This is a genomic window from Hyphomonas pacifica (assembly GCF_000682675.1).
Classification (GTDB): domain Bacteria; phylum Pseudomonadota; class Alphaproteobacteria; order Caulobacterales; family Hyphomonadaceae; genus Hyphomonas; species Hyphomonas pacifica.
Genome location: NZ_AWFA01000007.1, coordinates 1 through 85057, shown reverse-complemented (window position 1 = coordinate 85057; position 85057 = coordinate 1). Strand labels below are relative to the sequence as shown.

The 85057-nt window shown below is 54.9% G+C and carries 90 protein-coding genes and 1 pseudogene; 57 read left to right on the top strand and 34 right to left on the bottom strand.

What is annotated here, in order from left to right:
* Positions 1-629 (top strand): sigma-70 family RNA polymerase sigma factor (locus tag HY2_RS03705; RefSeq protein ID WP_051594683.1); only part of this gene is annotated, 629 nt, incomplete at its 5' end.
* A 6-nt stretch (positions 630-635) separates the two neighbouring features.
* On the opposite strand, the gene HY2_RS03700 is transcribed toward HY2_RS03705, so the two are convergent.
* The gene (locus HY2_RS03700) at positions 636-1283 is read right to left on the bottom strand and encodes a hypothetical protein (protein ID WP_034824812.1); all 648 of its coding nucleotides are present in this window, start codon (positions 1281-1283) and stop codon (positions 636-638) included.
* Between the two features lie 61 nt (positions 1284-1344).
* Positions 1345-1575 carry a hypothetical protein gene (locus HY2_RS17445; protein ID WP_146617157.1) on the bottom strand — a complete coding sequence of 77 codons (231 nt, stop codon included), beginning with the start codon at positions 1573-1575 and terminating at the stop codon, positions 1345-1347.
* On the opposite strand from HY2_RS17445, the gene HY2_RS17440 reads away from it, so the two are divergent.
* A complete protein-coding gene (locus HY2_RS17440) occupies positions 1574-1762 on the top strand; it encodes a hypothetical protein (RefSeq protein WP_146617156.1) in 189 nt (62 codons plus the stop codon). The genes HY2_RS17445 and HY2_RS17440 overlap by 2 nt on opposite strands.
* Here the strand turns inward: HY2_RS17440 and HY2_RS03690 are convergent.
* Entirely contained in the window at positions 1748-2047 is a 300-nt protein-coding gene (locus HY2_RS03690; protein WP_034824810.1) for an ElaB/YgaM/YqjD family protein, read from the bottom strand. The genes HY2_RS17440 and HY2_RS03690 overlap by 15 nt on opposite strands.
* A gap of 82 nt (positions 2048-2129) precedes the next feature.
* On the opposite strand from HY2_RS03690, the gene HY2_RS03685 reads away from it, so the two are divergent.
* Together HY2_RS03685 and HY2_RS17280 are read left to right on the top strand one after the other, a co-directional pair.
* Positions 2130-2972 (top strand): Crp/Fnr family transcriptional regulator, encoded by an 843-nt coding sequence (locus HY2_RS03685; protein ID WP_233346701.1) that lies wholly within the window; start codon positions 2130-2132, stop codon positions 2970-2972.
* A 26-nt stretch (positions 2973-2998) separates the two neighbouring features.
* Positions 2999-3145: a hypothetical protein gene (locus HY2_RS17280; RefSeq protein WP_155836541.1), complete on the top strand. Its 147-nt coding sequence runs from the start codon at positions 2999-3001 to the stop codon at positions 3143-3145.
* Between the two features lie 97 nt (positions 3146-3242).
* Here HY2_RS17280 and HY2_RS03680 read toward each other — a convergent pair whose 3' ends face one another.
* Complete coding sequence (locus HY2_RS03680) at positions 3243-4037, bottom strand: response regulator (RefSeq protein ID WP_034824809.1); 795 nt, start codon at positions 4035-4037, stop codon at positions 3243-3245.
* 165 nt (positions 4038-4202) lie between these two features.
* Here HY2_RS03680 and HY2_RS03675 point away from each other — a divergent pair, with 165 nt between their 5' ends.
* The 3 genes from HY2_RS03675 to HY2_RS03665 are packed head-to-tail and all read left to right on the top strand — an operon-like array spanning position 4203 to position 6675.
* Entirely contained in the window at positions 4203-4391 is a 189-nt protein-coding gene (locus HY2_RS03675) for a NepR family anti-sigma factor (protein WP_034824808.1), read from the top strand.
* A 9-nt stretch (positions 4392-4400) separates the two neighbouring features.
* The gene (locus HY2_RS03670; protein WP_034824807.1) at positions 4401-4997 is read left to right on the top strand and encodes a sigma-70 family RNA polymerase sigma factor; all 597 of its coding nucleotides are present in this window, start codon (positions 4401-4403) and stop codon (positions 4995-4997) included.
* On the top strand, positions 4987-6675 hold the full coding sequence (locus HY2_RS03665) for a sensor histidine kinase (RefSeq protein WP_146617155.1): 1689 nt from the start codon (positions 4987-4989) through the stop codon (positions 6673-6675). Before HY2_RS03670 ends, HY2_RS03665 begins: the two co-directional genes overlap by 11 nt.
* Before the next feature lie 68 nt (positions 6676-6743).
* On the opposite strand, the gene HY2_RS03660 is transcribed toward HY2_RS03665, so the two are convergent.
* Positions 6744-7004: a hypothetical protein gene (locus tag HY2_RS03660; RefSeq protein ID WP_034824805.1), complete on the bottom strand. Its 261-nt coding sequence runs from the start codon at positions 7002-7004 to the stop codon at positions 6744-6746.
* A gap of 347 nt (positions 7005-7351) precedes the next feature.
* Between HY2_RS03660 and HY2_RS17835 the strand changes: the two genes are divergently transcribed.
* Positions 7352-7564 carry an HVA1 family protein gene (locus tag HY2_RS17835; RefSeq protein WP_158533990.1) on the top strand — a complete coding sequence of 71 codons (213 nt, stop codon included), beginning with the start codon at positions 7352-7354 and terminating at the stop codon, positions 7562-7564.
* Between the two features lie 50 nt (positions 7565-7614).
* On the opposite strand, the gene HY2_RS17100 is transcribed toward HY2_RS17835, so the two are convergent.
* A complete protein-coding gene (locus HY2_RS17100; protein ID WP_081814898.1) occupies positions 7615-7767 on the bottom strand; it encodes an entericidin A/B family lipoprotein in 153 nt (50 codons plus the stop codon).
* Positions 7768-7919: 152 nt separating this feature from the next.
* Between HY2_RS17100 and HY2_RS03655 the strand changes: the two genes are divergently transcribed.
* From HY2_RS03655 to HY2_RS03645, 3 genes are all read left to right on the top strand, one after another.
* Positions 7920-8093 (top strand): DUF1328 domain-containing protein, encoded by a 174-nt coding sequence (locus HY2_RS03655; protein ID WP_034799411.1) that lies wholly within the window; start codon positions 7920-7922, stop codon positions 8091-8093.
* Between the two features lie 113 nt (positions 8094-8206).
* Complete coding sequence (locus HY2_RS17000) at positions 8207-8371, top strand: DUF1328 domain-containing protein (protein ID WP_034824841.1); 165 nt, start codon at positions 8207-8209, stop codon at positions 8369-8371.
* 9 nt (positions 8372-8380) lie between these two features.
* A complete protein-coding gene (locus HY2_RS03645; RefSeq protein WP_158533989.1) occupies positions 8381-9532 on the top strand; it encodes an AI-2E family transporter in 1152 nt (383 codons plus the stop codon).
* A gap of 12 nt (positions 9533-9544) precedes the next feature.
* Here the strand turns inward: HY2_RS03645 and HY2_RS03640 are convergent, their stop codons facing one another.
* Entirely contained in the window at positions 9545-11998 is a 2454-nt protein-coding gene (locus HY2_RS03640; RefSeq protein ID WP_081814897.1) for a glycoside hydrolase family 3 protein, read from the bottom strand.
* On the bottom strand, positions 11995-13923 hold the full coding sequence (locus HY2_RS03635; protein ID WP_034824804.1) for a sodium:solute symporter family protein: 1929 nt from the start codon (positions 13921-13923) through the stop codon (positions 11995-11997). Before HY2_RS03635 ends, HY2_RS03640 begins: the two co-directional genes overlap by 4 nt.
* Positions 13924-14154: 231 nt before the next feature.
* Here HY2_RS03635 and HY2_RS03630 point away from each other — a divergent pair, with 231 nt between their 5' ends.
* Both HY2_RS03630 and hemN read left to right on the top strand, forming a co-directional pair.
* Positions 14155-15165, top strand: a complete 1011-nt coding sequence (locus HY2_RS03630) for a LacI family DNA-binding transcriptional regulator (RefSeq protein ID WP_034824803.1) — start codon at positions 14155-14157, stop codon at positions 15163-15165.
* Positions 15166-15244: 79 nt separating this feature from the next.
* The gene (gene hemN / locus HY2_RS03625; protein ID WP_051594679.1) at positions 15245-16594 is read left to right on the top strand and encodes an oxygen-independent coproporphyrinogen III oxidase; all 1350 of its coding nucleotides are present in this window, start codon (positions 15245-15247) and stop codon (positions 16592-16594) included.
* 110 nt (positions 16595-16704) lie between these two features.
* Here the strand turns inward: hemN and HY2_RS16995 are convergent, their stop codons facing one another.
* The 4 genes from HY2_RS16995 to HY2_RS03605 all read right to left on the bottom strand — a co-directional run bounded on the left by HY2_RS16995 (position 16705) and on the right by HY2_RS03605 (position 19253).
* A complete protein-coding gene (locus HY2_RS16995) occupies positions 16705-17094 on the bottom strand; it encodes a response regulator (protein WP_034824802.1) in 390 nt (129 codons plus the stop codon).
* Between the two features lie 77 nt (positions 17095-17171).
* Complete coding sequence (locus HY2_RS03615) at positions 17172-17801, bottom strand: response regulator transcription factor (protein ID WP_034824800.1); 630 nt, start codon at positions 17799-17801, stop codon at positions 17172-17174.
* Complete coding sequence (locus HY2_RS03610; RefSeq protein ID WP_034824798.1) at positions 17798-18970, bottom strand: PAS domain-containing sensor histidine kinase; 1173 nt, start codon at positions 18968-18970, stop codon at positions 17798-17800. The genes HY2_RS03615 and HY2_RS03610 overlap by 4 nt, the downstream gene beginning before the upstream one ends.
* 19 nt (positions 18971-18989) lie before the next feature.
* Entirely contained in the window at positions 18990-19253 is a 264-nt protein-coding gene (locus tag HY2_RS03605; protein WP_034824797.1) for a hypothetical protein, read from the bottom strand.
* Between the two features lie 152 nt (positions 19254-19405).
* Between HY2_RS03605 and ccoN the strand changes: the two genes are divergently transcribed.
* The 8 genes from ccoN to ccoS are packed head-to-tail and all read left to right on the top strand — an operon-like array spanning position 19406 to position 27271.
* Positions 19406-21085, top strand: a complete 1680-nt coding sequence (gene ccoN, locus HY2_RS03600; protein WP_051594677.1) for a cytochrome-c oxidase, cbb3-type subunit I — start codon at positions 19406-19408, stop codon at positions 21083-21085.
* Positions 21086-21098: 13 nt separating this feature from the next.
* Complete coding sequence (gene ccoO / locus HY2_RS03595) at positions 21099-21869, top strand: cytochrome-c oxidase, cbb3-type subunit II (protein WP_034824795.1); 771 nt, start codon at positions 21099-21101, stop codon at positions 21867-21869.
* An 11-nt stretch (positions 21870-21880) separates the two neighbouring features.
* The gene (locus tag HY2_RS03590) at positions 21881-22042 is read left to right on the top strand and encodes a cbb3-type cytochrome c oxidase subunit 3 (protein ID WP_034824793.1); all 162 of its coding nucleotides are present in this window, start codon (positions 21881-21883) and stop codon (positions 22040-22042) included.
* On the top strand, positions 22035-22919 hold the full coding sequence (gene ccoP, locus HY2_RS03585) for a cytochrome-c oxidase, cbb3-type subunit III (protein ID WP_034824791.1): 885 nt from the start codon (positions 22035-22037) through the stop codon (positions 22917-22919). The genes HY2_RS03590 and ccoP overlap by 8 nt, the downstream gene beginning before the upstream one ends.
* Before the next feature lie 8 nt (positions 22920-22927).
* Positions 22928-24397: a cytochrome c oxidase accessory protein CcoG gene (ccoG, locus tag HY2_RS03580; protein WP_051594676.1), complete on the top strand. Its 1470-nt coding sequence runs from the start codon at positions 22928-22930 to the stop codon at positions 24395-24397.
* Positions 24397-24909: a FixH family protein gene (locus tag HY2_RS16600; protein ID WP_081814895.1), complete on the top strand. Its 513-nt coding sequence runs from the start codon at positions 24397-24399 to the stop codon at positions 24907-24909. The genes ccoG and HY2_RS16600 overlap by 1 nt, the downstream gene beginning before the upstream one ends.
* Before the next feature lie 2 nt (positions 24910-24911).
* Positions 24912-27122, top strand: a complete 2211-nt coding sequence (locus tag HY2_RS03570) for a heavy metal translocating P-type ATPase (protein ID WP_233346116.1) — start codon at positions 24912-24914, stop codon at positions 27120-27122.
* Positions 27122-27271, top strand: a complete 150-nt coding sequence (ccoS, locus tag HY2_RS16990; RefSeq protein ID WP_064773864.1) for a cbb3-type cytochrome oxidase assembly protein CcoS — start codon at positions 27122-27124, stop codon at positions 27269-27271. Before HY2_RS03570 ends, ccoS begins: the two co-directional genes overlap by 1 nt.
* Positions 27272-27293: 22 nt before the next feature.
* On the opposite strand, the gene HY2_RS16595 is transcribed toward ccoS, so the two are convergent.
* The 3 genes from HY2_RS16595 to HY2_RS03555 are packed head-to-tail and all read right to left on the bottom strand — an operon-like array spanning position 27294 to position 28756.
* Positions 27294-27857 carry a MotE family protein gene (locus HY2_RS16595; protein ID WP_146617154.1) on the bottom strand — a complete coding sequence of 188 codons (564 nt, stop codon included), beginning with the start codon at positions 27855-27857 and terminating at the stop codon, positions 27294-27296.
* A 31-nt stretch (positions 27858-27888) separates the two neighbouring features.
* Entirely contained in the window at positions 27889-28407 is a 519-nt protein-coding gene (locus HY2_RS03560) for a hypothetical protein (RefSeq protein WP_034824787.1), read from the bottom strand.
* Position 28408: 1 nt separating this feature from the next.
* Positions 28409-28756 carry a flagellar basal body-associated FliL family protein gene (locus tag HY2_RS03555; protein ID WP_158533988.1) on the bottom strand — a complete coding sequence of 116 codons (348 nt, stop codon included), beginning with the start codon at positions 28754-28756 and terminating at the stop codon, positions 28409-28411.
* Between the two features lie 284 nt (positions 28757-29040).
* On the opposite strand from HY2_RS03555, the gene fliF reads away from it, so the two are divergent.
* Genes fliF through HY2_RS03530 form a run of 5 tightly spaced genes read left to right on the top strand, consistent with a single transcriptional unit; the run spans position 29041 to position 33333 of the window.
* Positions 29041-30570: a flagellar basal-body MS-ring/collar protein FliF gene (gene fliF / locus HY2_RS03550; protein ID WP_034824784.1), complete on the top strand. Its 1530-nt coding sequence runs from the start codon at positions 29041-29043 to the stop codon at positions 30568-30570.
* Entirely contained in the window at positions 30563-31132 is a 570-nt protein-coding gene (locus HY2_RS03545; RefSeq protein WP_034824782.1) for a hypothetical protein, read from the top strand. The genes fliF and HY2_RS03545 overlap by 8 nt, the downstream gene beginning before the upstream one ends.
* Before the next feature lie 2 nt (positions 31133-31134).
* The gene (locus HY2_RS03540) at positions 31135-31458 is read left to right on the top strand and encodes a FliM/FliN family flagellar motor switch protein (RefSeq protein WP_034824780.1); all 324 of its coding nucleotides are present in this window, start codon (positions 31135-31137) and stop codon (positions 31456-31458) included.
* Positions 31442-32227, top strand: coding sequence for a flagellar type III secretion system pore protein FliP (gene fliP / locus HY2_RS03535; protein WP_051594673.1), 786 nt, complete (start codon positions 31442-31444; stop codon positions 32225-32227). The genes HY2_RS03540 and fliP overlap by 17 nt, the downstream gene beginning before the upstream one ends.
* Complete coding sequence (locus tag HY2_RS03530) at positions 32224-33333, top strand: FliG C-terminal domain-containing protein (RefSeq protein WP_034824778.1); 1110 nt, start codon at positions 32224-32226, stop codon at positions 33331-33333. The genes fliP and HY2_RS03530 overlap by 4 nt, the downstream gene beginning before the upstream one ends.
* A 48-nt stretch (positions 33334-33381) precedes the next feature.
* Here HY2_RS03530 and HY2_RS03525 read toward each other — a convergent pair whose 3' ends face one another.
* Genes HY2_RS03525 through HY2_RS03505 form a run of 5 tightly spaced genes read right to left on the bottom strand, consistent with a single transcriptional unit; the run spans position 33382 to position 39165 of the window.
* On the bottom strand, positions 33382-34491 hold the full coding sequence (locus tag HY2_RS03525; RefSeq protein ID WP_034824776.1) for a flagellar basal body P-ring protein FlgI: 1110 nt from the start codon (positions 34489-34491) through the stop codon (positions 33382-33384).
* Positions 34492-34495: 4 nt separating this feature from the next.
* Positions 34496-35476: a flagellin gene (locus tag HY2_RS03520; RefSeq protein WP_034824774.1), complete on the bottom strand. Its 981-nt coding sequence runs from the start codon at positions 35474-35476 to the stop codon at positions 34496-34498.
* A gap of 1 nt (position 35477) precedes the next feature.
* Positions 35478-36926, bottom strand: coding sequence for a flagellar hook-associated protein FlgK (gene flgK / locus HY2_RS03515; RefSeq protein ID WP_034824772.1), 1449 nt, complete (start codon positions 36924-36926; stop codon positions 35478-35480).
* 28 nt (positions 36927-36954) lie between these two features.
* The gene (locus HY2_RS03510; RefSeq protein WP_034824770.1) at positions 36955-38259 is read right to left on the bottom strand and encodes a flagellar hook protein FlgE; all 1305 of its coding nucleotides are present in this window, start codon (positions 38257-38259) and stop codon (positions 36955-36957) included.
* A gap of 45 nt (positions 38260-38304) precedes the next feature.
* Positions 38305-39165, bottom strand: coding sequence for a flagellar motor protein MotB (locus tag HY2_RS03505; RefSeq protein ID WP_051594672.1), 861 nt, complete (start codon positions 39163-39165; stop codon positions 38305-38307).
* A gap of 502 nt (positions 39166-39667) precedes the next feature.
* Between HY2_RS03505 and HY2_RS03500 the strand changes: the two genes are divergently transcribed.
* From HY2_RS03500 to HY2_RS03465, 8 genes are all read left to right on the top strand, one after another.
* Entirely contained in the window at positions 39668-40252 is a 585-nt protein-coding gene (locus HY2_RS03500; protein ID WP_162173277.1) for a FliM/FliN family flagellar motor switch protein, read from the top strand.
* 44 nt (positions 40253-40296) lie between these two features.
* Entirely contained in the window at positions 40297-41163 is an 867-nt protein-coding gene (motA, locus tag HY2_RS03495) for a flagellar motor stator protein MotA (RefSeq protein ID WP_034824766.1), read from the top strand.
* 35 nt (positions 41164-41198) lie between these two features.
* Entirely contained in the window at positions 41199-42866 is a 1668-nt protein-coding gene (locus tag HY2_RS03490) for a hypothetical protein (protein ID WP_162173276.1), read from the top strand.
* Positions 42851-43579 (top strand): flagellar hook-basal body complex protein, encoded by a 729-nt coding sequence (locus HY2_RS03485; RefSeq protein WP_233346112.1) that lies wholly within the window; start codon positions 42851-42853, stop codon positions 43577-43579. The genes HY2_RS03490 and HY2_RS03485 overlap by 16 nt, the downstream gene beginning before the upstream one ends.
* 28 nt (positions 43580-43607) lie before the next feature.
* Positions 43608-44393 carry a flagellar basal-body rod protein FlgG gene (gene flgG, locus HY2_RS03480; protein ID WP_034824758.1) on the top strand — a complete coding sequence of 262 codons (786 nt, stop codon included), beginning with the start codon at positions 43608-43610 and terminating at the stop codon, positions 44391-44393.
* 37 nt (positions 44394-44430) lie between these two features.
* On the top strand, positions 44431-44805 hold the full coding sequence (flgA, locus tag HY2_RS03475) for a flagellar basal body P-ring formation chaperone FlgA (protein ID WP_034824757.1): 375 nt from the start codon (positions 44431-44433) through the stop codon (positions 44803-44805).
* 71 nt (positions 44806-44876) lie between these two features.
* A complete protein-coding gene (locus tag HY2_RS03470; RefSeq protein ID WP_241762386.1) occupies positions 44877-45506 on the top strand; it encodes a flagellar basal body L-ring protein FlgH in 630 nt (209 codons plus the stop codon).
* 9 nt (positions 45507-45515) lie between these two features.
* Positions 45516-46028, top strand: coding sequence for a flagellar basal body-associated FliL family protein (locus HY2_RS03465; RefSeq protein ID WP_158533986.1), 513 nt, complete (start codon positions 45516-45518; stop codon positions 46026-46028).
* 96 nt (positions 46029-46124) lie between these two features.
* On the opposite strand, the pseudogene HY2_RS17095 reads toward HY2_RS03465, so the two are convergent.
* The 3 genes and pseudogenes from HY2_RS17095 to fliK all read right to left on the bottom strand — a co-directional run.
* Positions 46125-46250 (bottom strand): annotated as a pseudogene (locus tag HY2_RS17095) (IS3 family transposase); the annotation flags it as partial.
* A gap of 259 nt (positions 46251-46509) precedes the next feature.
* The gene (locus HY2_RS03460; RefSeq protein ID WP_034824754.1) at positions 46510-47178 is read right to left on the bottom strand and encodes a flagellar hook assembly protein FlgD; all 669 of its coding nucleotides are present in this window, start codon (positions 47176-47178) and stop codon (positions 46510-46512) included.
* Between the two features lie 12 nt (positions 47179-47190).
* Positions 47191-48513 (bottom strand): flagellar hook-length control protein FliK, encoded by a 1323-nt coding sequence (gene fliK / locus HY2_RS03455; RefSeq protein ID WP_158533985.1) that lies wholly within the window; start codon positions 48511-48513, stop codon positions 47191-47193.
* A gap of 178 nt (positions 48514-48691) precedes the next feature.
* Between fliK and HY2_RS03450 the strand changes: the two genes are divergently transcribed.
* From HY2_RS03450 to HY2_RS03425, 6 genes are all read left to right on the top strand, one after another.
* On the top strand, positions 48692-49012 hold the full coding sequence (locus HY2_RS03450; protein ID WP_034824752.1) for a hypothetical protein: 321 nt from the start codon (positions 48692-48694) through the stop codon (positions 49010-49012).
* Positions 49005-49388, top strand: coding sequence for a hypothetical protein (locus HY2_RS03445; protein ID WP_034824750.1), 384 nt, complete (start codon positions 49005-49007; stop codon positions 49386-49388). Before HY2_RS03450 ends, HY2_RS03445 begins: the two co-directional genes overlap by 8 nt.
* A gap of 140 nt (positions 49389-49528) precedes the next feature.
* A complete protein-coding gene (locus HY2_RS03440; protein ID WP_034824748.1) occupies positions 49529-51106 on the top strand; it encodes a flagellin in 1578 nt (525 codons plus the stop codon).
* Positions 51107-51172: 66 nt separating this feature from the next.
* A complete protein-coding gene (locus tag HY2_RS03435; RefSeq protein WP_034824746.1) occupies positions 51173-51562 on the top strand; it encodes a flagellar biosynthesis regulator FlaF in 390 nt (129 codons plus the stop codon).
* Positions 51562-51996, top strand: coding sequence for a flagellar biosynthesis repressor FlbT (locus tag HY2_RS03430; RefSeq protein ID WP_034824744.1), 435 nt, complete (start codon positions 51562-51564; stop codon positions 51994-51996). The genes HY2_RS03435 and HY2_RS03430 overlap by 1 nt, the downstream gene beginning before the upstream one ends.
* A gap of 1 nt (position 51997) precedes the next feature.
* The gene (locus tag HY2_RS03425) at positions 51998-52834 is read left to right on the top strand and encodes a DUF1217 domain-containing protein (protein WP_034824742.1); all 837 of its coding nucleotides are present in this window, start codon (positions 51998-52000) and stop codon (positions 52832-52834) included.
* A 2-nt stretch (positions 52835-52836) separates the two neighbouring features.
* Here the strand turns inward: HY2_RS03425 and HY2_RS03420 are convergent, their stop codons facing one another.
* Entirely contained in the window at positions 52837-54168 is a 1332-nt protein-coding gene (locus HY2_RS03420) for a FliI/YscN family ATPase (RefSeq protein ID WP_233346698.1), read from the bottom strand.
* A gap of 82 nt (positions 54169-54250) precedes the next feature.
* On the opposite strand from HY2_RS03420, the gene HY2_RS03415 reads away from it, so the two are divergent.
* From HY2_RS03415 to HY2_RS03380, 8 genes are read left to right on the top strand one after another with little or no spacing between them, the layout of a single operon-like run.
* Positions 54251-54613: a flagellar biosynthesis protein FlgB gene (locus tag HY2_RS03415; RefSeq protein ID WP_233346696.1), complete on the top strand. Its 363-nt coding sequence runs from the start codon at positions 54251-54253 to the stop codon at positions 54611-54613.
* Positions 54614-54624: 11 nt separating this feature from the next.
* Positions 54625-55005 (top strand): flagellar basal body rod C-terminal domain-containing protein, encoded by a 381-nt coding sequence (locus tag HY2_RS03410; protein ID WP_051594669.1) that lies wholly within the window; start codon positions 54625-54627, stop codon positions 55003-55005.
* Between the two features lie 11 nt (positions 55006-55016).
* The gene (gene fliE, locus HY2_RS03405; protein WP_034824740.1) at positions 55017-55313 is read left to right on the top strand and encodes a flagellar hook-basal body complex protein FliE; all 297 of its coding nucleotides are present in this window, start codon (positions 55017-55019) and stop codon (positions 55311-55313) included.
* Positions 55314-55325: 12 nt separating this feature from the next.
* The gene (locus HY2_RS03400; protein WP_034824738.1) at positions 55326-55589 is read left to right on the top strand and encodes a flagellar biosynthetic protein FliQ; all 264 of its coding nucleotides are present in this window, start codon (positions 55326-55328) and stop codon (positions 55587-55589) included.
* A gap of 7 nt (positions 55590-55596) precedes the next feature.
* Positions 55597-57675 carry a flagellar biosynthesis protein FlhA gene (locus tag HY2_RS03395; protein ID WP_034824736.1) on the top strand — a complete coding sequence of 693 codons (2079 nt, stop codon included), beginning with the start codon at positions 55597-55599 and terminating at the stop codon, positions 57673-57675.
* Positions 57672-58427: a flagellar biosynthetic protein FliR gene (locus tag HY2_RS03390; protein WP_241762385.1), complete on the top strand. Its 756-nt coding sequence runs from the start codon at positions 57672-57674 to the stop codon at positions 58425-58427. Before HY2_RS03395 ends, HY2_RS03390 begins: the two co-directional genes overlap by 4 nt.
* 7 nt (positions 58428-58434) lie before the next feature.
* A complete protein-coding gene (locus HY2_RS03385) occupies positions 58435-59517 on the top strand; it encodes an EscU/YscU/HrcU family type III secretion system export apparatus switch protein (RefSeq protein WP_034824734.1) in 1083 nt (360 codons plus the stop codon).
* Complete coding sequence (locus HY2_RS03380; RefSeq protein WP_146617153.1) at positions 59517-59858, top strand: hypothetical protein; 342 nt, start codon at positions 59517-59519, stop codon at positions 59856-59858. Before HY2_RS03385 ends, HY2_RS03380 begins: the two co-directional genes overlap by 1 nt.
* A gap of 23 nt (positions 59859-59881) precedes the next feature.
* On the opposite strand, the gene HY2_RS03375 is transcribed toward HY2_RS03380, so the two are convergent.
* Positions 59882-60955, bottom strand: coding sequence for a GGDEF domain-containing protein (locus HY2_RS03375; protein ID WP_034824732.1), 1074 nt, complete (start codon positions 60953-60955; stop codon positions 59882-59884).
* Positions 60956-61843: 888 nt separating this feature from the next.
* On the opposite strand from HY2_RS03375, the gene HY2_RS03365 reads away from it, so the two are divergent.
* Positions 61844-64210: a TonB-dependent receptor gene (locus tag HY2_RS03365; protein WP_158533984.1), complete on the top strand. Its 2367-nt coding sequence runs from the start codon at positions 61844-61846 to the stop codon at positions 64208-64210.
* A gap of 10 nt (positions 64211-64220) precedes the next feature.
* Here HY2_RS03365 and HY2_RS03360 read toward each other — a convergent pair whose 3' ends face one another.
* Positions 64221-65321, bottom strand: coding sequence for a FecR family protein (locus tag HY2_RS03360; RefSeq protein WP_146617152.1), 1101 nt, complete (start codon positions 65319-65321; stop codon positions 64221-64223).
* Entirely contained in the window at positions 65302-65829 is a 528-nt protein-coding gene (locus tag HY2_RS03355) for an RNA polymerase sigma factor (protein ID WP_034824729.1), read from the bottom strand. The genes HY2_RS03360 and HY2_RS03355 overlap by 20 nt, the downstream gene beginning before the upstream one ends.
* Positions 65830-66064: 235 nt before the next feature.
* Here HY2_RS03355 and HY2_RS03350 point away from each other — a divergent pair, with 235 nt between their 5' ends.
* Both HY2_RS03350 and HY2_RS03345 read left to right on the top strand, forming a co-directional pair.
* Entirely contained in the window at positions 66065-68227 is a 2163-nt protein-coding gene (locus HY2_RS03350; protein ID WP_051594667.1) for a TonB-dependent receptor, read from the top strand.
* A 152-nt stretch (positions 68228-68379) separates the two neighbouring features.
* Positions 68380-69837 (top strand): alkaline phosphatase D family protein, encoded by a 1458-nt coding sequence (locus HY2_RS03345; protein ID WP_158533983.1) that lies wholly within the window; start codon positions 68380-68382, stop codon positions 69835-69837.
* A 319-nt stretch (positions 69838-70156) separates the two neighbouring features.
* On the opposite strand, the gene HY2_RS03340 is transcribed toward HY2_RS03345, so the two are convergent.
* Together HY2_RS03340 and HY2_RS03335 are read right to left on the bottom strand one after the other, a co-directional pair.
* Entirely contained in the window at positions 70157-71494 is a 1338-nt protein-coding gene (locus tag HY2_RS03340; RefSeq protein WP_034824727.1) for an MBL fold metallo-hydrolase, read from the bottom strand.
* Positions 71495-71828: 334 nt separating this feature from the next.
* Positions 71829-72857 (bottom strand): nucleotidyltransferase family protein, encoded by a 1029-nt coding sequence (locus tag HY2_RS03335; protein WP_034824726.1) that lies wholly within the window; start codon positions 72855-72857, stop codon positions 71829-71831.
* A gap of 242 nt (positions 72858-73099) precedes the next feature.
* Between HY2_RS03335 and HY2_RS03330 the strand changes: the two genes are divergently transcribed.
* The 5 genes from HY2_RS03330 (at position 73100) to HY2_RS03310 (ending at position 77758) form a co-directional block, all read left to right on the top strand.
* Positions 73100-73363, top strand: a complete 264-nt coding sequence (locus tag HY2_RS03330) for a helix-turn-helix transcriptional regulator (protein ID WP_206740987.1) — start codon at positions 73100-73102, stop codon at positions 73361-73363.
* Entirely contained in the window at positions 73360-73671 is a 312-nt protein-coding gene (locus HY2_RS03325) for a hypothetical protein (protein ID WP_034824724.1), read from the top strand. The genes HY2_RS03330 and HY2_RS03325 overlap by 4 nt, the downstream gene beginning before the upstream one ends.
* A gap of 11 nt (positions 73672-73682) precedes the next feature.
* Entirely contained in the window at positions 73683-75488 is a 1806-nt protein-coding gene (locus HY2_RS03320) for a helicase HerA-like domain-containing protein (RefSeq protein WP_051594666.1), read from the top strand.
* On the top strand, positions 75488-76579 hold the full coding sequence (mobF, locus tag HY2_RS03315; protein WP_034824722.1) for a MobF family relaxase: 1092 nt from the start codon (positions 75488-75490) through the stop codon (positions 76577-76579). The genes HY2_RS03320 and mobF overlap by 1 nt, the downstream gene beginning before the upstream one ends.
* Positions 76580-76906: 327 nt before the next feature.
* Positions 76907-77758 carry an ORF6N domain-containing protein gene (locus tag HY2_RS03310; RefSeq protein ID WP_051594665.1) on the top strand — a complete coding sequence of 284 codons (852 nt, stop codon included), beginning with the start codon at positions 76907-76909 and terminating at the stop codon, positions 77756-77758.
* 94 nt (positions 77759-77852) lie between these two features.
* Here HY2_RS03310 and HY2_RS17430 read toward each other — a convergent pair whose 3' ends face one another.
* A complete protein-coding gene (locus HY2_RS17430; RefSeq protein ID WP_146617150.1) occupies positions 77853-78197 on the bottom strand; it encodes a hypothetical protein in 345 nt (114 codons plus the stop codon).
* A 233-nt stretch (positions 78198-78430) separates the two neighbouring features.
* On the opposite strand from HY2_RS17430, the gene HY2_RS17425 reads away from it, so the two are divergent.
* Positions 78431-78679: a helix-turn-helix domain-containing protein gene (locus HY2_RS17425; protein ID WP_034824813.1), complete on the top strand. Its 249-nt coding sequence runs from the start codon at positions 78431-78433 to the stop codon at positions 78677-78679.
* A gap of 438 nt (positions 78680-79117) precedes the next feature.
* On the opposite strand, the gene HY2_RS03295 is transcribed toward HY2_RS17425, so the two are convergent.
* The 4 genes from HY2_RS03295 to HY2_RS03280 all read right to left on the bottom strand — a co-directional run.
* A complete protein-coding gene (locus HY2_RS03295) occupies positions 79118-79546 on the bottom strand; it encodes a hypothetical protein (protein ID WP_034824718.1) in 429 nt (142 codons plus the stop codon).
* Positions 79543-82131, bottom strand: a complete 2589-nt coding sequence (locus HY2_RS03290; protein ID WP_034824716.1) for an AAA family ATPase — start codon at positions 82129-82131, stop codon at positions 79543-79545. The genes HY2_RS03295 and HY2_RS03290 overlap by 4 nt, the downstream gene beginning before the upstream one ends.
* 3 nt (positions 82132-82134) lie before the next feature.
* The gene (locus HY2_RS03285) at positions 82135-83259 is read right to left on the bottom strand and encodes a metallophosphoesterase family protein (protein ID WP_034824714.1); all 1125 of its coding nucleotides are present in this window, start codon (positions 83257-83259) and stop codon (positions 82135-82137) included.
* Positions 83260-83350: 91 nt separating this feature from the next.
* Positions 83351-85057: ATP-dependent nuclease (locus HY2_RS03280; protein WP_034824712.1), on the bottom strand; the 1707-nt coding region annotated here is incomplete at its 5' end.

The following is an 85057-nucleotide window of genomic DNA, read 5'->3' as shown; positions in this document are numbered from 1 at the left end:
AATGCGGGACCATTTGGGGCTCAGGTCACAATGAACACAGTGTAGGCGACTGCTGGTCTTTCATTGATGAATTGGAAGCGATGCTTCCGCAAATGCGGGCCTTCGCGCGAAGCCTATGTCATGACGTAACGCTCGCCGACGATATTGTGCAGTCTGCCTGCCTGAAAGCTTGGGCTGCTGCAGACACGTTTGACCGCACTGCAAGTATGCGTCCTTGGATCCTGCGCATCGTACGCAACGAGTATCTGCAGCATTGTCGGCGCTCTTGGCGAACCGTTGATGTCGAGTCTGGCTATCTTGAAGATACCCTGGTTGACCATTGCGCTGCCGAGACGGTGAGTGATGCATCGCGCGCTATTCAGGAAATCTACGCACTGCCAGTAAAACAGCGCGACGCGATCATTCTGGTCTTGGGTGCCGGGCTTACCTATGAGGAAGCCGGGGATGTCATGGGCTGCTCTGCAGGCACCATTAAAAGCCGGGTCAGCCGGGCACGTGCAATCCTGATGGATGGCCTGAGTGGAGTGACGCAATTATCATCCCGTCGCGATGCGGTGGATTTCCGAAACATGCCGCAGATGCATTGGCTGGTGCAGCATGCCGAAATACTGATGGCCCGGGCAGCCTAAGGCCTCTCAGGCCATCAGGAAAATGACACTAATAGAGTAGATCAAGGTCAAGGCTGCCATTTTGATGCCAGCGGAGATAAGGAATGGCCGCAAGTCATTCCAAGTCGTGTCCCGGGCAATGGCTGCAACAGCAGTCGCTATTTCCAAGTGTACGCCTTCATGGCTCTGGCCCGCCAGCATCAGGACAACCTTTGTGGAACGCGAAGCAGGCGTAGCGCGTGCTTCGGTCAGAACTTCTTCAAAGACGCGGGCAGCTACAACTTCACTCAATGCCCGGCGGGGTCGCCAGCCATACTTGGAAAGCTCTGCTGCACCAAGGCGGATAAATGGCCAGCTGATCCAGAGGTCCCTCATCAAGAAAAGGGCCAGAACGACGCCCGTAATCAGAGCGAATATATCCACTTCGATCAGCTGTGTGTGATAAAGTGTCCACAAGACACCTAAAATGACGAGTTTACAGCCCGTCGCAATGGCGAAACGACGGAAGCTTTTACGGAGAAAGTCGTGTGCATGGCGCTTTACACGGCGCCTTGTTTCAATAGCTGCATCCTGAATTGCTTTATGCTTTTGCGCGGTGACGCCGCGCTCTAGATATTTGCGCCCAAGTGCCAATCCAGCGCCCAGCGCAGATGCAATAAGCAGGATAGATCTCATAGTTTATATATAGGAAACCCTGGCGGCTTTGTCGCCTGCTTAGGCGCCGCCAGGGAAGGAATTATAGCAGGCCCAGAAGGAGCCTTTGTGCGTGCCGCGTGGCGGTTTTGGGATCGCGTACCAATGTATAACCGAGAATAAGCGCACCCGCGGTGACAGATACGGGATATTTCTCAACAAGTTTTTTCAACGTGTCGAATGGCAAATCTGCCAAGGCATCCGCTGTGCTATCTTCAAGATCATCAATTTCTTCCGAAGAAGGCCGATAGGGCTTCAGGAAGAGATACATCATGATGACAGAAATCAGCATAAGGATGGATGACACAAGGAAACAGGCTGCGGTCATACCAATGACCTTTGATAAAGCGAGCACCCCTGCTGTCATCAAGGCGAGAATGCCGCAAAATCCGCACAGGATTCCTATGGCTGCCGCCAATAGCCTGCCCTTTGTGGCATCCATATTACTATTTGCCCCTTAGCATTGCGAGGATGAGGCCTGCCCCAAAAGCGATGCCAACGGCTGCCAGAGGATTGTCGCGAATTTGGCTTTCGACTTCAGAACGGGTTTCCTTGAATTGGGTGCCGGCCTTGTCTGCCAGGTCCTTGCCCTTTTCCAGCCCGTCCTGGGCTTTGACTTTTGCCAGTCCACGGACATCCTCAATAATGCTCTTTAGGTCACCGCGCAGCATGGCGATGTCGTCTTTCAGCGCGGCATAGTCGCTTTCGGTCTCGGCTTTCAAAGTTGCTTCAGTCTTACCGTTCATGGGGAGGGCTCCTGATTAAAATACGCTGCCACAATAACGCAGAACCCTTAAGGAAGTTCCGCACTCATCTGGAACGGAATTGATGTCTGGGCGTTTGCCAGATATGCAGGTATTTAGAAACAGACTATCCCAGTATGTGAACTTGGATGATATTATCTGGAGTGAGTTTGAAAAGCTCCAGAACCATAAAAAGTCTTATGAGGCGGGCGATGACCTGATCCGCGTGGGACAAAATCCAAAACATGTCTTCCTTCTTACTGAAGGGTGGGCCATTCGGCACCGTACGCTGGAAGATGGCCGCCGTCAGATCGTAAATTTCATGCTTCCGGGAGATGTTTTTGACTTGCAGGTATTGGCCAACCTTGAGGCCGACCATGGCGTAACCGCGGTTAATCGGACCGTGACAATGCGCATAGAGGTCGATGATTTTGTCAATATGCTGAAGAAAAGCGGCCCGCTGGCCTCAGCATTCTGGTGGTCTGCTGTCCAGGAAGAGTCCATTTTGCGAGAGCAAATCGTGCGCGTCGGGAGACGCTCTGCCCGTGAGAGAATTGGGCACCTCCTTCTGGAATTGCAGCGCCGGTTGCAGGCTGCCATTGGATCACAAGAGGATGTGATGCCCTTGCCTTTGACGCGAACGGACCTGGCGGATGCCTTGGGGCTGACCCCTGTTCATGTTTCGAGGACCATGTCGGCTTTGCGCCGGGCGGGTCTTATCGAAGAAGGGCGCGGCCGAGTGAAAATTCTTGATGCGGAAAAGCTGGCTCGTCAGTCGCACTTCGATATGGACTATCTGCATATGCGCCGTCTTGACCTGCTGAATGGAGGCGGTGGAGCAGTAAATGGTCATGTGCGTCAAGATGGGAGCAGCCATAAGGACTTTTCTGCATCAACAATACGCCCGCCACGTCCGAGGAATTCCTGAAACATGACTCTTTAAGGAGACAGATAATGAACAAAACAGTACACGAACAGGAAATTGCGCCCAAAGAAGCTCGTCAAGGTAGACGTACAGGTTTGGTAAAAGTACTTGGCATCAGTATCGGTGTTGCCGTGATTGGCATCGTCATCGTCGCTCTTTTGCAAAACATGGGGTGATACTGTGAAGTTAAGAGAGCTGTAGAAAAGCCGCGCAAGTTCGTCAAAACTTGCGCGGCTTTTCTGTTTTCACCTTAAGCGCGTTCACAAAACGTGACTAGGCGTCAACACGGGCACCTGTAGCTGGATGGAAAAATAGGGCCTGGCCGATAGCGGCCTTGACGGTGTTTTCCTGAAAGGGCTTTGGGATCAGATAGGTTGGTTCCGGGCGCTCGCCGGTCAAGAGGCGCTCAGGGAAGGCGGTAATGAAGATGATCGGCACATCATGATCGGCCAGGATATCGTGCGCCGCGTCGATGCCGGAAGATCCATCTGCGAGCTGGATGTCACACAGCACTAGACCTGGCGGGTTTGCGCCAAACAGGCGGAGAGCTTCTCGGTGCGTTGTGGCGATGCCGGTGACGGTATGACCAAGATCTTCCACTAGGCTTTCCAGATCCGCGGCAATAATCGGCTCATCCTCGATAATCAGAACCTTCGTGGCCAGTTCGCCCTCGATTTCACGCTGTGCTTCTTGCTCCAGCAGGCGATGCTCTTCCTCGGATATGCCCAGAATTTTTGCAGCTTCGGCAGCTGTAAAACCTTCAAGCGCGGTCAGCAGAAAGGCCTGGCGCTGAATAGGGGCCAAGGCTTGCAGTCTCTTGTCGGCAGGGTCTGCCTGAGTGGAGCGCTCGCCTTCAAGCTGGGCGCCGGTCGTTCCCCATATCACATGGAAGAAGCGATATAGGGAAAGTCGAGAATCTTCTGTATCTTCAACGGCTTCCGGGTTCTCGGCAAGAGCTTGAAGGGAGGCCCTGATATATGCGTCCCCACTCTCCTGACTGCCTGTAAGGGCACGCGCATACCTGCGAAGGAATGGCAGATGAGGGGCAAAGGATTTAACCAGACTCATTGGGAACCTCTCTTTTGGGTACGCATTACTAAATCGTGAATTCGGGAAAAGTTCCATGCGGTGAGAAATTTTCTCAAGCTGCACGGAACCTTTCCTGCCTGCATAAGTTTCTATATCAGACACTAGAATAGGTATCATGCAGTGAATCAGGTAAGATCAGGCGATATGGACAAGAGCGGGAAATCCAAATCCGTTTCGGCTGACCTCGGCACAAAGCGGCGCACGCAGCGTATTGGTGAGCAGCTGCGCCGTGTTTATGACGAGGTCGCTCAGGAAGACATTCCGGATGAGTTTCTTCGACTTCTCGAAGAGGCAGATCAGGCCCGGACTTCCAAACCTTCAGATAAATCCTGAGGGGTCGCCATGACAGATAAAACTGAGAAGCTCAGCGATAATGAATTCAAGCGCGAGCTTGCTGGCCTTATTCCGCATCTGCGTGCCTTTGCTCGCAGTTTGTGTGGAGATGCCACGTTGGCCGATGACCTGGCGCAGGACGCAATGTTGAAGGCGTGGAATGCGCGGGAAAGTTTTCAGGCAGGCACCAATATGAAGGCTTGGGCCTTCACGATTCTTCGGAATGTTTTCTATTCTGAAAAACGTCGCTCCTGGCGCCGGACACCGCTTGACCCGGAAGTTGCCGAGGCAACTCTGATTGCAAACAACAATCCTGCGGACGGTCTTGATTTGCTGGCGATGCGTAACGCATTGGCCATACTACCAATTGATCAGAGAGAGGCCTTGATTCTCGTGGGTGCGGGTGGAATGGCCTATGAAGAAGCCGCCGAAATCTGTGGTGTGGCCGTAGGAACGATCAAAAGCAGGGTCTCTCGTGCCCGGAAGGCTGTCGCGGAAATTCTAGATTCCAACTCAGCTGGCTATAGCGATGATAGCGAAATGACAGCGGGAGAGGCTTTCGAGGACATCATGCAGCAGGCGGACAATATTGCCGGTGTCGGATAAGAAGGAGAACCGTCTCGACGGTCCGGATACCCCTAATGCTGCACCTTTGCGGAACAAGCTTGTTCTGACGCTTGCGGCTGCGCTTACGCCAGTTCTCCTTCTGTCGGCTTTCAAGGCCTATATTGATGCGCGTGATGTTCGCGAGGATCAGCGCAAGACGCTGGTACTCGCTGCGGATGCTGCCATTGATGGGGCCGGGCAATCTCTCAAAGAAGCTGAGCTTCTCTTGTCGCTTTATGAGTCGCGCATAGCGGCAGGTCAGTGCAGCGGAACCTATAATGACCTCATCGAATATTTGCCCGCCCTCTCCAATGTGGCTTCTTATGGGCCCAATAGCGAACTCATATGCGCCGCTGTTGGCAAGCCGACGCCCACTCGCGAGACCAGAATCCTGCATGATCGTCTGAGAGCTGGCGGAGATGTTACCCTGCGGAGTGATGCCTTTTTTGGGAATGCATCCAATGCATGGCTGTTCACGATCAGCCGCCGTGTTGTAGGCCCGGCGGGGGAATTCAAGGGTGTGAACACTTTCGGCATCAGAGCCGACAAGCTGGCGGAGTTGATGCGCGCGGAGTTCCTGCCGGATGGTGTGCAGGTCTCTTTGGCAGATCAGGACGGCCGCGTATTTGGTGAGCCTCTGGTCGGGCCAATCCCTGCAGAGTGGATCGAGGCTGTAAAGTCAACGGGTGACGCCCAGCTTTTCCGTATGGACCGGAAAGAAGGCTATAATTTGGATGTTGTGGTGAAACCTGTTGGCTCAACAAACATTTATGCTGTTATCTCGCGGCCTTCCTACGGAATCTGGAATGATATTGTTGTAAGGCCGGCCACCTCTTTTGGTCTGCCCTTACTTGCATTTGCTGTGACTTTGCTGGCGGCCTGGATGGCGATTGACGGGTTGGTCTTGAGATGGATTTCGCGCCTGACACGGACTGTCCGTATTTACGGAGCTGGTCGCTATCAATTCAGGGCTGGGAATTCCTTCACTGATGCTCCGGCAGAAATTTCCAGCCTTGCGCGCGCCATGGAAGTGATGGCTCAGGATATAGATCACCGTGACCAGGAACTGAAGGAAGCCATTGCGACACGCGATGCGGCCGTCAAAGAAATCCATCATCGCGTCAAAAACAATCTTCAAATCGTGACAAGTTTTCTGAACCTGCAAGGCCGGCAGCTAAGAGACCCTCAGGCGAAGGAAGCGATTGCAGCAACGCGGCACAGAATTGATGCACTCGCAATTGTTCACCAGACGCTCTATCAAAATGAAAGACTTGAGAGCGTCGATATGCGGCCCTTCCTGACTGGTCTTTTGAATCATTTGGCGGATGCCCTCGGCATGACCGAAGCGGGCATTCGGCTTGTACAGTCCTATTCAGACATTCAGCGGGATGCAGATGATGCTATCCCAATGGCCTTGTTCATCGTGGAAGCTGTCACCAATGCGATGAAATATGCATTTGGTGATGATGGGGGAGAAGTGTCTGTCACACTGGCCGCAGAGCAGGACAAAGTCGTTCTGGAGATCGTCGATAGTGGCCTTGGTTATGATGCCGAAGCACAGACTTCAGGGCTTGGCTCTAAGTTGATGATGGCTTTTGCACGCCAGCTTTCGGCAGAGTTCTCTACAGAGAGCAAGCCGGGAGAAGGGTGCAAGCATCGGCTCGTGATGGGCGTATAATAATCTCAAGAGGAAAACCCCGACCTGTCGCCAGGCCAGAGGCTAATGCACTAAAACTATCTATCCCCTCAGTCAGGAGTGTCGGTTGTCTCCGTCATGGATTCCCCGGCTTCATTCATTGCGGCGCTCGCATCCTCTACAGCGTCCTGGATCTCTTCGCTGGCTTCTTCAGCGCTTTCTTCAATCGCCTGGCCCGCGTCTTCAAGATTTTCTGAAACCGTATCCGGCTCTTCGGTCATCACTTCGACATCTGCTGGCTCTTCAGCCTGGTTGCAGGCTGTGATGAGCCCGATGCTAAGCACTGATGCTACAAGAATATGTGGTTTCATGATCCCCTCCTTCATGGGCTTAGCATACGCAACGCAGCGGTCATCAAATGGTTCCTTTTCGCCAGGTGAAATCGGCGGGAACCCACACTGAGAATGTGCGTTCTGACTTTATGCTGACAAAACCCATACATAAACGTGTCAAATCTTCCCGGCGCCAAGCGTCTCAGTCCCTGTCCTATGTGATTAGGCGCCTGAGTGGGCCCCATCGTATTCCGGCTATAATTTCTGTGCTGATTATAGGGGTTGGGCAAATATGGACCTGTCTGCTGAAGCACAGAGATTTGCTTAGGTGCAGAGCCCAACCGCGAGTCAAACTTATAGGTTACATACATTCATAAGGCGATATAGTGAGTATTCCCAAGGGGGCCCGTGTAGAGTGGTATGCGGCGGGGGCCTGGCGCAGGGGAAAGGTGATTGCTGTATATACGCACGATATAAAAGAAGTACGCGGAGGGAAACATACCTTGCGAATAGCAACCGATGCGTGCCCTGCTTATCTCATCGAGATGGGCGACGGGATTACATTGATCAAATCCCATTCTGAATTGACTCGATACTAAAAAGCGCGCCTGTAAAGGCGCGCTTTCCGATGATTATAAAGACTTGCGTTCTAGTCTTTAATATCTTCTTCAACCTCGTTGGAGGTGTCCTGTATCACTTCACCGCCAGCTTCAACGTCTTTGCCAACGCCTTCGACAGTGTTGCAGGCGGTGAGGAAGATGGCGAGAGCGCCAAGACTTGCGACTTTGAGTGTATTCTTCATGGCATCATCCTTCTTGCTGTTTGCCGTTTAGAAACGTTTCAAAGCCGGTTGGGTTCCACACAAAAATTGAAGGAACCTAACCACTTTTTGGAGAGTTACTATACGTGTCGGTTGAGACGACCGATCAACATGAATTTGAAGGAGATCTTGTCATGCTCGGTTGGGCAATTGCATTCTTTATTTTAGCCTTGGTGGCTGCAGTTCTGGGATTTGGTGGTATCGCTGGTGCGTCTGCCGGTATTGCCAAAATTCTTTTCTTTGTTTTTCTGGTTCTGCTGGTTCTCTCTTTCGTCGCGCGTGCTGTTCGCGGGCGAAATGTTATGTAACCAGTCTGTCAGTTCTGAAAAAAGGGCACCGTGATAACGGTGCCCTTTTTATTAACCGGGTGCGGGAACGAAGTTGGCTTCCAGACATTGCTTTTGAAATAATGGAGGAAACCATGCTTAGAATTGCTATTATATTTCTCGTAATTGCGTTGATTGCGGCCGTGCTTGGCTTCGGCGGTATTGCTGGCGCATCTGCGGGTATCGCAAAGATCCTTGCTCTGATTTTCGTTGTCCTGTTTCTGATATCCCTCCTCGTTGGTCGGGGCCGAAAGGCCTAGAACCGGGTGGTGGACAAAGCGGCTGCATCAAATGGTTCGGGCGTGGACAAGAAAGACGTTGTCCGTAATTGGGCAGTAACTGGGATATTCTGGATTTTGGCAATAGGCACCCTGAGCGTGGCTCAGGGTGTCTTTGTTCCTATTATCACTGCTTTCATTTTGGCGCTCACGCTCAGTCCTCTACGCCGTGCACTGGGTGGGCTGGGTGTGCCCCCTGGCCTAGCAGCGGCCATTCTTATGATTGGCCTACTGATAATTTTATCAGTGCTATTCTACTTCCTGTCTGATGGCGTTCAAAAATACCTTAGCGATGCTCCCACATTCGCAAAACAGGTGCGCAGAGAGTTAAGCGGGCTATTCGGCACGATCGAACCTGTTCTGAAGGCAGGAAGTCAGATCGAGGCGATAACAAAACAGGGCGATGCGCAATCTGTTACGATCAGCGAACCCGGCTTTGTCAAAGTAATGACGCATGCAACGCCCGCTGTCGTTAGTCAGATCATTGTTGCTCTGACGCTGAGCTTCTTTCTGCTCGCGTCGGGCGACATGTTCTATGAAAAGCTCGTGCAGGTAATGCCGACGTTGAAAGACAAAAGGCGGGCACTTGACGCGGCACGGACTATAGAAAGTCAGCTATCGGTTTATTTCTTTACGATCAGTACGATCAACGCCATTCTTGGACTGGTGATTGGGTTGACTATGTGGGCCTTGGGTATGCCGAACCCATTATTGTTCGGCCTTGCGGCCTTTCTGCTCAATTACATTCCCTATATTGGCTCAATTGGTGGCATTGCGGTTACCCTGGTTACAGGACTTGTCGTGTTTGATGGGGCCATTGAGGGTATTTTGCCCGCTTTCCTTTATTGGGCGATCAACACACTGGAGGGACAGTTTCTGACGCCTATCCTTGTGGGGCGCAGGCTGAAACTGAATGCGGTGGTGATCTTTATCTCTTTTGCCTTGTGGGCATGGGTCTGGTCGTTCATGGGAATGCTGCTTTCCACACCTCTGCTCATCGCGGCGAAAGTGGTTTCAGACAATGTGCAGGGTCTGGAAAGTTTTGGGAAATTTCTTGCTGACCGGGATGATTTATCAGGATCTGACTCCCGCCTATTGAAATTCGTCTTCCGTCAGAAACCCAAACCCCTCGCAGAGGATTAGCAGGTCCACTAATCATAGGGTTGAGATACCTATATACGACACGACAATTTGTCCGCCTTCTGAGTTACAGAGTTCAATCCCTTTCAACGTTGTCAGATCGGCACCAGCTACTCCAAATTTCTTAAGTGGGATTGTAACCGTCAATGTCAGCTCCGTTTCCTCTTGTCGGTGCATGTCCAGCAAGTTCCCAATGCGAACTTTGCCGCTATGTGTAATCACGGACATCTGAGTGGTGGAAATCAGGTTCGGTGCGTTCGCTAGCACGACTTTCAGATAGAAATCTGCATTGGCCTCCCGGCTCATATCTATGGGCGAATGAAGGAAAGCCAAAGTTGCAGTATTCGTGCAGTTCCAGCAGGCGCGAATGGCGTTTTCCTGCTGTCCAAGATCAGCAGGGTGGATATGCAGCTCTGCAGCGGGAGAGGCGATGCTGCGGCCTTTCCAATGACTTTGACCAGCTGAATCGGTAAGAACTATCTGCCAGCTTCCCTGTGGTGCGCCATGGTCGAATATCGTGCCATGGTCAGGCTCGGTGGCCAGACTGTTCTCGTGAAGCCGACCTAAGGTGCACGTGTCCCCCAAGGAGAGGCCAAAACCATACGGGAAGAGGGGGAGGTAATCCGCGTCTCCATGATTCAATAGATACTGATCTGCATGCTCAGGCCAGGAGAATGGGAGCTTGGCGGTAAAGTCGAAATCGTGTGAAGCATTGCTGTCCTGAAAAATCAAATCGGCAATAGCGCCTGACTGTGACCCCGGAAGAAAGGCTGCGATAAAAGCGTCAGAGCTGTTCAGTTCGGGGTTGATCCATAGGGGGCGGCCGGACAGAAAAACTGTTATGACAGGGATGCCTGACTGCTTGAGCTTTTGAATAGTCTGCAGGTCCGTTCTGTCGCCAGGCTTGAAGTCGAGAGTCGTTAGATCTCCACGAAACTCCGCATAAGGTTTTTCTCCGAATACATAAATCGCGACATCTGGTGATTCTCTATAGGCGCCATCTGGCGCATACTCGACGTTTCCACCATATGCCTCTGCTAACCGTTTGATGCCCTGCAGCAGGGTTTCGGCTTGCGGGTAGTCAGACTTGCGGATGCCTTCGCCCTGCCAGGACAGCGTCCAACCCCCACAAAGCATGCTGAGATCATCGGCCGCTTTGCCTGCGACGAGGATATTCTGGCCGGGTGAAAGTGGAAGTGTGCTCTCGGCATTCTTTAAAAGGACAGCTGATTTGCGTGCAGCTTCAGCGGCTAGCGCGCGATGCTTCTGGCACCCTATGAGAGCATAATCGCCAGCGTGCTTGCGCTCGCTGGGTTTAGGTTGATTGAATAGACGGGCTCTGAACTTGAGGCGCAGCACGCGCCTGACGGCATCATCCAGCCTATCCTCGTTGACCACACCTTTCTGGAGCTGTTGCAGAAGTGAGGCATGAAGCCCCTTCCAACTGTCGGAAGCCATGTACATGTCAAGCCCGGCATTCAGGGCGTCAGGACAGTTTGTTGTGGACGTGCCTGGAATTTGTCCATGCCCGTTCCAGTCCCCCACAACCAGCCCGTCAAACCCCCAATGCTCTTTGAGCAGACGGGTCAGGAACTCCTCATGCCCATGCATCTTTTGGCCCTTCCAACTTGAAAAGGATGCCATGATGCTGAGGATGCCTTCGCGTATGGCTGTGTAATAACCAGCAGCATGCACGTCGCGTAATTCTTCTTCTGTTGCGATCGTCTCGCCCTGGTCTTTTCCGTCTTGTGTGCCTCCGTCGCCGATAAAGTGCTTGGCTGTGGCGATGACATGATCTGCATTCAGGAATTCGGATGTATTAGCCCCCCCCTGCAGGCCGCGCACCATGGCGGCCCCTAATTCCGCAACCAGATTCGGGCATTCCGAATAGGATTCATAGCTTCGCCCCCATCGGTCATCACGGGTGACCGCGAGCGTGGGGGCAAAGGTCCAATCCATTCCGGTCACGCGTACTTCCATGGCGGTGGCTGAGCCGATACGTTCCACAAGGTCTGCATCTCGTGTGGCGCCGAGGTTGATGTTGTGCGGGAAGATAGTGGCACCAGCTAGATTGTTATGGCCATGTACGGCATCCGTGCCCCACATGATCGGGATCTGTGGGCCGTCCGTGTGCATAGAGGCTTCCCAAAAAGCATCTGCCAAGGCGAGCCATTCAGATGGCGAGGCTCTCATCTTTCCGTCGGGGGACGAGTTTCCACCATTCAGAACTGAGCCGATGTGATGCGCGCGCACCTCTTCGGGAGTGATGGAGGCAATGTCTGCCTGAAGTATCTGGCCAATTTTTTGCGCAGGTGTCATGCGTAAGAGGATTTCCTCTATGCGCGCTTCTGTCTCTGGGTTGTGCCTCAGGGGGCTGAGCGCTTTGGGCCAAATGTCCAGGTTCAGATCGGTTTCCGATTGCTGCGGCGAAGGAAGTCTGCCTACTGAATGATCTGTACGCATAGTCATGAGGTTGTTTCCGGAGGTGTGTACCCCTCAGGATAGTCGCGCATATTGTCGTACCAGTAGATCTTCAGGAAGACCGATGTTGCGACGGCGATGACCAGAGCAATCAGGAATTTCGGCCAGTCCCGGATTACAAGGAATATAGGTACACAGATCAGTGAAGTTTGCCAGATAATACCGACTGCGACGTTGACCATGTCGCGTGCAAAATCCTTGTTTTCTTCCACGGGTGTGTCTTTGGCGGCGAGGGAATTCCTGACAGGCTTCCAGAAGCCCCAGGGCCGCGTACGGGTGTAGAATGTTTCCAGTGTCTCCATCTCTGTCGGTTTGGTCAGCAGAGACCCGGCGATCACGGCTAGCAGGCAGGCAAGGAAGAAGAAGGGAAAGGCTTGTAGCGGATTGATGTCTATCTGCGGCATACCAATGAGCAGGGCAAAGGCGATACCGGTCAGCATGCCCCAGAAATAGCCATAGCCATTCATCCGCCACCAATACCATTTGACGACATTTGCGGCGGTATAGCCGCCATACAGGCCGGCCGTAATCCAGTTCACGAAATTGTCGATACTCGTCAGGAAAATGCCAAAAAGTGTGCCAACGACAACAAAGATGGCAGACACCAGATAGCTTATGCGCAGATAGGTTTTCTCCGACGCATCCGGACGGATGTATTTGCGGTAGATGTCATTTACAACATAGGCGGGCGCAGCATTCAGGGGCGCAGCGAAGCTGGACATGAAGGCTGCCAGTAATCCGGCCAGGGTCAGACCCAGAAGGCCTACAGGCACAAATTCGCGCAAGGCAAATGGCAGGATCGCTTCATAGTCTGCGTCCATCCCCATGCTTCGCAATTCCGGACTGAAATAGACCAGCGCCAGAACCGTAAGGCCAGCAATCAGTAAATAGCGCGGAACGTTCAGAACCAGACTGACGAGTGCGCTCATCTTTGCGGCTTCAATGGGAGTGCGTGCCGAAAGAATCCGCTGCATGTCGTAATTGGGGGCGGGGCCGGCCAGAGACGTGAAGATCCCTTTCAGAAGCACCAGCATGAAGAAGATGGTGAAGAGAGAATAGCCTTCATGCGCGATCTTCTCATTGGCGGAGGGCAGGAGGTCGGACCAGTCGAGCCCGAGTTCCCAGCCAAAGAACGGATTGGTCCATCCATCCGGGATCGCGGCTTGTAGCGCCTCAGGCGACACATGCATGATGGCGATTACGGCAATGCCGATACTGGCAATGGTCATTACCAGAAATTGCAGAACCTCGGTAAACACCACGGAATACATCCCGCCTTTGATGACATAGAGTGCCGTCAGGAAGACGATGAAGGCGCCGTAGGCTTTCTCGTTCAAAGCGGCCATGGCTGCTTCGCGTTGAAGCAGAAGATCGCCGTTCAGGCCGGAGGCTTGCAATTGCTCCGGCAGGAAAACCTGAAGGTTCAGCAGTTCCGCCAGGTTAAAGGGGACGAATTGGGCGACCAGCTTGCCGATGCCCAAAAAGCCATAGGCCATGTAAGCAAGCACCATGATCAGGGCGAACAGCACAATGATCAAATGGCTGAGACGGGCGGCAGGGCCATCTCCGAAGCGGAAGGTAATCCATTCTGCACCGGTCATCGCGCCGGATCGGCGCATCCAGATCGACATGAAAACCATCAGGAAAATCTGGTTGAAGACGGGCCACAGCCACGGAATCCAGACGCTTTTCAAGCCATAAATGAACAGGATCGAGACAAGCCACATAGTCCCGGCGACATCAAACATGCCTGAGGCGTTCGACAGTCCAAGCGCATACCAGGGCAGGCGGTTTCCCCCTAGGAAATAGCTGCGGAGACCTTTGGTCGCCCGGCTGGAAATCCAGAAGCCGATGAGCAGTGTGAGGCCGATATAAATAGCAATGATCGTCAGATCTATCGGATGAAGTGTCATGCGTTGCAGCCCTGTCTATAGACTGCGACAGCCTGTGATCCGGCCTGGACCATATTTTCCTCCCTGCTGAACTTATGCTGTTCAGTACGAAATATTTTACCCCATTAATGAACCGCAGCATGTTATGAAAACGGTTTCATTGCAAGTGCTGAATGTGATTCTGAGTATATTATGCTGTGTGAGACGGTATTCTGTATGTTAGGAGCTGACAGGTTGGGCGAGGAGGGCCGAATGGCACAGATCCGGGACGTATCTAAGCTTGCTGGAGTATCTCCCGCGACGGTTTCCCGTGCCTTTTCAGACCCGAGCAAGCTGTCTGCCGAGACCCTTAAGAGGGTGCTGGCCGCTGCTGAAGAGCTGAATTACAAACCAAGTTCCCTGGCCCAGCTTTTCCGCGTGAAGCGGACGAACACGGTCCTCGTCATGGTGCCGGATATCGCCAACGTTTTGTTTGCGCGCGTGGTTTCGGGGATCGAACGTATTGCTGCGGACAATGGCTACAATCTTCTAGTTGTCGATACGAAAGACAACAAGGATGTTGAGGCTGCAGGCATCGAGATGGTGGAAACCTATCGGGCAGATGGCGTAATCCAGCTGGGGGAGCGTGCGCTGCGCTGGCTGCATCGCGATGCAGAGAAATGCACCATTCCATTTGTGCATGCGATCGGGACGGGGCTCGACGAATCCTATCCGACGGTCACGATCAACAATTATGAGGCGGCCAGATCCATGGCCAGCTATTTGTTGTCCCTCGGGCACCGCAAGATTGGCATCCTGGCCGGCATAAAGGGGAGACTCGTAACCCAGCATCGGCTTGATGGCTTTCGTGCCGCGATGGAGGCCTTCGGGGTCACGCTGGAAGACAGTCTGATCGAATATGGCGCCTATTCATTGGCAGGCGGTGCGCAATCGGCACAAAGACTGCTCTCGCGTCGGGGTGATGCCACAGCTTTCCTGGCTATGAGTGATGAGATTGCCATCGGCGCAATTCGGACAGCTCAGGATTTGGGGCTGCGTTTGCCAGACGATTTGTCCATTACTGGTTTCGATAATATTGAGTTTGGCAAGTATTGCGAGCCGCCCCTCACAACTGTGATGCAGCCGGCTGAGCGCATTGGCGAAGTGGCTATGACCTTGATGTGCGGTGTGTTGAGAAATGAATTGAAGGGGGAGATCCATCCGCTTTTGCCCACTGAACTGGTCATTCGTAACAGTGTCTGTCGGGTGGAGGAGCCGAGCTAGGCCCATCGTGATCATGTCGCAGCAGATTACGTGTTTTCCCTGACGTACAGAGCGCTCCCATTCGGCTATTGCGGTCGGCATGAGACAAGATTGGATATCCCTCGCGACGGCGCGGCTCCCGCGGTACACCTCCTATCCCACGGCGGCTGATTTCAGCGATATGCCGGATGGCCAAGCCGTCCGCTCTGCAATGGACCGGATAACACCGGAGACATCTCTGGGTGTTTATGTCCATGTCCCTTTCTGTGAGAAGCTTTGCTGGTATTGCGGATGTGCGACGACTGTCCCGAATGGGTATCGTCGCGTGTCCGGTTTCGTTGATGTCCTGATGAAGGAAATCGACGTGTGGCGGACACATTTGCCGGCCCATGCCGATATGCGCCATTTGCACTTTGGTGGCGGATCTCCGAACAGTCTGAACTGTGGTGACTTCCGCGAAATTACCAATCACATCAAACTCGCCTTTGGCGTGGGTGAGGATATCGAGATCGATATCGAACTTGATCCGCGCACGACCACGGACGCCTTTATCGAGACCTTGGCCAGTTGTGGTGTGACGCGCGCAAGCTTGGGTGTACAGACGCTGAGTGGTCCGGTGCAGAAAGCGATAAACCGGATTCAGCCGCGCCACATGGTGACGGCGAAGCTGGCGCATCTTCGCCAGAATGGCATACGGCGCATCAATATGGATCTGATGTATGGCCTGCCGCTGCAGACACGCGATGACGTCAGGGAGGCTGCGCAATATGCCGCCGATGTAGGGGCTGACCGGATTTCCCTGTTTGGCTATGCGCACGTGCCATGGTTCGCAAAACATCAGCGCGCTATCCATGATGCAGACTTGCCAGGCTTGGAAGAGCGTTTTGAGCAGGCCCGTGTCGGCCATGAAGTGCTTACGGCGGCGGGGTATGTTGCGATTGGTCTGGACCATTATGCCCGGCCGGAAGATTCGCTGACACAATCCCTTCGTGACGGTACCATCCGTCGAACCTTCCAAGGGTATACGGACAATCCCTGCAAGACGTTGATTGGTCTGGGTCCTTCTGCCATTTCCGAATTGCCGGGAGGGTTCTTCCAGACAAGCAAGGCTCAACCGATCTGGCGGGCACAGGTTGAAGGGGGCGTTCTTCCGATCTCTCGGGGTGTTTTGCAAAGTGCTGACGACAAGGTTCGCGCGCGTGCGATCGAAACGATAATGTCTACAATGCGCGTGGATATAAATGACGTAGCCAGGGAGATGCATGCCCCTATGCGTGCGCTAGAACCTGCCCTTGATGCCGCCCGCAAACTCGAGCCTCTGGGTCTGTGCACGGTTAGTGGTACGGTTGTGGAGGTTCCTGAAGAGGCGCGCATGATGCTGCGCACGGTTGCCAGCTGTTTTGACTGGCGTTTGGCCTCCAGCGAGGGGCGGCACGCGGTCGCTGTCTAGGGAGACACCCTAATCATTAACGAGTTTAATGACTGCAGGGAGAGGCAGTTTTCCTATACAAAACAGATTTTTTAGTGCGCCAGCACTTGCGCCGGAACAAACTCGCAGGCTCAGGCTGCATTGAGTGTTGTCTGTAACTTGTCTTGGAGCAGTCGGTTGATGGTCGGCTTTTCGAGTACATCACAAAAGCCAAGCGATTTTGCGCGCTCTGCCAGAGAGTTCGAATAAAAGCCCGTGATCAGGATTGCGGGCGTGGTTAGGCCTTGCTGGCGCAGGCGCTTAAGCAGGGCCAGCCCATCCATGTGTGGCATCTTGTAATCAATGATTACGGCATCGGATGCTGGAATATGCCGAGAGCTTAACAGCTCTATTCCGCTACTATAGACTTCAACTGAATATCCCCATGAGCGTAACAGCATGGTCATCGAGCGGCGGACCTCATCGTCATCTTCGACGAGAATGACATGAGGGTCACGCGCAGGGGTGATCTGACTGGACATGGTAGCACTGACTGTGACTGTTGGACATGCAGAACACGATATTCCAACGGCCAAATCCTGTCCTTACGTATCCATCCTTAGATGGTTGGACTTTCTTCTCCCAGCCCGGCAGCAAAGGCAATACGAAGGGCGGCGGACAGGCTGTCCGCCTCGAGTTTTTCCATCAGATTGGCACGGTGGATTTCCACTGTACGATGGGAAATATCCAAGTCTTCCGCAATCATCTTGTTCGTCAGACCGGCCACCAAACGTTCCAGAACCTCTTTCTCACGAGGGGTCAGCTGGGCGATCAGGGCTGCCGCCTCCTGCTGGCGGCGGTCATGAGAGTCGCGGCTGCGCACGGCGGCAAAGCCGTTTTCAATGGCGCTCAGCAAAGCGCTTTTTTCATAGGGTTTTTCCAGGAAATCAATGGCACCGGATTTCATAGCCTCCACGGCCACGGAAATATCGCCGTGTCCGGTCAGAACCACAACCGGCATGGCGATACCCTTGGTCGACATGGCTTTTTGTACAGCCAGCCCGTCCATGACAGGCATCCGGACGTCCAGTAACACGCAGCCTGAGTCTTCCGGCGTGACTTCATCCAGGAAAGTAACGCCATCCCTGTAAGTTCTGACAGTGTAGCCCGCATGGCGAAGCATGAAGCTGGCGGAATGGCGGATGGCTTCGTCGTCATCAACCAGATGCACCGTGTTTGAATGTGTCATATGTCCGCAACCTCGTCTGCCCTGTGCAGTGTAAAGGAAAAACAAGCGCCTTTGCCCTGCGGCGAGTCAACGCTGATATCACCTCCATGCGCTTCGACAATCGTCTTGCAGATAGAGAGCCCCAATCCCATGCCAGAGCTTTTCGAACTATTGAATGCGTCAAAGGGGGTGTGGCCATTGTCAAAGGACAGGCCTGGACCATTGTCGCATACTGTCACGCGAATGAGTTCGGGCTCCTGATCATCGATTTGGGCCTTGACGGTTATCACTGGCGTTTCCGTATCGGCCAGCGCTTCCAGGGCATTGCGGACCAGATTCACGATCACCTGCCGCAGTTGTAGCTTGTCTGCGCGCACGAGTGGCAACTCTGCGGGCACATCCTGCACGATGCGCGCAATAGGGCCTTCGATGCCAATCTTGGAGAGGGAAACCGCCTCGGCCACAATCGCCGACAGTGACATGGGGCGCATTTCAATTTCGCCCCGGGAAACATAATCTCTGAGACGTCGTACAATCTGTCCAGCCCGAATGGACTGTTTAGCCGCGGCATCAAGGGCCTCGTAGGCCATGGCAAGAGAGGCCTCATCCGGGGTGCTCAGCATGTCGCGGGCTGCTTCCAAATAGTTGGCAACGGCGGTCAATGGCTGGTTCAGTTCATGCGCCATCGCGGACGCCATGCTGCCTACGGCACTCAGACGCGAGAAATTAGCTACTTCGGCCTGAAGCTGGGATAATTTGTGCTGCTGGGCCTGCTGATCCGTGACATCCCGAATGTAGCCGGTGAAGATCTTGCGGCCAGCAATGTCGGCTTCGCCAATCTTCAGTTCGACAGGGATGGTTGAGCCATCTGCCAGCTTGGCTTCGACGATGCGTCCGATCCCGATGATGTGTGCCACGCCGGTGTCGAGATAATTGCGGATGTATCGGTCGTGATGGTCTTCATCGCGATGCGTCATCAAGGCGCTGACATTTTTCCCGGCAATATCTGCGGCCTTGTAGCCAAACATTTTTTCAGCAGCAGAGCTGAACGCCATGATTATACCGCGCTCATCAATGACGATCATGGCATCCGGGACGCTTGCCAGCATTGAAGACAAAAGGGACTGCAGCGATCGCTCGCCTGTCAGGCCAATAGGCGGATTTGATTCGGGATTGGATGACTCAGACATGAGCCATCCCTTGTAAGCGTCATTTGGCACGTATCAAGCGTGCACGGTAGCGCGGAAGAGCCAGGACAGACAGAATTGTCAGCCACACAGCCCCGGTCAGCGCTGCGTAGCACCCCCAGCAATGAGCACGCTCCCAAAAGCTCACATTCAGGGCGATTGTCTGGGAATTGCCTAGACATGTCGGGATGCTGAGTGTTGAGATAACCGTCATGTGTGACACGGCCTTAATAAGACCTGCCACCAGCAAGGTGAGCGCGGTAAGCAGTTGCGCAAGAAATGGCATTTTTCGCCTCCGTGAAATCTGGTGCGACTTTAGAGCGCGTAAACCCGCGTCGCCCATACGGGAAAACACCTATTCAGTGTCGGGGGCACCCGGCATACGCACAGTTTATTCTACACACGCGCTCATCCCGGGCGCAAATGGGGAGCAATCTCATGGCGAATGTGATCGCAAGAGGGCGGAGTGATACATCTACCGTATTGATGGTGGGTGCATTGCTGGGCGTCTTCATGATCTTGGCACTGCTGATGGCAGCAGGTGCCAAGGATACAGGTATGGCCGTTCAGGCCTGGACTTTTATTGGACTGGCGGGGGCCTTTCTCGTCGGCATGTCTATGTGGGCAGGCCAGTTGCTCGGACGCAATCCGTTCGACCAGTCAGAATATGAAAATGCCATTGTGAAGTGGGGCGTTGCCGCCTCCATGTTCTGGGGCATTGCGGGGCTTTTGGTCGGCGTTGTGATCGCTCTCCAGCTGACATTCCCTCATTTCATGTATTTCCCTGAGTGGGGATTTACCAATTTCGGACGTCTGAGACCGCTGCACACATCTGCAGTGATCTTCGCATTCGGGGGTAACGTTCTTCTGGCGACGAGTTTCTATGTCGTTCAGCGTACCTGCCGTGCGCGTCTGGCCGGTGGTATGTGGCCTTGGTTTGTTTTCTGGGGATACCAGATCTTCATCGTTTTGGCGGCGACCGGATATCTGCTCGGGATCACCCAATCCAAGGAGTATGCTGAGCCGGAATGGTATGTCGACTGGTGGCTGACCCTCGTCTGGGTTGCCTATCTGTTGGTTTTCCTTGGCACGATCTGGAAGCGGAAAGAGCCCCACATCTATGTGGCCAACTGGTTCTACTTATCCTTCATCGTAACCATTGCGATGTTGCACATCGTCAACAACCTGTCCGTTCCGGTCAGCTTCACGGGCTCAAAATCCGTGCAGGTCTTCTCCGGCGTACAGGACGCCATGACACAGTGGTGGTATGGTCATAACGCTGTGGGCTTCTTCCTGACCACAGGCTTCCTGGCCATCATGTACTACTTCATTCCGAAGCGCGTGAACCGGCCGGTCTATTCTTACCGCCTGTCTATCGTACACTTCTGGTCTCTGATTTTTATCTACATCTGGGCGGGTCCGCACCACCTGCACTATACGGCTCTGCCACAATGGGCGCAGACACTGGGCATGACCTTCTCTGTCATGTTGTGGATGCCCAGCTGGGGCGGCATGATCAACGGCGTCATGACCCTATCTGGTGCCTGGGACAAGCTGCGGACCGATCCGGTTGTCCGGATGATGGTAGTCAGCCTGGCTTTCTACGGCATGTCCACTTTCGAAGGGCCTCTGATGTCTGTGCGGGCTGTGAATTCTCTGTCTCACTATACTGAATGGGGTATTGGCCACGTGCACTCCGGTGCTCTGGGCTGGGTTGGATACATTTCCTTCGGTGCTCTCTATTGCCTTGTCCCGTGGCTGTGGAAGAAGAAGGCTTTGTTCTCCAAATCCCTTGTCGAATGGCACTTCTGGGTCTCAACCATCGGTATCCTGTTCTACATGATCTCCATGTGGTTCGCCGGGATCACCGAAGGTCTGATGTGGCGCGCCTACAATGAATTCGGCTTCCTCGAATACAGCTTCGTGGAAACCGTTGATGCCAAACACATCAGCTACATGATCCGTGCTCTGGGCGGCTTGCTGTACTTCAGCGGTGCCTGCCTGATGGCCTACAACCTCGTGCGCACTGTGCTCGGTCATGGCGAAGCGGAAAGCTTCGACACGATCGATCCGAAATATGCGCGTCCTCACCAGCCTGTCCTGCAGCCGGCCGAATAGAAGGAGCTGACCCATGGGACTTATGAATAAGCACGTCGTTTTGGAGCGTCATTCCCTGCTCCTTACAATCTGCATACTCATCGTCGTGTCCATCGGCGGGATCATTCAGATGGTACCCCTGATGTACATGGACAACACGATCGAGCGTGTGGACGGAATGCGGCCCTATACGCCGCTGGAGCTGGCTGGTCGTGATATCTACGTCCGTGAAGGATGTTATGTCTGTCATAGCCAGATGGTCCGTCCACTGCGTGATGAGGTGGAGCGGTATGGTCACTACTCTCTGGCTGCAGAGAGCATGTACGACCATCCTTTCCAGTGGGGTTCCAAGCGGACAGGTCCTGACCTGGCCCGCGTGGGTGGCAAGTATTCTGCCGAATGGCAGGTTGACCACCTGAAGGACCCTCGCTCTGTTGTGCCGGAGTCTGTCATGCCGCCTTATGCCTTCCTGGCAGACAAAACGCTGAAGTTTGATGGCATCAAAGATCGCCTGAAGACAGAGCGCCTGGTTGGTGTGCCGTACACAGATGAGATGATCGAAAATGCCAAGGTGCACCTTGTTGCCCAGGCGGATCCGGACAATCTCGGATATGACGATGTCGATGGCCTGGTTGAAGCCTATACGGCAGCATCCGGTCGCGAAGGCACTGTTGAGGCCCGCGATTATGATGGCGATCCAACCCGGATCACCGAAATGGATGCCCTCGTAGCCTACCTGCAGATGACTGGCACACTGGTGGATTTCTCCACCTATGAGGCCGGTGATCTGAAGAACCGTCGCTAAGGAGACTTGCCATGTATGAGATGCTTTCGAGTTTCGCTCAAACAGGCGGCATGATCTACTTCGTGTTGTTGTTTGCAGGTGTTCTAGCCTACGCCCTGTGGCCGCGTAATCAGGAGAAATTTGACGCTGCGGCCCGGATGCCTCTTTCCGATAAGGAACCTAACGATGACTGATCAAAATAAAGACATCGACACCCATAGCGGCACCGAAACCACGGGCCACTCATGGGACGGAATCAAGGAGCTGAATACGCCCTTGCCTCGCTGGTGGCTGATCGTCTGGTATGCCACGATTGTCTGGGCGATCATTTACATGATCCTGATGCCCGCCATTCCGGCACTACCGGGTATGGGCACCAACACACCGGGTCTGCGTAACCAGTCCGACCGTGACAATGTTGCGGTTGCTGTTCAGGAGCTGCGTGACAAGCGAGCTGCAAGTTCAGCAATCTTACTGGATGCTAGCTTGGAGCAGATCGAGACTGATCGTGAACTTCAGCAGTTTGCCCTTGCCATGGGTGACAGTCTGTTCGGTGACAATTGTGCTACCTGCCACGGCTCTGGTGGGCGCGGTGCCAAAGGCTACCCAACTCTCGCAGATGATGTCTGGCTTTGGGACGGGACGCTGGATGGCATTCAGTACACGATCACGCATGGTATTCGTGATCCCGAGAATCTTGACACAAGATTTTCCATGATGCCGCGCTTTGGCCGTGATGGTCTTCTTGAAGCGGGCCAGATTGATGATCTGGTAGAGTATGTTGTGGATCTGTCTGGCCGTGAGGCCGACGGTGCTGCAGTAGAGCGTGCTACCCCAATCTTTGCCCAGCAATGTGCAAGCTGCCATGGTGAAAACGGCAAGGGTATGCGTAATGTCGGGGCACCAAATCTCACCGATGCCGACTGGCTGTTCGGCGGCAATCGCGACGATATTTACAACACGATTTACAATGCCCGTAATTCTCACATGCCAGCCTGGGAGGGCCGTCTTGACGATGCCTCCATCAAGGCCCTGGCAGTCTATGTCCACTCTCTGGGTGGCGGAGAATAGAGGATCAAATGGTTGAACTTTTAGGTCCCCATAACAAGACCTCGAAAGAGGGGGCGTCGGCACCGGCGCCCCCTCAACACGAGGATCTTTATGCCAAGCGGCGTCAGATTTATCCAAAACTCGCGCACGGCAAGTTCCGGACGATCAAGTGGATCGTCATGGCACTAACCTTGGGGGCCTATTACATTGTACCGTGGATCCGCTGGGATAGGGGAGAGGGTATTCCCAATCAGGCGGTTCTTGCGGATTTTGCTGGAGAGAAATTCTATTTCTTTTGGATACAGATCTGGCCGCAAGAGGCTTATTATATTGCAGGTTTGCTGATCCTTGCTGCCTTGTTTTTATTCCTTGTAACGTCTCTATTCGGACGAGTGTGGTGTGGATACACCTGTCCGCAAACTGTTTGGACAGATCTTTATATCTGGGTTGAGCGCGCCTTTGAGGGTGACCGTGCGGCCCGTATGCGGCTCGACAAGGCACCTTGGAGCTTCAACAAAGTCTGGCGCAAGCTGGGCAAGCATATTGTCTGGCTGATTATCGCCTTCTGGACGGGTGGTGCCTTCATTCTTTACTGGCATGACGCGCCTACTGTGGCGAAGGGGTGGTTCACTGGCGAAGCGCCGCTGTCTGCTTATTGGTTTGCCGGCATCCTGACCATGACGACCTATTTCCTGGCCGGCATGATGCGCGAGCAGGTTTGTACCTATATGTGCCCGTGGCCGCGTATTCAGGGGGCCCTGACAGATGAGGATGCCCTGAATGTAACATATCGCTATGACCGCGGTGAGCCACGTGGTCCTAAGCGTAAGGACCAAGACTGGGAAGGCCGGGGTGATTGCATTGACTGTAATCAGTGTGTGCAGGTCTGCCCGATGGGTATCGACATCCGCGATGGGTCACAGCTGGAATGTATCCATTGTGCACTCTGTATTGATGCCTGCGATGAAATGATGGTGCGTATTGGTCGGCCTAAAGGCCTTATTGCCTATGACACCGACACCGCTGTAACGGCGCGCGTGGAAGGCCGCAAGCCGCCGAGATGGCACCCGTTCCGCGTGCGCACGATTCTTTATGCGGCTCTGATGGCGGTCATCGGTGGCATCATGGTGTTTGGCCTGATGACGAAGTCTACTTTCGAAGTGAACGTCCTGAAAGACAGGTCTCCACCCTTTGTGCGTCTGTCCTCTGGTGACTATCGTAATGGCTATGCGCTGAAAGTCGTCAACAAGGATACAGATGCCCGTACGCTCATCCTGAAAGTATCTGGTATTGAGGGTGCAACTGTCTCGGTCATTGGCATGGAAGATGATCTGGATGGCGAGTTCGAGCTACCTGTAGATGCCTATGGCGTGGACCGGTACCGTCTTCTGGTAACCGCGCCCGCTGGAGAACCGCGTCGTACACTCATCTTTGAGACGACAGATCCGGAAACTGGCGAAACGACACGGAATAGCGTACCGTTCCAAGGAGCTAAGTAATGAGTGTTCAGGATATGACTTCCAGCGAACCGTCTTCCGGTAAGCGTCTAAAAGGGCGCCATGTATTGATGTATTTCATGGGCTTTTTCGGGCTCATGTTTGTGGTGAATGGCATTTTTCTGGAAAAGGCGATCACGTCTTTTCCAGGTGAGGATGTTGAAAAATCCTATTTGCAGGGGCTAAATTACAACTCGACCCTGGCTGCACGCCAAGCCCAGAGTGAACTGGGCTGGCAGGCCCAGGCGGGTCTTGAGGACGGTGTTGTCCGCTTCCATCTCGAAGACGCCAAAGGAAACGCGCTCAGCACTATGCATGTTGGCGCTCTCCTGAAACATGCTGCAAATGCGACACTCGACACACCAATAGAGCTGTCCTCGATTGGCAATGGGGATTATGTGGCAGACCTGCCGGTTGAGCTACCGGCTGGAAAATGGACCTTGCAAGCCACTGTCCAGGCAGAGGCTGAGGGTGAAACTCTCTTCACTGCGAGCAAAACGCTGCTGATACGATGAGCATGATGGCTGACCCGCTGGAGAGGGGGTGTCCGTCGGGGCTCGCGCCGCCGACAGAAGACCGTGCGAGCGACTTTTCGGCCTTTGTACGCGAAACTGGCCGGGAAAAAGCCCTCTCCCTATCTGTGCGCGGGGCAAAGTGTGGAGGGTGCCTCTCCAAGATTGAGGGGGCTCTCCAAGCGCTGCCGGGCGTCACGGCGGCGCGCATGAATTTGTCCACAGGGGCAACAGACGTCCGTTGGACTGGATCACTCGATCCTAACCGGGTTGCGCAAACCGTGCGGGATCTGGGTTATGGTGTGTCTGCTCGTGCTGAGGCGAACGATGCGGATCTGCACAAGGCAGAAGAGCGCAAGCTGCTGGTCGCCATGGGTGTTGCTGGCTTTGCGGCGGCGAACATAATGCTGCTGTCTGTCTCTGTCTGGGGCGGGCATGGTGAAATGGGCGAGGCGACCCGACGCGGCCTGCATGCGATCTCAGGCCTGATTGCCCTGCCAGCAATTATCTTCTCAGGACGACACTTCTTCAGTTCTGCATGGTCTGTCCTGCGCAAGGGCAAGGCCAACATGGATGTGCCTATCTCGCTGGCGGTCATTCTGGCGTTTTCAGTCAGCGTCTGGGCCACAATCAAAGGAGCAGAGCACGCCTATTTTGATGCGTGCGTCATGTTGCTCTTCTTTTTGCTTATCGGCCGCTTTCTGGATGCCCGTCTGCGGCGCCGGGCGTATTCGGCGGCCCTTGATTTGGCCTCGCTACAAAATCGCTCCGTCAATCGACTGTCTGCCAATGGCGAGGTAAATGCCGTTAGGGCTGCAGAGGTTGTGGCGGGTGACAAACTTTTGCTTGCCGCAGGTGAGCGGGCGGTCGTGGACATGACCATTCTGGACGGTGCCAGCGAAATTGATGAGAGCCTTGTGACCGGCGAAAGCCTGCCGCGGCTTGCAAGTGCTGGCAGCACGCTGTTTGCAGGTTCCGTCAATCTTGGTGCACCTCTTACGGGGCAGGCTTTGGCTGGTACGGAAGATTCCCTCCTCTCAGATATTGCTCGCATGATGGAGGCAGGGGAGCAGCGCCGCAGCGGCTATCGCAAGATAGCAGATCGTGCTGTCAGCCTGTATGTGCCTTTCGTGCATACGACTGCAGCATTGGCCTTCCTGGGTTGGCTGATGCTGGGAGCGGGCGTTGAACATGCCATCATGATCGCCGTAACGACGTTGATCATCACATGTCCCTGCGCCTTGGCGCTGGCAGCACCTGTGGCCCAAGTCGTGGCCTCTGGTCGCCTGTTCAGGAAGGGTGTCTTCCTCAAATCCGGAGATGCATTGGAGCGTCTGTCGGAAATTGATCACATTGTTTTCGACAAGACAGGTACGCTGACCCTCGGTGAGCCTGAATTGATGGATGTAGACAGTATTCCTGCTGACATACTGGTCATGGCAGCGTCTTTGGCGCGGGCCAGCCGTCACCCGTTGTCGCGCGCACTGGTCGCCGCGGCAGGGCCGGGTCATATGGCAGCCAATGTAAAGGAACAGCCCGGGCTTGGTCTTGAAGCGGAGATTGACGGTAAGATCTGTAGATTGGGATCTGCAGACTGGACGGGAGCACCACAGGACGCTGCCAAAGGCCCTGTCCTGTGGTTCACCTGCGGCGATGATGCGCCAGTGCGATTTGATTTCCGCGATACCGCTCAGGCTGGCACGCGCAAGACGGTCGAGACGCTTCAGGCAAAGGGCTACGAACTGGAAGTTCTGTCCGGCGATCGAGAAGAAGCGGTTGCGGCAGTTTCCCGTGATGTGGGCATCAACCGCTGGACCGCTTCTGCATCACCAGCCGTGAAAGTGAAGCGCCTCGAAGCGCTGCGCGCTGAGGGTCATAATGTCCTGATGGTCGGAGATGGTCTGAACGATGCCGGTGCGCTGTCCTTGGCTCATGCGGCACTTGCACCTGGCACAGCCATGGATATCAGCCAGTCTGCCAGTGATGCGGTGTATAGTGGCGGCCCGGAAAAAGTGCCCTTCATCCTGGAGACGGCCAAACGCGCGCAGAACATTACACGGCAGAATTTCGGCTTGGCTGCCATCTACAATGTTATTGCGGTGCCGATCGCCGTTACCGGCCACGTGACGCCGCTGGTGGCCGCCATTGCCATGTCGGCCTCCTCCCTTATCGTGACGCTTAATGCGTTGCGTATTGAAGCCGGAGGCCGGAGCTAATGGAAATCATTATCTATCTTATCCCGGTCGCGCTTTGTCTCGGCGCTGCGGGGCTCGCCGCTTTTATCTGGTCGGTGAATTCGGGCCAGTATGAAGACCTTGACGGGGCCTCTTACCGGATTCTGGAAGACGAAGACAAACCACTCTGAGGCACTTTGAGATACGGAAGCCTTATGGATTGGCCAGGGCTTCGCGGACATCCTTGTTTTGCGATGCCAGCTTTACACTGACAATGTAGGCTTTATCGCTCTGCATGTTGGCCATGATTAGACCCGCCTGGTCGCTGGGAATGAGCCGTAGAAAGCCGGCCGCGAAGCCTGGGTCCATCTGATTGAAGATGCTGGCCGCCTGATCGGGCTTCATGGCTCCATACATCTGTGCCAGATGCTGAATGTCCTGATTGGCTGTTTCAGACATTTTTTGCCATTTCTGGTCCAGTTCCACCTGGATAGCCTTCAGGTCTTCTGCCTGCTGGTCCAGCTCCAGCTTCCGGTTTTGAACTTGGATCTCTTCATCCCGCAGGTCAGCGATACGCTGTTCGATATTCTTCTGATCTTGCTCCAAGGCCTCGGCCATGTCGTCGCTGAAGCAAATGTTCCGGACCTTGTCTGTTGAATCCACACTATAGGCTGTAGGCAGGGCGGTTGGTGCCAGGCTCGCCTGTGCCTTGTCATGCTCGGTTGTCGCAAAGGCTTGAGGCAGCCAGCGTGTTCCGCCGGCTAACGTGAAGAGCACACCAATTGTGAGCAAGACGTTGGTGCGTCCGTTACCGTTTTTGCCCATAGCTCTCATAAACCTTTTTCTGGATGCCCTGTTCCTCTTCGTCGAAAAGGAATTCCGAGCTGTTGAAATTTGATACCGCGCGTCCAGTTAGTGTTTCGAGACGCTCAATCAGTTGTTTGATTTCCATGATACGGCTGCCAGACTGCGTTACTGCATCGCGCATGGTCTTTCTGAGGTCCGCTTCAGCAGATTGATAGCGACGGGATGTTTCGGCCTCTTTCACTTCAATGGCGTGCTTGAGTTCAGACAGGCTTATCGTCGCTTCGGAGGCTTCCTGAAGCAGTGCGCTTAGCCGGACCGCGATCTCTTTGGCCTGGGTCTGTGTCTCATTGCGTGCGGAAGATACCGCCGCCACGGATTCAGACATGGCGCGGATCGTCGCGCCCAGGCCATTGCGCGTGTTCTGCAGGGCCTTCAACCGACGGCTGAGAATGGCACAGTAGATGCAGGCCGCGAATGAGACCAGGAAGAGTGCGATATCTGAGGGCTGTAAAGGCATCATCTTAACGCAAAAGGAATTCGGTTATCAGCACGCCATTGGAAGCGTCCGCACCCAGCACGATCTCTGATCTTCGGGAGAGTTGTTCTCTCATCTTCGGATAGAAATCGGCGGATTCGAATTCCGAGAGCTGCAACGCTCTCAAATATCCAACGAACGCATCTACCAGCATAGGCTCGGCTTTCTTGACCGCGTTAACGTGATCCTTGTCAGAGATCACGGACATCTTGATCTTCACGTAGCGTGTAGCAGGTGCATTTCCTATCGTAACGAGAATATCCTGCAACTCTACATAGGCGTGATCCTCAAGCGCCAGGGCATTGTGACCTGCAGCCTCAGAGGAGTCGGACACACATGCAAGAGCGATGGGACTGGCTTTTGGTGACACAAAGAAGACTGTAGCAAATCCACCTATTGCGCAGGCGCCGCCTAACACGATGAGTTGCATTAACCCACCGCCCGACGAACCCCTTTCCGGGACAGTCGTATCGGAGTCAGAAGCCACAATTTACCCTTCCCCATAAAGAATTTGCACCCAGAGCTGATTATTAATGTCTGGGTAAAGGAAGCGTTAACAATTTCACGGAAAATCTTAACCAATAGGGTAGGTGGAGTTGGGACCGGGGTTTTGGTCATATGAAGTTGGTGGAAACACTTAAAGCGCTTTCCATGGCGCAGAAGCTTGCGCTTGCTGGCGCAGTCGCAGGTGTTGTCCTCGCGATGACGATGCTCGTTCAGGGTGCAGTCAAGCAGCCCATGGCGCTTCTGTATTCCGGCCTTGACCCGATGCACACGGGGGAGGTGATCGAGGAACTGGAAAAACGCGGTGTTGAATACGCAATTCGAGGCGAAGCGATTTTCATTCCCCAATCAGAGCGTGATTCGGTACGCTTTTCCCTCGCCAAGGACGGTCTTCCCCAGCAATCCGTGCGCGGATATGAGCTTCTGGATGATGTGAATGGATTCTCTGTTACATCGGAAATGTACAATGCAGCATATTGGAGGGCCAAAGAAGGGGAGCTGACCCGTACCATTCTTGCCATTCCTGGAGTTGCGTCTGCGCGGGTGCATATCGGAACCAGTCTGAGATCGGGCTTTTCCCGTTCCAGTCCCCCTCAGACGGCCTCCGTCACGCTGGTTTCGAGTGGTCAGATAAGTGCCAGTCAGGCTGAAGCCATTCAGTATCTGGTGGCTTTGGCGGTCTCAGGGCTGGACCCAAAAGATGTTGCAGTCATAGACCCCAAGCGGGGAATGCTTGTAGGCCCGAATGTTGACAAGATGGAAGAGCCCGGCATCGTCGCCGAAAGCCAGTCAAACCGACTGGAGCAGAAAATAATGCGCTTGCTGGAGGCACGTGTTGGGCCGGGGAATGCCAGGGTATCTGTGACGGTCGATGTAAATCGTCAGCGGCAACGTGTTTCCGAAGTTGTGTATGATCCCAACTCTCGTGTTGTCCGTAATCGGACAAGCAATGATGTCAGCGAATCCAGCGGGGGTCCAGACAGTGGCGTAACTGTGGCCAGCAACTTACCGCAGGGTGCTGGTGGGCAGGGCGGCAGCTCTTCCAGTACAGTACGAAATTCCACGGAGAGTGTCGCTTACGATATTAATGAGACCCGGAAAGAAACAGAAACTTTGCCGGGCGAGATTGAGCGCGTATCAGTCGCTGTACTGTTGAATGGGCAAGTGCTTGGCATTGAGGAAGGCTCACCCGATGCAGCGGCCCTGACACGTAGCCTTGTTTCTGACTTTGAACAATTGATCCTGTCGGGAGCCGGCTTGAACGCGGATCGGGGCGACTCTCTGACGGTTGAGCTTATGCCTTTTCAGGAAATGGAAGTTGCCGAGCTGACGCCAGCGCCAAGCTTGGCGGAGCGTTTGCTGGAGCGGTATTTCTGGACTGGGCTCCAGGCTGTTCTTCTGGGGCTGGTCGTTATTGTGCTAGCTTTTGGCGTGCTACGACCCTTGCTGTCACAGCGTTCCAAACCAGTTTCGGGCGCAGATTTGGCTCTTACAGGAGCTGGTCAGTCGAGTGCCGAATTAACGGGTGATGCCCTTGATCCGCTGGACTACCTCAGATCCTACACGCGCGAACGCCAGGATGAGACAGCCAACCTGCTTCAGGAGTGGCTGAATGAGGACCGGAAGGCGCTTGTTAATGAGTGAGTCTCCGTTCGCCAGCCTGCCCCGCTTTGATGAGGCGCACTATGGTAGCAGCGCCTTGGAGGAAGCTGCTACACATGAGATCAGTGCACCCCCTCCCCAGCATGCACTTCCTTCAGAAGAACCAGTCGCTACCAAACCCGAACTTGATCCGAATGTAGCACTTCTGATGAAGCGATTATCTGATGAGGTCGCCGCCGCCAATGAGCGAGTTCTGCATCAGACGAAACAATGGGTGATTGCCATTGCTGAAAAGCTTTTCCCGGAACTCTCCAAGGCATGCCTGGCGGATGAAATCGCCCGGCAACTGCCAGAGCTTCTGCCAGAGGGGGGCAACCGGATGGAAATCAAGGCGGGTGAGGCCTTGGCGGAGGACTTACAAAATATCCTTCAGCAGTCAGATCGAATTTCCAGTGTATGCACGATCGTTCCACAGCGGAACATGTCAGGTCAAACGGTCGAAGTTTCCTGGGTAACCGGAGGCCTTGAAATGGATTTTGATGGCCTTCTGGCTGCATGTGTCAGTCGTGTTCAGGCCGTGCAGCTCAGCAAAGAGGATTCCTAGTCATGGCACTTCCAGAAATCACGCCGACTGAAGAAAATATGATCGAGCAGGATGAGTCTTCTGCTGTCGGAAAAGTATATCGTTCGATTTACAATGTGCCTGTGAATGTTGTGGTTTCTATCGGCCAAAAACGTTTGACGGTTTCAGAGATTTTGGAGTTGCGACCTGATTCCGTGATTGCATTGTCCGCGCGGATTGAAGACCCCGTATCTTTAACGGTTGATAATCGTCTTATCGCACGGGGTGAACTGATAGAAACGGATGAAGGAGGCCTTGGAATAAAGATCACGGAGATCGCGGAGGATCCTGATGCCAAGAGTACATGACGTTTTGCCACGTCCACTCATAGGTCTGATCTTACTCGGTTTGCTGCTCATTCTCGTCAGTCCTGCTAATGCGCAGGAGGCGGATCCCAATCAGTTATCCTCCATTGCAGACGGTTTTCTGTCAAACAATGGCGAGGGAGGCCTGAGCGGTTCCGTTGTTGTCCTGTTTGTACTCGTCACAATCCTCAGCCTAGTGCCGGGAATTGCGATGATGGTGACATGCCTGCCATTCATGATCATTGTCTTCTCGTTTCTCCGTCAGGCAATCGGCGTGCAACAGGCCCCGCCAAACATGTTGATCATGGCACTTGCTATGTTCCTGACTTTTTTCGTGATGGAGCCAACCTTCATGGAAGCATGGAGGGAAGGGATATCCCCCTATATGGATGGTACGATCAATGAGGCGCAGGCATGGACAGCCGCGACGACACCCTTTCGGGAGTTCATGACGGCTCGTGTCGACCCAGAGACAATTCCGGTCCTTGCAGATGCTGTGAACCGTCCTGTGGTGGAGGGTGAAGAGCCAACCTTTGCACTCTTGTCCACTGCCTTCATGCTGTCAGAGATCAAACACGCCTTTCAAATCGGGTTTGTGATTTTCCTGCCTTTCCTGGTCATTGATCTGGTCGTTTCATCTGTCCTGATGGCTGTGGGCATGATGATGGTGCCGCCGACTGTGGTTTCTCTGCCGTTTAAGGTAGGATTCATAGTTCTGGCCGATGGCTGGTTGAAGATTACTGAAGCGCTACTGAGAGGGTATACGGGATGAGTATTGCCTTAGAGCAGAAGCAAGCTGTGCCGCGACCTGCTGCAACAAACGCCATTCAGCCGGCGGGCAGCGCTCGTGTGACTCATCTAACCCGTGCGCAGAGGGCAGCGGTTGTTATTGCCGTGCTTGGGGAGGCTGAAGCTCGGCCTATTGTTGAGAAGCTCGACGATCGCACGATGTCACGAGTTGCAGCCGCTTTGGAAACCATCTCCGTTCTGGATAAGCAGGAACTGGCCGAGATTGCCATGGATTTCCTGAAGGAGATGCGCGCAGCGAGCGGATCATTTGCTGGCGGACAGAACAAGGCTCGCGAAATCATTGCCAATGTCCTTGATCAGGGCCGGTATGAGCAGATTTATGGCTTGTCTAATGAGGCGGATGACGCAGATCCTGAGTCTGATGACACCTGGTCACGCCTTGAACGGCATGATGCGCGGCAGGTTGCAACATATTTCCAGACGCTAACCCCCAACATAATTGCGCTGCTTTTGCGGAAGCTAGATGTTTCTGTCGCGTCTGAAATTATCGGATTTCTGGATAACGAACTTTTGGATCCGGTTATCGGTCATCTGGTGGAGGATGAGGCTCCGGATCAGGAAATTTATTCAGTGCTGGCGCATATGGTTGAGATGGAGCTCCTCAATAATACGGAAGCTGAGACGCAAGACGATACCAGCCACCTTGAGGCTGTAGGTGAAATTCTGAGTCTCATTCCGGGTGACAAAAGGGACCGGGTTATCGCGTTTCTCAACAATGAACATGAAAGTAAGATGCGCAGCATTGAGCGTGTCATGTTCACAATTGATAGCCTTCCTGAAATCCTGCCGCGCAGTATCGTGCCGGTTGTGTTCCGTGAGTTAGGCGAAGACAGCATGACTCAGCTTCTGGCCAGTTTGAGAAATGGCGGAGCAGGTGTATCGGAATATCTTCTGGGGAATATTTCTTCGCGCTTGGCAGACCAATATCGACTGCAAATGGAAGATATTGCCCAGATGTCTGCAGAAAAGGCCGAGAAAGTGCAGAGGCAGTTTCTCATGTCCCTGATGATGCTCAAGCGCCAAGGTGGCATCAGCATTGGAAAGACAGATGAGGCAGAAGCCGTCTAAGGGCGCTCTGCCTTCAGTTTTCAAATAACTGGCAATTATTTTCTGTCTTTAGCGGATGATTAGATCCGCATGCAGTGCACCGGCTGCTTTCATAGTGCGAATAATATCTGCTGTTTCCTGAGGCGTGACGCCAAGGGCATTGAGGCCGGAGATAAGCTCCGAGAGCGTTACATTTGGTTCCAGCATGGCAATATTCTTGCTGCCGGTTTGGCCGATGGTGATGCTGGAGCGGGGGAGAGTGATGGATTCCCCGCTGGCAAAAGGATTCGGCTGGGAAACAACAGGGCTCTCAACGACCTTGATGGAGATATTTCCTTGCGCAATCGCCACTTTGGAAATGGTCACATCTTCACCCAAGACAATTGTTCCGGATTTTTCGTCAATGACGATACGTGCGGGTACCGACACGCTAACGGGAAGGTTCTCGATGTCTGCAAGGATGCGTGACGGGGAGCCCTGAATGCCCCGCAGGTCCAGATCAACTGTTCCCGGGTCACGCATGAAGGCGACCTGCGCTCCATAAGCGCCATTGATGGCATCTTCAATCCGGGCGGCCGTCGTAAAGTCAGGGTCACGAAGCGCTAGCACCAAGCTTTCGCGACGATTGAAATCATAGCTAATTTCGCGTTCTACGCGAGCCCCGTTTGGGATCGCGCCTGTTGTCGGCGTGCCGCGCGTTTCGCGGGCGGCCTGTGCCTGCACATCCAGGCCGGAGACAATAATGCTGCCTTGGGAAACCGCGTATACCTCATTGTCGGCACCCTTAAGGGGCGTAAGGATGAGTGTGCCACCTTCCAGACTCTTGGCGTCACCAATGGAGGACACAGACACATCAATTGTAGAGCCATTTCGAGCAAAGGAGGGAAGGGTGGCTGTGACAAGAACTGCCGCTGCATTGTTCGGCTTAATGTCCTCACCCTGAACATTTACACCAAGACGCTCCAGCATGTAGGTGAGCGTGTCTTCCGTATAGGGAGAGTTTCGAACTGTATCACCCGTACCATTTAGGCCAACCACGATGCCGTAACCGATCAGGTCGTTCTGACGGACGCCCTCGACATCCACAACATCCCGAAGTCTGGTTTGGGCTTCAGTTGCTGGAGTCTGAGTGAGTGCGCATAGACAGAACCCGGCGAGTAAGATCAGTTTTCGCAGCATGCTTTTAGCCCAGATAGTTTGTCAGTGAGAGTTTTGAGAGGCGTGCCGTGATGAGGTATGAAGCTTCCAGCATTGATTGGAGCGACTGGAGTTCCGTTGCGGCTTCATATTGATCGCGTGCGGTCATCTGATTGAAGGCCTCTGTCAACAAGGTTTCTTCTGTCGCAAGATTCTTGAGATTTGTGGAGATGCGTTCCTCAAAAACCCCAAGATCTGCTCTGAGGTCCGTGATGCCTGTTTCACTGGAGGTCAGCTTCAGGGATATTGTTTGAACAAGGTCCTTGTAGCCAGTCAGCTCTGACAAAGTCCCGTCAGGACCCGAGGCTGCGAGAACGGCAAGGTCGGAGATCAGGGATTTGATCGCACTGTGATCGGCTGAGACACTTTCCGGATCAGAGGCTATTGTGCTGCCTTTGTAGACATTTTGCAGCCAGCCACCGGTAGGGGAGTCAAAATAGGCGCCTAGCTGAGTCTGGAAATCTGCAGTATCCGTCGCCGTGCTGGCCATTTGCTCGACGTCGTTCATCAGGACGGACGAGTCCGGGAAGGGCTGTGAGGCTGTTGCATCGCCGGAGAAGAGGAAACGCTCACCATATCTAACGTTCAGGGCAGAGAAGATGGTGTCAAGCGCTGTCTTGGCATCTCGTGCTGTGGTTTTGATACCAATATCATGATCTGTGCCGATGGCATTGAGCATATCAGCGGCAATACCGGTTGCACTGTCCTGCAAATTTGTGAGGCTGATTTGCAGCAAATTCAGACGTGAGGCGCGAAGGTTCAGAACATCGCGTTCCGTGTACAGGTCAGTCAGGGCTTTCTGGCCCAGCATGGCCTTCCCGATGCGGCCCGACATGTGTAGTGTCAGGTCTTGGTAACGACCGGTGGTGGCCTCTGTCGAAGTTGTGCCTATCTGTTGCCTCAGTTCAGAAATGTTCTTGCTGAGAGTAGCTGTCATCAGCCCGGATGAGATGGCGAGACGGTCCATATTAGATCTCCATTAGTTTCTGGAGCATTTGGTTTGCGATTTCGATGACACGTGCATTGGCGGCATAGGCCTGCTCAATCAACAGCAGCTCCTGCATCTGCTCATCTACATCCACACCGGTTTCAGAGAGTTCCGCCTGTGCCATGAGGTCGTGTTGCGTTGACGCTGATGACAGAACAGCCTCATTCGACACACGTGATTGCCCGGTTAGGGAGGCGACATGAGCGACCAGTTCAGACATGGAAAACTTGCCTTGAATCCCCCCGGTATTGACGGTGTTCACGGATCTAATGGCATTATGCATGGCGGTAAGTAAGGTGCTGTTACCCTGTGGCCCTTCGCTGGCGGCTCCGACACCATCGCGTAGTCGCCAGATATCTCCACCCTGACCTGGGTCGATGCTGGCGTTCAGGGCAATGCGCCCTGCAAGACCGGTTTCTCCTGGCGTACCTGTATCAACGTAGATACCAAACTCGCCTGGCAATTTGGTCGGATCAATTGAATCGTCAGACAAACGAGAGATCAGGTCTTGCGCGATTGTGTCAAGCTGCTCCCCAAAGGCAGGGAGGTCTGTGTCTCGCAGTGTAAAGAGCGCGCCAAACATACCGCTGGAGATTGCTGCATAGCTAGACGCGCCGGGAGTCAGGTCGAGATCACCGACTCTAAGGCCTGAAAGGTTTCCATTCTCAAGCGTAGCGGATGCGGAAAAAACGTTGGAGGGGGTAAATTCCAGTTGCTGGGCAGTGCCGGCGACGAGGTAAACGCCCTCGCGCGTTACAACATCTACTTTGCCATTGTTGCGGGGAATGACATCAATCGGCAGATACTCTGCAATCGTATCAAGTATTCGCTGGCGCTCGTCGATGAGGGCTGCTGCCTGAGATGTAGAACGATCCATACCCGACAGGCGATTGTTATAGTCCTCAACCTGTTTGAGGGCCGAGTTGACGAATTCGACCCCATCGGCAATCTCGCGATCAGCTTCAGCCCGCTGTTGGCGCACAAGCCCCGACAGATTGTTCAGCTCCTGTGTTACCGCCTTTGCGGAATTGAGGAGGGCAGAAAGCTGGGTGCCAGACTCAGGTGAGGCGACGGCGGAGGACAGGGCGGATTCAAATTTTGATAATTTGCTGAAGAGGCCGGTGCCGTCTGCGGTATCCCCGAACCGGGAAGACAGAACCTGCCACGTGCTGGAGAGAAGACTGGCTTGCGCCACATCGCTGGACAGGCTGCGTCTTTGCGCCGTAAGGGCAGCGTCCTCTGAGCGGCTGATGCCTGTAGAGGCTACGCCGTTGGTGCGAGAACCCACCAGGGTCTCGCCCAACAAAACGGAACGCCGGACATAGCCCGGCGTTGAAGCGTTTGCGACGTTCGTGGCGACAATATCCGCCCTCAGGCCTGAAACCCTGAGGCCGGATTGTGCCGCGTTGATGGCGTGGGAAATACTCAAAGGACCACCCGCCCCTTAGTCTTGCGGATCAGCGCTTCAGATTTGTGGTTTCCTGAAGCATTTCATCAACGGTCTGAACAATCTTCGCATTTGATGAGTAAGCACGTTGCGTTTCAATGAGGTCCGTAAGCTCTTCCGCGATGTCCGTTGTGGATTCCATCAGCGCATAGCCTTCAATGGTCCCAACTGGACCTGTGCCTGCATCCCAGAGATAGAGGTTACCGCTTTCGGAAGAAACAGAGTAGGCTTGACCATCAAGGGCTTGCAGGCCGTTCATATTCGGCACGTCACCTACCGGGATTTGGTACAGTGTGCGGCGGAAGCCGGTATTGTAGACTGCCTGCAGGTAGCCTTTTTCATCAATCTCGACAGATTGTAGGTCACCAATAGGGGCGCCGTCCTTGCTCACATTGGTGGGCGAGAAGGGCGCGGAGAGCTGTGTAATGCCGGCAGAGTCGCTGGGACGGCCGATGAAGACATCTACATTGCCATGCGGGAGTGTCATGGAGACCACCCCGCTTGCCGCGTCATAGGAAACGCCGCCGGACGCCGTTACCGTATCAATACGGCCGCCATTGGTTGGACTGTCAGCGAATGTAATGTCTAAGTCGCCAAGCGAGGTCAGTGGGTCACCCGCACTATCAAATACCTCTACAGACCAATTGTTGCTGGCGCCGGTGGCTGGAACATTTGGTGTGAATTTGAAGCTGAGCGTTTGAGCGCGGCCCAGATTGTCAAAATACTCGATCGGCAGCATGTAGCTTTCGCCGTTGCCGTCTTCTGTCGTCGCATCGGCGGGCAGGTTGATGCCCAGGTCGATGCTCGACGTCGGCGAGGCTGTGTACTGGGAGGCTGAGATGTTTACAGGCTCCAGGCTTGTGCCGCTATTGCGGCTGACATTTCCAATTTCGCCGTCGGAGTTGGCAGGCCAGCCCAACAGGAAGAGCCCGCTCTGAGTACGAAGGTTTCCGTTTTCATCAGCGTAAAAGGAGCCCGTTGGCAGCAACATGAGGCCGCGCTCGGAAGAGAGAGCATTTATGCCTGCACCATCCGTAACCGGAACAAGTCCGCGGCCTGAGACCGCGATGTCTGTTGCATTACCGGTGGAAACCAGAGAGCCAGTTGCCGAAATATCTTTGAAGGATGTCACGCGTACACCACCCGCGGCATAAGCGGCAGATTGCTGCTTGAGAACCATGCTGGAAAAATCGACCTTGCTACGCTTGTAGCCGTAGGTCGATGAGTTGGCGATATTGTCAGAAATTGCGGAAAGGCGGCTCGAATTCGAGTTCAGCCCCATTACCCCCGCATTGAGGGATGAAGAAATGCTCATAGTCGACTCCTACGACAGATATACTCTATCTGTGGAGCGCATTTCTTAATAAGCGGATAACCTTGATTTACTTGTCTCTTCGCCTTCCGTCAGGATGACGATAGAGATACGGCGGTTCTGCGACGCGGACGGATCTTCAGGGGCTAGGGGGTCAGTATCTGCTCTACCTGATACCTCACGTAAACGAGATGGCATAAGGCCCTGTTCAAGAAGTAGTTTGCGAATCGTGTTTGCGCGGTCGGTGGAGAGGTTCCAGTTGTCGTAATTGGCGTCAACCCGGTACTGAAGGCTATCTGTATGCCCCACAATCTTTATGTCGTTGCGGAATTCGGAAAGTGAGCCAGCAATCGAGCCCAATAATTCTTCAAGCAGGGGAGTGGGTTGGCTGTTGCCGACCGCAAAGAGGGGTGAGCTGTCTGAGTCGATAATCTCCAAGACCATACCTTCCGGCGACATCTTGATAAGAAGGTGCTCGGAAAGGCGTTTGGAGTCCTGGCTCAACTCTGCTCTGAGGTTGCGAAGATTTTCGGCCACTTCACCACTGCTCGCATCTTTTCGGTGCTGTATGTCGCCATGAGGAGAGTCAATAGTTTGCTGGCGTGTGCCCCCTGTGCCCATCTTGGCGTATGTCTCTTCAGAGAAGATGGAGGAGCCATTTAGGCCCTCAGATCCACCGCCGGAAATTCGGCTGATAGGGATAGTCGGATTGAAATAGTCGGCAATACCCTTGCGTTGTTCTTCTGTGGTAGCGTTCAGCAACCACATTAGCAGAAAGAACGCCATCATGGCTGTCACGAAGTCAGCATAGGCAACTTTCCAGGCACCGCCATGGTGGCCGTCACCTTGGACCACTTTCTTACGCTTGATAATAATCGGTTGAGTGTTCGCTACCGAATGATCAGCCATGAGAGTCCGCCCAAATTCAAGAATGCCTTTTCTAACAGGCCTGAATCAATTCTTGGATAATACGGCGAAGTGGTTTGCGCCCACCTTGGTAACTATTCAGCAACCAAATTACTGAATTTCTTCCCGAAGGGACTTTATAAAGAAGTGCGGGTTGGATTTGTCTTCTGTACTGCGGAAAAAGATAGGGGCTGGGGGCGGTATTCCCCCATCCGTTCGGGAGTGTGAGGCCCTTTGGCGCACGCTCTCGATAACTGTCGCGCAGTGGGCTCAGGATGTTTATTCCCAGTCTGTCACACCCAAGCTCATTAACCGTAAAGTCCTTATGGGAGGTGAAGCCGCCTCCTATCTCGGTAAAGCCTATGCTTTTCTCCCTTTTGGGGCTCAATCCTCCATCGTGCGGGCTGTCGCGTTGGATCGGAGTGCCGCTGCAAAATATGCTGCGTGTCGGTTACGTCAGGATGCTGGCAGCATGAAGAATGCGCCAGACCTGTTCCTCCGCCTTATGTCAGAGCATGCCGCGCGTAATCTGTGGGCAAGTGCCAGTACCTGCATGTCGAAAGATTTCGTTGCAGCTGGTTCAGCCAAACTGACAGACCTGATCGCGGGCAGCCATGCCCTGGAGGATGAGACATCCTATCTGTTCACGCATTACATGCTAGGTGGTAGCGGAGATGAAGATAGTTGGTTGCTTGAAGGAGATGAAAGTCTGCCGGAAGTTTATTTGGCTTTCCTTTTGAGCGACATTCAAAAGCTTGTGCGAAGGCTACATAAGGAGAGTCTTCCGCATCCACAATCGGGTCAGGATGGGCGCGAGACGCTCCGTAAACGTGTACGGGGGTCCACAGTGGTCCTGGATGCTGTTTTGCATTCCATCCCGATGACGATCGGGGAGTGCTCAAGACTTGAAGTGGGGCAGATCATCACCCTGCCGGAAGTCAAAATGAACAAGCTTGATTTGTGTGCGGAGACCGTGAATGGCTCTTTGCCTATAAGTCAGGGGGAACTTGGGGCCTGGCAAGGGCTGCGGGCACTAAAACTGCACGCGCCTGTACCTGAAGACATCATCAAAGAGATTGCAGAAATCTGAGATCAGCTCTCGCTACAAGCGATGGGGTGAAAGGAGCTTGACAAGTGAACGCGGTAATTGGGCTGGCTGTAACAATCATCATGGTCTTCGGTGGGTATATTCTCGCAGGGGGGCATCTCGAAATCATCACACATGCGCTACCATTCGAGTTGATGATGATCGGCGGAGCTGCGGTCGGTGCATTCCTTGCTGGTAATGACATGACCACGATCAAACATTCCTTTGGGGATGTCGTGGCTGCTTTCAAAGGGCCTAAGTGGAAGAAGTCTGATTACCAGGACCTTTTGTGCCTGATGCATGAGCTTCTCAATATTCTAAAGAAAAACCCTGTCGATATCGAAAATCATATCGAAGCACCGCAAGATTCCGAAATATTTGCGCGCTATCCCAAGATCCTGAAGGATGAGAGCGCGATTGAAATGATCTGCGACACGATCCGTTCCATGATCATGAACTTTGACAATGTGCATCAGGTTGAAGAGCTGCTGGAGAAGCAACTGGATAGCCTTCTTGAGGAAAAGCTCCACGGTTCACATGCTCTGCAGAACATGGCAGATGCTTTGCCGGCGCTTGGGATCGTGGCGGCCGTTTTAGGGGTGATCAAGACCATGTCTTCCATTGATAAGCCGCCGGAAATTCTTGGCGGCATGATTGGCGGTGCTCTGGTCGGTACATTCTTGGGTGTGTTTCTCGCCTATGGAGTGGTCGGCCCGTTTGCAAATCGGGTGAAGTCTATTCGCATTGAAGAGCACAATTTCTACTCCATGATTGGCGAGGTTCTTGTCTCTAATCTGCACAAGAATCCGGTGAACATTTGTGTCGAAGTTGCTCGCAGACACGCTCCCACCCGTGTGCGGCCAACCTTCAATGAAGTTGAAGAAGCTATTCGGGGGTTGAAACAGGTCGCTTGAGACGTTCCCATCTCCCCCTGCTTCTGACGCTGGCCATGATGGTCGGCGCTTCGGCGTTTGGTGAACAACCGTCTGAAGCCGATGCTTCCAAAATGGATGCGGACAGGCTGTCAGAGCACTTTCGGGATTTTGTTGACGAGGCCCTTGATGAGGGGCTCCTTCTGCCTACAGAAGCAAATCACGCCGCACCAGATCAATTGTTCAGAGGCCGCCTTCAGCAGGCTGAGGATAGTGGGCTATCTCTGACTAAAGCTGGATGCCCGATGGCCAGCGTGTATGATTTTCACGACTTCGTGGACTTCAGGACTTACGAAGACTTTCTTCTGTGGAGACAACAGCGCCTAGCTGGCAATGGCGTGATCCCGCCTGTGAACTTGGCGAAGGCATATATAGCGACAGGACTGTATGCTGAAGCCCGTCTGGAGCTGAGCCGGGTGGAGGATGAAGAAAGCAGGTTTCTGATGGCGCTTTCACGTCTTCTTGAAGATGCTGAAGTTCCCGATATTGACATATTCCAGGCAGCAACAGAATGCGGAAATACGAACAGTCTTTGGTTGGCGGCCGCGCAGCTCTCCCTTCTGAATCCAGCAGGTGCGGATCTTTTGGACAGGCAATTGGTGACGTTCCGCAGGCTGCCGCACCAGATCAAGATTCAGTTAGCGTCTAACTTGATTCCTCTTCTCGACCGGATGAAGCACAAGCTTCTGGCCGAGAAGCTTCTGGCTGACTTTGAACCATCAGTTATTCAACGCTCTCGTGGTCTTTCATTTGGCAAGGCCTTGTTAGATCGTGATGAGGCCGCCATTCGTCAGTATCTGGCTTATCCGGAGGTTCGCTCTCAAGCTGCAGCGGCATTGGTGCGTTTTGGGTTTCCGGTCGATCCATCACTTCAGGGCGAGCTGGTCGACAATGCGTTGCAAGATGTGCAACGTTTGCCTGAGAACGCCAATGTGCGGGCCAGTATTCAGACAATGCTGAATGATTTGGACGATACATCTGACTATGCGCTGCTCACACAACTGGCAAAACTCTCAACACTACGCGCGCCCGAGATGCGTGATTTGTTGAGCGAGCAGTTTGAGGCACGTTTACGTAAAGACCTTCTTGATACGGAAGGGCCTGCAAACCTTGCCGCCATTAGCGCGCTTGCGGAAAATAGGGCATTACTCGAAGAGCGCCCCGAAAGCGGGGATATATTTACTGCTGCTTCAGAACAGGCAGCAAATCTTGGCCTGAAGAGTCTGGCAGATTTATTTGGGGGGGGGGCGCAGGCTTCAAGCGGACAAGTTTCAGAGCAGGCGGCCCTCGCATTCCGGATGGCCGATTTTGAAACCTTGCGCGTTCTGTCCCGCGAAGTGCCGGAAAACCCAGATGTTGCGCGCCTTGCGAGCATGAGTGCCATCATGACTCAGGATAAGGCCTGGCTTCAGCAGGCCGGTGCCCACGTGCCTCTGGATGTCGGGACTCTTGTTGCGTTGATTGAATGTGATGCTGCAGCAGGGAAGTGGATGTTGCCTTCAAGCATATACTCTACTGTAGAACGAATTGATGATCAGGAATACAGGGATCGGATTGAATCGATCCTTGGAATGCGGGCGCGTGCCATGGGAGCAAATAGCCGTACAATAGAATTGGCTGCGATACCTGATGAACTTGCTCTGATTGAGGCTTCATTGAATTCAAATGCTTGGGAAATGCCCTGATGTCTAACGCCATATACACAGCACTTACGCGGCAGGACGGCCTTCTGAAGGAAATGCAGGTTGTCGCAAACAATATTGCCAATGCGAGTACAACAGGCTTCAAGTCAAACCATGCCGTTTTTGTCGAACATCTTGCCGCAGTGGGACAGCAATCAGAGAGCCTGTCCATGGGCAGCTTGGCGGGACATAATTTTGATCTTTCCCAAGGATCTTTGAAGTACACCGGGGGACAATTCGATCTTGCCATACAGGGCCAAGGCTTTTTCGTTCTGGATACGCCAGCGGGTGAAAGACTAACGCGGGCAGGCGCCTTTCAACTCTCTTCGGACGGAAATCTGATCGACGCATTCGGAAACCGCGTCATGGGTGCCGGGGGGGGCGCCATAACGCTACCTGAAGAGGTAGCTCAGATATCTATTGCACCTGATGGAACGATCAGCGCAGGCGAAGAAATCTTTGGAAAAATCGGTGTCGTGATAGTCGAGGATGGGTTGCAACAGGAGGCGGGAACCATGTTCAAGGTGTCTCAAGGGTATCAGCAGGTCGAGGAGCCCAATCTTCTGCAGGGTGCTCTGGAGCAGTCCAACGTATCTTCAATTCTCGAAGTGTCGAGATTGATCGAGGTTCAAAGGGCATATGAAGCCGGTCAGACACTCATCGAAAAAGAAGACGACCGGATCAACCAACTTATCAAGACTATTCGACAGCTTTAATATTCGCGCACAGCGTTAGGGGGTTGAAATGAAATCATTGCAGATTGCGGCCACAGGAATGGCCGCCCAACAAATGCGCGTTGAGGTGATTTCCAACAATATCGCCAACATGAGTACAGCGGCATATCGTCCGCGAACTGCTGAGTTTTCTGATCTTATGTATCAGCAGTTTTTGACACCCGGTACCATCACATCTCAAGTTGGTACGGTTGTTCCAGCGGGCATCCAGCTGGGGACAGGCGTGAAGCCATCTTCTGTTTCGATGGAGATAAAGCAAGGCAGCTTGCGCCAGACGGGCGCTGAGCTGGATCTTGCCATCGATGGGACAGGCTATCTCGAAATCACATTGCCCTCAGGTGATTCTGCCTACACGCGAGACGGCAAGCTAAACCGCAGCGCAGATGGTAAGATTGTCACGATGGACGGGTTTCCTTTGTCCGACGGGATTGTCATTCCTGAAGATGCCCGGAGTATTTCGATCAGCCGGGATGGTGAGGTCGTTGCCTATTTTGATACGGAGACGGATGGCCAACCTCTTGGAACCCTGTCGCTGGTGCGCTTCGTGAATGAGAAGGGGCTTGAGGCCATGGGCGACAACCTCTTCAGGGAAACAGAGGCCTCCGGGGCAGCCAACAGGCTTGTCCCAGGAACAGAAGGTATAGGGTCGATCCGACAAGGCTACCTTGAGGATTCCAGCGTTGATGTCGTGCAGGAAATTTCCGAACTGATTGAAGCCCAACGTGGCTATGAATTGAACTCCAAGGTCATCACTGCATCGGATGAAATGCTGGCCGCGACCACACGGGTGAGGTAACAAAATGGGACCAGGTTTTGCAGTAGGCATCGGCTTGATGGCCCATTTCATGGGTGCATCTTCGCTGGTCGCGACAGAAGTCATACGGGCCGGGGATACTGTGAACCCGGCTAACATTTCCACAGAGGCCGGAGACGCCGTTTCTGCCGACAACCCTGTCATGGGCAGGGAAGTCCGCCGCACGGTCTATGTTGGACAGGAAATTACACTCGACGATACGCGCCCGGCTCGGCTGATCCGAAGAAATCAGGTTGTAACTGTAAAGTTCGTCAGCGGAGGACTTGAGATCACGACGACCGGTAGGGCGATGGGCGAGGCGACGGAGAACGAGTCCATATCCGTACTGAATTTGAGTTCAAAGAAGATCGTTAGCGGAATTGTTCAGGAAGGTGGCTGGGTATTGGTACAATGAAGCAGTGCATCTGTTTGTCTGTTGCAGTCCTGGGTCTTGTGGCATGCGCCAGCGCGCCCGCCGAAAAAGTCATGATGGCGCCTCCACCTCCGGCTTATTATCCGGTGGCCATGGATATGGATACTGAACCAGCGGGGCAGAATAATCCTTCTCTGTGGACGACTGCGCCTAACGCCCTGCTCAGCATGCGGCGTGCGAAAGAGGTTGGTGATTTGCTGACAGTGGTCGTGGAAATGGATGATCGCGCCAGTATGCAGACATCTCTCTCGCGAAATCGTGACACGAGCGGTAAGTTAAGCGTTGATGCGTTGTTCGGACTTCCGGAATGGGCGAATGGAGTTCTGCCCGGCGGTGCTAGCCTCTCCCCCGGCGTTGATTATGGTCGTAGCTCTTCCTTGGGCGGTAGTGGCGCCATGAACAGGGCAGAGAAGATTGCCTTCACATTGGCGGCACGCGTTGTGGCACTTGAGCCAAACGGAAACCTTGTGATTCAGGGGTACCAGCAGACTCGCGTCAGCAACGAGGTCCGTGTCCTTACGGTTAGCGGGGTCATACGTGCACAAGACATTACCCGCACGAATACAGTAACGTACGACAAGATTGCCGATGCGCAGCTGTCATATCTGAACAGCGGAGATGCAACCTCGGCCGCCCAACCCAAAGCAGGGCAGAAAATTCTTGACCGGGTTGTGCCATTTTAGGGGGATATGGTGAAACAGATCGTACCAGCCATTGTTGCTCTGCTGTGCATTCTAGCCGGCGGCGGAACGGCATACTTTCTTAAGTCAAGTGCCCCTGCGCCTCAAAGTGCAGGACACGGAGATATGACAAAAGGGCATGATGCGGAGAAAAAAGCAGGCAAAGATGGTAAATCCAAGCATGGCGAGGCCGCAGCAGGAGAAGTAACGTTTTACAAGTTCAGCCGCGAGTTCGTTGTGCCCATGATTGAGGACGACCGGGTGAAAAGCCTTGTTATTTTGAACTTGAACCTCGAGATCGATACATCCATCTCGCAGGAGTTGTTCTCAAAAGAGCCTGTTCTTAGAGACAACATCATGACTACACTGGTGAAGCTTAGCAGCGGTGGCAAGACGATGGATTCGATCACGGATGTGGACAATTATGAAACTCTTCGGTCCATGATCCTTAGAAACCTCCAGAATGAGATCCCGGAAGGCATACATAATGTGCTGATACTGGATATGGCGAGGCAAGACCTTTAAGACAGGTTTTGGTCTTCAGGATCTATTCCTCAGAGGATTCGGCTAGGGGCTTGAATATACACGTGTTTTCTAGACGCCTTCGGCTTTCATGTCCTGCTACCTTTCGAACTCGGCGGGCGATAGCATCCCGATCCTCACATGTTCACGCTTCAGATTGTAGAACATTTCTATGTAATCGAACACGTCCAAGCGGACTTCTGCGCGGGTCTTGTAGGTCCTGCGGATCAGTTCGGTCTGCTAGGCATAGAAACCGCTCAGGTGGGGCGCAGGCAGCGATACATCGCCCGCACCGAAAACAGCGGGTGATGAATTGTGACGAACGCGTAGCTCACTTTGCATCTACGCGGGGTCTTTTAAAATATGCCGCTCCTCGGTGACCTGGGTCACCGCATCCCATTTGAACGCGTCGCTAAATTTACCCTTACCCATCATGGCATCCTTGCCTCAAATCCAGGGAAGAAGGCGTCTGCAAATCTAGGGGCTATTCAGTCTTGTATTTCTGCACGCTGTAAAGGTCTGCCGTCAGGTGGGAGTCAGTCCCAAACCGCAGGGCGCCATTTTCCGTACCTACATCTGTGATTTGCGTGATGATCTGAGGTGCACCCAAGCCTAGATACTCCGTGTCACGATAATAATCGATGTTAAACTCGTATACCATGTCGGCTGCTGCAGGATCACCGGAACTGGTCTGTCCATTCCAGCGATGCACGTCTTCATCGAGATCCAGAATTTCGGTCCACACAAGTTCGCCATCCGGATCGCGTACTGTCAGATAGGCCTTGTCAGCATCTGTTGGGGCGTTGTCCAGATACTCTATCTCTGAGCCGGAATAGGGGATCCAGGAAGACTCGATCGTGACCTTCTCTCCCAGCCACTCAGCGGCAAACATGGTATGCAACTCTCCGATTAGAGAAGAAATTCCACCAAGACTATCATTGGTCCGGACCTGCTGTTCGAGAGAGGAGAATGTTGCAAGCTGATCCACAAACTGGGTTGAGTCCATCGGTGCGAGGGGGTCCTGGTTCTGAACCTGGGCCGTGAGAAGCTTGATGAAGCTCGTGAATTCTTCTCCGAATTTCTGCGTTGCTGGGGACGCAGACGCCGTATTGCTGCTGGCTTGTGCGGCGCTGGCTGAATCAATTGTGCTCATAGATTTCTGCTCCTAGAGTCGTATATCTAGACCCGTGGATATGGTTCGGGCAGGTGGCTCTGTGACAGAGACAACATTGGCTTTACTGTTCTGAATGTCCCTGTCAGTTAAGGTCTGTGTAGAATGATCTGCGTGTGAACGCGAAGAATTCTGTCCAGAAGACTGTTCCCGGAAAGTCATGTCCTGACTGGTTAGACCATTTTGCTCCAAAACGGAAACAAGATCCTGATGGAAGGTTCGTATACGCCTTACGGCCTCGGCTGAGTCGGCTGTAACAAGAACGTGCTGCAGGCCCTGAGAGTCAAACTTGAACTCAATGGAAACGCGGCCAAGTTCAGGTGGATCAAGTTGAACGCTGATTTTATTATGCTTGTTATCGGTAGAGAGTTCTTGCGACACAATTGTTGGGATATCCGCTGGTGCTGCGATATAGGCACCGGATGATGTCGGCTGGGGTGTTATCGTCGCAACTGCCGAGGATGGTACTGGGGGCTGCGATGCGGTTATCGTCTGCATGATATTAGGGCTGAGCTGTAAGCTACTATCGGCTACCTTCTTTTGAGTTCCTGGTTCCGCGACTTCGGCAGTCAGCGAGGATATACCTTCCTTTGTGAGGATATCTGAGGCAACAGGATCTTCTGCGGACGGTATGGCTTTGAGGGTCTGGGTGGAGACTTCACTCTTCGCCGGAATCCGAGGCTTCTGGGTGTCGAGGGGGGCAGGTATTGAGACAGTTTTCGTTTCAGGTCTGGACGCCGTTTCCATGGTGATGGTCTGGTCAGACATGTCCTCGAGCGCTGCGTCAGAATTCAGGCTGGTAGCCTGAATTGCTGCCGGATTGGCAAGGGGGGGCTGAACTTCAGCTTGCTTGCGCTCATCTTCCGTGTCGAGTTCCAGGGTTTCAGTATCCTGAGGAACAGTCGTAACTGCTTTATCAGGTACTGTATTGGCCGTTTGGAGGGATGTACGCTGTTCGGCAAGATCTGTTCTAACTTCGTCGATTTGCGGTTCAGCTAGCGTAGTGGAGAGGCCCTTAGAGGCAGTCACATCTTGCTGCAGTGGATGTAATAGATGGGCTGCCACATCTTCCGGGTCGGCTGCGATCTCTGGAGTGTGTGATGACGTAAGTTTTGCAAGATTCTCAACTGAAGGCGGAGGATTGCCTCCCCTATCATCGGAGACTTTCAGCAACGGGAGCGCGAGCTGCGCCGTCTCCGTCTGGTCACCCTGCGGCCGCGTTTCCGGCTTAGGATCAATGTCGTTTGCAGCTTCCTCGCCAAGGGTTGCAAGGTGAAGCAAAAACGCCTTGCCATTAGATTCGTCCGGAACTGTCACAGTATTTCCCTGTCCGGCGCGTATCTGCGTCGTCAGTGCTGAATCTGTGCTCGGGGAAAGCGGCATTTGTTAATCCGGATTAGGTATCTCTTAACCGTAATTGCCTCAACACTCGTAAAATAAGCCTTAAGTTTCTATGTCCGGCGAGGACTGGGGACTCAAGAATGGGGATCGAAGTATGTCGGATATTGCAGTTATTAGCTCCGGCCTCGGGATAAGCCCGAAAGAGGAGAGGCCCGCACCATCTGATGATGGTAGGAAGGCTGCGGATATCGGTTTGAAATTTGAAAAGCTCTTATGGGCTGAAATGTTGAGCCATGCCGGCCTTGAAAAGGCATTCACACAATCAGGTGGAGAAGCCGCATCGGCCTTCTCGCGCATGATTGTGGAATCGATTGCAGAAGATCTGGCGAAAACGCACCCGCTGGGACTGACCCCCTTCGCAAATAGTACCCCACTGTGCGGCGGGGTTGCGCAGGAAGGAGTGCAAAATGACTGATACCATCAACGCTCAAGATATTCTGGATCAGGTCGAGACTGTGCTCATGGCAGAGCGACAATTGTTGGTGTCCGGACAGGCTCACCGCTTGGCCGAAATGAGCCAGGAAAAAATAGCTGCTATGAATGCCTTTGATGGTCTTCTGCAGAATGGCATCGATTACCTTCGGGAAGTACCCATTAGACATCAGATTGAAGGAATTGTTGGTATGGCCAGGGAGAATGCGATCCATTTTCTCGCCGTGCAAAATGGCCTTCAGAGCATTCTCACCCGCGTGGGAAATGCCTCGCAGGAATCTTATGTCGGGGCCTATCAGTCCAATGGAGGACAGACGCCGTTCACGCATGCGACAGGCGGCTATTCAAGGAAGGCATGATGGTTAACTGATTTTACACCCGTAGTGCTTATTGGTCATACACAACCAAGAGGGGTTACGGGGTTTCCCGACGTCAGGACGACGTATGATCGAACCGGGGCTCGGCGTTGCCGAAAGCCTGACGAATAGGGGTATAATAGATGTCCAGCATTCTAACCAATAATAGCGCAATGGTCGCCCTGCAGACCCTGCGCAGCATCAACAGCAATCTGGAAACCGTTCAGTCCGAAATTTCAACCGGCAAGAAAGTTTCCAACGCCAAGGACAACGCAGCTATCTGGGCCATCTCGACAGTGATGTCGACGGACGTGGAAAGCTTCAAGCAGATCACCGACTCTTTGAACAAAGGTTCTTCAACGGTGGGCGTTGCACGTGCCGCTTCCGAAGAAGTGACCCAGCTACTTCAGGACATGAAGGAACTCATCGTTTCTGCACAGGAAGATCTGAACGCAGACGACCGCGCAAAGATCCAGACGGACATTGATGCTAAGCGCACGGCGATCAGCAACATTGTCAGCGCGGCTCAGTTCAACGGTCAGAATCTGCTTAAAGGAACTGACAGTGTAAACGTTTTGGCCTCTCTGGACCGTGGTTCCGACGGCTCTGTCACGGCTACGCATATCACGGTTAGCCGCAATGACCTGCAGACCAACGCTGCTGTTGACGCAGCAGCCAAGGCAGTAACCGACGCCGGTTATGTTTCCACGGCTGACGCCGCTACTACTAATACGGTCGACAAGCAAAGCGGTGATGCAGGCTTCCTGGCCACTTCGCAAAGCGGTACGATTACCGATGGTAATGATGCGGACGTCACGATCACAGCGGGTGCGATTTCTGCGGGCGACAAATTCACCATCAATGTTGGTGGATCTGACTATACCTATACGGCCGTGACGGATGACACCGTCAATGACGTGGCTGCTGGCCTGAAGACTCTGATTGATGCTGGCGGTGTCACGGACCTTGTCGTAACTGTGACTCCCGGTTCTGATCCGACTTCGGATGATGCTGTAATCAATCTTGCCGCCAATGGTACAGATGTTACCTTCGACGAGTCTGCACTGGCCGCAACGACAGATGAGTCCGTTATCAAAAATGGCGACAGCATTGGTGTTACGATCGCAGGCGGCAAGATTTCCACAGGTGATACCTTCACGATCAATGTGGGCGGCGCGGATTACACCTATACGGCTCAAGCCGATGATACGGTGAATGACGTAGCTGCTGGACTCAAATCCCTGATCGATGCCGGTAGTGTAGACGACCTGACTGTAACGGTTACGGATGCGGCTGATCCGAGCTCCGGCGCAGCAACGATCACACTGGCTGCTGATGGCGGTGATGTTGAAGTGAATGTGGCTGGTCTGGCTTCGCAAAATGCTGCTGTTAGCGCGGGTGGCCTCGGTGCCATCGCAGGGCTTAGCGTTGCGACATCTGCTGACGCAACAACTGCCCTGAACACAATCGAGTCCCTGCTCGACACGGCAATCAGTGCTGCAACATCTTTCGGCTCGGCTCAAACCCAGATCGAAGGCCAGTCGAAATTCGTTCAAACCCTGATCGACTCAATGACATCCGGTATCGGCGCAATGGTTGATGCAGACATTGAGGCGGCATCCGCCAAGCTTCAGGCTTTGCAGGTTCAGCAACAACTCGGCGTTCAGGCCCTGACGATTGCAAACTCCAACCCGCAGACGCTTCTGTCGCTGTTCAGATAATATCACCTAAGGCCCGGGCGCTGACAGGCGCCTGGGTCTGCTTATCAAGAGGCCAAGAGAAGGTGCATGCAACAACTTGCTTACAAGGCGTATGGTGAGGTTACGAACCGAACTGCAAGCGATGAGCAGATAGAATACGCCCTGTTCCAAGAGATCACGCAGGCGCTCAAGGCAGTTGCTCAGACAGATAGGCCGTCTCCGGTTGTCTGGGTTGATGCGATCGATCGCAACCTTCAACTCTGGCAGCTTATTTCCACCGATGTGATGAGCGAGGCTAATCAGTTGGATCCGTCGCTCAAAGCCAATTTGATCACTCTTGCTGAATCGGTCCGCATGATCAGTTATCATGTGTTGTCGCGCAAGGCCGACGTGTCCGAACTCGTAGAAATCAATGAGATTATAATGGAGGGTCTGGCAGGTCAGACTAGGGCAGTCGAAGATATGGCGGTGCTGTAATGTCGGGTCTGGTTCTTAAGCTCGCCGCGGGTGAGCGCTTCGTTGTAAATGGTGCAGTGTTGGAGAATGGCGACAGGCCCTCCACCGTCCGCATCGCAGATGATGATGCCCGTGTGCTGCGCTGTCGGGATGCCCTGAAACCTTCGGAAGTGGATACACCAACAAAGCGCATATACTATGCCATACAGCTGATCATTACAGGTGATCTGCTGGAAGAAGACGTGCTGCCTGCCATCATGAATGAATGCCGGCGGCTGGAAGATGTTTTCGAAACAATTGATACGAGCCTGCTCAGTGTTTTGCGTTCAATGCTCGAGCGCGGGAACTATTACTCAGCGCTCTGTCATTTGCGCAACATCATTGCCATCGAGGCAGAGCTTCTGAAAGTTGCAGAGCAAAAGTCTCAGCAAAACTTGCAAGCCCAGGTCGCTTGAGATGGTCTACCAGCCGGTCATTCCCTTGTCCGGTTATGGGGGGTGGAAGTTTCTTGAATCCACCTTTGACAAGCAACTCGAAGGCTTTTCTGACTCTGCAACTGTCCGCAACGACCGCGAATACTTCTTGCGGCAAATGTCTTCACCTGTGGCGATGGAAGACTTTCTCTCTGATAGAAGGTTGATGCGGATAGCGCTAACGGCATTTGATTTGGACGGAGAAGAATGGAAAGTCGGTTTTGTCCGCCATGTGATGGAAGAGGCCGCCGATCCTGACAGTACCTTTTTGAAGCGGTTGAACAATCCATCTTACACGAATTTTGCCAAGTCATTTGCGGTAAAGGATGGCAAAATCTCCTTGCCAGAAGATACCCGCACGCAGCTGGCTGATGATTTTGAAATAGCATCCTTTCGGTCAGCGGTTGGCGAAGTTGACAACAACATGCGCCTTAGCCTCAACTATAAGGACAAGATCGCATCCATGGCGGAGGAGGGGGTCAGCGAGTCCGCCATATTGTACAAACTCTTGGGGGATGTTCCTGTGCGCACTGTTTTGGAGACGGCATTAAGTCTTCCCACCGAGATGCGTAAACTTGACATTGATCAGCAGGCCAAGATTCTTAAAGAACGTGTCTTTAGCGTTTTCTCCATCAGCAAAGTGTCTGACTTGTCGAAGGCCGATATGGTGGAGAAGGCGATCCAAAGGTTCCACGCCATGGATACAGTTTCCCAAGTCAAATCGTCCATGTCATCTGCGTCTGTTGCGCTAACCCTTCTGAACGGTGCGTCAGGCTATGGTAGTATCGCCAGTCAGAACCTCTTCCTCAGCCGACTATAGCGTTAGACGGATTCCACCTTCTGCTTGGGCGCTTTGGGACTTAACAGGTTCTGAAGCACTTCAAAGGCTTGCGGTATTTGTGCCGTATTCGCTGTGGAGACGAAGGCATCCAGATTTGGCCACAGGGCGATGGCGCGATCGCCAGCCATGTCGTGACCCTTCTCATAAAGGTTAGCACGCAGCATTGGGGCAATCTCTTCATATAGCGCTACTGTACGCCGGTAATCCTTGATCAGATCATTCTCCGTGTCGCTTGCTGCATGTGGCAATGAGCGAGACACGCTTCGCAGTACATCAATTGCAGGATAGCGCCCGCGCTCGGAAATCTCCCGGGAGAGAATGATATGGCCATCAAGTAAGCCGCGAACCATGTCCGCAACGGGCTCTTCCATATCGGAACCTGCGACAAGTACGGAAAAGATGGCTGTGATATCTCCCTGACTGGATGTCCCAGGTCCTGTGCGTTCCGCCACTTCGGCAATCGCCCTTACTGTTGAGGGGGGGAAGGCATTCAGGGCGGGCGTTTCGCCAGCTGCGAGTGAAACCTCCCTATGGGCCTCAGCAAAGCGTGTGATCGAATCAAACAGGAACAAGACCTGATGGCCCTCATCTCGGAAATGCTCTGCAGCAGCAACGGCGCACAGAGCGGCGCGCTTTTTCGCACCAGGAGGTTCATTCGCTGTGGCAGCAACAATCACCGTCTTGGACAGGACCGATTTGGGTAATGTCTTGTGGACAAACTCGTTTACTTCCCGGCTACGCTCTCCCACCAGCGCAATAACGACACGGTCGGCTTTAACGCCGCTTGCAAGAGATCCGAGAAAGGTGGACTTGCCAACGCCAGAACCAGCGAAGAGGCCCAAGCGCTGACCGCGGCAGATGGGTAAAATCGTATCCGTAATCATCCAGCCCGTGGACAATCTGTCTCCCAAGCTCTTGCGCGCTGTATTGGCGGGTGGCGACCCTCTCAGGGGCCTTGGCCGTGTATTCATGGCGGTATGCTTCGTATCCTCGCCCACAACGAGGCCGCGATAATCAACAATCTTGCCCAGCCAGTGATCACCTGGCTCCACAAAGGCTTGTTGCTCCAGGGTGACCCGGTCCCCAATATGGATGGCGTCAGAGTCTCCGTAGAGCATGGCTGTGACGCTATCACCCGAGATGGAAAGCACTTCACCATACACATCGCCCTTGGCGGTCATCACGCGGATTTCGTTTCCCAGCCGGGCAAATTCGCTTATGCCGGCCAGACTCAGCATACCGGGGGAGACGTCGCGGACGGTTCCCCAGATCTTGTAGGTGCGATCAGGAAAGTTTGGGGCTGGGGTCAACACGTAAACAAATCCTGCTCATTCGTTAACTATTTCTTCAAATTAAACCGGCATTTTTTCCAAAGTGTTAACCGGGGGTGATTCTGTGTCGATTCTCAATCTCGACGTTCTGAATGTCTACAGCGCGATGGCGCGGCATGCCGCAGAGACCCAGAAGGTTTCGGCGACCAATATCGCGCACGCAAATGATCCGGGATACAAGGCCACCGAGATCGAAGGCTTTCAGGACTTTCTTGCCCGCGCGGCAAGCAGAGGGGCAGAAGATCCTGACTTCCTACAGTTCAAGACAAGCCAGAGTGACGACTACACCTCGCCAAACGGTAACTCGGTCAATCTCGAACTTGAGATGTTCAAGGCAGCTGATGCGCAGAGCCAACATGAGCTGGCCTTGTCAGTTTACACCAAGTCGCTGGATTTATTGCGCACTGCCATTGGCAAGAAGGGCTAGGAGACTAGGACATGGACTCACTTAAAGCCACCATGATGCAAGCCTTGTCTGGCATGCAGTTGCAGACAAAGCGGATAGATGTTTCCTCACAGAATATCTCCAATGCCGATACGCCGGGTTATCGCCGTAAGATTCTGACCGTTGAGGAGCAATCCTCCGGCGCTGCCTTCATGGCGACGCGGGTTCAGTTGGACCAGAGCGAAGGCGAGCGCCAATACGATCCCGCCAATCCGTTGGCAGACGGTGAGGGTTACATCACGGTCTCAAATGTTTCCCTGGTGACAGAGATGGCGGATATGCGCGAAGCAAACCGCAGCTATGAAGCCAATCTGAATTCGTTCCGCCAGGCGCGGAGCATGTACCAATCACTACTTGACGTTCTTAAGCGTTAGCGGGGATCAGAATGTCTAATGTCAGCTTCAGCGCATATGCTGCGCTCGGTTCGGTAAAGCCAGGTGCCGGCGCGGAGGCGCTGGCCAAGGAGACGGCTGGAAAGTCCGGAATTGCAGATGGGTTTTCTACCTTCAAGGCCGCCCTTCAGGAAGCTGAGCAAGCGGCCATGCAGACGGCTGTTTCCGGCGCAGATCCGCATGCCATGGTCGAGGCGCTGGCCCAGGCGGAACTCGTTCTGGATGCGGCTGTAACGGTGCGTGATAAGGTCGTCGAAGCCTACCAGGAATTACTACGTATGCCTGTCTGATCGGGGCGGGGGATGACCGAGCTTGCCATATTTGAGGTCCTGCGCGGTGCCTTGTGGGCTGCCGCGATGATGGCTTTGCCAATCCTTGCCATAACGCTGGTGTTGGGATTTGTCATCGGCCTGCTACAGGCTCTTACCTCAATTCAGGAAATGACGCTGACCTTTGTTCCGAAGATCCTGGCCGTGGTCATCGTGTTCTTTCTGTCGCTTGGCTACATGACGCGTGTATGCCTCGATTTTTTCAATAACACTGTTCTTCCCATGATCTCGCAGTAGGCCGACCATGCCGACATCCCGATTTTTCGACCTTTCCAAGCCAACCGCCATTCTGGCCATTGGCCTTATGATGGTCATCCTGGTCATGATCCTGCCCGTGCCGGCCTGGATCATGGATGTTGGTCTGACGATTTCCTTTGCCTTCGCAATTCTTATCTTCACCACAACGATCTTCATCGAAAAGCCTTTGGACTTTTCGTCCTTTCCCAGCGTTCTGCTGGCGGGGCTAATCCTGCGGCTGGCGTTGAATGTCTCCTCAACCAAGCTGATCATCAGCGAGGGACATACCGGTACCGATGCGGCTGGGGGGGTGATTGAAGGGTTCGCCATGTTCATCATGGGCGGAAACCTGTTTGTGGGTCTCGTGGTGTTTGGTGTTCTGATTATTGTGAACTTCATGGTGATCACAAAGGGGGCCGGCCGGATGGCTGAAGTCGGCGCCCGGTTTGCCCTGGACGCTATGCCAGGTAAACAGATGGCGATCGACTCAGACCTTGCGGTTGGCGCGATCAGTCATGAAGAAGCGCGTATCCGCCGCCAGAAGGAACAGGAAGAAGCCGCTTTCCTCGGCTCGCTTGATGGTGCGTCAAAATTCGTGAAAGGCGATGCCGTTGCAGGTCTCCTGATCACGGCCCTGAACCTGGTGGCCGGAATTGGCTTTGGCATTGTCGCGCATGGACTCAGCTTTACTGAAGCTCTCAGTAATTACTCGATTCTGACGGTTGGAGACGGTCTAGTTTCTCAGATTCCGGCCGTCATCGTGTCTGTTTCGGCCGCCCTGCTGCTTGCCAAGGGCCGCGATGATGGCGCAATTGATCTCGCACTTGGCGCTCAGCTCGGGGGCAACGCAACCTCCCTTATGATTGTGGCCGGTATTTTGGCGGTCTTCGCCCTGTTTCCTGGCTTGCCTTTTGTGCCCTTCATGATTGCGGCAGCTGCTTTTGCAACGGCTTCCGTTTACATACGCAAGCGTGAGCAGGAAAAGGCTGCGGACGCTTCCTTGTCAGAGGCAGAAGAGCCCCAGGCCGGCCTGGTCATTGGAGACTCCATCCATTCGGATGAAATCCATCTTGAGGTGGCACCAGATCTTGTCGGAATGGTCCTTCAGGGTGCAGGCGGATTTGAAAGTCGTATCGACAAGATACGCCGCTATATTGCCGAAGAGTATGGCTTCGTTCTTCCATCCATACGGATGACGGACAATCCCACGCTGAACAAGAATGAATACCGCATCCGGATTCAGGGCGTTCGTGTGGACAGTGGTATGGTGCGTCCCGGCTCATTGCTGGCGCTTATGGAAGATGCACAATTGCCACATCTGAAGGGCGAAAAGGTCAAGGAGCCTGTTTATAAGGCTGCTGCCCGCTGGCTGCCGAATAACAAGAAGCAGGAATTGTCTGCCGCAGGCATTCCCGCCATCGAGCCGACCGAAGTGCTTGCCACGCACATGCTTGAAGTCATTCAGGCAAACTTCTCTCTTGTCTTTACACGCATGGTGATGATCGACACGCTGGATGCCCTGACACAGATAAGTGATAAAGATCGCGCGGCTGCCAACAGGCGTTTTCTTGATGAATACATCCCCGGCAAGGTGACGCCTGAATTGCTGCTGTCTGTGCTGCGGTTGCTGCTAGAAGAGCGTGTGTCCATCCGGAACCTGTTCCTGATCATTGAGACCGTGGCCGAAGTGAAAGCCCAGACCAATTCGCCATCCCGAATTGTAGAGTTGGTTCGTCAGCGGCTTGGTTTTCAGATTGTGGACCGCTTGCAAGACAGTCAGGGGCGGTTGCCTCTCTTGCAGCTGTCCACGAACTGGGAGCAGCGCTTCAATGAGCATGAAGTCTCGCGCGACGATGGCGGCTCTGACATTGCTCTACCGCCTGAGCTTTTTGGTGAGTTGACGAATTCTGTACAGGCGAAGCTGAATGAGATGGCCCAGAAGGGGGTTGTTGCCTCTTTGGCGACCTCATCACGTCGTCGGCGTTTTCTGCAGACGGTTCTGGCCAGCAAGGGTATCCGCAACTCCGTTTTGGCTTATGAGGAAATTGGCTCCAAGAGCAAACCCTATATTGTCGGCGTAGTATGATGCCGGATGGCCTGCCTTTGGGGGCGACGCTTACAGCTTGGATCACGCTGTACATGTTGGTCGTTGCGAGGCTGTCCTTTATCGTTTTCCTGATGCCGGGGATTGGCGAGCAGACTGTTCCTGTACGTGTACGTCTTGCGCTCCTGTTGAGTCTGGCTACAGCTTTTGCGACCTCTGGCTTGGTCAGTGTCCCTTCAGGCATATCGCTGGGAGGGTATGTAGGGATGCTGGGCGCGGAGTCGATTATTGGCTTCGGCTTGGGTGTTTTGCTTCGTCTGTCTATTTGGATACTCAGTACCGCTGGAGCCTTCATTGCACAGTCAATTGGCTTGTCGCAAATGTTGGGGGTGGCGCTTGAAACAGAGGCGCAGACCATTGTTTCCAACATGTTGGCCATGGCCGGCGCGGCCTTACTGCTGTCTGCGGACTATCACGTGAATGTGTTTGTCAGGCTGGCTGAGATCTATTCGGAAATACCGGTCGGCGCGGTTCAGCTATTCGACAGAGCATTTATTATCGAGGGAATTTTTGACTCCATCAAGTTTGCCATACTTATCGCCTGGCCATTTGTGGCCATCAACCTGCTCTACAACATCTCGCTTGGCTTCATAAACAAGGCCTTGCCGTCGCTGATGGTTGCGTTCGTGGGGGCTCCCTTCATGATTGGGGCGGGATTCGTGCTGCTTGCAATTTCGATTTCGACCATGCTGGTTGTGTGGATGAACAGGGCATCGGAATTTGTAGATTGGTGAATTAGATATGGCGGAAGACCAATCAGGCGGTGGCGAGAAGGAGTTCGAAGCAACGGAGCAGCGGCGCCGTGAAGCGCGTCGCGAAGGGAATGTTCCCCAGTCCAAGGAAGCAAACACGTTCGCGCTCTTCGCAGGCATCATTATTTCCGCGATCGTCTTCAGTTCTGTCATCGCGGGGGCTCTGTTCAACTCCTTCTCATCCATGATGTATCATGCCGACAGTTATGCGGATGATGTTTTCACTGAGGGAGGGCAGGCGACAAAGTCTTGGGTGATGCAGATCTTTCTGCAGATCCTTCCCTTGATGATCATCATGGTCGTGCTCGTAACGGGAGCTCTGATCATTCAGCAGGCGGTCACCTTCTCAACGAAGAAGATCAAGATGGAGTTCAACAAAATTTCACCTGCAGAGAACCTGAAAAAGAAATATGGCCCGAAAGGTCTCCTGGACTTTGTGAAGGACATGGCGAAGATGCTCTTCGCTGGAGGTCTCGCCGCAGTCTTTCTCTACAATTTCGCGCAGCATTACTATGCCAGCAGCGCGCTGGAGCTGGCGCATTTTTTTGACTTTACCTTTGCTCAGGTTCTGGGCCTTTTTCTGATCTTCGGCGTATTTCAGTTTGCCTTGGCGGCTATCGACTTCCCGCTGCAGCGCCAATTGCATTCAAACAAGCTGAAAATGTCCCGCGAGGAAGTTAAGAAAGAGCAGAAGCAAAGCGAAGGCGACCCCCAGCTCAAACAGAAGCGGCGCGAAAAGGCGTCCAGCATAAGCCGCAATCAGATGATGAAGAATGTCAAAGGTGCTACCGTCGTCATGGTGAACCCGGAACATTATGCTGTCGCGCTCAAATGGGCGCCTGAAGAGGGCCGAGCCCCGATTTGTGTCGCCAAGGGGGTTGACTATTTGGCCGCCAAGATCAGGGAAGTCGCCATGGAAAATGATATCCCCATTTATCGCGATCCTCCTTCTACGCGCTCGATTTATCGCCTGGTGGATATAGACGAAGAGATCCATGCGGAGCATTTCGCAGCCGTTGCGGCAGCCATCAGCTTTGTTGACAGGGTTCGCAATCAAACCAGGGGGCAATGATGCCAAAGCAGAACCGCGTTCTCCTGAAGTTGGTGGCCCTGAAGCGGCAAAAGGCAGAACAGGACTTGGCAATCGCGCAAGCTCGGCTGCGTACTCTACAAGTAGGGCTCGCTAATTTACAGGCTCAGCTGGAGGCCGCCGACGGATCGGGAAGAGATTTCCAGTCGCTCAGTCTTTCCTCACGTAACGGCCATGTTCAGCGCCTGCTAGCCAACGCCGCAGAGCAGTGCGACCTGATTGAACAGGCGCAGGTGTGCGTAGCGGATGCTAAGGAAAACTTGAAACGCATTCTGAACTCTCAAGACCAATTGACCGCTATGGGTAGCGCCTTGCGCCGATAAAGGGCCACTTGGGATTTGATCAGTCAGGCGGCGCTTGTTTTGAGACCTTCTGCCTGGACGCGATTTCTGCCTTGGCTCTTGGCCAGATAAAGTCTCTGGTCTGCCAGTTCTACCAGATCGGCAGGGGTCATTCCGGGTACGAACTGGGCAATGCCAAAGGAGGCACTTACATCACCCAGTGGTTTCTTTGATCCCTTCAGAACAAGTTTCCTCTGAAAGGTCTGTAGCCGGATGCGGTCGATCAGCTGCGCAGCAGACTGAATATCGGTCGCGGGGAGAATGATGGCGAATTCTTCCCCACCATAGCGGGCGACCAAATCCTGGCCCTTGATGTTTTCGGAGATAATGGCGGCGAAGATCTTCAGAACCTCATCGCCAATGCGGTGACCAAAGCTGTCATTAACCCGCTTGAAATGGTCAAGGTCCGCAATTGCAAGGCAGAGATGGCTACCGTTTTTCTGGGCAACTTCAAGTTCCGCTACCAGCTTCATGTCGAAGGCGCGGCGATTGTGAACGGTTGTAAGGGGGTCGCGCATGCTCTCATTGCGCACATCTTCCAGTTCCCTGCGAAGCAATTCTATTTGCTCGCGGGATTCCTTGAGGCCTTCGTTCAACTTCCGGCTTTGGTTGGCCATTCTCTGGTTTTCGGACATCAGATTGGTAATGGCGGCGGACAGCTGGTCGAGGGAGGTGCTCTCGCCGATCCCGTTACCGATTTGCTTCAGCACGTTTTCAAACTGGTCAGAATTTTCAACGCCTGTTCCAACAAGGTCGAGCACGCTGGAGATCTGCTCGTCCACCCTCTGACCAATTTTCTCCCGCTTTGCCTGATCCTGCATAGGGCAGAGATGCCGACTATAGACGTTGTCTATCTCATAGGGGGACAGATCACCTTTCTCCAGCATCTCATCGACTATGAGGGCGATGTCGTCATTCTCGCCTGCTGCGTAGGCATACATAAGGGCGTACGTGTTAGGAAATGGCGGGGTTTTGAATTCTTCCATCAGGCGCGTAGCCATGTCGGCATACTTGTACACCCGGGAAAAGACCTTCTGCTCTTCCGGACAGCTAAACACAGGTGCCTTGGTATCGCTCATGATGTCTAAATTCTCTGGTGGTCCCCGCAGAATGGCATACAGAATGGGCCTTCAAATAAGGTTAATCCTTGTTGTTCTGAGGATTTTTCTTCGTGAACACAGTGATTTCCTGCACATTCAGACTGTCGATCCCGACGCGATTCGAACGCGTGACCTACAGATTAGGAATCGGAAACAGGGGGTGTTTGACGTTGCAGAAGTTTGAGAAAGATCAATAAAAACTGTGCTTACTTTGTCTCCAATTGATACATTTTGTCGGGTCAAGTTCAAAAAAGTTACCATGGTTACCACGGAGTGGCCTTTTGCACCGTATACGGACTCTGCACTTTTCGCATGATTTCGGATGACTCTCACCACTCCAAAAGCCTGCTGGCTAGTTACAGAACGTTAGTCAAGTAGCCGTTCCCGCCAGGAGATCGGGTCTCGTCCCCCTCGCACTTTTGGCATAATCGCTCCAAATCAGACATCACGCGGCTCGACCCGACCGAGCATGTTTGGTCACATCCAAGCGATCAAGCGGCCCCCATCAAATGGAGGCTTGATCCCGGATGCGGACGTTGGAGGATTGCATGATTTGCGTCCGAAATTCGCCGATAGTTGACCGTGACGATCCTTCGGGGAGCGTCCGTCTTGCGATGAAGTCCAGACGTTTCAACGGCATGGTGGCCAAACAGCCACAGAAAGAGGCCAAAACCCGAGAGCGATGAAACGCGTTAGACGACTGTCACATCCTGCTGCCAGAGTGCCACCATGGAGGTCGTCTCAGTGCAAGATAATCGTCGGGGAGAGGGCACGAAAAGGAGCACCGGCAGGGCGCTCCTGACAGCGGCGTGCATTTGCCTCAGCGGCTGGATCGATGCCGCTGCCCAGCTCCCTCGTGCTGACGAGATGACGATCGACATCCAGACAGAGGCTGGCCGGCTTGAGTCCGCCCTGAATGCGTTGGCTGAGCAAACCGGCTATCAGATCATCGTTTTCAGCGAGGATGCAGGTCCTCATCATAGCGCCGCATTGAACGGGCAATATACACTGGAAAGTGCACTGGACGCGCTGCTGGCGGGGACCGGGCTTGAGTATCGTTTCGTGAATGCACGAACGATTGCCGTGGCCGCGCCCTGGCGTTTTTCTCCACCGCGCTCTCCGGAGCCGCGCCCTGAACCCAGCCGCCCAGTCCCACAGCCCAAGCCAAGCCTGTTGCCACCGCCCGAACCTGATCGGGCGCTGCGCCAGGCGCCAGTCATCGTCTCGGCGCTGAAACGTGACGAGGAATTGCAGGATGTGCCAGCGCCGATCACCAGCTTTTCCGCGCCGGAACTGGAGCTCTCAGGCCTTCAGAACCTGCGTGACGTGGCGCGTCTGACACCGAACTTTGTCGGCTCGACCTTCAACAACACCCAGCCCATTTTCGCCATTCGCGGCGGCTCGAATACGTTTTCGGCGATCGCAACGAGCAAGCCGATCGTGATCTATGTGGACGAAATTTACCTGCCGCGATTTTCCTCAGCCGATTTCGACCTGTTCGATGTGGAGCGCGTCGAAGTGCTGCGCGGGCCGCAAGGCACATTCTTCGGGCGCAATGCGGCGGCCGGAGCGATCATCCTGACGACCGAAGCGCCCTCACTCGACACGTTCGAGGCACGCTTCAGCGCGGAAGTCGGAAATCTGGATGCCTATGGTCTGCGCGGATCACTCAACGGCCCGCTCAGCGATGATTTTGCCGGGAAACTCAGCCTCTCGCGCGTCGAGCGCAGTGGGTATGGCCGCGACCTGCTCTCGGGACGCGAGCAGGATGATCTTGCGCGCACATCTGTGCGCGGCGCGCTGCTCTGGCAGCCGAACTCCCGTTTCGAAGCTCTGCTGTCTGCCGACTATGCCTCTGACCGCAATGGCGGGCGCACACTGTCGGTGATCGGGCAAGGCGACCGGAATCGGCGCACCTCACAGCTCGGTATCGACCAACGTTTCGAACGAGCGATTTTCGGTGGCTCACTGCGGCTGACCTACAGCACGCCCGCAGGAGACTGGATATCCATCACTGGCGCGCGACTGTCCGAGAGCGATGAGGCGTTCGGCTTCAGCGGGCTGAATTTCGCTTTACTGAACTCAGGATTTCAGCAGGTCGATCATATTTCTGAAAGCCCCTCCTCGCTGACGCAGGAGTTTCGTTTCGTCAGCACCGAGACCGGCACATTTAACTTCGTCGCGGGGCTCTATCTCCTTGCCGAGGACTCAAATCGCATCGTGGACCGTGAGCGGTTTGCGGCGGGCGCAGGTCGCCTGATTGCCGAACTGCGTGTCGATCAGAATGTCGAGACCGAAGCCTATGCCGCCTACGCCGATGGCACATGGCGGCTCTCCGATACGGTCGATCTGACCGCAGGTCTTCGCTACAGCGTGGAAACGCGCACGGCCTCACTCGACTTCAATGACGCTATGCTGCCGACGGCGTCCTTTTCGTCCTCGGGACTGGATGAGAGCTTCGATGCGCTCACCCCGCGCGCCGCGCTGGTCTGGCGGCCGAGCGAAGACGCGACCTACTATGCCTCAGCCACGCGCGGCTTCACGGCCGGCGGCTTCAACACCGAAGCCGATACGATCGAGGAATTCTCCGCGCCCTTCGGACCGGAAACCATCACGTCCTATGAGATCGGCGCGAAATTCAATCTTTCCGGCAGGCGCGGCTATCTAAATCTGGCGGCCTTCCACCAGGATTATGACGACAAGCAGGAATTCGTGCTCACACCCGATACCGGCTTCGGCACCATTGTGAACGCCGCCGAGGCGACACTTGAGGGTGTCGAGATCGAGGCCGGCTGGCGATTGAATGACGTTGTGTCGGCGAGCCTGTCCTACGGCTATCTCGATGCGCGCTATGACGACTTCCGGATCGGCGATGGGCCGGGCAATACAGGCAATCGCCTCGGCTCATCTCCACGCCACCAGTTCGCTCTGGGGCTGGAAGGCGAATGGCTGTTGCTGGAGGGTCGCGCGCAACTCTATGGCCGGACGGATATCAGCTATACCGATGCCTACTTCACCGGCGCCACAAACGATCCCGACCTCCTGATTGAAGGATATGGGTTGTTCGGCGGGACAATCGGTCTGCGTTCCGCCGACGGCGGCGTCGCTCTGGAGCTGTTCGGATCGAACCTGCTGGACGAGGACTATGTCCTGATCCCGTCGGACTTTGTTGTACAGTCAGAGTATCTCGGCCCGCCGCGGCTCTATGGCGTGCGGTTGAGGCTGAAGCGCTAGGGTCCGGACCTTAGTCGCGCACCAGCCTGATCTCACCGCCGCGACGCTCCGCGCGCGCCTGACCCGTCAGTTCCAGCGAGGCAATAAGGGCCTCCGGATCGCGGGCGTCAAAGACAGCGGAGACGCGCTCACCTGCCAGATCCGCATCAGCGATCAAAAGGCGCGTTCGATTGTAGCGATTGAACTCGGCGGCGATGTCGGCCAGCGGCGTATTCTCGAAGACCAGCCGCCCCTCCTGCCAGGCCGCGACATTGGCAAGATCGATGCGACCCAGTCGTGGCTCAGTTGAGCCGATGTCGAGCGCCATCCACTGCCCGGCGCCGAGCAGGACCCGACCGTCCTCAAGCTGCACCGGGCCGGTCTGCAGCGCCTCTGTATAGGCGGCGCGCTCGATCGGGTCGCCTGCACCGACCAGGACCACACCCTCACGCACATCCACGCGCAGATTGCCGTCAAGGTAGCGCACGTTGAACGCCGTCCCGAGCGCCTCGACAGGCGTGTCTCCGGCGAGCACGCGGAAAGGACGATCCGGCGCATGCGCGACGTCGGCGAAGACTTCTCCGGTGCTCAGGGACACGGTGCGGGCGCTGTCACTCAGCGTGACGCGCAGCTCGGTTTCAGTGTTCATCGCCAGAGTCGAGCCATCCTCAAGCGCCAGCGTGTCGGTTTCTCCGAAGGCTGTCGCGGCCAGAATGGGCGTGGGTTCCAACGTCGGAAGAGCTGCCGGCTCGCGCAGCAGGGCCAGGCTGACCACGGCCACGGCGAGCGCGGCGGCCACGGCGCTGATCGATTGCACATGGCGCGCGAGAAATCCACGACGTGCGCGCTCGGCCTGGAGCGACACGACAGGTTCTTCAGCCGGAACCATGAGATCGGCGAAATCAATAGCCGCGCGATCTTCGGTATCGCTCATCAGATCGAACATGACGCAAGCTGTCAGGAACTCGTCCACATGGGCGGGCGATCCTTGCAGCCAACGGGCCAATTCGCGGCGTTCGTCGTCGGAAAGTGGGCCAGCGTCCAGCCTGACCGCCCAGCCGGCGGCCTCCTCGCGAAGATGTTCTATCGTGTTGGACTGATCTGTCATTGTCTTATTCCGCCCAGTCTTCACGGCATCGCGCAAGCGCCTTCGTCAAATAATGGTGCACGGTGTGCGTTGAGATTCCGAGCTTTTCCGCGATTTCGGCATGGCTGTGACCGTCGCGCTTCCTAAGCAGGAGGACGGCGCGATAGAGCGGGGGCAACTGGCCGAGAATCTCGTCCAGCCTTGCGATTGCCGAACGGGCCTCAATAGAACGCTCGAAGGCGTCGCCGTCGCTTGCCTCTGCGGTTTCGGCCACATCATCGAGATCAACCGCGCGGGGCTGCGAGCCGCGGGATCTGAGGAATTTTCCCGCGAGATTTGCCGCGATCCGGAAGAGATACGCTTGAGGATTCTCGATCGCTTGCGCATCGGGCACCCGCGAGAAGCGAATGAAGGCTTCCTGGGCGAGGTCACTGGCGTCGGCCTCATTGCCGGTGCGTGAGACGAGATAGCGGCGCAGGACCGGTCCATAGGCCCGGAACAACGCCTCGGGCGAAGCAGCACGCCCGGGCGTCTCTTCGTCTTGTTCCGCCATGTGTCTTTACTGCCTGCCAGTCGCGCTTGCCTGTCCATGAACATGAAGAGGCGTCGGCGCAAACAATCTGGCTACGAAAAAGTTCGGCCGGGCCCTTCCAATGTGAAATTTTTATGAATCGATAACCAATCTGCGCGGTCGAGGGCCTCTCCCAAATCATGAGGTGGGAAACGGCGCGACCCCTCGCTTTGCCATCCCGCGCCAGATCATTCGGGTTTCATACGAGGGGAACACCATGCCTGCCAACACACGCTTTGCAGCGCTCAGCGCCGCAAGCTTCATCGCCCTGTCACTATCGGCGCCGATGGCGACCTCACAGGAGGCAGAATCTGTCGACGTTGCCGCGAAAGAGGAGTCCACGCTCCGCATCCAGCCGGTCGTCGTCACCGCGCTGAAGCGCGAGACCTCATTGCAGGACACGCCCGCCGCCATCACCGCCTTTTCTGCCGAGGCGCTGGAAGACTTCGACATCGACTCCATCACTGACATCTCGCGCGTGACACCGAACTTCCTCGCCACCAATTTCTCCGACACCCAGCCAATCTTCGCGATACGTGGGGGTGCCAACACGCTGGGCGCCCTCGGCACCAACGAGCCGGTGGCCGTTTTCATCGACGAGGTGTTCATTCCCCGCCCGAGCGCGGGTGATATCGACCTGTTCGATCTTCAGAGCGTTGAAGTGCTTCGCGGCCCCCAAGGCACGTTTTTCGGTCGGAACGTGGCTTCCGGCGCGATCATCCTGCGCACGGCTGAACCGTCATTCGATGAATTCACCGCCAAGGGGCAGATCGGCTTCGGAAACCTCGGCGCATTCGAAGCGCGCGGCGCGATCAATGGTCCGATTACGGACACGCTGGCCGGCAAGTTCTCGATGTCTTATGAGGACCGTGACGGCTATGGCCGCGACATTCTCACTGGCCAGGAGCAGAACGGTTTCAACGCCACGGGCGTTCGTGGCGCGCTCCGCTGGGCACCGAATGCGCAGTTCGACGCGGTGCTGTCGGCGGACTACCAGCATGACGAGAATTCGGGCCGTACCATCTCCACGATCGACGTTCAGGACGATGGCGACCGACGCACCTCCGCCGTCGGCGTGCCGCAAGGCTTCGAGCGTGACATCTTCGGCCTGTCGCTTCGCGCCTCCTACCAGACCGATGCGGGCGAGTTCCTGTCCATCACGGGCTATCGCCAATCCGATGCACGCGAGGATTTCAGCTTCAACGGCCTGAGCTACACGCTGCTACCCTTCGGCTTCCAGCAGGTGAACACTGAAATCGAAAAGCCGCAGACCTGGTCCCAGGAATTCCGCTTCACCAGCGACTATGACGGGCCGCTTAATGTCATCGCCGGGGTCTACTATCTCAGCGAGGATTCCGAGGCTGCCACATACCGCCAGCGCCGCGCCGCGGGCACGGGTGCGGTGATCCTGAGCGAGATCTACTTCCAGGGCGCAGAGACCGAAGCCTATGCGGTTTACGCCGACGCGACCTATGAGTTGACGCCGACAGTCGAACTCTCCGGTGGCCTTCGCTACACCTTTGAGGAGCGGACCGGCTCTCTGGACTTCCGGAACCTCAACAATTCAAGCGCCAACTTCAACGCCCAGGGTCTTAGCGAGGATTTCGACGCCGTCACGCCGCGCGCGGTGATCACCTGGCGTCCGAACGAGGATCTGACCCTCTACGGTTCTTACTCCGAGGGCTTCACTGCCGGTGGCTTCAACACCACCGATGACAGCCTGGCGGAATTCCAGCAGCCCTTCGAGGAGGAAAAGATCAAATCCTTCGAGATCGGCGTACGTACCTTATTCGCCGATGGGCGTGGCTATCTGAACGTCACGGCCTTCGACCAGAGCTATGAGGGCAAGCAGGAATTTGTCTTCAACCGCCTGACCTTCTTCGGCACCGTGCAGAACGCTGCCGACGCCACGATCCAGGGTATCGAATTCGAGGCTGGCTGGCAGTTCAGCGACTATTTCAGCGTGGACGCCACTTATGGATATCTGAACACCGAGTTCGACAGCTTCGAAATCCCGGGATCGGCGGGCAATACCGGAAACCGCCTCGGCAACTCGCCCGAGAACCAGTACTCCATCGCCGCTCAGGCTTGGTACCCGGTCCTGGGTGGCAATGCGGAAGTGTTTGCAAACGCCAATTATGGCTGGACCGGCCAGTACTTCTCGGGCGCGGGCAATGAGCCTGATCTCAGCGTCGAGGAATATGGCCTGTTCAACGCGGTGGTCGGACTGCGCAGCGCTGATGATCGCTGGCAGGTGGAGCTGTTCGGCTCGAACCTCTTCGATGAGGAATATGTCCAGATCCCGTCGAACTTCATCGTCGACGCGGAAGTGCTTGGGCCGCCCCGTCTTTACGGCGTGCGCCTGACGGCCTCCTACTGATCTTCAGTCAGGAGATTCCCCTCGGGAGGGACGGGCTTCGGCCCGTCCCGCATCGACGTCAACAGGATCGCGCCATGTCCCAGAACTTCGACCGTCGCTGGCTTCTCAAATCGGCCCTCTCGTCAGGGTTCTTGCTCGCGGGCTGCCAGAGTTTGCCGTCAGGACGCGCGTGCTTCGATGCCTATCCTTTCACGCTGGGCGTCGCCTCAGGCGATCCGCTGGCCGATGGCTTCGTGCTCTGGACCCGGCTTGCGCCCGCGCCGTTCGAGGATGACGTGTTGCAGGGCGATATCGCGGTGGGTTGGGAGGTCAGCGAGACCGAGGATTTCAGCCGCATCGCCGCTTCCGGCCGCGCGCTTGCGCGCTCCGCATTCGCGCACAGTGTCCATGTGGAAGTTGGCGGTCTGCGGCCCAGCCGGGACTATTTCTATCGGTTCCACACTGGTGACGCCGTCAGCCCGACAGGCCGTACGCGCACCTCGCCGGTCATCGGCTCTCCCCTGGACCAGCTGCGCTTCGCCGTGGCCAGCTGCCAGAGCTATTCGGTCGGCTATTACGGCGCTTACCGCGACATGGCCGAGCAGGCGCCCGACCTTATCCTGCATGTCGGCGACTATATTTATGAAACGCCCTGGACCATGCCGGTCCGGCGCATGCCGGCGCCGGAAGCCAATAACCTGAAGAGCTATCGCGCCTATCATGCGGCAGCCAAAACCGACCCGCACCTGCAAGCCGCCCATGCGGTCGCGCCCTGGCTCGTCATCTGGGACGACCATGAAGTGGTGAACGATTACCGCGATGGGCACACGCCAGAGGGCCACACCGCGACAAGCTGGGCGGCTCGGCGCTGCGCCGCCTACCAGGCCTATTACGAGCACATGCCCATCCGCCGCCGTTCTCGCCCAGCGCATGATGGATCCATGCAACTTTATCAGCGCGCCGTCTTCGGCGACCTGGCCCAGTTCGACCTGCTCGACACGCGCCAGTATCGTTCCGATCACCCCTGCCGGGGGCCGGACGGAGAAACCCCGAGCTGGGTCACCTGCGACGCATCAGACCCCGCCCGCACCATGCTGGGGCAGACGCAGGAGACCTGGCTGGGTCGCGGTTTCGGCGTTTCCGGCGCGGCCTGGAACTTTATCACCCAGACCACGCAGATGACCTCCTATCTGCGCACGATCGAAGGCGCACCACATTACAGCTCGGATCGCTGGACCGCTTATCCGGCGGCCCGTGCGCGCCTGTTCGACCTAGTGAAATCCCGAGGCCTGCCCGGCACGGTTTTCCTCGGCGGCGATATCCACGCCTTCTATGCGAGCGGCCTTTCAGATGCGGCAAGCAGCGAGCCTTTTGCAAGCGAACTCGTCGTCGGCGCCATTTCCTCGGGCGGCGGCGGCGATGCGCGCCACGCCGCCGAAAGCGCTTTCTACCAGAGCCTCGCTCAGCCCTTCTTTTTCGAGAACCGCCGCAATGGCTACCTGCTGTGCGATCTCAGCCGCCAGTGCCTGGACGCCAACGTCCGTATCGTGGACAACGTGCTTGATCCAGATGCCATGGCCCGTTCGGAACAGGTGCTAAGGCTTAGCCGCGACAGGCCGGGCATAACGTGACGCCGACATCCTGATCTCGCGGGTCGCAAGCGGCAGGAATGAGAAGACGCTCCGCCATTAACACGTCTGCTCAGCTTAGACCGAAAAGGGCCAATCCCGGTCACCGACATTACCTGCCCGAATGTCTCTTTTGCGCTCTTTCAAGCCGCTCGGAGCGTTTCACATCTCCGGCAATTCCTTGCCAAAATGCGATGCTGGAGATCAGCGAGAGAATGACCGCTTCCTGCAAACAGCCGATACCAGTGGTCGCTTGGCCTACCCGCTGTTTCCATGACGGATCGATGAGATCAAAGCTGTTTCTCCAGCTATCCCTTTTAAATTAGGATATCGTCACGGTCTCAACTACTTCGGATGCGGACGCACTCGTCACATTTGAGACGAAGCGCCCGAGGCCCGCGACGGCCTGCACAGTCTTCGGCCCCGGATGTTTCCAGTTCGAATATTTATCCGCCGCCGCAACAAAGAAGCTCGCGCCGATCGACTTTATGAGCTCTGAGTTCAGGTTGTAATCAGATCCATGATGAGGCAGCGCGAAGGTCGCTACCTCCTTCAGGAGCTGCCCGTAATGCTTCGCGAATGCTGCAGAACGCTTGTCAGGCTTGAGCGCTGCATCACCCGTCGCTAACCAGGCGATGCGTTTAGCATCCGAATCCATCATACACCATGCACCAAACCCGGCATAATGGGTTTGCGGGGGCACCGGAGTCACCGACCCTGGTCCTGAATAGAGACAAAGAGACGTGATGTTAAAGTCCTGAGCAATAGCGCCATAAGCTTTCACCAAGTAGTGCAAGCCGTTCACGATGAGGTCCTGCAAATTACTGACTTGTTTCAGCCAGACCTCGAGGTCGGGCACCTTCATCGACATGGCTTTCGCTAAAGCTTTGATGAACTTCCGCCGATTTGCCTCGATGATTGGATCGACAAAAGGGGCGAGCAGCCACTCGGCAACGGCCGAAGTGCCTCCTGCGTGGGCGGCTGACACTGACATCATAGAGAATGCCAGAGTATCATCGATAACGGCGACCTGTACCGAAGGCGTTGCTCCATCGTCCGCCTGTTGAATTGAATCAATTCGCTTGAATTTACCGGAGCCTACTAGCTTCCATTCAAAGCTCCTCTCGCCCTTACGCCCGTATATTTCCGATCGCTCCTGATCTGGGCCTCCTGGATAGTCAGTCCCTCCGCTGCCTGGCGCGCCACCCCCAGGGTCCCCACGGCTGACGAATAGGATCTGGCGCGGACCGAAGGCTGATAGTGCTGCGGCGGGATCCGCGACGAGCGAGCGGTAGAATTCATCGTCCGCGACTCCCGGCTCTTCGCCTATCGCTCGTGCGTAGGCGATAAGTCGATCTGCCTCGTTCAGAAGAGGGAGGACGATTGTGTCAACGGTCAAGCCTGTACCCGATGCGAGCAGTCGCTCCACACCGCTCACGTGATCGTAATGGATATGCGACAGGAACAGGATGTCGATCATGGCATCGGCGACAACTGACTTGATGTAGCTGTCTATCTGATCGTCGCGCGCAGCCGCGTACTTCTTCATTGCACCACAATCATAGACATAGCGGAGCCGTGGCAGGCCATTCTCTCTGAGCTCTGCTGTATGGAAGAAGCCTTGGCCCACTGCGTGTTGGTGCCGGTAGTTTTCCATCATCGCACGTAGGGACACCCGTCATTGGGGTTGGCGTTTAGCTACTGAGAACTTTGTAGCGCTAGTCTGAACTTCCACTACCTACACTCAAAAGATTTAGAACTTCTTGTAGTGAAGGGCCGTCGAATTTGCTCGAACATCGGTCTTGCTTATCGTGGCTCAAATTCTGACTTTCAGCCTCCAAGAGCATAAGCTCTCCGAAGCGCCCAAGACAGACCTGCGGAGATCGCGGCTTTGTGCCGACATCAGCCGTCTTCTGGCGGACGCAAGATCTTCACCAGTGGCAGAGCTTACTCTATTCCGGACGCGACCAAGGTTGGTTGTTCAGATTTTTCGCTCATCCCGCGATCGAGAGTTCAATTCTCTTTCTGGATTCCGGCGATCTGATCAGGCTGCGACCGATTAGTTCGCGCCAGCGCGGCCCCCTCGACATGGCATCCGAATAGGCATCAGCGAGATCCGCCGGTCGATCTTCGGACAGGATCTCGATCAGCAGTTCGGCCTGAAGAAGGTCCTTCCTTGCTTTCAGACTTTCCGGTCCGTCGTTTCGACGGCTGGATACGATCAGCTTGTGGATCGCATAGCGCTCCGGACGCGGAATTTTCAGAAGGATGCCTTCCCGGTAAACCGCAGCGGCATTCAGTGGCTCGGCGATCAGGTAATTGAGATGATGCAGCGATTGCGCGCTGACCCCCAGGGCAGGCAGGTCCCTTACCCCCTCCTCTTCTTCAAAAGAAGGCGTCAGGAATTCGACCAGGGTTTCCGTATTTGACTGGCGCCAGCGCCAGACGCGATTTCTGTCGGTCGATGGAACGGGTGCGAAATCGAACTTGCCAAGAACTTCATTCAGGGGCGGCTCGACCGTATCACCGAGCGCGAGTGAAAGTTTCTCGAAGCTCGCTATATCGATGTCGTTGGTCATGGCGGTCTGGTCCAGACTCAGGCGGAGCCCAAGCTCACCCTCATAGAACCTGAAGGCCGTCGTTCCGACGAGCACGCCGCCAAGCCTGAAGGTGCCCGCCTTGGCCAGCGCCGAGATGAGGCTGCCGCTTGCGCCATCGAGACCGAGAAACCGCTCGCTTCGAAGGAGCCGCACGAGGCGTGCCCGTTCACGCCTTCGTCCAACACGCTCTTCCTTCAGGGCTTCGTACCGCTCCAAGCGATCCAGCAGGTCCGGAGTTTCCTCACCGAGATATGTCTCGTGTATCGCAGTGCCGATTCTGTAGCGATCATACCAGTAGGTCCGACCGTTGATCTGACGGGCGGTCGGTGCCCCGCGCAGGTCCGTCACTGTCTCGTCCAACAGGAGAGAAACGAGGTCATGGTAGGCGGCCTGTGCAACCTGTGTATGCCTGCTAAACGCCAAGGCGTGTTACTCCAATTTCACTTACCACACACAATTACCATTGTGTGATAATTGATTCAACAACTGTACCACACAAAATTATTTTTGTGTGTCAGAAAGGAAATAAGTGCCTTTCCGGGGTCTTTCAGGAAAACGCGGGAAGTTCCCGGTAGGAAGACAGAATAACATGTAATTGTTGCTCTTTTTTATCTACTCGAGATGTGCTGGGCTGAGTTTTACTCATCAAAAGAGGAGTAGAGTCCATGTCCAGTCCCACCTATCCCCTTCCCGAAATCGAAGACATCCTCCAGCACAATCCCGACTGGCTCGATGAAGCCATCGACACGCCTTCGGTATCCCGGCTGACCGGCGTTCCGATCTGCACGCTTGCTACCTGGCGTTGCCGTGGCGGTGGGCCACCCTTCCTGAAACTGGGCACGGCGGTCCGCTACCGCCGTCGCACCGTGCTTCGCTGGCTCGCCGAGTGCGAGAAGGCACAGAACCAGCGGAAGCGCACACCCCAATGACCGACAAGACACGCCCACTTTCGATCCGTCTCGCCGAGTCGGATATCAAACAGCTGACCGTACGGGCTCGCCGCATGTCCGGAACCCCGACCGGCGTCGCGCGAGAGCTCATCCTGTCGGGCCTGACAGACGGTGATCCGTACACGCAGGCCGAACGCCTCCTGAAGATCGAGCGAAGGCTTGCAGCCCTGTCCCAGGACCTTGCTGCAGCTTCGACCACAGTCAACAAGCAGTCCGGCTCGCTTGGACGCATTGAATCCATGTTCGAACAATTGCTCCTCGCCCTCAGCGGTCGAACCGCCGGTTGAGGACCCGTTCCATGAGACACCTCAAGCCCATCCTCTTCACCTTTGCCGTCCTGTGTGGCGCAGCTGCTTCCGGAGCCTACAAGCTCGGTTTCGAATTATATCCACCTGGCACCTATACCGAGGCGGACGTCTACGCTCGCCACGACAGCTCGTTCATGGCGAGATGCGGCAAAGCCCGGATCACCTCACTCATTGGAGACCCTATCGGATCTGCTGACTGGCCGAGATGTCGACGCATCCTCGACCACTATGGAACGACCGGGCAATTCATGCTCCGGCACAATGCCGTCGCGGTTTTGACGGGACTATCACTCCTCGCCCTGATCGGCTTTGTCCGTCAGACGATGACCGCCCGCCCACCCCCCAAAGTCATTCGCGGGCGGAAGCACCTTGCGGACAAAACCGCACGACGAGCGCTCCAGTCCCTGTCAAGACGCGAGTGCCGCCGGTCCGGATCCGGGCTTGAGTTTCCGCCCGGCATTCCCATCAGCCGCGACCGTGAGAGCCGTCACTTCCTCATCTGGGGCAGTACCGGCGCGGGCAAGACCACCGCCATGCTGCACCTCATGCTTCAGGCCATTGAGCGCGGCGACAAGGTGCTGGTGCTCGATGTCAAAGGCGACATGACATCGAAGCTGCCCAGGATCGGCAATATCATTGCGCCGCATGATGCCCGCTCACTGCAATGGGACATCGCAACCGACTGCCAGACCCCTCAGGAAGCGCGTGAGCTCGCGGCGCGGCTCATCCCGGAAAGCCGGTCGGACCGTATCTGGTCAGATGCAGCGCGCGAGATCCTGACTGCCTGCATTATCTCACTCCAGGTCAGACATGGAGGTGGCTGGGGTTGGAAAGACCTCCGGAAACTGGTGGTCGCCGACGCGGATGCGCTTCTCGGTATTGCCGAACGATACCACCCCGAAGCGATCCAGTTCCTGAAAGAACCAAGCAGCAAGACCACGCAAAGCATCATCTCGACCTTCAAAGCTCATATGAACGTGGTGAGCGTCCTCGCCGAAGCTTGGCCGAAAAGTTCGCACGGGCGATCCTTCTCTGTCCGCGAATGGTTGCGCCATCCGTCCTGCCACCCAATCGTGCTTCAGCATGACGGACGCTTTCCGCAGCTGACCAAGTCCTGGCTGTCCGGCATCATTGGTCTTCTCGCCTCTCACGCGGCTTCGCCAGCCATGCAGGAAAGCCCCGCACGGCGTACCTGGCTCTTCCTCGACGAGTTCCCTCAACTCGAACGCCTGCCCCATTTCTCGACCCTGCTGGATGTCGGCCGGTCCAAGGGCATCAGCGTGGTGCTCGGCGCGCAGGACCTTTCCCAGATCCGCAACACGTACGGCCATGACCAGGCCGATGCATGGATCGGCATGATCGGCACGCACATCATCACCCGCATGAACTTGGGGCAGAGCGCCGAAACGACGAGCCGGTTGATCGGCCAGCAGACCGTCGAGTTCTACCGCAAGAGCGAGACACGATCAGGCGGCCAATTTTCGACACGCTGGACAAAGGAGCGGGAAGTTCGCCCTGTCATCACACCGTCGGAACTGTCGGACAGGCTGGGCGCATTCAAGCAAGGCGTCCGCGCGCTCCTCATTGGTCCGGGCGAGCATGCCTACGAAGTCACCCTTCCTTATCCGCAACTCAGCGAAGTGCGCCCCGGCAGTGTGCTCGCCGACTGGACGACAAGACCTGCCCGAGAGATTGCGCCGCTGCCCGATTTGCCGGGAACCGGCCCCACCTCGCTCCTGTCGCCGGAAGTCGCCCAACGCATCCGGAATTCATTCTCCCGGGAACACGACACCTGATGGTCGCATCGATCTCCGCCCGGAAGTCCGTTGCCGCCGCTGTCAGCTATTTCAAGCATATGGCTGAGGACGAATACTATACAGGCCAGGGTGAAGCCGAAGCAGATGGGGAATGGGACGGCAGAGGCGCTGAACGGCTCGCGCTTGAAGGCCCCGTCTCGAAGGCAGATTTCGAAGCCGCTCTCAACGGGCACGATCCGAGAACGAGCACGCGCCTTACCCAGATCGGAAAATCGCACGCCCCCGGTTGGGACATGACGTTCTCGGCCCCGAAATCGGTCTCGGTCATGTGGGCGCTTTCATCCCCTGCCGAACGCGTCAGGATCGAAGCCGCCCACCGCCAGGCCGTTCGTGCTGCCACCACCCATCTCGAAGACCATCACGCATTCACTCGGCGTGGCAAGGGCGGCGCGATCCGCGAACCGGTCGCCGGCCTGACGATTGCCCGCTTCCATCACCACACAAGCCGTGATCTCGACCCTCAGCTCCACACCCATGCTTTCATCTTCAATCTGGCGCCTCGACGTGACGGGAGCTGGGGCAGTCTCGTCAGCCGCAATCTCTACAAGGCCCAGAAGGACGCCGGCGCCATCTACCGCGCGCACCTCGCCAATGGACTCGAGCGCGATGGCCATGCCGTCGAGCGCCATGGCACGAGCTTCCGCCTTGCCGCGATCCCCCGCGACATCGAACGGGCCTTTTCGAAGCGCAGGCAGGCGATCGAAAGCGCGGCCGACACTTATGGCTACCGTACGGCCAAGGGGATGGAACTGGCAGCCCTGCGCACACGGCAGGCCAAAAGACCGAGAGAGCGCGCCGTACTGTTCCAGGCCTGGCAAGCAGAGGCCAGAACGCTCGGCTTCGATCTCACCAGAGCACGCCAGCAGCAAGCGCAGATCGGCGCTCGCACCCGCCACGGCCCGATGCCAGGTCACGAAGCTCGCACACAATCGCCAGCCCGCGCCTTGCCCTCGGTGCAGCAAATGATCAGCGCCATTGCGCAGGCGTCGCGAACTTCATCCAGCATGCAAGGCTTGCGGATCAGCCTACGTCAGAGACCGGGCGAACGTGACACTGAACACGAACGCTGACGTATACGTATTTCTTCGACGCATCCGCTCGTAGTTATTGGCTCGTATGCCGCTCGCCGAAAATTTCGTAATCGCTAGCAGATCCTTCCGTACACGGCTTTTCCGGACGAGATTTCCTTTAGCTGTGGGTGTTTGAGACTGGGACGCTCGGCTGTCTGTCAGCATCGAAGGTGCATGGGGTGTGAACACCCTACCCACTTGGCAGGGCATCTTCGTCTTCAGCATTGTCGAACGGGAGGAGTCTATTGTCGCTCCTATCACCGCAAGGATCCGGACCGGTCTTGAAGACCGGTCGCGCAATCTATTGCCGCGAAGCCCGACAACTCCTTGGCGAACCTGCAGAATCTTGAGATCACAATCTGTGACCTCAAGTTGAAAGCCGTAATCATGAGCAAAGACCTTGTACCCGTGCCTCATGGTGCGCCCGTGCAGATCGTCGATGTGACGGGTACGCGGGTGGTGCTCGATCAAGACCTCGCCAGGTTTTTCGATGTCGAAACGCGTGTGCTCAATCAGTCCGTAAAGCGGCACCTGGAGCGGTTTCCAAAGGGATGGGCGTTCCAGCTAACGAAGGCGCAATTCGATGACTTGAAATCACAGGATGTGATCTCAAGCAGCCAATGGGGTGGAAGACGGTCGCCGCCATGGGTGTTTACCGAACATGGCGTCGTGATGGTTGCCACGCTCCTCAACTCGGCCCGTGCGGTGGAAGCCAGTCAGTTCATTGTCGAGGCGTTCGTGGAGATGCGATCGGGCAAGGAGAGGAAGGCGCTCCTGCCAGCAAGAGCAAGATCGGATGCGCTGACGAGTCTCGGGTCGGAGTTCCTGCCAAAGCTGCGCGATCAGCTGTCCGCAATCATGGAGATGCAGGCCAATCCAAAGCGGGGGTCGACCTTGCGCGATGAAACCGAAGAGCTGATCGACAAAGGGCTCACCAACCTCAAATCCCGGCTCGCCAAAGCAGGCCTGGAAAATGAGGAGATCGAGGCGCGAATCCTGAAATTCCTGGCCGAAGCCGAAGAGAGTCGCGCCCGTGCGGCGACCGAGAGAGAAATGACCGAGAAGCAGCGGTTGAAAAATCAGGCCAACCGGCTTCGCCTGCTCATTCGCGCAGAGATCGCGATGAGTGATGGAGACCTTGGAGACTTCCTGAACCTGCTGGATGAACTCGGAGGATGAGTCGGCCAGAATCCAACCCGTATCGGGGATTTTTCGCGTCGCGACGCACGCTGTTCCCTAAAGATCCAGAGCCTACGCGATGCCAATAATGAATTCACATCTTAATCGTCTTCAAATCGCATACGACGCTCATAACAAGATTACACACGTCCTCGTTCTCACCCGGTCGAATGACGCTTGCGAGAACGTCCAATTTCAAGGCAATACCACGAAGGGTGCCGGCCGGTATTTCTGGAAGGCAGGTGAGAAGTTCTTGTCTTTTCTCATCCAGGGCATCCAACTGCCGATCGATCGCTTCCAATTCTCTTGCTTCAGTATTACTTGCAGGGTGGTCTGAGGACGAATGACACCAAAAGCCTAGCCGGAGTAGATGGCTCTCGATTTCCTGCCAGCGTTTCGTGAGGACCGAGTATTCTGCTTCAAGGCATAACCAGGACATGCAAGCACCAACCGCCGGGTCCGCCTGCGCAGGAAGGTCTGGCGCAATGATAGCTGCAGCTGAACCGGCGATGAGCTGTCTGCGAGAAATCTGTGAATTTGCGCATGGATTGGCATTCGCCGCGCCGCAAGGCCGTCGGGACATCGGTTTACCTTTATGGTACACATGAGTCGTTTGATATCACGCAATATAGCAACGTGATCGTTTTATGTAAATATGATCTGAAAAAGAAAATGCCTAATTTGACCGCCGCTCAACTACGCGCTGCCCGAGCCCTTCTAGACTGGACCCAGCCGAAATTGGCGGAAGTCGCGAAGCTATCAGTGCCAACGGTACGTAGAATGGAGAGTGACCGCGGACCGTCAGCGAGTACGGAGGCCAATGTCGCAGCTGTTCGTCGCGCACTGGAAGAAGGGGGAGTTGTTTTCCTTGATCCCAAAGAGTGTATAGATGGCGGCGCTGGTGTCCGGCTAAAGAAATAGACACGGCGTATGCCCGGACAAGGAGAGAGTGACGGGTGAATTCAGTGCTTGTTGCTAGTCGCCCTGTCACTACGCGTCGCCAACAATAAATTTTATCCACTGCTGCGATCGCTCATCTGATCCACGAAAGTTTCGAGTGACAGAGTGACTGTGCTTGGCCCTTCCCTGCCGTTTGAGCATAGCTTCGCGAATGACTGCTCTGTCCTCAAACCAGACATAAAGATTTGCAATTTACTGCCTACAAGCTGACGCAGAAGCGGACCTCATGTTTTCTCATTGGCGAACCTTCACATCTTCATAAAAAGTGCCCAGCATTTTGGCCGTTGTGGCTACGGAGCAATCACGACGCTGTTAAGTTCCCGGAATCGAAATGTGGACAAAAAGCGGGTCCTGTCCCGTGAGCGGCCACACGTGAAAAATGAAAACAAACCGTCAGGCTTAGGACAGGCGTGCTACGATCCGTTGAAGCTTCGGGCTCAACCAATGCTTCGCGGATCGACCGTCCCAATTCTCCTCGGCATTCCTGCACCATTCAGCAACGTAACGGCAGATTGCCTGCTCGTCCTCTAACCTCTTGGCTTTTCGAAGCAGGATGACTGCGCGCTCGAAAGGAAATGGTAAGATGTCGCCTTCGGCCATAAGCCGCTGGCACAGCGCATACTGATAATCGAGGTCGTGTTTTCGATCGACCATTTCGCTGACGCCAGTTTGTGTCAGCTGTCGAACGCCTCCAATCGACTGTTCAACATCGGCAATACGAATGGTCGTGGCGTCACCTTCGCTAATCTCGAATTGAATGCCTCTGTTGAAGATCGTGCGTTTAGCCGGAGTGCTTTTCTGACGCTTGAAGAAGTTGAGCGGGTTCATCGCAGCACCGGAAAGTCTACTGGGTGAATTGTTTTGCCACCGAGCGCTTCGAAGGTCTTTTGCCGACAGGAAAAGGCGATGATCTGGACGTCTGCGGCGACGACATTAATGACGTCGAAAAGCTTCTGAATACGTTCATCGTCTGAATAGACGAGGGCGTCGTCCAGAACGATGGGAATGTGCCGATCTTTGCCTGCCATAACCTGTGCGAAGCCGAGGCGGGTCAGGACGGCGATCTGCTCGCGCGTGCCGCCAGAAAGACGGGTCAGCTTTTCGCGCATGCCATTGCGTTCGAGTTCGTCCGGCCCAAGACGATCATCATAGGCGAGCGATGCACTGCCAAGGACCATGGACAGCAATGGATCGACTGCCTGTCGCACGGGAGCAAAGAATTTTGTACGCCGGCTCGCGCGCGCCTTGGAGAGTTCGCCGACGAGAAGGATGAGTGCGTCTCGTTCTTCTTCAAAGGCCGAAATTCGCTCCTGCCATCTGGTGATTTCCGCTTCCACGGCAGCGAGTTTGTCCGAGGCCCCTTCTTGACCGGCCTGCGCCAGCCGACCACGCAATTCGCCTTCCGCCTTCGATAAGCGCAGGCGATCCTCCGATCTATTTTGTGCCGCGGCTTCGAGTCGTTTTACTCGCGCTTGCGCCCCGTCAAGCGATGGGCGATCACGTTCGGCAGTTTCAAGGCGATCTTCCGCCTCTCGCCATCGCCGTCTCGCCTCCACGACAGCGTCGCTCAACTCAGTCCTGCGCTCCTCGCGTTTGTCATCAGCGCCTAATACGGTGTCCAAGTCGCTCAGCTGGCTTTCGAGTCCTTCGATCTGAGTTTCGAGAATCGTCACCTGATTTCGAAGCTTTTGAATTCCTTCAGCAGCCGTATCGCGTTCAGCGACGATGCGCGTCAGTTCTTCTTCCGAAAGTTCGCTCGCACGGGCGAGCGCATCAAGGTCGCCAGGCTCGTCATCCTCTTCTTCATCGTCCGGCAGAGCCGCGAGTTCATTTTCGAGCGTTGCGATGCCATTCGGCGCAACCGTACTCAGATCATTCTTCAGCCGTTCAACGGATTGTTGTGCAGAATTGCGTTCTTCATGCAGGCGCCGTGCGTCAGAAATGTCTTTGGCGCCGCAAGACTCCAACAAGCTCTCAAGCCGTTCTGTCGCCTTAGCAAGTTTTTCTTCCGCACCTTGAACATCTGGGGTGTCGATCAAAAGCTCAAGGTCCTGATAATTGAGCTTCGTTTTCCCCGAGAGCCTAACAGAGCCCGTATCGCCGATCGCCTCGCCGTCTAGTAGAACGGGTGCGTTCGATTTTTCCACTGTCAGCTCAGGCCTCGCCACGCGCGCCTGTGCTTCAAATGTGAGAATGTCCTGGTTGGCGTCTTCAAGGTCGGACAGATCGGGTAGCGAAACGCCAGCCTCTTTTTCAGCAGCCTTCAATTGCGAAGCGAGATCTTTGGCGCGCTCTAATGCTTTCGTTAGCGAGCGTCGCTGCGCAATCTCGCGGCGACGCTTGTCCCGCGACAGGGCGTCTTGGTGGTCTTTTCTGGCTTGCTTAAGGGCTGTCTCAGCTGACGCAGCTTGTTGCCGAAGATCGTCCAGGGGCGCTTCCCCCTCCTCGATCGTCTCCGTGATGCTTTCGATCGCGGATTGTTTGTCCTGAATCGATGCCCGCAGTTTCTCTGCGGACGCCAAATCCGAGCTATACCGCTCTAGTGCATTTTCCGCAGCTTTCAACGTCGTTTCGCAGGCGCCGACTTCAGACTGAAGACCGCGAATTTTCTCTGAAGCGCCTTCTGCGGCTTCCAGCTCTTTTCGGGCCTCGGCAAGGTCTTTAGCAAACTTTTCATCGTCTTCGCTTGTGAGGGCGTCGCGTTCTTTCAAGACACTGAGCAATCTCTCTCGATCAGCCTCGGATTGCTGGACGGCGACCGCAAAATCGGACCTCTCTCCTTCTAGTTCATCCAGACGGCCAATAGCGTCCTTGAAAGCGCCCTTTGGATTCATCTGTTTTGTACTGACGATTTCGGCGAGACGTTTTTCAGCACGCTCCAGAACCCTCGCGGCGCGCTGGCCGCCCATAACCGTATCGACTTGGCCTTCGAGCACAGAAAACAGGGCCTCGCCTGCGCTGCCTTCCGGTTTTGGCTGCAAGTAGGGATCGCCTTGCCGTATCCAGAGCATGCCTGAGGGGCCGTCATCTGGTTTGTCGCCTCCGATCAGCTGAGCGATCCAGTCTTCAGCATCCCGTTTTTCCGACAAGCGTTCATTTGTCAGAGCGTCAGTCACCACAGCTGACGCTGCAGAAAGGTACTGCTTTGAGATGCGATAGGTTCTGGTGTCGACTTCGAGGTCAATTTCTATGAACGGAGCGCCGCTGCCCCGGTCATGTCTAAATTCTTTGAGCGCCGATTTTGTGCTTGAGTGCTTTTCGAACAGCACAATCTGCAACGCGGTGAAGAGCGTGGATTTGCCCGCTTCATTTCGTTCGCGAATGACGTTCAGGCCGTCTGAGAGGCCTTCCAGCGCGCAGCCTTGCTCTCCGAAGGGGCCGACATTCCGAACACGAAGCGCGCGAAGTTTCATGGTTCACGCTGACCCGGCTGCGAATGCTGCGAGATAATCCAGCGCACGGCGTGCGGTTGCCCTTTCGTCTTCGGGCCGATCCTCGTCATTCATCACTGCGACGATGTTTGTCGCTGTATCTCTCAGCGTGCCTTCTCTATCGATTTCATCGAGCGCGTCGGGGTCGGCCAAGCTGAGAAGACCCGAACTCTTCAGTCGGAGATGGGCGAGGCTCTGCCGCTCTTGTTCTAAAAAGTTCAGGAAGCGCATTCTCGTATCGAGGCGCAACGCGCCATGCAGCTCAAGCCGGCTCAGGCGGCGATGTCGAGGACCATGCGCATCAAAGAGCTCTGTCGCCTCCGCGCATGGATCAACGCCGTCTTGGCAATCCAGACGATCCCGCGTCCAAGTATAGAGGGCAGTTTTAACCGGCTTCACGATCGGCAGTTCGCATTTGGCAAGCTCCACCACAAGTACCGATCCGGGCTCGTTGTTAGGAAAGCGATCCGGTTCAGGGGTTCCGGCATACCAAGTCCGCTCATCGACTTGTTGTACGCCGTGCCAATCACCCAAAGCGAGGTAGTCAAGCCCCGCAGTGGCTGCTCGGTTTTCTGCGATGGCTGCTGACTGCGGCGACTGATCGAAAAAGCTGCAGGTCCCGCCATGGGCGAGGCCGATTCTCAGCGTGTCCGGCGGCGTACTGACAGAACCGAATTCAGCTGTCAGATCTCTTCCGGGCGCTTTTGACATCCAGGGTGCTGGCAGAAGGGTGACATTGTCCGACAGCGAGACAGGCGTCGCCTGCGTTAGCGGGCGAACATTATCCGGCAGACCAATGGCATGTAGTCGATCCCAAAGACCATGCGGTTCTGCGGGGTCATGGTTTCCCGGCAGGAGCCACCAGTTCGCAACATCTGTGGTGCGCATCCGGTCCAGAGGCTGGCGCAGGAGCTTGTCGGACGGCGAGGCTGTGTCCCAAACATCACCGGCGACCAAGACATGTTTGACATCCTCATCTTGGGCGACCTTTGCAATCCGTTCTATGACGCCCAGCCTGGCGTCAGCCAGCTGTGCGGCCAATTCAGATTCGAATTGAGCGAACGGTCGACCCAACTGCCAGTCAGCAGTATGAATGAAACGAAAATTCATTGCGCTACTTTAGCTGGTTTCGACGTTTGGCGAAACAACAAGTTATAAAGTCGCCTTAACCGTTGCGATGGTTTGGGCGCTCAAATGTTTTTCATCTGTCAGCAAACAATTCGGCGCAAATTTCCGCGAGTTCCGGTTCTCGGCCTTCGACTAGTGGGGCGCTTAACGCTCGAGCTACTTCGGCGGTAGTAACTAGTTGAATAGCTGCCAGTGCACGTTCAGGTTTTGGGCCATTACGCGGCGCCTCATCGGGGTAATAATCCTCAATTGCTCCTTTAGATAACACGCAAATGCCTTGCGCACGCAACGCATCTATACAAGGAGTCAGCGCCGCCCGTGCCGCATCGTCAATCAAGCAAACTTCACCACGTGCAATGTCATCTTCCCAAACGAATAGGCTATCTATAGTTTCGAGTGCCTCAGGCGGAACATTTCCATTTTCTTGAGCTAATCGGATAGCTGCCTTGGCGTCTGCATAACGCGTTTGCCATGATTCATTTTTAACTTTCGCCTTGATTTGCCTCGCTTTTGGCTCCGCCGGAATATTCAGGGCGGCCACACGGTCGTCAATGGTTTGGATTGCCGTATTGCGAATATCTTCCACCCCATCTGCACCCAAATGCTGGAAGCCTTCAAAAAAGGCATCCAGATCCGCAACGATTTTGACTTGTATACCGAACGCTTCGAAAAAGCGGCGAAATTTTGCAAAGTTCCCTTTTCCGGATACCTGAACCATAGCGATATTTTGTGAGTCAAAATCCCATTCCTCATCGATTGTCTTTGAAACGTGCTTGAAGAATGCATCATCGGATTCCCCCTCGAACAGCACAACGCGGCGGCTGAAAAAGGCAGCATCAGCATTTTCGAATTTAGCAAGCCTGAAGGCTTCTGCACTTGCTGGATCGAGATCAAAATTTACTTCATGAATTACACCAATTGGTTTGGGGTCCGCGCGCTCCTTCGAGATACGAACAAATGAAGCTGTGATGCCAGGAGCGAAGAAAAGCGGAGAATGTGTAGTCACCACAACCTGAAAACGGCGAGAAATTTTTTCCAAAGTTGCGAAGAGAATACGTTGCGATTTGGGATGGAGGTAGAGCTCTGGTTCTTCAAACAAGAATAAATTTGGACGCGGCGCCACACCGTCACCTGCTGCCTCTGGCCCGCCAAACAAGCGATTTACATAGCATTGAAGTAGCGCGAACGTCAGTGAGCGTTTAATCCCATCACCCTTATTCTCTATAGAGTCTTTTGAACCGTCATCGACGAATATCTGCGCTGAGTTTAGAATAGCTTTGAGCTCTGGCGGCGGCACTTCGAGTTCGACTTTGACTGCTGGAAAATTCTCCGCAAGCCGAGCTTCAATATCAGATTCAAGGTCCTTTACCTTCTGATGGCGATTGTCCTCAATCTCACCCTCCACCTCAACGCGATTAAAAAACGCCCTCAAATCACTTAACGCGTTATTGATGTTATCTAGATCCGGAGCCATGTCTTCCAGCAACAGACCAAGTAGACGCCCAAAAGAAGTCGATTGCGATGTCTTAAGGTCGTCATTGATGTTCTTTACGGCAGGAATATATATCGGATCAGGCAGTAATTTGGTGATGGACGAAGCTATACCCGTTGGCAAAGGTCCTTCTCGCATTTCGAACAAATCGGCTGGGAGTTCCGTGATGCGCTCAGCGATATACTCCTTTGCCTGAGTTATGTTTGGCGATTCTGGTGAACCATCGGCAAATTCAGGAAAGTGCTCATCGATTGCGGCTGACCTGAGCCCTTTGGCTCCCTCATTCAT

What these genes read in the sequence shown, in the direction of transcription:
- HY2_RS03700 (WP_034824812.1), bottom strand. Translation starts at nt 1,283, where the DNA reads ATGAGATCTATCCTGCTTATTGCATCTGCGCTGGGCGCTGGATTGGCA.
- HY2_RS17440 (WP_146617156.1), top strand. Translation starts at nt 1,574, where the DNA reads ATGATGACAGAAATCAGCATAAGGATGGATGACACAAGGAAACAGGCT.
- HY2_RS17445 (WP_146617157.1), bottom strand. Translation starts at nt 1,575, where the DNA reads ATGATGTATCTCTTCCTGAAGCCCTATCGGCCTTCTTCGGAAGAAATT.
- HY2_RS03690 (WP_034824810.1), bottom strand. Translation starts at nt 2,047, where the DNA reads ATGAACGGTAAGACTGAAGCAACTTTGAAAGCCGAGACCGAAAGCGAC.
- HY2_RS03685 (WP_233346701.1), top strand. Translation starts at nt 2,130, where the DNA reads ATGTCTGGGCGTTTGCCAGATATGCAGGTATTTAGAAACAGACTATCC.
- HY2_RS17280 (WP_155836541.1), top strand. Translation starts at nt 2,999, where the DNA reads ATGAACAAAACAGTACACGAACAGGAAATTGCGCCCAAAGAAGCTCGT.
- HY2_RS03680 (WP_034824809.1), bottom strand. Translation starts at nt 4,037, where the DNA reads ATGAGTCTGGTTAAATCCTTTGCCCCTCATCTGCCATTCCTTCGCAGG.
- HY2_RS03675 (WP_034824808.1), top strand. Translation starts at nt 4,203, where the DNA reads ATGGACAAGAGCGGGAAATCCAAATCCGTTTCGGCTGACCTCGGCACA.
- HY2_RS03670 (WP_034824807.1), top strand. Translation starts at nt 4,401, where the DNA reads ATGACAGATAAAACTGAGAAGCTCAGCGATAATGAATTCAAGCGCGAG.
- HY2_RS03660 (WP_034824805.1), bottom strand. Translation starts at nt 7,004, where the DNA reads ATGAAACCACATATTCTTGTAGCATCAGTGCTTAGCATCGGGCTCATC.
- HY2_RS17100 (WP_081814898.1), bottom strand. Translation starts at nt 7,767, where the DNA reads ATGAAGAATACACTCAAAGTCGCAAGTCTTGGCGCTCTCGCCATCTTC.
- HY2_RS03655 (WP_034799411.1), top strand. Translation starts at nt 7,920, where the DNA reads ATGCTCGGTTGGGCAATTGCATTCTTTATTTTAGCCTTGGTGGCTGCA.
- HY2_RS17000 (WP_034824841.1), top strand. Translation starts at nt 8,207, where the DNA reads ATGCTTAGAATTGCTATTATATTTCTCGTAATTGCGTTGATTGCGGCC.
- HY2_RS03640 (WP_081814897.1), bottom strand. Translation starts at nt 11,998, where the DNA reads ATGACTATGCGTACAGATCATTCAGTAGGCAGACTTCCTTCGCCGCAG.
- HY2_RS03635 (WP_034824804.1), bottom strand. Translation starts at nt 13,923, where the DNA reads ATGACACTTCATCCGATAGATCTGACGATCATTGCTATTTATATCGGC.
- HY2_RS03630 (WP_034824803.1), top strand. Translation starts at nt 14,155, where the DNA reads ATGGCACAGATCCGGGACGTATCTAAGCTTGCTGGAGTATCTCCCGCG.
- hemN (WP_051594679.1), top strand. Translation starts at nt 15,245, where the DNA reads ATGAGACAAGATTGGATATCCCTCGCGACGGCGCGGCTCCCGCGGTAC.
- HY2_RS16995 (WP_034824802.1), bottom strand. Translation starts at nt 17,094, where the DNA reads ATGTCCAGTCAGATCACCCCTGCGCGTGACCCTCATGTCATTCTCGTC.
- HY2_RS03615 (WP_034824800.1), bottom strand. Translation starts at nt 17,801, where the DNA reads ATGACACATTCAAACACGGTGCATCTGGTTGATGACGACGAAGCCATC.
- HY2_RS03610 (WP_034824798.1), bottom strand. Translation starts at nt 18,970, where the DNA reads ATGTCTGAGTCATCCAATCCCGAATCAAATCCGCCTATTGGCCTGACA.
- HY2_RS03605 (WP_034824797.1), bottom strand. Translation starts at nt 19,253, where the DNA reads ATGCCATTTCTTGCGCAACTGCTTACCGCGCTCACCTTGCTGGTGGCA.
- ccoN (WP_051594677.1), top strand. Translation starts at nt 19,406, where the DNA reads ATGGCGAATGTGATCGCAAGAGGGCGGAGTGATACATCTACCGTATTG.
- ccoO (WP_034824795.1), top strand. Translation starts at nt 21,099, where the DNA reads ATGGGACTTATGAATAAGCACGTCGTTTTGGAGCGTCATTCCCTGCTC.
- HY2_RS03590 (WP_034824793.1), top strand. Translation starts at nt 21,881, where the DNA reads ATGTATGAGATGCTTTCGAGTTTCGCTCAAACAGGCGGCATGATCTAC.
- ccoP (WP_034824791.1), top strand. Translation starts at nt 22,035, where the DNA reads ATGACTGATCAAAATAAAGACATCGACACCCATAGCGGCACCGAAACC.
- ccoG (WP_051594676.1), top strand. Translation starts at nt 22,928, where the DNA reads ATGGTTGAACTTTTAGGTCCCCATAACAAGACCTCGAAAGAGGGGGCG.
- HY2_RS16600 (WP_081814895.1), top strand. Translation starts at nt 24,397, where the DNA reads ATGAGTGTTCAGGATATGACTTCCAGCGAACCGTCTTCCGGTAAGCGT.
- HY2_RS03570 (WP_233346116.1), top strand. Translation starts at nt 24,912, where the DNA reads ATGATGGCTGACCCGCTGGAGAGGGGGTGTCCGTCGGGGCTCGCGCCG.
- ccoS (WP_064773864.1), top strand. Translation starts at nt 27,122, where the DNA reads ATGGAAATCATTATCTATCTTATCCCGGTCGCGCTTTGTCTCGGCGCT.
- HY2_RS03560 (WP_034824787.1), bottom strand. Translation starts at nt 28,407, where the DNA reads ATGATGCCTTTACAGCCCTCAGATATCGCACTCTTCCTGGTCTCATTC.
- fliF (WP_034824784.1), top strand. Translation starts at nt 29,041, where the DNA reads ATGAAGTTGGTGGAAACACTTAAAGCGCTTTCCATGGCGCAGAAGCTT.
- HY2_RS03545 (WP_034824782.1), top strand. Translation starts at nt 30,563, where the DNA reads ATGAGTGAGTCTCCGTTCGCCAGCCTGCCCCGCTTTGATGAGGCGCAC.
- HY2_RS03540 (WP_034824780.1), top strand. Translation starts at nt 31,135, where the DNA reads ATGGCACTTCCAGAAATCACGCCGACTGAAGAAAATATGATCGAGCAG.
- fliP (WP_051594673.1), top strand. Translation starts at nt 31,442, where the DNA reads ATGCCAAGAGTACATGACGTTTTGCCACGTCCACTCATAGGTCTGATC.
- HY2_RS03530 (WP_034824778.1), top strand. Translation starts at nt 32,224, where the DNA reads ATGAGTATTGCCTTAGAGCAGAAGCAAGCTGTGCCGCGACCTGCTGCA.
- HY2_RS03525 (WP_034824776.1), bottom strand. Translation starts at nt 34,491, where the DNA reads ATGCTGCGAAAACTGATCTTACTCGCCGGGTTCTGTCTATGCGCACTC.
- HY2_RS03520 (WP_034824774.1), bottom strand. Translation starts at nt 35,476, where the DNA reads ATGGACCGTCTCGCCATCTCATCCGGGCTGATGACAGCTACTCTCAGC.
- HY2_RS03510 (WP_034824770.1), bottom strand. Translation starts at nt 38,259, where the DNA reads ATGAGCATTTCTTCATCCCTCAATGCGGGGGTAATGGGGCTGAACTCG.
- HY2_RS03505 (WP_051594672.1), bottom strand. Translation starts at nt 39,165, where the DNA reads ATGGCTGATCATTCGGTAGCGAACACTCAACCGATTATTATCAAGCGT.
- HY2_RS03500 (WP_162173277.1), top strand. Translation starts at nt 39,668, where the DNA reads ATGTCAGAGCATGCCGCGCGTAATCTGTGGGCAAGTGCCAGTACCTGC.
- HY2_RS03490 (WP_162173276.1), top strand. Translation starts at nt 41,199, where the DNA reads ATGATGGTCGGCGCTTCGGCGTTTGGTGAACAACCGTCTGAAGCCGAT.
- flgG (WP_034824758.1), top strand. Translation starts at nt 43,608, where the DNA reads ATGAAATCATTGCAGATTGCGGCCACAGGAATGGCCGCCCAACAAATG.
- flgA (WP_034824757.1), top strand. Translation starts at nt 44,431, where the DNA reads ATGGCCCATTTCATGGGTGCATCTTCGCTGGTCGCGACAGAAGTCATA.
- HY2_RS03470 (WP_241762386.1), top strand. Translation starts at nt 44,877, where the DNA reads ATGATGGCGCCTCCACCTCCGGCTTATTATCCGGTGGCCATGGATATG.
- HY2_RS03460 (WP_034824754.1), bottom strand. Translation starts at nt 47,178, where the DNA reads ATGAGCACAATTGATTCAGCCAGCGCCGCACAAGCCAGCAGCAATACG.
- HY2_RS03450 (WP_034824752.1), top strand. Translation starts at nt 48,692, where the DNA reads ATGTCGGATATTGCAGTTATTAGCTCCGGCCTCGGGATAAGCCCGAAA.
- HY2_RS03445 (WP_034824750.1), top strand. Translation starts at nt 49,005, where the DNA reads ATGACTGATACCATCAACGCTCAAGATATTCTGGATCAGGTCGAGACT.
- HY2_RS03440 (WP_034824748.1), top strand. Translation starts at nt 49,529, where the DNA reads ATGTCCAGCATTCTAACCAATAATAGCGCAATGGTCGCCCTGCAGACC.
- HY2_RS03435 (WP_034824746.1), top strand. Translation starts at nt 51,173, where the DNA reads ATGCAACAACTTGCTTACAAGGCGTATGGTGAGGTTACGAACCGAACT.
- HY2_RS03430 (WP_034824744.1), top strand. Translation starts at nt 51,562, where the DNA reads ATGTCGGGTCTGGTTCTTAAGCTCGCCGCGGGTGAGCGCTTCGTTGTA.
- HY2_RS03425 (WP_034824742.1), top strand. Translation starts at nt 51,998, where the DNA reads ATGGTCTACCAGCCGGTCATTCCCTTGTCCGGTTATGGGGGGTGGAAG.
- HY2_RS03410 (WP_051594669.1), top strand. Translation starts at nt 54,625, where the DNA reads ATGGACTCACTTAAAGCCACCATGATGCAAGCCTTGTCTGGCATGCAG.
- fliE (WP_034824740.1), top strand. Translation starts at nt 55,017, where the DNA reads ATGTCTAATGTCAGCTTCAGCGCATATGCTGCGCTCGGTTCGGTAAAG.
- HY2_RS03400 (WP_034824738.1), top strand. Translation starts at nt 55,326, where the DNA reads ATGACCGAGCTTGCCATATTTGAGGTCCTGCGCGGTGCCTTGTGGGCT.
- HY2_RS03395 (WP_034824736.1), top strand. Translation starts at nt 55,597, where the DNA reads ATGCCGACATCCCGATTTTTCGACCTTTCCAAGCCAACCGCCATTCTG.
- HY2_RS03390 (WP_241762385.1), top strand. Translation starts at nt 57,672, where the DNA reads ATGATGCCGGATGGCCTGCCTTTGGGGGCGACGCTTACAGCTTGGATC.
- HY2_RS03385 (WP_034824734.1), top strand. Translation starts at nt 58,435, where the DNA reads ATGGCGGAAGACCAATCAGGCGGTGGCGAGAAGGAGTTCGAAGCAACG.
- HY2_RS03380 (WP_146617153.1), top strand. Translation starts at nt 59,517, where the DNA reads ATGCCAAAGCAGAACCGCGTTCTCCTGAAGTTGGTGGCCCTGAAGCGG.
- HY2_RS03375 (WP_034824732.1), bottom strand. Translation starts at nt 60,955, where the DNA reads ATGAGCGATACCAAGGCACCTGTGTTTAGCTGTCCGGAAGAGCAGAAG.
- HY2_RS03365 (WP_158533984.1), top strand. Translation starts at nt 61,844, where the DNA reads ATGACGATCGACATCCAGACAGAGGCTGGCCGGCTTGAGTCCGCCCTG.
- HY2_RS03355 (WP_034824729.1), bottom strand. Translation starts at nt 65,829, where the DNA reads ATGGCGGAACAAGACGAAGAGACGCCCGGGCGTGCTGCTTCGCCCGAG.
- HY2_RS03350 (WP_051594667.1), top strand. Translation starts at nt 66,065, where the DNA reads ATGCCTGCCAACACACGCTTTGCAGCGCTCAGCGCCGCAAGCTTCATC.
- HY2_RS03340 (WP_034824727.1), bottom strand. Translation starts at nt 71,494, where the DNA reads ATGATGGAAAACTACCGGCACCAACACGCAGTGGGCCAAGGCTTCTTC.
- HY2_RS03330 (WP_206740987.1), top strand. Translation starts at nt 73,100, where the DNA reads ATGTCCAGTCCCACCTATCCCCTTCCCGAAATCGAAGACATCCTCCAG.
- HY2_RS03325 (WP_034824724.1), top strand. Translation starts at nt 73,360, where the DNA reads ATGACCGACAAGACACGCCCACTTTCGATCCGTCTCGCCGAGTCGGAT.
- HY2_RS03320 (WP_051594666.1), top strand. Translation starts at nt 73,683, where the DNA reads ATGAGACACCTCAAGCCCATCCTCTTCACCTTTGCCGTCCTGTGTGGC.
- mobF (WP_034824722.1), top strand. Translation starts at nt 75,488, where the DNA reads ATGGTCGCATCGATCTCCGCCCGGAAGTCCGTTGCCGCCGCTGTCAGC.
- HY2_RS17430 (WP_146617150.1), bottom strand. Translation starts at nt 78,197, where the DNA reads ATGTCCTGGTTATGCCTTGAAGCAGAATACTCGGTCCTCACGAAACGC.
- HY2_RS17425 (WP_034824813.1), top strand. Translation starts at nt 78,431, where the DNA reads ATGCCTAATTTGACCGCCGCTCAACTACGCGCTGCCCGAGCCCTTCTA.
- HY2_RS03295 (WP_034824718.1), bottom strand. Translation starts at nt 79,546, where the DNA reads ATGAACCCGCTCAACTTCTTCAAGCGTCAGAAAAGCACTCCGGCTAAA.
- HY2_RS03290 (WP_034824716.1), bottom strand. Translation starts at nt 82,131, where the DNA reads ATGAAACTTCGCGCGCTTCGTGTTCGGAATGTCGGCCCCTTCGGAGAG.
- HY2_RS03285 (WP_034824714.1), bottom strand. Translation starts at nt 83,259, where the DNA reads ATGAATTTTCGTTTCATTCATACTGCTGACTGGCAGTTGGGTCGACCG.